Source organism: Parendozoicomonas sp. 2304DJ65-17 (genome assembly GCF_058148445.1).
On the sequence record NZ_JBYVJV010000012.1, the window covers coordinates 1 to 115,343 of the forward strand.

Annotated in this window: 95 protein-coding genes and 2 tRNA genes; 51 read left to right on the forward strand and 46 right to left on the reverse strand. The window is 47.9% G+C overall.

Annotation, left to right across the window (positions count from 1 at the left end; genetic code table 11):
* Nucleotides 1–2: 2 nt before the first annotated feature.
* Nucleotides 3–76: transfer RNA gene (locus ACY2RR_RS21725), tRNA-Arg, on the reverse strand.
* Between the two features lie 128 nt (nucleotides 77–204).
* Nucleotides 205–281 (reverse strand) — tRNA-Arg (locus ACY2RR_RS21730).
* Between the two features lie 148 nt (nucleotides 282–429).
* On the opposite strand from ACY2RR_RS21730, the gene ACY2RR_RS21735 reads away from it, so the two are divergent.
* The 3 genes from ACY2RR_RS21735 to ACY2RR_RS21745 all read left to right on the forward strand — a co-directional run bounded on the left by ACY2RR_RS21735 (nucleotide 430) and on the right by ACY2RR_RS21745 (nucleotide 2,352).
* A complete protein-coding gene (locus ACY2RR_RS21735; RefSeq protein ID WP_490110291.1) occupies nucleotides 430–1,077 on the forward strand; it encodes an HAD family hydrolase in 648 nt (215 codons plus the stop codon).
* An 87-nt stretch (nucleotides 1,078–1,164) separates the two neighbouring features.
* Nucleotides 1,165–1,731 (forward strand): elongation factor P-like protein EfpL, encoded by a 567-nt coding sequence (gene efpL / locus ACY2RR_RS21740; protein ID WP_490110292.1) that lies wholly within the window; start codon nucleotides 1,165–1,167, stop codon nucleotides 1,729–1,731.
* Nucleotides 1,732–1,743: 12 nt separating this feature from the next.
* The gene (locus ACY2RR_RS21745; protein WP_490110293.1) at nucleotides 1,744–2,352 is read left to right on the forward strand and encodes a DUF416 family protein; all 609 of its coding nucleotides are present in this window, start codon (nucleotides 1,744–1,746) and stop codon (nucleotides 2,350–2,352) included.
* Nucleotides 2,353–2,404: 52 nt separating this feature from the next.
* Here ACY2RR_RS21745 and ACY2RR_RS21750 read toward each other — a convergent pair whose 3' ends face one another.
* Complete coding sequence (locus ACY2RR_RS21750; protein WP_490110294.1) at nucleotides 2,405–3,010, reverse strand: hypothetical protein; 606 nt, start codon at nucleotides 3,008–3,010, stop codon at nucleotides 2,405–2,407.
* A gap of 319 nt (nucleotides 3,011–3,329) precedes the next feature.
* Between ACY2RR_RS21750 and ACY2RR_RS21755 the strand changes: the two genes are divergently transcribed.
* Together ACY2RR_RS21755 and ACY2RR_RS21760 are read left to right on the forward strand one after the other, a co-directional pair.
* A complete protein-coding gene (locus ACY2RR_RS21755; RefSeq protein ID WP_490110295.1) occupies nucleotides 3,330–3,533 on the forward strand; it encodes a DUF2788 domain-containing protein in 204 nt (67 codons plus the stop codon).
* Nucleotides 3,534–3,652: 119 nt separating this feature from the next.
* Complete coding sequence (locus ACY2RR_RS21760; protein WP_490110296.1) at nucleotides 3,653–4,432, forward strand: hypothetical protein; 780 nt, start codon at nucleotides 3,653–3,655, stop codon at nucleotides 4,430–4,432.
* Nucleotides 4,433–4,442: 10 nt separating this feature from the next.
* Here the strand turns inward: ACY2RR_RS21760 and ACY2RR_RS21765 are convergent, their stop codons facing one another.
* Nucleotides 4,443–5,471, reverse strand: coding sequence for an MBL fold metallo-hydrolase (locus ACY2RR_RS21765; protein ID WP_490110297.1), 1,029 nt, complete (start codon nucleotides 5,469–5,471; stop codon nucleotides 4,443–4,445).
* A 64-nt stretch (nucleotides 5,472–5,535) separates the two neighbouring features.
* Here ACY2RR_RS21765 and ACY2RR_RS21770 point away from each other — a divergent pair, with 64 nt between their 5' ends.
* Nucleotides 5,536–5,964: a VanZ family protein gene (locus ACY2RR_RS21770; RefSeq protein WP_490110298.1), complete on the forward strand. Its 429-nt coding sequence runs from the start codon at nucleotides 5,536–5,538 to the stop codon at nucleotides 5,962–5,964.
* Here ACY2RR_RS21770 and ACY2RR_RS21775 read toward each other — a convergent pair.
* Nucleotides 5,958–6,395 carry an Mpo1 family 2-hydroxy fatty acid dioxygenase gene (locus tag ACY2RR_RS21775; protein WP_490110299.1) on the reverse strand — a complete coding sequence of 146 codons (438 nt, stop codon included), beginning with the start codon at nucleotides 6,393–6,395 and terminating at the stop codon, nucleotides 5,958–5,960. The two genes, ACY2RR_RS21770 and ACY2RR_RS21775, sit on opposite strands and share 7 nt — an antisense overlap.
* A 79-nt stretch (nucleotides 6,396–6,474) precedes the next feature.
* Here ACY2RR_RS21775 and ACY2RR_RS21780 point away from each other — a divergent pair, with 79 nt between their 5' ends.
* Nucleotides 6,475–7,230, forward strand: coding sequence for a lipopolysaccharide kinase InaA family protein (locus tag ACY2RR_RS21780; protein WP_490110300.1), 756 nt, complete (start codon nucleotides 6,475–6,477; stop codon nucleotides 7,228–7,230).
* Here the strand turns inward: ACY2RR_RS21780 and ACY2RR_RS21785 are convergent.
* From ACY2RR_RS21785 to ACY2RR_RS21795, 3 genes are all read right to left on the reverse strand, one after another.
* Nucleotides 7,214–7,792: a hypothetical protein gene (locus tag ACY2RR_RS21785; protein WP_490110301.1), complete on the reverse strand. Its 579-nt coding sequence runs from the start codon at nucleotides 7,790–7,792 to the stop codon at nucleotides 7,214–7,216. The genes ACY2RR_RS21780 and ACY2RR_RS21785 overlap by 17 nt on opposite strands.
* Nucleotides 7,793–7,844: 52 nt before the next feature.
* A complete protein-coding gene (locus ACY2RR_RS21790) occupies nucleotides 7,845–9,296 on the reverse strand; it encodes an ATP-binding protein (protein ID WP_490110302.1) in 1,452 nt (483 codons plus the stop codon).
* Between the two features lie 90 nt (nucleotides 9,297–9,386).
* Nucleotides 9,387–10,079 (reverse strand): response regulator, encoded by a 693-nt coding sequence (locus ACY2RR_RS21795; RefSeq protein WP_490110303.1) that lies wholly within the window; start codon nucleotides 10,077–10,079, stop codon nucleotides 9,387–9,389.
* A 651-nt stretch (nucleotides 10,080–10,730) separates the two neighbouring features.
* Here ACY2RR_RS21795 and ACY2RR_RS21800 point away from each other — a divergent pair.
* The 5 genes from ACY2RR_RS21800 (at nucleotide 10,731) to ACY2RR_RS21820 (ending at nucleotide 20,390) form a co-directional block, all read left to right on the forward strand.
* Nucleotides 10,731–11,945 carry an efflux RND transporter periplasmic adaptor subunit gene (locus ACY2RR_RS21800; RefSeq protein WP_490110304.1) on the forward strand — a complete coding sequence of 405 codons (1,215 nt, stop codon included), beginning with the start codon at nucleotides 10,731–10,733 and terminating at the stop codon, nucleotides 11,943–11,945.
* Nucleotides 11,945–15,064 carry an efflux RND transporter permease subunit gene (locus tag ACY2RR_RS21805; protein WP_490110305.1) on the forward strand — a complete coding sequence of 1,040 codons (3,120 nt, stop codon included), beginning with the start codon at nucleotides 11,945–11,947 and terminating at the stop codon, nucleotides 15,062–15,064. Before ACY2RR_RS21800 ends, ACY2RR_RS21805 begins: the two co-directional genes overlap by 1 nt.
* 107 nt (nucleotides 15,065–15,171) lie before the next feature.
* Nucleotides 15,172–18,285, forward strand: a complete 3,114-nt coding sequence (locus ACY2RR_RS21810) for an efflux RND transporter permease subunit (RefSeq protein WP_490110306.1) — start codon at nucleotides 15,172–15,174, stop codon at nucleotides 18,283–18,285.
* A gap of 52 nt (nucleotides 18,286–18,337) precedes the next feature.
* Entirely contained in the window at nucleotides 18,338–18,853 is a 516-nt protein-coding gene (locus tag ACY2RR_RS21815; RefSeq protein ID WP_490110307.1) for an aminoacyl-tRNA deacylase, read from the forward strand.
* Between the two features lie 88 nt (nucleotides 18,854–18,941).
* Complete coding sequence (locus ACY2RR_RS21820) at nucleotides 18,942–20,390, forward strand: NAD-dependent succinate-semialdehyde dehydrogenase (RefSeq protein WP_490110308.1); 1,449 nt, start codon at nucleotides 18,942–18,944, stop codon at nucleotides 20,388–20,390.
* On the opposite strand, the gene ACY2RR_RS21825 is transcribed toward ACY2RR_RS21820, so the two are convergent.
* Nucleotides 20,387–21,010, reverse strand: a complete 624-nt coding sequence (locus ACY2RR_RS21825) for a LysE family translocator (RefSeq protein ID WP_490110309.1) — start codon at nucleotides 21,008–21,010, stop codon at nucleotides 20,387–20,389. The two genes, ACY2RR_RS21820 and ACY2RR_RS21825, sit on opposite strands and share 4 nt — an antisense overlap.
* 196 nt (nucleotides 21,011–21,206) lie before the next feature.
* On the opposite strand from ACY2RR_RS21825, the gene ACY2RR_RS21830 reads away from it, so the two are divergent.
* A complete protein-coding gene (locus tag ACY2RR_RS21830; protein WP_490110310.1) occupies nucleotides 21,207–22,886 on the forward strand; it encodes a hypothetical protein in 1,680 nt (559 codons plus the stop codon).
* Nucleotides 22,887–23,005: 119 nt separating this feature from the next.
* Nucleotides 23,006–25,012 carry an alkyl/aryl-sulfatase gene (locus ACY2RR_RS21835; RefSeq protein ID WP_490110311.1) on the forward strand — a complete coding sequence of 669 codons (2,007 nt, stop codon included), beginning with the start codon at nucleotides 23,006–23,008 and terminating at the stop codon, nucleotides 25,010–25,012.
* A gap of 19 nt (nucleotides 25,013–25,031) precedes the next feature.
* Here the strand turns inward: ACY2RR_RS21835 and ACY2RR_RS21840 are convergent, their stop codons facing one another.
* Both ACY2RR_RS21840 and ACY2RR_RS21845 read right to left on the reverse strand, forming a co-directional pair.
* The gene (locus ACY2RR_RS21840) at nucleotides 25,032–26,063 is read right to left on the reverse strand and encodes an AraC family transcriptional regulator (RefSeq protein WP_490110312.1); all 1,032 of its coding nucleotides are present in this window, start codon (nucleotides 26,061–26,063) and stop codon (nucleotides 25,032–25,034) included.
* Between the two features lie 8 nt (nucleotides 26,064–26,071).
* Nucleotides 26,072–27,304, reverse strand: coding sequence for a serine hydrolase domain-containing protein (locus tag ACY2RR_RS21845; protein WP_490110313.1), 1,233 nt, complete (start codon nucleotides 27,302–27,304; stop codon nucleotides 26,072–26,074).
* Between the two features lie 268 nt (nucleotides 27,305–27,572).
* Here ACY2RR_RS21845 and ACY2RR_RS21850 point away from each other — a divergent pair, with 268 nt between their 5' ends.
* Nucleotides 27,573–27,938 (forward strand): hypothetical protein, encoded by a 366-nt coding sequence (locus tag ACY2RR_RS21850; protein ID WP_490110314.1) that lies wholly within the window; start codon nucleotides 27,573–27,575, stop codon nucleotides 27,936–27,938.
* Here the strand turns inward: ACY2RR_RS21850 and ACY2RR_RS21855 are convergent.
* Nucleotides 27,935–28,969 carry an ion channel gene (locus tag ACY2RR_RS21855; RefSeq protein WP_490110315.1) on the reverse strand — a complete coding sequence of 345 codons (1,035 nt, stop codon included), beginning with the start codon at nucleotides 28,967–28,969 and terminating at the stop codon, nucleotides 27,935–27,937. The genes ACY2RR_RS21850 and ACY2RR_RS21855 overlap by 4 nt on opposite strands.
* Nucleotides 28,970–29,105: 136 nt before the next feature.
* On the opposite strand from ACY2RR_RS21855, the gene ACY2RR_RS21860 reads away from it, so the two are divergent.
* A complete protein-coding gene (locus ACY2RR_RS21860; RefSeq protein ID WP_490110316.1) occupies nucleotides 29,106–29,609 on the forward strand; it encodes an aminoacyl-tRNA deacylase in 504 nt (167 codons plus the stop codon).
* A 45-nt stretch (nucleotides 29,610–29,654) separates the two neighbouring features.
* Here the strand turns inward: ACY2RR_RS21860 and ACY2RR_RS21865 are convergent, their stop codons facing one another.
* Nucleotides 29,655–30,413: a sulfite exporter TauE/SafE family protein gene (locus ACY2RR_RS21865; protein ID WP_490110317.1), complete on the reverse strand. Its 759-nt coding sequence runs from the start codon at nucleotides 30,411–30,413 to the stop codon at nucleotides 29,655–29,657.
* Between the two features lie 41 nt (nucleotides 30,414–30,454).
* Nucleotides 30,455–31,231: an SDR family NAD(P)-dependent oxidoreductase gene (locus ACY2RR_RS21870; RefSeq protein ID WP_490110318.1), complete on the reverse strand. Its 777-nt coding sequence runs from the start codon at nucleotides 31,229–31,231 to the stop codon at nucleotides 30,455–30,457.
* A gap of 268 nt (nucleotides 31,232–31,499) precedes the next feature.
* Between ACY2RR_RS21870 and yghU the strand changes: the two genes are divergently transcribed.
* Nucleotides 31,500–32,381, forward strand: a complete 882-nt coding sequence (yghU, locus tag ACY2RR_RS21875; RefSeq protein WP_490110319.1) for a glutathione-dependent disulfide-bond oxidoreductase — start codon at nucleotides 31,500–31,502, stop codon at nucleotides 32,379–32,381.
* Nucleotides 32,382–32,437: 56 nt separating this feature from the next.
* On the opposite strand, the gene ACY2RR_RS21880 is transcribed toward yghU, so the two are convergent.
* The 5 genes from ACY2RR_RS21880 to ACY2RR_RS21900 form a co-directional block, all read right to left on the reverse strand.
* Nucleotides 32,438–33,382: a Bug family tripartite tricarboxylate transporter substrate binding protein gene (locus ACY2RR_RS21880; protein WP_490110320.1), complete on the reverse strand. Its 945-nt coding sequence runs from the start codon at nucleotides 33,380–33,382 to the stop codon at nucleotides 32,438–32,440.
* Between the two features lie 90 nt (nucleotides 33,383–33,472).
* Nucleotides 33,473–34,993: a tripartite tricarboxylate transporter permease gene (locus ACY2RR_RS21885; RefSeq protein WP_490110321.1), complete on the reverse strand. Its 1,521-nt coding sequence runs from the start codon at nucleotides 34,991–34,993 to the stop codon at nucleotides 33,473–33,475.
* Between the two features lie 10 nt (nucleotides 34,994–35,003).
* Nucleotides 35,004–35,471 carry a tripartite tricarboxylate transporter TctB family protein gene (locus ACY2RR_RS21890; protein ID WP_490110322.1) on the reverse strand — a complete coding sequence of 156 codons (468 nt, stop codon included), beginning with the start codon at nucleotides 35,469–35,471 and terminating at the stop codon, nucleotides 35,004–35,006.
* 114 nt (nucleotides 35,472–35,585) lie between these two features.
* Nucleotides 35,586–36,575 (reverse strand): ornithine cyclodeaminase family protein, encoded by a 990-nt coding sequence (locus ACY2RR_RS21895; protein ID WP_490110323.1) that lies wholly within the window; start codon nucleotides 36,573–36,575, stop codon nucleotides 35,586–35,588.
* An 81-nt stretch (nucleotides 36,576–36,656) separates the two neighbouring features.
* Nucleotides 36,657–37,547, reverse strand: a complete 891-nt coding sequence (locus tag ACY2RR_RS21900) for an EamA family transporter (protein ID WP_490110324.1) — start codon at nucleotides 37,545–37,547, stop codon at nucleotides 36,657–36,659.
* Nucleotides 37,548–37,779: 232 nt separating this feature from the next.
* On the opposite strand from ACY2RR_RS21900, the gene ACY2RR_RS21905 reads away from it, so the two are divergent.
* The 4 genes from ACY2RR_RS21905 to ACY2RR_RS21920 all read left to right on the forward strand — a co-directional run bounded on the left by ACY2RR_RS21905 (nucleotide 37,780) and on the right by ACY2RR_RS21920 (nucleotide 42,198).
* Nucleotides 37,780–38,718: a LysR family transcriptional regulator gene (locus tag ACY2RR_RS21905; RefSeq protein ID WP_490110325.1), complete on the forward strand. Its 939-nt coding sequence runs from the start codon at nucleotides 37,780–37,782 to the stop codon at nucleotides 38,716–38,718.
* 59 nt (nucleotides 38,719–38,777) lie between these two features.
* Nucleotides 38,778–39,722 (forward strand): nucleoside hydrolase, encoded by a 945-nt coding sequence (locus ACY2RR_RS21910; protein ID WP_490110326.1) that lies wholly within the window; start codon nucleotides 38,778–38,780, stop codon nucleotides 39,720–39,722.
* Between the two features lie 98 nt (nucleotides 39,723–39,820).
* Entirely contained in the window at nucleotides 39,821–40,321 is a 501-nt protein-coding gene (locus ACY2RR_RS21915) for a type IV pilin protein (protein ID WP_490110327.1), read from the forward strand.
* Nucleotides 40,322–40,485: 164 nt separating this feature from the next.
* Nucleotides 40,486–42,198 (forward strand): multicopper oxidase family protein, encoded by a 1,713-nt coding sequence (locus ACY2RR_RS21920; protein ID WP_490110328.1) that lies wholly within the window; start codon nucleotides 40,486–40,488, stop codon nucleotides 42,196–42,198.
* 9 nt (nucleotides 42,199–42,207) lie between these two features.
* On the opposite strand, the gene pyk is transcribed toward ACY2RR_RS21920, so the two are convergent.
* The gene (gene pyk / locus ACY2RR_RS21925; protein WP_490110329.1) at nucleotides 42,208–43,656 is read right to left on the reverse strand and encodes a pyruvate kinase; all 1,449 of its coding nucleotides are present in this window, start codon (nucleotides 43,654–43,656) and stop codon (nucleotides 42,208–42,210) included.
* A gap of 376 nt (nucleotides 43,657–44,032) precedes the next feature.
* On the opposite strand from pyk, the gene ACY2RR_RS21930 reads away from it, so the two are divergent.
* The 3 genes from ACY2RR_RS21930 to ACY2RR_RS21940 are packed head-to-tail and all read left to right on the forward strand — an operon-like array spanning nucleotide 44,033 to nucleotide 47,023.
* The gene (locus tag ACY2RR_RS21930; RefSeq protein ID WP_490110330.1) at nucleotides 44,033–45,235 is read left to right on the forward strand and encodes a hypothetical protein; all 1,203 of its coding nucleotides are present in this window, start codon (nucleotides 44,033–44,035) and stop codon (nucleotides 45,233–45,235) included.
* A complete protein-coding gene (locus ACY2RR_RS21935; RefSeq protein WP_490110331.1) occupies nucleotides 45,216–46,124 on the forward strand; it encodes a metal ABC transporter solute-binding protein, Zn/Mn family in 909 nt (302 codons plus the stop codon). The genes ACY2RR_RS21930 and ACY2RR_RS21935 overlap by 20 nt, the downstream gene beginning before the upstream one ends.
* An 11-nt stretch (nucleotides 46,125–46,135) precedes the next feature.
* Complete coding sequence (locus tag ACY2RR_RS21940; protein WP_490110332.1) at nucleotides 46,136–47,023, forward strand: metal ABC transporter permease; 888 nt, start codon at nucleotides 46,136–46,138, stop codon at nucleotides 47,021–47,023.
* 16 nt (nucleotides 47,024–47,039) lie between these two features.
* Here ACY2RR_RS21940 and ACY2RR_RS21945 read toward each other — a convergent pair whose 3' ends face one another.
* The 3 genes from ACY2RR_RS21945 to ACY2RR_RS21955 form a co-directional block, all read right to left on the reverse strand.
* Nucleotides 47,040–48,356, reverse strand: a complete 1,317-nt coding sequence (locus ACY2RR_RS21945) for a Na+/H+ antiporter NhaC family protein (protein WP_490110333.1) — start codon at nucleotides 48,354–48,356, stop codon at nucleotides 47,040–47,042.
* A gap of 137 nt (nucleotides 48,357–48,493) precedes the next feature.
* Nucleotides 48,494–49,819 (reverse strand): hypothetical protein, encoded by a 1,326-nt coding sequence (locus ACY2RR_RS21950; RefSeq protein ID WP_490110334.1) that lies wholly within the window; start codon nucleotides 49,817–49,819, stop codon nucleotides 48,494–48,496.
* Between the two features lie 19 nt (nucleotides 49,820–49,838).
* Nucleotides 49,839–51,980 carry a prolyl oligopeptidase family serine peptidase gene (locus ACY2RR_RS21955; RefSeq protein WP_490110335.1) on the reverse strand — a complete coding sequence of 714 codons (2,142 nt, stop codon included), beginning with the start codon at nucleotides 51,978–51,980 and terminating at the stop codon, nucleotides 49,839–49,841.
* 157 nt (nucleotides 51,981–52,137) lie between these two features.
* Between ACY2RR_RS21955 and ACY2RR_RS21960 the strand changes: the two genes are divergently transcribed.
* The 9 genes from ACY2RR_RS21960 (at nucleotide 52,138) to ACY2RR_RS22000 (ending at nucleotide 65,698) form a co-directional block, all read left to right on the forward strand.
* The gene (locus ACY2RR_RS21960) at nucleotides 52,138–52,572 is read left to right on the forward strand and encodes a MarR family winged helix-turn-helix transcriptional regulator (protein ID WP_490110336.1); all 435 of its coding nucleotides are present in this window, start codon (nucleotides 52,138–52,140) and stop codon (nucleotides 52,570–52,572) included.
* A gap of 132 nt (nucleotides 52,573–52,704) precedes the next feature.
* Nucleotides 52,705–54,498 (forward strand): ABC transporter ATP-binding protein, encoded by a 1,794-nt coding sequence (locus ACY2RR_RS21965; protein ID WP_490110337.1) that lies wholly within the window; start codon nucleotides 52,705–52,707, stop codon nucleotides 54,496–54,498.
* On the forward strand, nucleotides 54,498–56,300 hold the full coding sequence (locus ACY2RR_RS21970; protein WP_490110338.1) for an ABC transporter ATP-binding protein: 1,803 nt from the start codon (nucleotides 54,498–54,500) through the stop codon (nucleotides 56,298–56,300). Before ACY2RR_RS21965 ends, ACY2RR_RS21970 begins: the two co-directional genes overlap by 1 nt.
* Before the next feature lie 399 nt (nucleotides 56,301–56,699).
* Nucleotides 56,700–57,971, forward strand: coding sequence for a hypothetical protein (locus tag ACY2RR_RS21975; protein ID WP_490110339.1), 1,272 nt, complete (start codon nucleotides 56,700–56,702; stop codon nucleotides 57,969–57,971).
* Between the two features lie 105 nt (nucleotides 57,972–58,076).
* The gene (locus tag ACY2RR_RS21980) at nucleotides 58,077–59,519 is read left to right on the forward strand and encodes a hypothetical protein (RefSeq protein ID WP_490110340.1); all 1,443 of its coding nucleotides are present in this window, start codon (nucleotides 58,077–58,079) and stop codon (nucleotides 59,517–59,519) included.
* Between the two features lie 91 nt (nucleotides 59,520–59,610).
* The gene (locus ACY2RR_RS21985) at nucleotides 59,611–61,092 is read left to right on the forward strand and encodes a glutathione synthase (protein ID WP_490110341.1); all 1,482 of its coding nucleotides are present in this window, start codon (nucleotides 59,611–59,613) and stop codon (nucleotides 61,090–61,092) included.
* A 31-nt stretch (nucleotides 61,093–61,123) separates the two neighbouring features.
* Nucleotides 61,124–61,672 carry an ATP-dependent zinc protease family protein gene (locus ACY2RR_RS21990; RefSeq protein WP_490110342.1) on the forward strand — a complete coding sequence of 183 codons (549 nt, stop codon included), beginning with the start codon at nucleotides 61,124–61,126 and terminating at the stop codon, nucleotides 61,670–61,672.
* 270 nt (nucleotides 61,673–61,942) lie between these two features.
* Nucleotides 61,943–63,688, forward strand: coding sequence for a diguanylate cyclase (locus ACY2RR_RS21995; RefSeq protein ID WP_490110343.1), 1,746 nt, complete (start codon nucleotides 61,943–61,945; stop codon nucleotides 63,686–63,688).
* Between the two features lie 114 nt (nucleotides 63,689–63,802).
* Nucleotides 63,803–65,698: a hypothetical protein gene (locus ACY2RR_RS22000; protein ID WP_490110344.1), complete on the forward strand. Its 1,896-nt coding sequence runs from the start codon at nucleotides 63,803–63,805 to the stop codon at nucleotides 65,696–65,698.
* A gap of 2 nt (nucleotides 65,699–65,700) precedes the next feature.
* Here ACY2RR_RS22000 and fghA read toward each other — a convergent pair whose 3' ends face one another.
* Nucleotides 65,701–66,537: an S-formylglutathione hydrolase gene (gene fghA / locus ACY2RR_RS22005; RefSeq protein WP_490110345.1), complete on the reverse strand. Its 837-nt coding sequence runs from the start codon at nucleotides 66,535–66,537 to the stop codon at nucleotides 65,701–65,703.
* A 66-nt stretch (nucleotides 66,538–66,603) separates the two neighbouring features.
* Complete coding sequence (locus tag ACY2RR_RS22010; RefSeq protein WP_490110346.1) at nucleotides 66,604–67,737, reverse strand: S-(hydroxymethyl)glutathione dehydrogenase/class III alcohol dehydrogenase; 1,134 nt, start codon at nucleotides 67,735–67,737, stop codon at nucleotides 66,604–66,606.
* A 144-nt stretch (nucleotides 67,738–67,881) separates the two neighbouring features.
* Between ACY2RR_RS22010 and ACY2RR_RS22015 the strand changes: the two genes are divergently transcribed.
* Entirely contained in the window at nucleotides 67,882–68,757 is an 876-nt protein-coding gene (locus ACY2RR_RS22015; RefSeq protein WP_490110347.1) for a LysR substrate-binding domain-containing protein, read from the forward strand.
* On the opposite strand, the gene ACY2RR_RS22020 is transcribed toward ACY2RR_RS22015, so the two are convergent.
* Nucleotides 68,748–69,290 (reverse strand): hypothetical protein, encoded by a 543-nt coding sequence (locus ACY2RR_RS22020; protein WP_490110348.1) that lies wholly within the window; start codon nucleotides 69,288–69,290, stop codon nucleotides 68,748–68,750. The two genes, ACY2RR_RS22015 and ACY2RR_RS22020, sit on opposite strands and share 10 nt — an antisense overlap.
* Nucleotides 69,291–69,632: 342 nt before the next feature.
* On the opposite strand from ACY2RR_RS22020, the gene ACY2RR_RS22025 reads away from it, so the two are divergent.
* The 7 genes from ACY2RR_RS22025 (at nucleotide 69,633) to ACY2RR_RS22055 (ending at nucleotide 76,489) form a co-directional block, all read left to right on the forward strand.
* A complete protein-coding gene (locus ACY2RR_RS22025) occupies nucleotides 69,633–71,213 on the forward strand; it encodes a cytochrome ubiquinol oxidase subunit I (protein ID WP_490110349.1) in 1,581 nt (526 codons plus the stop codon).
* Nucleotides 71,214–71,224: 11 nt separating this feature from the next.
* Nucleotides 71,225–72,358 carry a cytochrome d ubiquinol oxidase subunit II gene (cydB, locus tag ACY2RR_RS22030; protein WP_490110350.1) on the forward strand — a complete coding sequence of 378 codons (1,134 nt, stop codon included), beginning with the start codon at nucleotides 71,225–71,227 and terminating at the stop codon, nucleotides 72,356–72,358.
* 13 nt (nucleotides 72,359–72,371) lie between these two features.
* A complete protein-coding gene (gene cydX / locus ACY2RR_RS22035) occupies nucleotides 72,372–72,482 on the forward strand; it encodes a cytochrome bd-I oxidase subunit CydX (RefSeq protein ID WP_281646564.1) in 111 nt (36 codons plus the stop codon).
* Nucleotides 72,483–72,969: 487 nt separating this feature from the next.
* Complete coding sequence (locus ACY2RR_RS22040; RefSeq protein WP_490110351.1) at nucleotides 72,970–74,295, forward strand: dicarboxylate/amino acid:cation symporter; 1,326 nt, start codon at nucleotides 72,970–72,972, stop codon at nucleotides 74,293–74,295.
* A gap of 71 nt (nucleotides 74,296–74,366) precedes the next feature.
* Nucleotides 74,367–75,053: an L-fuculose-phosphate aldolase gene (locus tag ACY2RR_RS22045; RefSeq protein WP_490110352.1), complete on the forward strand. Its 687-nt coding sequence runs from the start codon at nucleotides 74,367–74,369 to the stop codon at nucleotides 75,051–75,053.
* 54 nt (nucleotides 75,054–75,107) lie between these two features.
* The gene (locus tag ACY2RR_RS22050) at nucleotides 75,108–75,668 is read left to right on the forward strand and encodes an isoprenylcysteine carboxylmethyltransferase family protein (RefSeq protein WP_490110353.1); all 561 of its coding nucleotides are present in this window, start codon (nucleotides 75,108–75,110) and stop codon (nucleotides 75,666–75,668) included.
* Nucleotides 75,665–76,489, forward strand: coding sequence for a metal-dependent hydrolase (locus tag ACY2RR_RS22055; RefSeq protein ID WP_490110354.1), 825 nt, complete (start codon nucleotides 75,665–75,667; stop codon nucleotides 76,487–76,489). The genes ACY2RR_RS22050 and ACY2RR_RS22055 overlap by 4 nt, the downstream gene beginning before the upstream one ends.
* Nucleotides 76,490–76,611: 122 nt before the next feature.
* Here ACY2RR_RS22055 and ACY2RR_RS22060 read toward each other — a convergent pair whose 3' ends face one another.
* Nucleotides 76,612–77,592, reverse strand: a complete 981-nt coding sequence (locus ACY2RR_RS22060; protein WP_490110355.1) for a DUF6263 family protein — start codon at nucleotides 77,590–77,592, stop codon at nucleotides 76,612–76,614.
* Nucleotides 77,593–77,920: 328 nt separating this feature from the next.
* On the opposite strand from ACY2RR_RS22060, the gene ACY2RR_RS22065 reads away from it, so the two are divergent.
* Entirely contained in the window at nucleotides 77,921–79,150 is a 1,230-nt protein-coding gene (locus ACY2RR_RS22065) for an aminotransferase class I/II-fold pyridoxal phosphate-dependent enzyme (protein ID WP_490110356.1), read from the forward strand.
* On the opposite strand, the gene ACY2RR_RS22070 is transcribed toward ACY2RR_RS22065, so the two are convergent.
* The gene (locus ACY2RR_RS22070; protein WP_490110357.1) at nucleotides 79,113–79,862 is read right to left on the reverse strand and encodes a DUF1223 domain-containing protein; all 750 of its coding nucleotides are present in this window, start codon (nucleotides 79,860–79,862) and stop codon (nucleotides 79,113–79,115) included. The genes ACY2RR_RS22065 and ACY2RR_RS22070 overlap by 38 nt on opposite strands.
* A gap of 68 nt (nucleotides 79,863–79,930) precedes the next feature.
* Between ACY2RR_RS22070 and ACY2RR_RS22075 the strand changes: the two genes are divergently transcribed.
* A complete protein-coding gene (locus tag ACY2RR_RS22075) occupies nucleotides 79,931–81,118 on the forward strand; it encodes an SbmA/BacA-like family transporter (protein ID WP_490110358.1) in 1,188 nt (395 codons plus the stop codon).
* A gap of 30 nt (nucleotides 81,119–81,148) precedes the next feature.
* Here the strand turns inward: ACY2RR_RS22075 and cydC are convergent, their stop codons facing one another.
* The gene (gene cydC / locus ACY2RR_RS22080; RefSeq protein ID WP_490110359.1) at nucleotides 81,149–82,852 is read right to left on the reverse strand and encodes a heme ABC transporter ATP-binding protein/permease CydC; all 1,704 of its coding nucleotides are present in this window, start codon (nucleotides 82,850–82,852) and stop codon (nucleotides 81,149–81,151) included.
* A complete protein-coding gene (cydD, locus tag ACY2RR_RS22085; protein ID WP_490110360.1) occupies nucleotides 82,845–84,662 on the reverse strand; it encodes a heme ABC transporter permease/ATP-binding protein CydD in 1,818 nt (605 codons plus the stop codon). The genes cydC and cydD overlap by 8 nt, the downstream gene beginning before the upstream one ends.
* A gap of 194 nt (nucleotides 84,663–84,856) precedes the next feature.
* Here cydD and trmJ point away from each other — a divergent pair, with 194 nt between their 5' ends.
* On the forward strand, nucleotides 84,857–85,597 hold the full coding sequence (gene trmJ, locus ACY2RR_RS22090; RefSeq protein ID WP_490110361.1) for a tRNA (cytosine(32)/uridine(32)-2'-O)-methyltransferase TrmJ: 741 nt from the start codon (nucleotides 84,857–84,859) through the stop codon (nucleotides 85,595–85,597).
* A 44-nt stretch (nucleotides 85,598–85,641) separates the two neighbouring features.
* Here trmJ and ACY2RR_RS22095 read toward each other — a convergent pair whose 3' ends face one another.
* The 4 genes from ACY2RR_RS22095 to rlmD form a co-directional block, all read right to left on the reverse strand.
* Nucleotides 85,642–86,577: a helix-turn-helix transcriptional regulator gene (locus ACY2RR_RS22095; RefSeq protein ID WP_490110362.1), complete on the reverse strand. Its 936-nt coding sequence runs from the start codon at nucleotides 86,575–86,577 to the stop codon at nucleotides 85,642–85,644.
* A gap of 306 nt (nucleotides 86,578–86,883) precedes the next feature.
* Entirely contained in the window at nucleotides 86,884–87,699 is an 816-nt protein-coding gene (mazG, locus tag ACY2RR_RS22100; RefSeq protein WP_490110363.1) for a nucleoside triphosphate pyrophosphohydrolase, read from the reverse strand.
* A 57-nt stretch (nucleotides 87,700–87,756) separates the two neighbouring features.
* Nucleotides 87,757–90,015 (reverse strand): GTP diphosphokinase, encoded by a 2,259-nt coding sequence (relA, locus tag ACY2RR_RS22105; protein WP_490110364.1) that lies wholly within the window; start codon nucleotides 90,013–90,015, stop codon nucleotides 87,757–87,759.
* A gap of 71 nt (nucleotides 90,016–90,086) precedes the next feature.
* Nucleotides 90,087–91,454 (reverse strand): 23S rRNA (uracil(1939)-C(5))-methyltransferase RlmD, encoded by a 1,368-nt coding sequence (rlmD, locus tag ACY2RR_RS22110; protein WP_490110365.1) that lies wholly within the window; start codon nucleotides 91,452–91,454, stop codon nucleotides 90,087–90,089.
* A 232-nt stretch (nucleotides 91,455–91,686) separates the two neighbouring features.
* Between rlmD and ACY2RR_RS22115 the strand changes: the two genes are divergently transcribed.
* Nucleotides 91,687–92,454, forward strand: a complete 768-nt coding sequence (locus tag ACY2RR_RS22115; protein WP_490110366.1) for a substrate-binding periplasmic protein — start codon at nucleotides 91,687–91,689, stop codon at nucleotides 92,452–92,454.
* 52 nt (nucleotides 92,455–92,506) lie between these two features.
* Here ACY2RR_RS22115 and ACY2RR_RS22120 read toward each other — a convergent pair whose 3' ends face one another.
* Entirely contained in the window at nucleotides 92,507–94,090 is a 1,584-nt protein-coding gene (locus ACY2RR_RS22120) for an alkaline phosphatase (RefSeq protein ID WP_490110367.1), read from the reverse strand.
* 283 nt (nucleotides 94,091–94,373) lie between these two features.
* Here ACY2RR_RS22120 and ACY2RR_RS22125 point away from each other — a divergent pair, with 283 nt between their 5' ends.
* Nucleotides 94,374–95,186 (forward strand): transporter substrate-binding domain-containing protein, encoded by an 813-nt coding sequence (locus ACY2RR_RS22125; protein WP_490110368.1) that lies wholly within the window; start codon nucleotides 94,374–94,376, stop codon nucleotides 95,184–95,186.
* Between the two features lie 46 nt (nucleotides 95,187–95,232).
* Here the strand turns inward: ACY2RR_RS22125 and cysM are convergent, their stop codons facing one another.
* Nucleotides 95,233–96,156 (reverse strand): cysteine synthase CysM, encoded by a 924-nt coding sequence (gene cysM, locus ACY2RR_RS22130; RefSeq protein ID WP_490110369.1) that lies wholly within the window; start codon nucleotides 96,154–96,156, stop codon nucleotides 95,233–95,235.
* 130 nt (nucleotides 96,157–96,286) lie between these two features.
* Here cysM and ACY2RR_RS22135 point away from each other — a divergent pair, with 130 nt between their 5' ends.
* On the forward strand, nucleotides 96,287–99,061 hold the full coding sequence (locus ACY2RR_RS22135; RefSeq protein ID WP_490110370.1) for a response regulator: 2,775 nt from the start codon (nucleotides 96,287–96,289) through the stop codon (nucleotides 99,059–99,061).
* Between the two features lie 45 nt (nucleotides 99,062–99,106).
* On the opposite strand, the gene ACY2RR_RS22140 is transcribed toward ACY2RR_RS22135, so the two are convergent.
* From ACY2RR_RS22140 to dapA, 4 genes are all read right to left on the reverse strand, one after another.
* On the reverse strand, nucleotides 99,107–100,012 hold the full coding sequence (locus ACY2RR_RS22140) for a tetratricopeptide repeat protein (protein WP_490110371.1): 906 nt from the start codon (nucleotides 100,010–100,012) through the stop codon (nucleotides 99,107–99,109).
* A 515-nt stretch (nucleotides 100,013–100,527) separates the two neighbouring features.
* Nucleotides 100,528–101,631: a phosphoribosylaminoimidazolesuccinocarboxamide synthase gene (locus ACY2RR_RS22145; RefSeq protein WP_490110372.1), complete on the reverse strand. Its 1,104-nt coding sequence runs from the start codon at nucleotides 101,629–101,631 to the stop codon at nucleotides 100,528–100,530.
* A 145-nt stretch (nucleotides 101,632–101,776) separates the two neighbouring features.
* A complete protein-coding gene (gene bamC, locus ACY2RR_RS22150; RefSeq protein WP_490110373.1) occupies nucleotides 101,777–102,928 on the reverse strand; it encodes an NlpB/DapX family lipoprotein in 1,152 nt (383 codons plus the stop codon).
* A gap of 64 nt (nucleotides 102,929–102,992) precedes the next feature.
* The gene (gene dapA, locus ACY2RR_RS22155; RefSeq protein ID WP_490110374.1) at nucleotides 102,993–103,871 is read right to left on the reverse strand and encodes a 4-hydroxy-tetrahydrodipicolinate synthase; all 879 of its coding nucleotides are present in this window, start codon (nucleotides 103,869–103,871) and stop codon (nucleotides 102,993–102,995) included.
* Between the two features lie 231 nt (nucleotides 103,872–104,102).
* Between dapA and ACY2RR_RS22160 the strand changes: the two genes are divergently transcribed.
* Nucleotides 104,103–105,071: a ribonuclease Z gene (locus tag ACY2RR_RS22160; protein WP_490110375.1), complete on the forward strand. Its 969-nt coding sequence runs from the start codon at nucleotides 104,103–104,105 to the stop codon at nucleotides 105,069–105,071.
* 61 nt (nucleotides 105,072–105,132) lie between these two features.
* Here the strand turns inward: ACY2RR_RS22160 and ACY2RR_RS22165 are convergent, their stop codons facing one another.
* The 3 genes from ACY2RR_RS22165 to ACY2RR_RS22175 form a co-directional block, all read right to left on the reverse strand.
* Entirely contained in the window at nucleotides 105,133–105,522 is a 390-nt protein-coding gene (locus ACY2RR_RS22165; RefSeq protein WP_490110376.1) for a hypothetical protein, read from the reverse strand.
* Between the two features lie 102 nt (nucleotides 105,523–105,624).
* Entirely contained in the window at nucleotides 105,625–106,218 is a 594-nt protein-coding gene (locus tag ACY2RR_RS22170) for an alpha-ketoglutarate-dependent dioxygenase AlkB family protein (protein ID WP_490110377.1), read from the reverse strand.
* On the reverse strand, nucleotides 106,218–106,610 hold the full coding sequence (locus tag ACY2RR_RS22175) for a hypothetical protein (RefSeq protein ID WP_490110378.1): 393 nt from the start codon (nucleotides 106,608–106,610) through the stop codon (nucleotides 106,218–106,220). Before ACY2RR_RS22175 ends, ACY2RR_RS22170 begins: the two co-directional genes overlap by 1 nt.
* Nucleotides 106,611–106,850: 240 nt before the next feature.
* On the opposite strand from ACY2RR_RS22175, the gene ACY2RR_RS22180 reads away from it, so the two are divergent.
* Nucleotides 106,851–107,135, forward strand: a complete 285-nt coding sequence (locus ACY2RR_RS22180; protein WP_490110379.1) for a YebG family protein — start codon at nucleotides 106,851–106,853, stop codon at nucleotides 107,133–107,135.
* A gap of 209 nt (nucleotides 107,136–107,344) precedes the next feature.
* Here ACY2RR_RS22180 and ACY2RR_RS22185 read toward each other — a convergent pair whose 3' ends face one another.
* The 3 genes from ACY2RR_RS22185 to ACY2RR_RS22195 all read right to left on the reverse strand — a co-directional run bounded on the left by ACY2RR_RS22185 (nucleotide 107,345) and on the right by ACY2RR_RS22195 (nucleotide 112,810).
* Entirely contained in the window at nucleotides 107,345–108,073 is a 729-nt protein-coding gene (locus ACY2RR_RS22185; protein WP_490110380.1) for a class I SAM-dependent methyltransferase, read from the reverse strand.
* A complete protein-coding gene (locus ACY2RR_RS22190; RefSeq protein WP_490110381.1) occupies nucleotides 108,066–109,082 on the reverse strand; it encodes an ATP-grasp domain-containing protein in 1,017 nt (338 codons plus the stop codon). The genes ACY2RR_RS22185 and ACY2RR_RS22190 overlap by 8 nt, the downstream gene beginning before the upstream one ends.
* Before the next feature lie 86 nt (nucleotides 109,083–109,168).
* Entirely contained in the window at nucleotides 109,169–112,810 is a 3,642-nt protein-coding gene (locus tag ACY2RR_RS22195) for an autotransporter domain-containing protein (protein WP_490110382.1), read from the reverse strand.
* Nucleotides 112,811–113,097: 287 nt separating this feature from the next.
* Between ACY2RR_RS22195 and ACY2RR_RS22200 the strand changes: the two genes are divergently transcribed.
* Nucleotides 113,098–114,123, forward strand: coding sequence for an AraC family transcriptional regulator (locus ACY2RR_RS22200; protein WP_490110383.1), 1,026 nt, complete (start codon nucleotides 113,098–113,100; stop codon nucleotides 114,121–114,123).
* On the forward strand, nucleotides 114,123–115,268 hold the full coding sequence (locus ACY2RR_RS22205) for a DUF819 family protein (RefSeq protein WP_490110384.1): 1,146 nt from the start codon (nucleotides 114,123–114,125) through the stop codon (nucleotides 115,266–115,268). The genes ACY2RR_RS22200 and ACY2RR_RS22205 overlap by 1 nt, the downstream gene beginning before the upstream one ends.
* The last annotated feature ends 75 nt before the right edge of the window (nucleotides 115,269–115,343 follow it).

Here is a 115,343-nt window from a genome sequence, read left to right on the forward strand (position 1 = left end):
GGCGCGTCCTGGAGGATTCGAACCTCCGACCGCCTGGTTCGTAGCCAGGTACTCTATCCAGCTGAGCTAAGGACGCGTAATTTTGCTTGGTGCCCCAAACAGGCCACCAATATTCTCATCGAAAGCGAATCGCTCTCAATAAGTGTTTTCCCAAATCAGCATTGCGATTAAACAAACAAGCAGTGATTCAACAAAACGAGAAAGTGGCGCGCTCAGGAGGATTCGAACCTCCGACCGCCTGGTTCGTAGCCAGGTACTCTATCCAGCTGAGCTATGAGCGCTGCATCACGGGTTGCGAACTATAGAGATCAGTAGTTTTGTAGTCAACTGCGCATATTCCGTACGACGCAGGTCGATTACTAATTGCCGCTTTTCTTTAAGAAGCAGACACTGCGCACAACAAATTTATTTAAGGGTTCACTGAGCAGCATGCAGACTCTGTTTGAAAAACTGTCCGGCTACCGACACATTGTCTGGGATTGGAACGGTACACTGGTAAACGACGCACCACAGGTTGTAGCTATCGTAAATGAAATGCTCGAAGAGCAAGGGCTCAACACTATCACTCTGAATGAATACCGTGACAGCTTCAGCCATCCGGTTGTCGACTTCTATTCCGGGCTGGGCTTCAACTTCGAAAAGCTGTCTTTCGATGATTTATGCATTCAGTTCAACAATAAATATGACAACCAGCGACCTCACCTGACACTTCATAACGATGTTCGAGAAGTAGCCGGGAAAATTGCCAATGGCGACTGGACTCAATCCATTCTTTCCGCCGCTCCTGAAAGCGCGCTGGTCGATAACGTAAAAAACTTTGGTCTCGATGGTTTCTTTAACCATGTTTATGGTTTGGACAATCTTCATGCAGCATCCAAAATAGAGCGAGGCCATGAGCTTATCAAGACTGCGGGCATCCCGGCTCAGGAAACTGTACTGATTGGCGACACAGACCACGACTTTGAAGTAGCCGAAGCATTAGGCATCGACCTGATTCTTATTGCCAGAGGTCACCAGTCTTTCGAACGACTGCGCAAACTGCACCCTGAAACAATGCCCGGCCTGAAAGCCGCCTGAACAGCAGAAACAAAGACACCCTACCCAGAAAGTCTCACTCCTTTATAATTGCGGCTTTCTTTCTCTTTTTAGATACGAGTACGCCAAATGCCGGCAGCGAATGAACTGAAAAAAGGCCAGATCGTCGAAATTAACGGCCACTACTATCAGGTCAAAACCATTGAAGCCAAGAGCCCTTCATCCAGAGGTGCGCAGACGCTTTACAAAATTCGCTTTAACCAGGTACCTGGCGGCCGAAAGCTGGAAGGCTCTTACACTGGCGGCGACCAGTTCCCCGGTGTCGACATGCAACGCCGCGATGCATCCTTCCTCTATAAGGACGGCGATTTCTACACTTTTATGGACAGCGAAGACTACGCCCAGTACAGCCTGAGTGAAGCCGAGCTGGAAGGTCAGCTGGAATATCTGCTGGACGGCATGGAAGGCCTGTCTGTACTGATCGTTGATGACCAGCCACTGGCTATTGAACTGCCACAATCTGTGGTTATGACCGTGGTCGATACAACACCTGCGATTAAAGGCGCTACAGCCGCAGCCCGCACCAAGCCGGCACGCATGGCTACCGGCCTGGAAGTTCAGGTGCCCGAATATCTGGCTCCCGGAGAAACCATCAAGATCAATACCGAAACAGGCAAATTCATGTCTCGCGCCTGAGGGAAACAAACATTGACTGACTCACAGCATCTGAAAGGCCTGGCCAGAACGATCAAGGTCTTCAAGCCCTGGCAGCTTACCGCTCTCGCTACAGCGACAGCTCAACGTAGCTGGCCAAACTATGCGCTCTTTTCCTCTGTTACCGAATTTGGCGATGCAGCCGAGCTGAATCATTGCCTGAACATGCTCTGGGATAATGCGGCCGGTCAGCAGTCTGCCAAAAACTTTGAGCGACTTCTGGAGCGTTTGGAAGAACAGACACCAGATGTCGATCAGTTTGATATGTATGGTGTTTACCCGGCCCTGGACGCCATTGTTTCCTTAACGACAGCCGTACACTGTTCTATGACTCCATCATTAGATGACGCCTTGAGCAATGTTCGTCTGTCCTTATCGACAATTGGCAAGTTTCTTTCCCAGATTGAGGCACCAGACCTGAAAGGTGTGGAGCTGAATCAATATATTGACCAGCATCCGCTGACACTTCAGCACCTGGATTTTATTGATGAGGTGGTTGCTACTTTGTCTCGAAGTAAGCCAAATCAGGATATGAAAAAAAGCCTGCGAGCTCTTGCCACAAATGATGGCATCAGCGAGCTGGGCATCAGTCTGGAAGGTTAACCCTTCTCCCCTGGCGCCTTAATCAAAGGCGCCAACAACACCTTCTCAATCCTCACCCCATATCAAGAAACAAATTCTGAAGCTTCTGTTGAACCGTTTCTATCAGTCGATGAAGTCGCTCACCGGCATAGTGTTTTAACTCAGCCACATTAATGCGATGAACACTGACAGACGCAAGACGTGATTCATAACCTTCCACATCCTGCAGGTTAAGAACCGGCACAAAGAAATCTTTTTTCTTTGTGTGCAAACGCAACACCCGTTTCAGCCCTGCAGAAAATGGTACAACCCGCGAAGCCCCCAGAGGGTTTGGTGAAGGGATTTTCACATAGATCCCCGTTCCACCAACGCATTCGCCGGGCAGTATTCTAATACCGGTATCTTCTATGGCACGAGCGGCAACGCCAGAGAAAGCCGTGGAAAGCCTGGGAGCAATAGATATAGCACTCTGATCAGGCTGCTCAGGAAACTCAAACTGATAGCGGCTGTACAAACACTCTTTGTCTGGCAAATAAATACAAAGCACAGACTCAAAGCGCTTCAGAAAGGCAAGTTTATCCGCACGGGTCAGAAGTTCGCCTGGATCCCAGGAAGGCTCATCAAAGCTGGCTAGCCTTTCCCACTCCAGTGCATGCTCACTCAGAACATCGTCAGCCATGATTCCCAATTATTAAATATTTTTAATAACGAGAACCAAAGCAAGGCTCAAACCAAAAATCATCATTCTAAAAAAAACAACAATTCAAATATTGTAAAACGAGAATTCAGTCACATAAGAAACCACAGTCGCTGAGAGTTGTTACATAAACGCAACAACTCTCAGGGTCGACAAAGTCATCTCGCCATTCCTGGGAGGTTATCTCCAACCATTCACAGGATGAAATGCGTCACTAACTGTCCCTGCACGACGCCCATGCACACTCCGGCTTTTCCCTATACAATCGACTCTGCCTGAAAGAAGTTCACAGGAGTTGCAGGTGGATATTGCTGAATTCGAACAACTGATGCTGACCCTATTAATCCCGGGATTGATCCTGTTTATGGGTTTTATTGTCTGGGATATCGCCCGCAAGCATAATGCCGGAAAATTTGGTTCATTTGTCCTATTTGGCACTCTCGGCTTTGGCGTTCTGGGTTTCGCCATAAAAAAATTGATCTCCATGAACTTGGGTATCGAGTAGACACCTCAGCAGAAAAGAACAATCCAACTGTGCATAATGCGTCAGTATTACTGAGTGGGCAGTTATGTGAGTTTTCCATTTTCACAGGTCAATACCTCTTTATTATTGAGGTTTAAACTATGGAAAACATTCCACTACTCCATTCCCCTTCGGCACTCTCGGCCAAAAGCCATGATGTTGCTGATGACTCATTGTCCTCCACGCCAAAACGGCCAGGGATGGTTGGCCGGCTTGGTCCAAAAAGGCTAAAGATGTGCAGCGATTGCCAGAGTTTACTGTCCCGCTTTGATCAGACCGCAGACGAAGACAGTCGCCGCAAAATGAATGAACACCTTATCGAAATGGAACGCTGGCAGTTTCATGAAAAAACCTTCAATGAACGAATAACCACCAAACGCCCACCATTGAAAAGTATTCTCGGCGAGCAGAACCTTCAACTCGTTAGACCGAAGAAAAGCCGCCTTTACTGGGAACAATCCATTCCGCTAACGGAGGCTCAGCGGGGAAAAGGGCTGGGAGACTGGCAATTTACCAAACACTTGAGAGACCGATGCAACTTAATGGCGTCAGGGCATATTTTGAGCCGAGGTCAGGAAAACAGAAAAATACCTGGTAATCCAAGCCGGGCTCAAATCATGAAACACAAGGTTCATGCCCCCTTTCGGGATCGCTATATGAGGAGAGCAATCAATCACAGCATTCCCATTATGACCTGCTCTCACACAGTGGCAGATATGGTAAAGATTCTTTGCCAATACACGGAGAGAGATACATCCCCCGAAAGGTATATTGGCCACCGGGACACGACCACAACGTGTTTTGATAACCTGCTAGCAAAGCTCCCAGACCGACGGGAAGACTCCCCGGTTCAGCAGTTATCAGACAGTGAGCCAGAATAAACGCCCGTAATTATTCAGTCACGATAACCAAGCCCGGCTCCGGAATTGTAAAATTTCGGCTTCCGGGTTGCTGAGAGAGAATCCGCTGCAATTCTTCCGTTGCCGTTGTCTGGCCATCATCAGCCAGGTCAAAGGTGCCAAAATGAATCGCCATTGCAGCCTTAGCTTGTAAATGATCATAAGCTTCAGCCGCATCTGCTGGCGACAGATGATTGTCTTTCATAAACCATCGAGGCAGATAAGCACCAATAGGTAACAGGGCAAGATCAACGGAGCCGTAGCGATTATAGATTTGTTTAAAATGCGGCCCTAAACCCGTATCACCAGCGAAAAACACTTGCCTCTCCCCTCGGATTAAAAACCCGAGCCAAAGGTTTTTATTAATATCCAGCCGGTTACGGGTAGACCAATGCTGAGCAGGGGTTCCGGCAATCAAAACCTGGTCGTTTATTTGAACACCCTGCCACCAGTCAATCTCGGAAATATGTGTCAGCCCTTCACCACGCAACAGCCCTGAATTTCCAAGGCCAACAATAAAGTGCGGTTGAAATCGCTGCTCCAGCTCTCGCAGGGTTGGCAAATCCATATGGTCGTAGTGATTGTGAGAAATTACCACTACATCAATATCTGGAAGCTCATCCATTGACAGAGCTGGCGGGTGATAACGTGCGGGGCCTGCAAAGGAAACCGGGCTTGCCCGCTCCGACCAGATGGGATCAGTTAAAATATTCAAACCATCCATCTGTACCAGAACCGTGGCGTGATTGATAAATGTTGTCCGCACGCCCTGATTAACAATTGGAACAACTTCTGGCTTAACAACTTCTTTTACAGTCCAGGAACCAACAATCTCCCGATTAAAGCGCCACTTCATCAGATCGATCAGGCTTTTGTCTTTTGTCGGAATCTGGTTATCAAACCGACTCCCATCAAAATGATCACTGGCCGGACCTTTATAAGCGGCAAAACCTGTTTTCCAGTTCATCAGTACAAGTAAAACCAGACAAACTTTGATAAATTGGCCGTTCTTAAAACCCACAACTGGCACCCTCGCCCTTTACACGACATAAGCCATATATTCTTTTTGTAAAACAAGCTTACCGATGCTGAATAATAACAACCAGCCCAATAAAACGGCATTTCCAAACAACCTGTACCCGACCAAAGATGCATATCAACGTTTCGCTCTGTTTTGCTTACCTGTCACCCTTATCGCAATAACAACTCTTGCCCTGATACCGCCAGAACAAATGCCACTGGTAACTATTGGCGATAAAATCCTTCATGCAGCTGCATTTTTTACACTGGCAGGAATCATTGATGCAGCATGGCCAGGCTCGCCATGGAACTGGAAGAAGACCGCTTGGCTGACCGGTTACGGACTGGTACTGGAAATAGCACAGAGCTTTCATCCACTTCGCACCTTTGCATTGGATGATCTGGTTGCAGATATCGTGGGGCAGGGAATTTATGTAGCTCTGATTCCGGTACTCAAACACCTGCCAATTCTAAAACTGCGCTGGGATCAATAACGAATACCCAAACGGCGGAAAAGGAAGCAGATAACCCAGAGGGGGCCAATCAACAGGAATTGAACATCTTTCAGGAAGGAGGGTTTCTTGCCTTCAATATGATGCCCGATAAATTGAAAGATCCACGAAACCACAAAAATGGTCAGGGTTGTCCAGAGCAGAACGCCTGACCCCATACGCTGCAGCTCAAGCACGCAGCCAAGCATAACCACAACCATAACCATCATAGCCAGAGCCAGCTTCAGGGAAAGGCGAACATAGAAAAACAGGGCGAATCCCATAAAAGCAATGGCAAACAGTGGGCTGAGATACCAAAACAACCCTATGACACAAAATGTAATCAACGGTACGCAAAACCAGTGGATCAACTTATTTGTCGGATTTTGATGGCTTTCACCATACTCTTCTAACCACTGATCAACCGTTTTCATCACACTTACCTACGAGAAAAGTTGTTCCACTCAATCGGACATGCTAATTATAGGTGTTTTCATCTATCAACAATTCTAAATGCCGTCGAAGAACCGTTTTTTTGATCCTTCTTTAGAAGCAGAATTGACCAAAGCCGGGCTTAATGATTTTGATTCATTCTGGAATCTGGAGCGCAATTGGATTGAACCACCCAACCACAGGAGAAAAGGCTGGAGTGGTGTATCCCGCCTGGAATTACCGGGAACCAACATTCCTCCCCTTTTTATAAAGAGGCAGGAAAACCACAACACCCGAACCCTACTGCACCCTCTATCAGGAGTTCCAACTTACCTTCGGGAAGCAGAGAGCATAGTCGCTTTTCGGAAACATAATATCCCAACCCTAACGCCCATCTACTACGGCGAGAGAATTGAAAATGGCAACCATCAAGCCATCCTGATTACTCAGGCGCTCGACGATTATCAGGATATGTGCCAGCTGTATCGAGCTGGTGATGAGCAACAAACACTGCAGGCTTTAAAAACGCTGGCCGAAGCCACATGGCGGATGCACAACAAAGGCCTGGCTCACTATTGCCTCTACCCCAACCATGTTTTTGTTCGCTTCAGCGAAGGCAAGCCGGAAGTGCGCATGATTGATCTTGAAAAAGTGCGCAGAGACCCATTGAAAAGCAGGATGCGGTTAAAAGACCTGGATTGTTTCCTTCGTCATGCTGGTGAGTTTGGGCAAAAAGCCCGACAGTTCTTTGTAGACAGTTATATGGCGGCTGGCCCCGTAGCACAGGAGAAAATGCTCAGAGCCAGACTGGAGAAGAGAGTTATTTATCAGCCTTAGCTGAGAAAATAATACTACCCGGTTCTATACGATAGCCTGCCCCCTTTGCGGAGATAATTTCAGTAAGGGGGGAATCCTGAGGTACTGTAAACAACAGTAGATTATCCAGTCGTTTGGCAACAATATCCGCCAATGCTTCAAGCACCAACATTTGTACCAAATCTGATTTTACAGCGATATCCTTGCTGGAAATTTTGACCTTATCCAGAAAGACAGCCTTTTCCCCGTCCCGGATTTTCAATTCACTGCTTCCCTCAAGAACCAGAGACATAGGGCCTGATGAAAACTTACCGGCAAAATCGACATCAACTTCACCGGGAATAACCCAGTTCAGAGACTTTCGGCTATCACCAAATTTAATCTCAGGTGTTTGAAGGTAAAGGTGAGCACGGGCGGTTGCAGGGAGATCAACAGTTACAATCTGAGGGCCGGGGAAACCCTCATTAATCATTTCCTGAAATTGATCCTGAGTCAGTGCCTGTTCACGGGAACCTGAACAGGCAGCAAGTGCCAGCAGAACAAAAAAAGCAGCAAAAATACGCTGGATATTACGACCCATCATTCAGTAACTCCCCCACCTGTTATTCATTTTCAGTGAGGGAGTATACCGTTAATTAAGCAGCGCTGTTTTCTTCTGGCTTGTTCATAGGCAGGCGAATACTGATACGCAATCCAGGGCTGGCATTTTCAGCCTGAATAACACCCTGATGACCGTCTACAGCAGCTTTGGCAATGGCCATTCCAAGTCCGGTTCCGCTATTGTCCCCACCCCGGGTTTCATCAACCCGATAGAATGGTTCAAAGAGATGGCTGAGAGCATCATCTGGAACGCCTGGACCAAAGTCGCGGATTTCAACAATCACTTCATCAGACATACTGCGCATACGAAGTTCGACCCGACCATCTTTTGGTGAAAAGCGGATAGCATTGCGGACAATGTTTTCAATCGCGCTGATCAGCCACTCCCTGTCACCGTAAAAAACACAGTGATCACAACGCATCAGCACGACAGACTTTTCACACACAGCGGCTTCAAAATCGGCATTATCAACCAGTTCGCGTACCGCGCGGTCCAGGCTGAAAGATTCCCGAGGTTTATCCGCAGCTGCAGTAATCATTCGTGACCATTGCAGAATCTGACCGATCATATCGTTCAGGCGAACAATATCCCGCTCCATTCGCTCATGTTCATTGACTGCCAGATCACCGGCTTTGCTACGGGCAAGAACCAGTGCCAGCTGCATACGGGTCAGCGGCGAGCGTAATTCATGGGACACATCTCTAAGCAAGCGCTGCTTGGTCTGATCCATAACTTCCAGACGTTCAGCCATAGCATTAAAGTCACGACACAGCTCCCCAACTTCATCTCTGCGGTGGGTGAGATATTCCGGAATACGGGCCTGAAGATTACCAACAGCCAGCTGCCGTACCCTGCGCTGTAAAATCCGCAGTGGGCTGATAACTGAGGCCACCAGCAGAAAGCAGAGAAAAGCACTGGCTAGAAGTGCCATCACAATAAGTATGGGGTTGGTGCTGACAATATAATACAGCCGACTCCACAGCAGGGCTTTACTCTGCCATAACATCAGCAACTGCCATTCACTGTCGTTTACAGAAATACGACTGGGGCCGACAACAACCAGGTTGGAAATATTCGCCACATCGGGCTGAGACTGCTTCAGCATATCTCTGGCTACTTTGAGCATGGGGTAGTCAGGATTCTGCCGGTAACTGATCCAGCTACCTTCGGAACTGACTAGAACAAGTGACACCTGTTCTGGAAAACCATCTTGACTTTCAACGGCATCCAATGCCTCTGTCACACTCCCCCCTGCCTGCATGTGCTGCCTGATCAACTCTGCGTTAATGGCAAGGTCAGCATAAAGAGCGTCTCTGGTTGGCATGGAATCTTTAGGAGATACGGTGACTGATGCAGTCACCAGCACGGCCCCTAAAAGAAGAGCAGCGGCCAGCCAGAACCAGAGTAAGATCTTGCGATAAAACCCTTTTAGAAACTGCAGTTTGTTGCGTGAATCGCTCACTGTCCCTGTTTGTGCGGTTGTCATTGTTCACCTAAAAAACACAAAAACGGCGCGTCACTCGTTAAAGTGCACGCGCCACCTTTTATCAGCGAAAACTGTCTTCGAATATACGAATCAGTCCGCTATATAAAAATATCCGGAGCCTCGAACTGTTTTCAGGCGTGGACGCCCGTCGGGCTTGTTACCGATTTTGCGGCGCAGATTACTCACATGCATATCAATGGCACGATCGTGAAGCATCAGACGACGGTTAAGAGCTACATGAGTAAGTTCATCACGGGTCACCAGCTCACCCGCTTTGTCGATGAGGGTTTTCAGAACAATAAATTCTGTGGCGGTAATATCCAGAACCTCTTCACCCAGCATCACCTCATGGTTTGCCAGATTCAGGGTCAGGTTATCAATCTGCAGAACCTTGCGGCGACCACGATCATTATCTTCTGGAGTGCGAACCCGACGCAGGATAGCCTTCATCCGGGCAACCAGTTCCCGGTGATTAAATGGCTTGGAAAGATAATCGTCAGCGCCGATTTCCAGCCCGACAATTCGATCGACATCATCCCCTCGAGCAGTGAGCATCAATACTGGAACCTGGGAATGCTGGCGGATGCTTCGGAGGACTTCAAATCCGTTAAGTTTGGGCAGGGTTACGTCAAGAAGAACCATTGAATAGGTACCACTCAAAGCGGCATCAACCCCTTCAACACCATCGTTTACGGCTGTAACCTGATATCCTTCGGTACGAAGGAATTCAACCAGCAATTCACACAGTTCCAGGTCGTCATCTACAAGAAGGATATCGATCATGATGCAGGACACTTCACGGCAAAAAGAGAAAGCAGAAACCTGTAACAACTGTGCCAAAAGCCAGTCATAAACAAGTATTGGAACGACTATGCCATCATTCTATGCAGCCATTCTTTTCAGTGTCTCTATTTTCCGTAAAGAATTCGTCAAGCGTAAGGAGTGTTGACCGAGGTCACCATTCGGGACTCCACTACAACAAGAAATGCCTCAAAATTCCTGCTCATTCCTCCTCCATTACCGTATTTCCCCCTAGGTAAGACAAACCGATACATATTCAGCACACTTTTGCGCATAAACCCGTTTATTATTTTCATACCTATACAAAGAGGGATGTGAGCTATGCTCCTGTACCAGTTGACCAGAATCAGATGTTAGGCATTTACCCTTTTGTTACCTCGGGCTCCTGCTAGACTTGCCCGATTGATTGTCGTAGCCTCATTTGAAAAGCCTGTTTTGTCATAACCACCTGTTTCCGTTGCATTGGTGGAGTCTTGAAAATTATAAAAATTTTATGATTGCCTCTGAGTCAGGGATATCCCATGACATCAGGGGCTTCGTGCTTTGAGAACCACCACCGGCATTACACGACAATTATATAACGTTTAAAAATGCTCTCCCGGAAAGGGATACCTGTAGACATTGAGAACCGCTATGTGGAAATTGAGAACACTACCCCTGCAAACAGCCTCGGTACTGTTTGGCCTGGTACTGCTGTCCGGCTGTTCGGACAACCAGCAAGCTGGCCAGCAAGGGCAAATGCCTGCACCTTCTGTTTCGGTAATATCCGTAAACGAAGAACCTGTTGGCCAGTACAATGAGTTTGTCGCCCGAACAGAAGCCAGTGAAACAGTATCTCTTCGAGCCAGGGTTGAAGGCTTTATTGAGAAGAGAGGGTTTATTGAAGGGGAAACAGTTAAAAAGGATCAACTGTTATTCCTGATTGACCAGGCACCTTTTAAAGCCGCCCTGAGCCAGGCCAAGGCGAACCTGAGCAGTGCGCAGGCCGAAGAAGTACGGGCCAAGGCCGATCTGGATCGTGGTAAAGAACTGTTCCCACAAGGCCACATCAGCAAATCAGATCTGGATAAGCTGGTCAGCACGGAAGCCCAGGCCAAAGCGAATGTTGAAGCAACCAAAGCCCAACTGGAAACAGCCCGTATTAATCTGTCCTATACAGAAATCCGCGCGCCATTTTCCGGCCGCATAGGTAAGGCAACTTACAGCGTAGGCAATCTGGTTGGGCCTAGCAGCTCTGCACTAGCTGAGCTTATTAAGCTGGATCCAATGTATGTGAACTTCCAGATTAATGAAAAAGAGCTGATCAGTTACCAGCAATCCCACAAGCGTGAAGGTGACACCAACAGCGAGTTTGACCTGTCACTGAAACTTCCTAACGGCAGCACTTACCCTGAGCCCGGCACATTTGATTTTGCCGATATCAAAGTGGATGAAACCACCGGTACGGTAAACCTGAGGGTGACTTTCCCGAACCCAGACAAGCTTCTGCTGCCCGGCCTCTACGTCACACTGATGGTCGACAGTACTAAGAAAGAAAATATGCCCCTGATCCCTCAGGCATCCGTTCAGGAAAACCAGCAGGGTCGTTTTGTTCTGGTTGTAAATCCTGAAAACAAGGTTGAAACCCGCATTATTCAAACAGGTCGCCGTATTGGCCCTATGTGGGTTGTCACATCAGGGTTGAAAGCCGGTGAAAAGATTATCGTTGCAGGCCTTCAAAAGGTCAGACCCGGCGTTGTTGTTAACCCAACCCTGAAAATCATCAATACAACAACCGGCACTCTCAGCGATCCCCAGCAAGCCAAAGCTGGAGAGAAAACCTCTGATGTGAGCAGTGAGGCGCAATAATGCTGTTCAGTCACTTTTTTATAAAGCGACCCAAGTTCGCTTTTGTCATATCGATTGTTATCACGCTGGCCGGTTTACTGTCCCTGTTTACCCTGCCAGTCAATATGTACCCAGAGATTGCACCTCCACAGGTGCAGATTACCGCATCCTATCCTGGAGCCAGTGCCCAGGTTGTTGAAGAGTCGGTTATTCGCCCCATCGAGGAGCAGGTAAACGGCGTAGAGGACATGATTTATATCGAGTCCACGGCCAGTAACAATGGTTCCGCAACAATAACCGTAACGTTTAAATCCGGTATTGATGATGACATTGCTCAGGTCAACGTCCAGAACCGGGTATCTCTTGCCGAACCCAAACTACCGGAAGAAGTTCGCCGTCAGGGTATCAGCGTACTTAAGCAGTCCACCAATATGCTGCTGGGTATCAACCTGTACTCTCCTGATGGAACTTTCGACAACATGTTCCTGAGTAATTACGCCAGTAATTACCTCAGCGAGCCTCTGGCTCGGATACCCGGTGTCAGCAAAATGGAGGTTATGGGGGCGCAAACTTATAGTATGCGCATCTGGCTTGACCCTGATCGCATGCATGCACTGAATATAACTGTTACTGACGTTCAAAGCACCTTGCAGGAACAGAACCTGATTGTTGCCGCCGGTAAACTCGGTGAAGGCCCTACACTCCCAGATCAACAGTTTGAGTACACCATCCAAAGTCAGGGTCGCCTGAAAACGGAGGCCGAGTTTGGTAACACGATTGTTCGTGCGGATGCCGATGGCTCCATTGTTCGCCTGCGGGATATTGCGAAGATTGAACTTGGAACTCAATCCTACTCCGGTGAAGCGCGGCTTGATGGTGCTCCCACCGCCTTCCTGGTGGCTTATCAATTGCCTTCAGCCAACGCCACCGAGGTTGCACAGAATATTCGTGACGAAGTTGAACGCCTTTCCCAGAGTTTCCCTCAGGGACTGGAATACTCCGTCCTGTACGACACCACAGACTTTATCTCCCGTTCCATTGAGGAAGTAAGAACAACCCTGTTCCAAGCCGTGGCTCTGGTTATTCTGGTGGTATTCCTGTTCCTGCAGAACTTCCGGATGACCCTGATTCCAACTCTGGCTATTCCGGTTTCACTTGTAGGCACATTCGCCATTATGAATGTGCTCGGATACTCCATTAACACTATATCCCTGTTCGGCCTGGTACTGGCTATCGGGGTGGTGGTGGATGATGCCATCGTCGTTATCGAAAACGTTGAACGGCATATATCCGATGGTATGCACCCGGTGGAAGCTACCCGGGTCACAATGAAGGAAGTAACCGGGCCAGTTATCGCCACCACTCTGGTTCTGCTGGCGGTATTTGTGCCCGTTGGCTTTATGCCGGGTATCACCGGAACACTGTATAAACAGTTCTCGGTGACGATTTCTGTTGCGGTGGTTATTTCATCTATTAACGCACTAACTCTCAGCCCGGCTCTTTGTGCAACATTGCTGCGCGCAGACAAGATGACACACCTTGGTTTCCTGCAACCACTGGAGCGGTTTATTGGCCGTATGACTGGTGGTTACAAAGCCAGTGTTGGCTGGATGCTGAAACGTGCCGCTCGTATTGGCGTACTGTTCCTGGTGATTCTTGCAGCTGCTGGTTACCTGCTAAAAGAGCTGCCAACGGGGTTTGTGCCAAACGAAGACCAGGGCTTCCTGTTTGTGAATCTGCAGCTTCCTGATGCGGCTTCGATCAACCGTACTGATGATGTTATGGCCAAGATTTCCGATATGGTCAGACAGGATCCAGCGGTTCAGAACTACATTGGGGTAACCGGCTTCAGCCTTCTGGGTGGCGCTGGCTCCAATAACGGTCTGGGTATCGTTGTACTTAAAGACTGGGATGAGCGCACAACACCGGAAATGCAACCGGCAGCCATTGTTGGTCGCTTGCAGGGGATGCTCTGGGCATTGCAGGATGCTGAAGCCTTTGCCTTTGAAATGCCACCAATTCCCGGCCTTGGCTCAACCAGTGGTTTTGATTTCCGCCTGCAGGACACCATGGGGCGAGATTCTAAAGAACTGGCCCAGGTACTTAATGGTCTGATTTATGAAGCCAACCAGCAGCCGGAACTCAGCCGGGTATTCAGTACCTTCCGGGCCAATGTTCCCCAATACTTCCTTGAAGTTGATCGGGACAAAGTGAAGTCTATGGGCGTAAACATCTCAGATGTTTATCTCACCCTGCAGGCTCAGCTTGGCTCTCTGTACATCAACGACTTCACCCGCTTTGGCCGCATCTATCAGGTGATAATGCAGGCTGAAAACTTCTACCGGAGTAAACCGGAAGACCTGCAGAACTACTACGTGCGTAATAGCGCCGGGGAAATGGTTCCGTTGTCTACCATGGTCTCCATGAAGCCGATTCAGGGGCCAACCTCCATTAACCGGTTCAACCTGTATCGTTCAGCCACGGTGAATGGTGAAGCCGCTCCTGGGTACAGTACCGGTGATGCTATCCGGGTGATGACCGAGCTGGCTGACAATCTTCCCGATGGTTACACATTCGAATGGGCGGGTCAGACCCGACAGGAAATTACAGCAGGAAACCTTGCACCTATCCTGTTTGCTCTGGCTATCGTGTTTGTTTACCTGTTCCTGGTGGCACAGTACGAAAGCTGGAATATTCCTTTCTCCGTTATTGCTTCAGTACCGATTGCAATCTTCGGTTCCGCTCTGGGTATGACCATTGCCCATATGGTGAACGATATCTATGCCCAGATAGGTATGGTGCTGCTGATAGGTATAGCGGCGAAAACCTCCATCCTGATCGTGGAATTTGCCATGACTAAACGGGAAGAAGGATTGAGTATTATGGATGCTGCCCAGACAGCCGCAGGCCTGCGTTTCCGTGCGGTACTGATGACAGCTCTGTCCTTTGTTCTGGGTATTCTGCCCTTGGTTGTAGCAACCGGCCCTGGTGCCGCAAGCCGGGTATCTCTGGGTATGACCGTACTCTGCGGTATGCTGGCAGCAACTATTATTGGTACCCTGATGACGCCAATTCTCTATCGGATTATTCAGGGTATGCGTGAGAAAGCCAAAGACGGCCTGGAGCATATTCAGGAATAAACCTTTAAAAGCTCTTTCACAAAACCAAAGAACCCGGCTTCTAGATTCCCCCTAGCGCCGGGTTCTGTCTATCTTTGGGTAAGGAATGAAAAAAGAACAACCTGCCCATGCTGACACGCCTGATACTGGCACGCCCCCGACTGGCTTTTATGATCTCTCTGGTTATTGTGCTGGCCGGATTGCTCTGCCTCCCCAAATTACCCCTGACTGAATATCCGGACATCACCCCTCCTCGCATTGAGGTGAAGGCTTTTTATCCCGGTGCCAGTGCCAGCGTCATTGAAAGCCGGGTGACCACGGAGCTGGAAGAGTCCGTGAATGGGGTTCCGGGAATGTTGTATATGAACTCCACCTCGGCCAGCGATGGCACCATGACCCTGCAGGTTTTCTTTAAGGTTGGAACCGATGCAGACAAAGCTGAGCATCTGGTGGAATCACGTATCGAGAGAGCCCGCCACAAACTCCCCCCGGAAGTTTTGAATAACGGCATAACTGTTCAGAAGAGTCTCAGCAGCCAACTGGCCTATGTAAACTTCCACTCCCCCGGTGGCACATGGGATACCACCTTTCTAGCCAGCTACCTAAAATTCAACATTATTGACGAGCTGCGCCGCCTGCCGACCATTGGCGATGCCTATACCATTGGTCGACAGCAATACAGCATGCGTATCTGGCTGGATCCGATAAAAATGGCCAACTTTGATATCACCATCAATGATATTCAGGATGCCATCAGAGCCCAGAACCGAGTGTTGGCCGCAGGTCATATTGGCCAGTTTCCAGCCCCTTCCACCCAGCAGGTTGAATACGTTATTGAAAGCTCCGGGCGTCTGGAATCACCGGAACAGTTCGAGCAGATAGTGCTGAGAAAGTCTGACAATGGCTACCTCGTTCGCCTAAAAGATGTTGCTCAAATAGAATTAGGCTCCGAAACCTTCACCGCCATTGAAACCATGAACAGCCAGTACAGCTCAAATCTGATGGTCTATCTGGAACCCGGTGCCAACGCTATTGAGGCTTCAAAACAGATGAATGCCGCGCTGGAAAAACTGGCAAAAGATTTTCCTGAAGATATGGATTATGTCATCCCTTATGACATGAGCCGTTTTGTAAAAGAATCGCTGCATGAACTGGCCATCACCCTGTTAATAACTATTTTCCTGGTGATTGTTGTAATTGTTGGTTTTCTGAAAGACTGGCGAGCCAGTCTGATCCCTGCGGTCACTATTCCTGTTTCCCTTATCGGTACCCTTGCCATTCTTTACCTGCTGGATTATTCGCTGAATACCATCACCCTGTTCGGTTTGATTCTGGCCGTGGGAATTGTTGTTGATGACGCAATAGTTGTGACTGAAAACGTTCAGCGTCATATGCAGGAAGGCCTTTCTTCTTACGAAGCAGTAATCACGGCCATGAAAGAGGTAACTGGGCCAGTTATTGCCACAACATTGGTGTTGTTAGCTGTATTTATTCCAGCAGGATTTATTGCTGGCACCACCGGACATTTCTATCAACAGTTTGCAGTCGCCACGTCCGGAGCCATTCTTATCTCCTCAATCTGTGCGTTGACCCTTAGCCCAGTGATGTGCGCCCTTCTTCTTAAACCAGTACAACAAAAGCATATAGCTCAACCAAACTCGTTCTTTACCGCATGCACGAATCATTACATGAATTGTGTTGTCTGGCTGGGGCACCGGAAAAGCCTGGTTATTCTTGCCTTTCTTCTGGTTCTTGCCCTGTGTACCTGGTGGTTCAAAGCTTTACCTAAAGCCTTTGTTCCCAACGAAGACCGGGGCTTTTTCTATCTACTGGTCAGTCTCCCCAATAACTCCTCTCTCGGCCAGACCCGCGCAGTGACCCAGGAACTGACTGATACCTTGAAAGACATTTCTGGTATTGAGCATTCTGTCGCCGTTACAGGGCTGGATGTTGTCACTCTCACCCAATCCAGTCATACAGCCATGGTCGTCTCTATCCTCACTCCATGGGAAGAACGCACAACGAAAGAGCTTTCCCAGAACGCCGTTATGGCACACACCATGGAAAAGATTGGTGTGCGAGATGATGCGACTATTATTCCCGTACCACCTTCTTCCATGCCCACCCTAGGTTACCTTGGTGGTTTTGAATTCCGTTTACTGGATCGCAAACGACACCCTCACTCTGAACTGAATGAGGTTATAGAAAGCATTATTTCCGAAGCCAACAGCCGTGAAGAAATTGGTCTGGCATTCAGCACCTTTAACAGCAGCCACCCCCATACTCATCTGGAAATAAATCGAGACAGAGCCTTAACCATGGGGGTTGATCTGGAAGATATTGCCACCCGCCTGGAAGGTCACTTTGGCTCTCTCTATATCAGTGAATTCGAACGATTTGGCCGGAGTTTCCCCGTCATCCTGCAGGGCAAAGACAGTTTCCGGCAAAGCACAGATACACTGGAACATGTCACTGTTCGCAGCAAAAATGGCAAACAGGTTCCCCTGTCAGTTCTTGTGGATGTGGAACTGCACCAAGCACCACTGGTGATTGAGCATTTCAATATGTTCCGCTCTGCGCGAATCAGCGGCCAGCACTCTCCGGGGTACAGTTCAAAAGACGCTATGAAGGTCATGGCAGAACTGGGCAGTAATCTGCCTGCCGGATTTGATTACGCCTGGTCTGGCCTGTCTCTGGAAGAATCGAAAGCAGGCAATCAGTTATTCACAGTGGTGATGTTTGCATTGTTTCTGGCCTGGCTTTTTCTTGTGGTTCAGTACGAAAGCCTTGCCCTTCCGCTGGCAGTATTAGCGTCCGTACCCCTTGGCCTTATTGGAGCACTGGGAGCTCTTTACCTGATGGGTGAAGACAACACCATCTATGCCCAGCTCAGCATGATTCTGTTAATTGGATTATCTGCCAAAAATGCGATTTTGATTGTTGAATTTGCAGCCCACCTGCGAGCATCAGGTCTTTCCATAGAAGCCGCCGCTCAACAGGCTGCACGTATTCGTTTTCGGGCAGTATTAATGACAGCGCTGGCATTTGTACTGGGGGTTGTACCGTTACTGCTAGCCTCTGGTGCGGGTGCAAATGGCCGCTATTCATTAGGATTAACTGTTTTCGGCGGTATGCTGAGTGTAGCGCTATTAAGCACCCTGCTCACTCCGGGCTTTTTTCAAATCACTCAGGCGATGAGAGAGAAAATCAAATTAAATCACAAAAGCCCCGACGATATCTGACAGCTTGCATATACTTGACCAGCGGTTCGGTATTTCCGTTGAGAGTTTTCACATGACCATCGCCAAACGTCTTTCAGAATTTCTTGAAGGCAGTAATGTAGATTTTGATGTTGTTTCTCACCCTTACGCAGAAGGCGCTCTTGATACAGCCCACAGCGCCTGTATCCCAATACGAACAATGGCAAAAGCTGTTGTGCTTGAAGATGATCGCGGTTTATTAATGGCGGTAATGCCATCCAATAACAAACTAATGCTCAACTGGCTGAACCGCAACCTGAACCGACATCTGAAACTGGTTGAAGAAGATACCCTGCAGGATCTTTTCGCAGACTGTAAACCTGGCGCTATCCCAGCCATGGGGCAACCATGGGGAATGATGACAGCCTGCGATAACAACCTTTCCTCGGTGACGGATATTTATCTGGAAGGCGGGAACCACCGGGAACTGGTTCATATGCACAGGGAGCAGTACCAGAAGCTTATGCAGGATCAGATTCACGATACTATCAGCTGTGCTCCTGAAGACCTGGATGCATACAAATGTTCAGCGACCAATTCCGACATCTAACAAGTCTCTTGCCTATCTCCGGAAATCAGAACAAGCTACCAGCACTAACAGTGGGTGAAAAAACTAACAGACCAGAACTCTAAATATCATGTACGACACATCATCCCTCAGCGGAAAGTGCTTTATTAATGGCCTGTGGTCAGATGCCATTTCCAAAGCCACTCTGCCTGTAAGCAACCCTGCTACAGGTGCAACTATTGATCATGTAGCTCACTGTGGCCAGGAAGAAACAAGTTCAGCAATAGATGCTGCCGCCAAAGCATTGAATGGTTGGAGAAATTTCACCGCGAAAGAACGTTCAAGCCTGCTGTTAAAACTCTATAACCTGATGATGGAAAACCAGGAAGCTCTTGCCCGTTTGATGACTGCAGAACAGGGCAAGCCTCTTACCGAGGCTCGTGGGGAAATCGCTTACGCTGCAAGCTTTTTGCAATGGTTTGCTGAAGAGGCCAAACGAATTTACGGAGATGTAATTCCCGCCCCCAAAAGTGAACAAAGAATTATTGTGACCCGGGAACCTATCGGCGTTGTGGCCTGTATTACTCCCTGGAACTTTCCCTGCGCCATGCTGACTCGCAAGATCGCTCCTGCTCTTGCTGCAGGCTGCACAGTTGTCTGCAAACCTGCCAACGCAACACCTCTGTCTGCCTACGCTATTGCCGAACTGGCACAACAGGCTGGCATTCCTGCCGGTGTTATTAATATTGTCACAGGAAATACTACAGAGATTGGCGCAGAACTGACTTCCAACCCTAAAGTGCGCAAGGTCACCTTTACTGGCTCTACACCTGTTGGCAAACAGTTGATGAAACAATGTGCCGAAACCGTTAAGCGAACCTCAATGGAACTGGGGGGCAACGCCCCCTTTATTGTGTTTGATGATGCAGACCTTGATGCCGCAATCGCTGGAGCTCTTGCTTCCAAATACCGTAATGCCGGGCAAACCTGTGTCTGCGCTAATCGCATAATGGTGCAGGACGCCATTTATGATGAGTTTGTTGAACGGCTGACTAAAGCTGCAAAAGAACTCCAGTTGGGTAATGGTGTTGATGATGGGGTAACTATTGGCCCTCTTATTAATGAATTAGCCTCCCGGAATGTCTGTAACCTTATTGAGGACGCTGTCGAAAAAGGAGCAACCGTTGTAACAGGTGGCCAGCCCTCAACGCTTGGTGGAAGTTTTGTTGAACCTACCGTTTTAACCGGCATAACTTCTGAAATGAGAGTTTATCGGGAAGAAATCTTTGGCCCAGTTGCTCCAATCATTCGCTTTTCTACTGTCGACGAAGCTATCACTATGGCCAACGATACCGAGTTCGGGCTGGCCTGTTACTTTTACACTCGAGATATTGGCAGAGTCTGGAAAGTCAGTGAACAGCTGGAATACGGCATTGTCGGCATCAATGAAGGTATTATTTCTACAGAAGTGGCACCGTTTGGAGGAATGAAAGAGTCCGGCAATGGCCGGGAAGGTTCCAAATACGGCATAGACGACTACGTAGAAATGAAATACCTGTGTATGGGTGGTATTGCTTAGCGCTTTACCGCAGCCAGCAACGCTCCCATTCCAATAAACACAGTTCCCAAAAACCGACTGGCAGCACGACCATTCAGAGCGTGCTGCGACCGGTCTTTTAATGACTGGCTGACAGCGCCATAGCAAAACAGACATAGAAAAGAGAGTGCCATAAACGTTGTCACAATAATCAGAAACTGCAACCCAAGAGGTTCAGATACAGAAATAAACTGAGGGAAAAGTGCCGATGTAAACACTATGGCTTTAGGGTTAGTCAGAGAAACCATCAAACCCTGTAAGTAAAGCTTTGCTGCTTTCTCTTCACCTGCAGCTTTCACAGCATCCACATGAAAGTGAATGCCGTTGCGCCAAAGTTTGATTCCCAGATAAACGAGATAACCCGCTCCAACAAGTTTCACCAGCGTAAACGCCAGTGTGGAATACATGATCAGGGCACTGATACCAAGCACAGAACAGGCAGACATAAACAGCAACCCAGAGATATTTCCGGCCATTGTCCAGACAGTGCGGAGCAGCCCATACCTCAGGGTATTTGTTACCACCAAAAGAATGGCCGGGCCAGGAGTCACTGTTGCTACAAATGCAATCGCGCAGAAAGCCAGCCAGTTTTCAAATTGCACAACGGATGCCTGCTTTATTTTTCTTTCCGCATATTGTGCTCCTCTACAGACCTGACTGTATAGAGTTTTCAGATTGATTCCGGAGTTAAAGGAAACTTAATTGTGAGAATGTCTAACAACTATGTTTCTTCGGGATAAACCCTGGCTTTTAGTAATCTGATATTCGTTGGCTACCGCATAAAACGGGGAAGAAAATATGCAAAGCTGTACAAAAGAGGAGCGTAGTATTTCACCACCTCCAGAACCCCCTTGTGCTGCTCCAGAGGATCAGCCCCTGTCTAAAGGTTCTGATGTAGCACTGGCTCCTGATGTTCCACTCCTTAGTGCTATCAGAACAGCAAGAGAGCATCTGCCAGACCACGACCCTGCCATACTCAGGAGATCGTCTATCAGCGAAGTAGAGCCATCTCCCATATTCTGTAGCAGCGAAGCATCAAGTTTTGCCCCAGACATGGATATACAGAGTGACTGGGAAACCTGGATATCCCAGAGTTACGCCTCACTTGAAGACGGCTTACTTCCTGACTTTGACCTGATTATGGAGTCCCTTGCTCCCCCAACGGTTTCAAGTACAGCCAGTAGTGCATGCCTGGTTCCGAATATATCAGATTTCTTTAGTCTGATAGGCGAAACAGAAACAGTTTCAGAGCCAGAACTTCCACCTGTTCGTACAAAAACCCTGAGTCAATCTTCCCTCTACCCCTGGCAAGAAGGGATCACTTATCAGAAGCGGCTATTCAATAACTTTAAAGGGTTTATCAATCATTGCTTCAAGTTGATGACCCTAGAGCAGCAATCATCACTGGTTCTTTTTTACCAGGATATGGGCAATATGACAGGAGCGGTATATAGCGATGCCGAACTTATTAAATACACACAAAAAAACCCGGTTTCCGGAGAAATTATTCTTTCTTTACTGGTTATTCTCAGAGACAGGAAAATTCTGTTTTCAAGACCTGCCCTTGAACTAAAAAGGCTTCTGGGTAATGCCGGTCTATCAGCAGGTCATGTCAGTGCAGATTACGTAAGAAAGCTGTTAACCAACGATACACCTCAAGCGTTATATTCTCTGGCTCTGATGAATCCTAACGGAGGCCAGCGAGAAGATTTAATTACTCAGGCTAAAGTCAACGATTTGAATAGTCGGAACGCCACCTATTGGCTGATAAAACTATTAACAACCAGGGTTCCGGCCAAACATATTGCAGGAATTTTGAATACCAACCAAATCCCTTGCCCAATGGGAACCAAATGGAAGCTCCATCATGTTGAAAAAATACTGGGTATTGAAACATCAATTCTGGTTAAGACTCTTCGGCGAAGTGTCAAAGGGAAAAACCCCGGAGGCGTATTCCGAAGTCTAATAGAAAGAGCCAACGAAGGTGATGAAGCAGCATTTCAGGCAATAATGGAGTACATGAAAAGACTCCACCATTATCCTGGAACAATTGCAGGCCATTTAAAACGGCGGCAAGTATTTATCCCTGGAACCCAATCATATGACTGGGACTACCTGTTAGTGGAAGAACACGATAAAGCCCCAGTTGCTTCTGAAGAGTCGGAGGCTCCATTACCACCACCGCCAAAGAGGGCAAAACTCCGCGAGTTTCAAATTCCGATCACAAGGCTGGATTTCACCCGTTATCAACAAATAAAGAAAGATTCTCTCTATGTAGAAGTGTTGATAGCCCACGCAAAAAAAGGAGATACAGCTGCGATCTCAGAGCGAATAGAGATGTTGAATGAAATTGGTTTGGGGTACCGGTTTATTATGTCCCAGCTACAGCAAGAAGAAATATTTCCTCCCGAGGGTAACTGGAACAAGACAAAGATAGAGCATTTTTTGAAGACTCCTCTTCGCAGCTCAGGCCGTTAAAGTCATTTCACATAAGTCCGGGTGAGTCATTTGGGACTATTCTGTGGCCGTTAGAAACTATGACGAATTCCCCTGTATTCCCTAGACTCCTAGCCACCACAATAACAAAAAGCAGAACTATGAAGTCTTATCGAAGTTCATCTCCATTCGTTCGTTTTTCAAAACTGTCGGCGGTTCTGGCCGTGACAGGTTTCACCGCTCTTGGTCTTTCAGGTTGCAGTGATGATACAGAGACCAACAGCCAGGGATCAGCTGCCAGTGAATTTACCCGCGAAGCCAATCAGAACGTTGGCAAAAGTCTTAAGTTCACTGATATTGATTATCAGCAGGCAAATAAAGGATTGATCGCTAAGCCTGACAAACTCCAGGTTTATAAAGACGATGGTACGCTGGTCTGGAATCTTCCCGCTTATGACTTTATTACTGGCGATGCACCAGACACCGTAAACCCAAGCCTCTGGCGTCAGGCAGAACTGAATAATATTGCCGGCCTGTTTGAGGTTACTGAAGGTGTATACCAGCTTCGCGGTTTTGACTTGTCTAACATGACCTTGATTCAAGGTAAGAGTGGCTGGATTGTTGTTGACCCACTCACGGCCAAAGAAACGGCCAATGAAGCGTTTGCTTTTGCTATGAAGCATCTTAAGCGCCAGCCGATCTCCGCCATTCTTTATACCCACAGCCATCTCGACCACTTTGGTGGCATTCAGGGGCTGCTGGAGCAGGCAACTCTTGTTCAGGATGATATTCCTATTATTGCCCCAGAAGGTTTTATGGAAGAAGCCACCAGCGAAAATATCGTTGCCGGTACTGCCATGAGTCGACGGGCAATTTATATGTACGGAAGAGACCTGCCCCGCAGCAGCACCGGGCATTTAGGATCAGGGCTTGGCAAAAGTCCGGCTTTCGGAACCTTTGGTCTGGTAGCTCCCAATACACTTATTGGCAAAACACCATCTGAAATGACCATTGATGGTGTGCCGTTTATTTTCCAGTTCACCCCGGAATCAGAAGCGCCAGCCGAATTCACTTTCTACCTGCCAGAGCACAAAGCTTTTAATGGTGGCGAAATTGTCTCCCGGAATATGCATAACCTCTACACCCTGCGAGGGGCCAAGGTTCGGGATGCATTGAAGTGGAGTGGTTATATTGAAGAAGCTCGTGAGCTGTTCCAAGAAGCCGACGTCTATCTCGCCAGCCATCACTGGCCAGTATGGGGGCAGGAAAATGTTCAGGAATTCCTGAAGCAGCAAAGAGATACCTACAAATTCATCCACGATCAGACTGTTCGCTATATGAACAAAGGCATGACACCGGGTGAAATTGCCGAAACACTGCAACTGCCAGATACCCTCGCAGCCAGCTCCTCCAACCGGGGGTACTATGGCACATTGAAGCACAACTCCCGTGCCGTCTATCAGGGATACCTTGGCTGGTATGATGGCAATCCCGCTCATCTCGACCCGCTCCCGGAAAGTGAGTCGGCTGAACGTTTTGTTTCACTTGTTGGTGGTGCCGAAAAGCTTCTCGAGCAGGCACAGGCTTCATTCGATAAGGGTGAATACCGCTGGGTAGCAGAAATTATCAACCGCCTGGTTTTTGCTGATCCTGACAACAAAGCAGCCAAAGAGTTACTGGCGAAAGCCTACGACCAGATGGGTTATCAGGCCGAGTCCGGTCCATGGCGTGATGTGTATCTTTCTGCCGCCAATGAGTTGAGAAATGGCAAAACAACAGATGCTCTCGACACAGCGACCATGAAAGATATTCTGGTACAGACTCCGATTTCTAACTTCTTCGTTTCCATGGCTGCCAGCCTGAAGGCAGAAGATGCAGCAGATAAAAGCCTGAAAATTCTTATCAATTTTTCAGACTTGAATGAGAGTTACTACCTCTGGGTAGAAAACTCAGTTCTCCATCACCGGGCAGCCCGAGAGATTGACACAGCAGATGCTACTCTCACCCTGACCCAAGAAATGTTTATCGACATTATTGTTGGCCGGGCGAAAGCCAAGGAAATTCTGTTTTCCGATGATCTCAGTGTGGATGGCAGTACGCTTGATCTGATTAGCTTCTTTGGTTTGATCGACAAACCAGACCGAACCTTTGCAATCGTTACACCGTAACCCTTATCACGCCCAAAGCTCAGGCACTCTCAGTAGAGAGTGCCTTTTTTTTACGATACTGCTTCGGACTGACAGACACCCAGCGCTGGAAAGCCCGATTAAAATTACTGCTGTCACTGAACCCTACCCTGTCTGCAATCTCAACAATGGAAAACTCTGTGGTTTCCAGCAAATGACAGGCAACATCCTGCCGGACAGTTTGTACACATTGGCGAAAACTGGTGCCTTCTCCTTGCAGAAAGCGGCGTAGAGAACGTTCACTCAAGTGAAACTGGGCTGCAATATCTCCCAAAGTCGGCTCCTGCTCTCCAATAACACTACGCAATGATTGCTTAACTCGTTTCTGCCAACTGAGAACCTGCATATCCTGTAAATAACGTTTCACCACATTTTCATTGGCTGCCAGAAGGGTGGGGTCACCTTGTACCCAGCTCCGCTGCATAGCTTGGCGATCAAACCACAGACAATTGGTCTGCTTTGAAAATTCCACATTGCAGTTAAAGAAATCTTCCCATACTGAGGCATTAACCGGGAATGGGCGTATAAGCTCAACACTGCGAAGAGGATTCTCTTGCTCAGCGAACTGTCGGGCAAACCCCAGCATCGTGGCAAAAAAACCATCTATAGCCAACGGACTGATTGTGACCGTGGTTAAAGGGTCAACCACAAAACCTATACGATCGGGTTCATGAACAACTCGGACACTCACAGTATTCGAAACCAACTGATGATACTGGGCCAGCTTATCAACAGCCTGCAGCATATTGTCACAACTCAGCACTACCAAACCCAGCGCCCGGAGATGTATTGGTAAAACAAATTTTGACACAGTAAGCCCAAAAGCAGGATCACCGGTCGCCTGTTCCGCCAGCCCCCAGAATGTCGTCATTTTTTCTATCGCAACCCGACCGTCCGGGGCTGACATCAGCTGCTCCCGTTTCAGACAGGCTTCTTCAAGAAGTGGAGCAGGATCAACACCGGCATTTTCCAGAGCCCGGCAGATAGCCAAGGCCCAGGCCGCTATTGTGCTGTATCCACTTAATGCATCCATAAGCTGATTTATTGCTCTGCTGAAACAGGTGATTGTGGAAACTGTGCCGCTACAGCCCTGAAGAACTCCAGAGATTGCCCTTTGGTCTCTTCCCGCTCCTGGGTATAACGGAAGTTTGCCGAATTCTTTACGATAACCAGCTGACGAGTCGGGTTCACGTAGATGTACTGGTTATAAATCCCTGCCGCCATAAACTCCCCTTCGCTGCTTTCCGGCAACCACCACTGATAACCATACCCCCAGGGAGAATCAGACATATCATTCTCACCCGGTTCCAGATGGGGGGCATCAATTGTCAGGGAGTCTTTTACCCATTGCTCAGAAACAATCTGTTCGCCATTCCAGTTACCTTTATTCAGGTACAAGCGGCCGAAACGGGCATAATCACGCAGCGTGGCATTCAAACCACCCAGAGCAACTTCTACACCTTTGTCGTCTGTAATCCAGTAAGCGTCATTCTCTGTGCCGATTTTCTGCCAGATATTTTCTTCCAGCAGCTCGGTAATTGTTCTGCCGGTGGCACGTACCAGAATCATAGCCAGAACCTGAGTATCAATACTCACATAACGGTTATAGGTTCCCGGTTCCAGTTCATTTTTCAGGGAGGCTGAGAAGGAATCCAGCGAACCACCAATAGCCAAAAGGCGGCCAAAGCGATTTATATCCGAATAGAAATCACCATAGTCTTCATTGAATTCCACGCCGGACGACATTTGCAGCACATCCTTGATACGCACCTTGTCATAACCGCTTTCCCTTAACTGCGGCACATAGTCGGTAACCGGCTGTTCAATGCTTTTTATTTGCCCACGATCAACGGCGATACCAAACAGAGCCGAGATATAAGATTTGGCCATAGACCAGGAAATATGTCGGGTATTTTCATCATGCCCGCGAAAATACTTCTCATAGAGGATCGAGTCACCCTGCATGACTAACAGGCCGGTGGTCTGGGAATAATCAATAAAGGTTTCGGTATTCCAGTCCTTTCCTCTGAAAGGAAAACTCTCCGGCAGCTGCATATCACCGCGATTGAACTGCCAGGGCTGATCTGCTTTCACCACAGTTCTAGTGGGCAGAATTGCGTCCATATTGAGGAAGTTTTCAACGATGTTCGGCTCTTTGAAAAGGGTTATCACATGCCATAACCGCTGCAGGCGGGGAGCAAAAACAACCGCAAGAACCAGAACAATAATCAGGGTTAACAACAGCATTGGACGCTTACCAGCCAGAGAGAACATAACAACTGCCTTTTTATTTTATTTTTTGGCGTATAGGTAGAGATAGCGACAGAATACCCTTTCCGTATTCCGTCGTCAGGCCGGGCACCTGAGAATTTGAAAAAAACCCATTTCTTCCTGACGAATAACGGATACAACTTTACACTTTGCAGGCATTGAGCGCTTCAGAAACTGATCTCTCGCAAAATCTCACTTTCCTGTGCTGTGGTATATTCAGCCTGGGTCAAAAAGGAGGGCTGGAGTCCAGGTACGCCAGCCAGAAAGAGCCATGCGTTTTCTGTATCGTCTGATAACCCCAATTGTTGCGTTACTGATCGCCCTGCTTTCAGCAATGGAAGGCAATTATATGATTGCCCTGTCGGCTTCAATTATCCTCGGGTTGATCTGTTACAACCTTATGGATGTGACTGATCCCGCCCCCCCACTCCCCGAGCTGATCGCTCAAGGTCCCTGCCACGTTCACTTCAACAATATTGATTACCCGGACTGGGTACAGACGGAAGATGGTTTCTACTACATCTATTACGGCGTTGATGTTTCTAACGAACACCCCAACAGGGTTGACAGCGATGGACTGGTTTATCGTGGAGTAAGATATCTGGCGGCTGGTTCCTGTGAGCCGAATCTGGCCTAGCGAGTCATCTTCTTCACGAAGACCACCACAAACAGCGCGAGACAGAAATTACCGATAAAGGCTTCCAGCGAAGCCAGAGTTCGGGACGGCCCCATGGGCGTTATATCGCCATAACCCAGAGTGGTGAAAGTCACCATGCTGAAATAAAGGGAATCGAACAAAGCATCTACATTTGCAGCCAGACTGCTACCTGGTTCAAACCTAATAATTTCTCCACCAGACGTCATGCCAGAGAGGAAATAAAACAGCGCGCATATTGTCACCAGCACAGTAGAAAACGCAAAAACCCGCAGAGGCTTTTCCCCGTAACCGCAGAGCATATCCACGATTTTCGACATCCACCGCTGCCAGGAACCCAATGGGTATTGATAGCGCCTGAATACCATTTCCTTATAAAAGAAATGCCCGGACTCATCGAACAGACCATGGGCTTCACAGCTTTTCCTGACATTACGGCACACCTCTTCGGCTTCACCAAAAAGAATATGCTTTTGCTCTGGTGTTCTTTTTATCTGCTTTTGCGCCAGCTGCCTTTCCTGATAGAGCGTCCGCCCCCATTCCACATGAGCCATGCGGCAGTAATCCAGGCGAATGCCCAGCATATTGGCTTCTGACAGATCAGCAAAGTTCAAAGTGGCTCCGGATAAGTCGGTTTTCAGCAACCGGGCCCCATGAAGATTGGTACGGAACAGATGAGCACGACGAAGGTTGGCACGATACAAATCAATATTGCTCATATCGGGGCCACCACAGCCTTCTTTGCCCCCAAGATCAATATTCTCCAGATTAGCCCGAGCCAGACGAAATCCCGCCAGAGACTTTCCTTCATGAGCCATTTTTTCCAGACGGGACTTTATATCATCGCCACTTTTGTCGGCGTCCGGGTCATGCCAGAAGCAAACCGTTTTCTCTGGCAGGCAAAGTTCTTTGCAGCCTTGGTAAATGCAGGTGTTCAGAAGCTTTTTCGAAGACTTTTTGTCAGTGCCTTTATCTGGGTGATCACCGCCGTCGGGTTGTTCAGCTGCATCCATGAGCCAAAAATCCTGATTCAAATCCTATAGTTTAAAAAATTATAGGTGTTATTTTCCCTCTGGCACTGAACTGTATCCCCCTCCACTATACTCACGGCTACTCCTGTGATTAATTGCTTTCAGGAGAGCAGCCACTATGACTATGTCACAGAACCTCAGCCGTTACCTGACTCAGAAACAAGCCAGCTACGACACCATTACCCACACCCGCAGCACCAGCGCTTTTCAAAGTGCGATTGCTTCTCATATTCCCAGCAAAACCGTGGCCAAGGCCGTGGTACTGAAAGACCCCGTTGATAATTACCTGATGGCCGTCATCCCGGCTAACCGCCGCCTGCATATGAAGGTGATTGAAGATATTGTGGATACGCCTTTGAAACTGGCCGAAGAAGATGAATTGATCAGCCGTTTCAGAGATTGCAAAACCGGAGCGATCCCGGCGATGGGAGAAGCGTTTAATATGGAGATGATCTGGGATGATCGTTTTCTCAGCTCATCAGATGTGTATCTGGAAGCTGGAGATCACGAAACACTGATTCATGTTTCGGGGGATACCTTCCGCAAACTAGCCAGCAATGCCCGCCACGACCAGATCAGCCGACCAGAAAGAAATGAAGAAATAGACGTTGATGCTTTTTAATACCCAACCAGGGCGCTGACAACGCCCTGCCCCATCTACATTTATCTAGCTAAACCAGGCCGCGCCGCAAACCAGTAGAACCATAACAAACAGAATCCAGCTCAGGGTTTTCTGGGAAGCGGATACCGCAAACTTCACGCTGAAATGCGCGCCCACAGAACTTCCCAAGGCAAGAATTAAACCTGGAACCCAAAGGATCAGATCATTCCAGATAAAGATGCCCAGAGCCACTGCGGTAAAGGCACCTGTACAGAGAATCTTTAGTGCATTGGCTCGCACCAAATCATAACGCAAACTGCCAGCAAGAGCGGCCAGCAACATAAAGCCAACACCAGCCTGTAAAAAACCACCGTATACACCGGCAAGAAACAATCCAATAGAAGCCTGAGGATGGGAGGCAATGGTTCTGACATTGTCGCCAGTTGGACTCATGGTGGAAGGTTTCAGCACCATAATCAGCGCAATAATCACCATAGAGCCAAGAAGAACCGGTTTCAAAACTTCTACCGGTAACCAGGATGCCAGCACTGCCCCCACCGCTGAACCAATAAGAGTTGGCACAACAATGCTGACCATGGCACCGGTATCAAGTTTCTTTTCTTTGTGGAAACCTTTCAATCCGGTGATGGACTGAAACATCACCCCAACACGATTGGTGGCATTGGCAACATCTGCTGGCATGCCCAGCAGCATTAAAGCGGGAAGGGTCAGCATAGAGCCGCCACCAGCAATAGTATTAATAAACCCGGCAGCCACTCCTGCCAGCAAAAGTGCAATACCGTTAACCAGTGTCAGCTCGTACATATCCCGGACATCCTTAGCTCAGGAGTAATTTTTAATAATTATTAACGCGCAGTCATCCGGATAGAACCATCAAGGCGAACCGTCTCACCATTGAAGTAGTCATTCTCTGCCATGCAGACAACCAGATTGGCAAATTCATCCGGACGACCCAAGCGTTTAGGATATTCCACGCTATTACTGAGAGATTCAATAGCTGCCTCAGGTAAGGAGGCAGCCATTGGGGTCATAAACAATCCGGGAGCAATGGTATTGACTCGAATACCATAGCGCGCGAATTCACGGGCGATAGGCAACGTCATACCTGCCACACCGGCCTTGGAAGCGGCATAGGCAGGCTGACCAATCTGGCCATCAAAAGCTGCAACAGAAGCAACATTAATGACTACACCACGGCCACCATCTTCATTGAACGGAGTATTGTGCTGCATCTTGGCAGCAGCCAGTCGCAATACGTTAAAGGTACCGAACAGGTTGATATCAACAATTTTCTTGAAGTTGTCTAAAGGTAAAGGGTTACCTTCACGATCAATCACCTTAGCGGGAGGACCAATGCCGGCGCAGTTGACAACAATATGGAGTTCACCAAAGGCTTTCATGGCCTGATCAAGGCCACTTTCAACAGACGCTTCATCTGTTACGTTAACAATCGCATAACTGGCATTTGCTGCTCCAAGCTCTTCAACCGTGGCCTGAGCCATCTGTTCATTCAGGTCGAAAATAACAACCCTGGCTCCTTTGGCAACCAGTGCCCGGCATGCAGCCTGACCAAGACCTGACGCGCCACCAGTGACGACAGCAACTTTGTTCTGCAAATCCATACTCGACTCCCGCTCGTTGTTATTCTAGGAGTCGTTATTCTAGAGGAAAAACAGGCATTGCCATTAACGCAAACGCTCACTGTAAGCTGCATAATTTACCGTGAAAGCGCCCTCACATTTTATACTTTGGGGCGGCACTCCCGACTCAGTGCTGTTTATGTTTTCGGCACACTGCATACACTTTGATAATCAGTACATCTTAAGCCCTTGTTTTCCCCACTGGTTACCCCTATAGAGGTTTTACATTCACACCAAAAGGCTGGCCGCAATGTCTGAAGATTCTAACTACGAACCACCCAAAGTCTGGAAATGGACATCCGAGAACGGAGGAGCCTGGGCCAATCTTAATCGTCCAACCGCCGGAGCCACACACGACAAGGTTCTGCCAGTTGGCAAACACCCTCTGCAGCTTTACTCCCTGGCAACACCAAACGGTGTGAAAGTCACGGTCATGCTCGAAGAGCTTCTGGCTCTGGGAATTAGTGAAGCAGAATACGATGCCCACCTTATTCGTATAACTGAAGGTGATCAGTTCGGTTCTGGGTTTGTGGAAGCTAACCCCAACTCCAAAATCCCTGCGCTGATTGATCACAGCACCGCAGAACCAACCCGCGTATTTGAGTCCGGCTCCATTCTTCTTTACCTGGCAGAAAAGTTTGGTGCCCTGTTACCAAAAGAACCTGCCAAGAAAGCGGAGTGTTTGTCCTGGCTGTTCTGGCAAATGGGCAGCGCCCCCTATCTCGGTGGTGGCTTTGGCCATTTCTACGCTTATGCGCCGATAAAGATCGAATACTGTATCGATCGTTTCACTATGGAAGTGAAACGCCAGCTGGATGTACTGGACAAACATCTGGCAAACAACCGCTATATGGCGGGCGATGAATATACCATTGCCGATATCGCCATCTGGCCCTGGTATGGCGCGCTGGTTTTAAACGAGGTTTACAGTGCGGCGGAGTTTCTGGAAGCAGACACGTATATCAATGTGCAACGCTGGGCTCAAGAGATTCAGGATCGTCCAGCTGTTAAAAGAGGCAAGATTGTTAACCGAACATGGGGGGAGCCGGAAGAGCAGTTGCATGAGCGGCATGATGCTTCTGATTTTGAAACAAAAACTCAGGATAAAGTTGCGAATTCAACAGACACCTGACCTTGATAGTGGTGCTCTTAAGCTTCCAAGAGCACCACATACTGCAAGGGTGCAGTTTATTTTTTCATCTTCGTGGCAGCTTCGTCCATGATGTTATAAGTCACCTTCATATCTTCCACCCATTGTTCCCCATGACGGTAATCCACTGTGGCTCCCAGGTTTTTATAGGCCTTCAAAACATCAGGGTCCTGCATCACTTTAGTGGTGGCAGCTACCAGTTTGTCTACCACTTCCTGAGGCACGCCCTTGGGTGCAAAAATGCCTGACCAACCTTCAAAGTCACCTTTAATGTCGTAGTCACCAAAGGTTGGAACTCCAGGATAGGCATCCATCTTCTGGTTCATAACCAGTGCTCTGGCACGATCAGATTTTACGTGAGGGCCGAAAATTGGTGGAAATGAAACCGCGGAATCAATATGACCACCAACAACCGATACCATGGAGGTAGCACCATCTTTTGCCTGAACAAACTTGGGCTTGTAGCCTGCCTGGTCAGCAATGATGGAGGCAAGGATTGTTCCGGATGACGCAGCGCCCCAGGAACCTTGGGTTACCGTTTCACTTTTGGCACCGGCAATAAAGTCATCAAAGGTTTTGTAGGGGCTGTCTTTGGCCACAACAACCGCCAGAGGCACAGACGTCATTTTCACAACCGGGGTAAAGCTATCGAACTTGTAAGGAGTTTTGCTGAAGTTGGGTGTCACCAGCATATTACCCAGACCAGCATTAATCAGGGTATAACCATCCTTCTTTGAGTTTGCGACAAATGCCGTACCAACAATACCGCCGCCACCAGGCTTGTTAATAACAACCACTGGCACATCCAGCTCTTTTTCAACAGCATCAGCCCAAATACGGGTAGTTAAGTCTGAGTCACCGCCAGCACCATAAGGCACAACCACCTTAATAGGCTTTTTCGGATATTCAGCAGCCGCTTCAGCAGATACAACAATAGCCAAAGCGCTTGCGAGAGTAGTCAGTGTCGTTTTCAAGTTTTTCATAGTCAGTTTCCTGTATTCATTCTTATTAGCAGGTTAATCATCAAGTTGGAGTAGCTATTGCTTACTCCTGCATATTTCTTGTTCTTGTGGTTATGCAGATTCCTCTTGAAGTGATTGCGGGCGCTGAGCTCTCTTCCTCTTCATTCTCTGGCTGGAGTAAACGAAGAACACAGACAGCGCGATAAACACCCATGAGAAAGGTGAAGCAAAAAACAGGTGGTAGTCCGAACCAACGATGGCTATGGACTGATCAAGGTTCTGTTCGAGATACGGTGCCAGGATAAAGCCGATGATAAAGATCGCTGGATTCAGGCCGACCAGCCGCATGCCATAACCCATAACGGTAAAGGCGATCAGAACCAGAATGTCGTTCATGTTCTGCCCGGCAGTAAATGCTCCTGTAAACGCAAATACCGTGACGCAGGGGAAGATAAAGTAGCGTTTCAGAGAAGCAACTTTCACAAATGCACGGAATCCAGAACGGGCAATAGCCAACAGGAACAGATCGGTGATCAGGAAGCCGGCAAAGATGGCGTAGATGGTTTCTGTATGCTCAAAGAAAATCAGAGGCCCGGGGGTCAAACCATGAATCAGGAAAGCTCCCATCAGCAATGCGGCAACATCATCTCCAGGAATACTCAAAGTGAGCATTGGGATCATACTGGAGCCACACACAGCATTATTGGCTGACTCTGCAGCTGCAATTCCTTCTATAGAACCTTTGCCATATTTTTCTGGCTCTTTGGACGTACGCTTGGCTTCCCCATACGCCATAAATGCTGCTGTGCTGGAACCAAGCCCTGGCAAAGCACCAATAAAGGTACCAATACCACTCGACTTCAGAATTGTGCCAAATACCGAACGATACTCTTTGAAACTGATGCGGTTATCTTCCGGTTTAGGGGAGCGGGTAATGGTCATACTGTGGTGTGAGAATTTGCGATTCCTGACCACATTCAATACTTCCGGCATGACCAGAATACCTATCAGCATGGGAGTAAAGGTAAAGCCAGCCATCAACTCGGTATAACCAAAGGTAAAGCGTGATGCGCCAGTGATAGACGACAGTCCTACCATGGCAAACAACATACCCAACGTGCAGGAGAGCATTCCCCGTGACAGGGACTCACCAGCCAGCGAGCTGATTACAGTAAAAGCAAACAGAAGAAGAAAGACCTTCTCAATAGGCCCTGCCTGTAAAGATATAGCAGAGATAGGTGCAGCGACCAGAATCAACACCAGCGTAGCAATCATCTCGCCGGATACTGATGCAAATAGCGACATATCAAGCGCTTTACCCGCCTTTCCTGCTTTGGTGAGAGCGTTACCATCCTGAGCTGTTAGAAACGATGCCGCGGCCCCTGGAGTGTTAATCAAAATCGCAGAGATAGATCCGCCGTAAATACCAGCCTTATACACGGCCAGCAGCATGGTAATCCCGATAATAGGGTCAACATAAAACGTCAGCGGCAAAATAATGGCGATAGCCATAATGCCGGAGATTCCGGGTATTGCACCGAACACAATGCCTACAACAACGCCAATCACAATGCCGAGTAACGGCCCGACTGCCAGTATTGAGGAAAAACCATTAATAATATTGTCAAACATAGATTCTCCCTCAGGTCAGGCTCCAGGTTGGTAGAAACACCCGCAGGAACTTTTCTGATCCATAGAAAATCAACAAGGGGGTTATAACCGACATAAGCGTGATGGGTATCCAGTTACGTCCACCCAGAAGCACTGCAACGGTGAACATGACAAAGGGAGTCGCCACAAGAAAACCCACGTAAGGCACACTCAGCCAGTAGGCAATAAAAATTCCGACGTAGATAAAAATGCCGGAGAAACCACTGATATCTATTGTCTCTGCAGCTTCAAGACGGGCCTGCTTCAATAGTTTGCCCAGAGACTGTATTCCCATCACACCAGCAAATAAGATAATCAGGCTGGCAATAATTCTTGGCAGAAACAGCGAACCCAGATCAGTTTCCGCTCCTCCCTCTACCAGGTTGTCGTTGGTTAATATGATCACCGAAATCATGATCAGAAAAGCCGATAAACCTACATCAATTTTTCTTCTATCCATTCTCAAACCTCTTGTTGCTCTGGTGATTTTTCATCTCAGAACAGGGTCTGAATGAGTTACCACCGACTACAGCCGCCGTGTATTATGCGGCGACTGTACAGAGTGAGTCTGTCGTTATTTATTAACTCCTGGCACCGGATATACGGTGGGGTCATAGGGGAGTGTGATACCGAGCCCTTTCTCTTTAGCCAGCTCACAAACACGATGTGCGATAGCAATATCGTGGATAGCAAGACCGAGGTTAAAGTTGATAATTCGCTGCTCTTCAGAAGTACGTCCTTCCTTCAGGCCAGCCACAACTTCACCCAACTCAAGAGAAGAGGCAGGGATGTTGTACTTTCCATCCAGAAATGACGCTGCCTGCTCATGGCTGTCGGTGATCAGCAGATCGGCCTTATTCATCGCATCTTTTTCCCAGCCACCACCATGCACCGGCAGAACCAGGGCTCCTGGCTTAACATCATCCCAGAAGAAAATGGGTTCTTTCAGAACTCCAGTGCAGGTCATAACAATGTCGGAATCCTGAACGGCTTCGGCCACAGAGTTCACTGGCTGCACATTAATACCCAGCTCACGATTCATGTCCTCGGCAAAGCTTTCCAGCCCAGGCTTGTGAATATCAAAACCTTTCACCACTTCCAGTTCAGGGAACATGTCCTGCATCATCAGCATGTGGTAACGGGCCTGCATACCCGTGCCGACAATACCAATGCTGCGTACAGTTTTTGGAGACAGGTGTTGAGCAGCTACGGCTGTTACTGCCGCTGTACGCATGTTGGTAATCCAGCCACCATCAATGATGGCTGTAGGGGCACCAGTCTCAGCACTGTTGAGCACAATCAACCCCATAATCGCCGGCAGGTTTTGTTTGGGGTTATCAAAAAAACCGCTGACCCATTTGATGCCGGCTTCCCGGGTTTCTTCCAGGTAGGCAGGCATGGCATGAAGAAAAGTCTGCGGCAGGGGATGGATTCCCGGCTTGGGTGGATTCTCTACTTTCTTACGGCCGTGCTGAGCAAGAGCACCACCAACAAGCTCACGAAACTCCTGATTGGTTATGCCTGAAGAAAGAACATCTTTGGGTGTGAGATATAAAATTTCCATCGATAAATCCACTCTAATAATACTTATTCGATTTGTTCTTAGGGTCAGTGTTTCTATTGATAGCACTCTAAAGGTATGACCTTATGCTTCAGGTGCCTGTTGCCGAATCTGGCCAGATCTCAGCTTGTTAAAGGGAAAGGACACAGCAACGCCAACCCACACCATATACATGGCAATCTGTTTAAGCGGGCTAATTTCTTCATGGAAAACGGTCAGTGCCAGTACATACATCAATACCGGCTCGACATAAGTCATCAATCCTGCAGTTGTCAGCTGGCGAATACGTTTTACGCCCATGCCATACAACATCAGAGGCAGGTAATAGACAGGAACAATACACAGCAGCCAGACATCACTGCTCCAGCTTGCAGAAGCCAGAGAACTGCCAGTGGCAGAGCCTCCCCAGAGAATCAACAGGGACAAAGGGAGCATCAGTCCAACTTCTGCACTGAGTCCGCCCAGTTCGCTGACCTGGCCTTTTCGTTTCACTACGCTAAACAGGGCAAAGGCGACGGCAATAATGATTGTCAGCCAGGGAAGTTCGCCATTGGCAAAACAGTAAAATAGAAATGCAACTGTACAGAGGGCAGAAGATAGCCATTGCCGTGCCGTCAGTTTTTCCTGAAAAAAAATCAACCCTGCCACAATGGTGAGCACAGGGCTGAGAAAGAATGCCAGACTCACCGCCAGCAATTGTCCGTTAAGAGTTCCCCAGAGGTTTCCGTACCAGCTTGTTGAAATCAGCGCCGCTCCCAGCAGAGCCCAGCCAGCCTGAGAAAGAGAAGGAAGCTGGAAGCCCCCTCGCATCACATACAGAAGTGCAATAATCAGGACTGGCGCCGACAGCAGAACCCGCACGGCAAAAATTGTTGATGCGTCGTGTCCTGAAAGCTGCTGAAAATAGAGCGGTATCAATCCCCAGATCACAAAAGATGTGAGGGTTAACCACTCGCCCTGGTACCGAGTGTTCATAGGTTTTGTCTTTATAACTACAAAAGTGTTGTTAGATGCGAGCAGTACAGATGCTGATGTATTGCTGAATGTCTAGTCAGATACTGATGACTAAAACTGCATGAACAGACCGCTCTCTTATTTTTGTTTTCGCTGTGTCTGTTTGAGATTGTGCGGAATATCCAGACATAAAGACATTTGATATCATTTATAACTTCATAAATGACTTTTATATTTAAAGCCTCACAGTCATATGAACTTTAATCTCAGAAAGCTGGAAATTTTCTTTGAAGTGGCCCGCAGTGGCAGCATATCCAGAGCGGCAAAGCGCCTGTCATTAACACAGCCTGCGGTAAGCTACGCGATTTCGACACTCGAAGAAGAGGTCGGCTTCCTGCTGTTTAAACGGACAAAGTACGCCACCGAACTTACACCAGAAGCACGACACATGGCGGAAAGTGTCGACCAGATTCTTGCGTCCTGCCGGAACCTGGAACGTCTATCGAATGAACTGCGTCATGGTAGAGTTGGCAAGTTGCAGATTGGCTGTATGCCGGGGTTGTCCCACAGTTTTCTACCCAAAGTGATTTCCAGCTTTTGCAAAAAAAACCCTGAGGCGAAAGTCTCACTGAAGACTTACGACTCCAGCAAAGTTGTGCACTGGGTCAAAGCCGGACACTTTGATATTGGCATTGTTGAGCAGCCCAAGGCTGCCAACAATCTCAAATCCCACAGCTACCAGTTGAAGATTGTGTGCGCTGTTCATCGTGATTCTCCACTATCCCAGAAAAGCGCCATTACCGTGGAAGATATGCATGAGGAACCGATGATCACGCTGGAAGAAAATCACCCTGTAACCAGTGATATCAGCACCCTGTTTCGCAAAAACCACTGCCACATGAATATTATTGCAGAAACCCACCTTTTCCCTTCAGGCCTGACCATGGTGAACGAAGGCATGGGCTGCATGCTGGTTGACCCTGTTTCAGCTTCAGATTTTATACGTCGTAGCGACTGCAATATTGTCCTGAAGCCGTTTACGCCCGATATCACATTCGACATAGCGATAATACTTCCGGAGTTACATATTTCCTCCCGGCTTTGCCAAGCCTTTTATGACCAGGTGAAATCTGAAATTGATAACTTGGTTTCAGACAATGAACAGCTACATGTCAAAGCGATTTCTGACTGACTCAGCCATAATTCATCGCAATTGTTTCTAACGACTTATTCATCTAGACAAAATAGCCTATGATGCAAAAACTCATTATCGATACCGACCCCGGTATAGACGACGCCCTTGCCATCGCTACAGCCTTTGCTGACCCCAAAGCGGAAGTGCTGGCTCTGACCACTATTTTTGGCAACGCTTCGATAGACACCACCACCGAAAACGCCCTGCGCCTGCTGGAAGTCCTGGAGCAGGATGTTCCTGTTTACAAAGGCACATCAAAGCCTCTCATTCTTCCGCCGAAAGAGTTCCCGTCATTTGTTCATGGGGAAAATGGCTTTGGTGATATCCCTCAACCAAAAGCCAAAAAGAAAGCCGAGGCTACAAGCGCTGCCCAATATATTGTGGATATGGCGAACCGTTACCCCGGTGAAATCACCCTTGTTCCTCTTGGCCCGCTGACCAATATAGCCCTGGCTCTGGCTCTTGATCCCTCAATCGCCAGTAAGATTAACAAGGTTGTACTGATGGGCGGCAATCTCCATGTTCCTGGCAATATTTCTGCCGCGGCCGAAGCCAATATCTACTGCGACCCCCATGCTGCGGATAAAGTGTTTGAGGCTGACTGGCCGGTCACAGTTGTCGGTCTGGATGTCACCCATGAGGTTATCTCTACGCCAGATTACTTCGAGAAACTGGCACAGAAGCAACCAGTAAAGGGACAGTTTCTGAAAGATATCACTCAGCACTATCTGGACTTTTATCAGGATCACTACAACATTGGCGGCTGTCACGTCCATGATTCTTCCGCTATCGCCTGCGCCCTTCATCCGGAGTGGTTTGAAACCGAAACAGGTCAGCTAAGAGTTTTGTGTGATGAGCTGTATCGTGGAAAGCTGGTTATGCATAAGAGAAATGAGCTGGAATATCGCCATAATCCCTGGGCAAATCGCCCAAATATTGATGTAGCTGTAACGGTTGATACCGGTAAGGTTCATCACTGGCTGGAAGCAATTTTCGAATAAAAGATCAGGTTCAACATTCTATCCGGGAATAACCTCCGCCCTTTGCTAATCTGAATGGGATAGGCATTGAGAGCATCTGGCACGGAGGCCCGGATTCCATGAATAAAAGGCAAGGTTTTACCCTTATAGAACTGATGATTGTGGTCGCAATCATTGGCATTCTTGCTGCTGTCGCTATACCTGCATACCAAAGCTATACCCTTCGAGCCAAAATCTCAGAGTCCATCATTTTTCTCAAAGACATGAAGAGCGACCTGTACGAATCGTGGTACTCCAATGGAGCCTATCCTGCAGCCGTTCGTGATGTCCCCAAAGCCGCTTATGTGGATTCCGACTCTGAATATATTGATACCAAGCATTACAACTACAGTGGCTCAGCCTCAGCGGGTGATAAAGTGTGGGTTGCTATCGCTCTTGAAGAAACAGTTATAGATGACCCGGACCGAGGCATGCGTTCCATTCATATAGGTGCCAAGGCAGTTGATGGAGAACTGGTCTTTGTTTGCGGAATCTGGGGCAGCGTATCCTCAATTGATACTGGAGCCCTTCCACCAGGCTGCGACACGATTAACGTGAATTCTGCTCTCGACGCTCTATAGATTCCTTGATCAATTTCTTACTTGAAAGCCCACCTGCCTAGATGGGCTTTTTGATGGATTCTTTAAAACGTGCTGATCAAGAAAACTCATTTCACCGTCGATAAATCGTATTAAGGCTACCAACCTGATCCTCTGGCAGTTTCGGATCATGACAGGAAAATATTATGTTCAGAAACTGCCAACCAGTTGTGATAACTGCTGTTATTCACGTTATTGCCTTCACCTTTCTCTTCCCTGTTTCATCTGTAGCCGAAAACATCAAACCGGGCTGTGAGTTTCAACCACTTTCACCTTTTGCCTGGGGAGGGCAGCCCTTCCAGCCAGCCAGAGAAGAACGTTCATCTGCAGGCGTGTTAGAGACTGAACTGAACATAGCGTACGCCAGACATACAATCGCAGGCTGTGATGTGCATCTTCGGAATTACGATGGTCAGTTGGTTGGTAAAACGCTACGGGCAAAACCGGGCGATACCCTGAGGATTAAACTGAATAATCTGCTGCCAGAAGATCATCGCCCTGCCCCTGAAGATATTAATACTCCCCACAACTTTAATGTCACCAACTTCCACAGCCATGGCCTGCATGTATCACCGGCTGGCAATAGTGACAATGTACTGATTACAGTAAAGCCCGGCGAAAGCTGGGATATTGAGATTAATATCCCTGAAGATCACCCTACAGGCACCTTCTGGTATCACGCCCATGTTCATGGTTCCACAGCACTGCAGGTTTCCAGCGGAATGGCTGGCGCTCTGATTATTGAAGCACCCTACAGTCCAAAGAGTCTGGACAGCATTCCAGAAATCCAGAACGCCAAAGAAGATATTTTCCTGTTCCAGCACATCAGTTATGACCAGCAGGGTGAAATCGAAAACTACGATCACTTCTACCCCGGCTCATGGCAGCGAATCATGCGCCTCACCACAATTAATGGTCAGGTGATGCCTGAGCTGGTACTTCAACCCGGCGAAGTACGCCGCTGGCGAATGATTCATGGAGGCATCCGGGAAACTATTATGGTGGCGGTGGAGGAAGATCATCAGCCGGGGCAACCAACAACCAGAGATTCCCGCTGGCCAATGAATGAACTTGCGACTGATGGTTTATCACTGGGTTATATCAACCGCTGGCAAAAAATCGAGCTGCAACCCGGTTACCGTTCGGATGTGTTGGTAAAAGCCCCAAAACTGGCACAAGGCCAAAGAGAACGGGTATTTCATTTAGTGGATGCCTCTACAACACAACAAGCATCCCTGCGAGGTATTGCTGAACCTCGACGAGTGCTCGCCCGCATAGTTGTAAGGGGAGAAAATGCAGGAATGAGTATGCCCTGTAATGGCCGACTGCGCTGTTCAGAGCTGGCCCAAACTCGCCCTTATAGAAATATCGAAGATTATGAGCTCACCGGAAAGCCGCAGAATGCCGTATTCAGCATTGGCCGCAGATACTGCCCGGAAGAAGGTGGCCCCTGTCTGGAAAAATGTACTGATCTGAGCGAGGACGGCTGTGATGTGCGCTTTATGATTAACGACTGGCCGTTCTCACCAGACAGGGTACGAACCCTTGAACTGAACACTGCTTCCGAGTGGACGCTGGGTTCAACAGTCATAAATCATCCATACCATATTCATGTAAACGCCTTTCAATATGTACGCAAAAACCCCAGAGGTGAAGATGAAATAGTCTGGCGGGATACATTGTTGGTACGGGAAGGTGAAGAAATCAAAATCCGCAGCCGTTATGAAGATTTCACCGGTTTATTTGTTATGCACTGCCATATACTCGACCACGAAGATGGCGGCATGATGGAACTGGTAGAAATTCTGAATGAAAACGGTGAACGCGCACCACAACCCATGAACCATCATGGACATTAAATAATACTGTCAGGGAGAAACCGTCAGCATTTTCAGAGTATTGGTTTCTCCCACCACCGCCAGAGTATCGCCTTTGGTCATCAAAATATGATCCCCAGCCGATAACAATCCTTGGTGCTTTAATAGTTCAGTAGCTGCAGCATTTACCTCAGAGCCATTACTTTTACTGGTAGGATCAAACAGAAATGCTTCAACGCCTCGATAAAGAGCGACCTTTCGGCGTGTGGCTTCTGAACGGGTTAACGCAAAGATAGGCAATGCTGAGTTAATGCGAGACATCCATAACGGTGTATTGCCAGATTCTGTCAGGCAGACAATCGCTTTCACTTCATCCATATGGTTGGCGGTATACATAGTCGCCATTGCAATAGCTTCGTCGGTTCGAGTGAAGTTGCAATCAATACGATGGGTTGAAACTTGTGCTGCGGGTTGTTTCTCCGCTCCCAGGCAGATTCGGGTCATGGCTTCCACAACACTGTCCGGATGATCTCCAGTAGCGGTTTCCGCAGAAAGCATAACCGCATCGGTGCCATCAAGAACGGCATTGGCAACATCAAAGACTTCTGCCCGAGTTGGCAAACTACTAGTAATCATGGATTCCATCATCTGTGTCGCGGTGATAACCGGCCGGTTGTAGAGACGAGCCTGCTGGATAATCTGCTTTTGCACACCCACCAGCTCGGCATCACCAATCTCAACACCCAAATCACCACGTGCAACCATCACCGCATCCGAGGCCAGGATCACTTCATCCAAATGGGCAACAGAACTCACCACTTCCGCTCTTTCAATCTTTGCCACAAGCGCAGATGTACCACCAGCCTCAGATAGAAGCTTGCGAGCCTGATCCATATCCGAGCCAGACCGGGGAAATGAAACAGCCAGATAATCCATACCAATATCCGCAGCTGTTTGAATATCAGCCCGGTCTTTCTCGGTTAATGCTGGCGCAGACAACCCTCCACCCTGGCGGTTAATCCCTTTATTGTTGGAAAGCTGTCCACCATTAATAACGCGGCAAAAGATTCTGTCGCCATCAATACCTTCAACACTCAAGGAAAGACGGCCATCATCCAGCAGCAATATATCTCCCAGGCTGCAATCATCAGGCAAAGCCCGATAATCAAGTCCTACGCTTTGTTGATCGCCAGAACAGGAATCCAGCCCGGCATCCAGTACAAACTCTTCACCGGAAACAAGAGTTACAGGGCCATCCTTAAACCGGCCTATACGAATCTTAGGCCCCTGCAAATCTCCAAGAATGGCAACAGCCTTGTCGTGACGTTCGGCTATTTTACGAACCTGATTTGCTCGACGACGATGATCGTCTGGCTCACCGTGGGAAAAGTTCAGCCGGACAATATTTACACCAGCCTGAATCAGCTTTTCCAAGGCTTTATCGGAATCTGTTGCCGGGCCAAGGGTCGCCACTATTTTTGTGCGTTTTGAAGATTCCATTCCTGTCACTTAATTGCAGATGGCTTTAATTGACTATAACCATGTTTAGCCACATCACAATGGAATCTATAGCATCTTCGTTACAGTTCTGTTCTCTATCTGTACAGATACTTCCGGGCTTATAAAAAACAGTGTTCTATCACTTCACTGCTCTCGCCAGTAAGACGCACAGTTCTCGATAGGTTTTCCATAACAGGAACAACGACCCGCCACACAGGATTTATTAAATGCAGGCACTTGATGAACAATACGTTATAACATAACATTCCTCAGCTTTTTGTTACTTTATAACACTAATATTTTACTGCACCTTTCATTGCTGATGTTCTATCAGTGAATAGACAGGCACTGTGTGCAGTTATCCAGGGGGTCTGTTTTGTCTAGAGTTGCCTTTCGCAAGAAATCGTTGATCGCTTTAATTTGTGCTTCTGGCCCAATGTTGGCTTCAGCCTCTGCTACAGAGATGTTCGATCCAAAACTAAGCCTGATTCTTGATGGTCAATACACGACAGCCAAAAGTGCTTTGAGTGAGAGAGACAATGGACTTGGCATTGGCCATATAGAACTTGGCCTCAGCTCTAAACTGGGTGAGTATTTTTATGGCAAATACACCGGCACTCTGCACGAGCATGGCAGCAAAATTGAGTATGAAACTGAAGAGGCTTTTATTCAGACACTGGCACTGCCCCAGGGTTTCAGCCTGAGAGCGGGTCGTTTTCTTTCTGATGTTGGTTACCTGAACAGTCAGCATGCTCACTCTGATTCATTCTCCAGCCGCCCTGCTGTTTATCGTGGCCTGTTGGGTGACCATTATTATGATGACGGTGCCCGCCTGAGCTATGTCATGCCAACAGACATCTATTGGGTTCTGGGTAGTGAAGCATTCAGAGGCAAAAAAATGCGCGCCGAAAGTATTACCGACCCTGAATCTGTAGGCGTTTATACCGCATTCACCAAGATAGGCGCAGATTTTAATGAAGAAAACAGCTGGCAGCTGGGGTTGAGCTATCTTCGGAACAGAAATGGTGCCGGCATTTCAGAAGAAGAACATGAAGAGCACGACGACCATGATGATGATCACGATGAGCACGAGCATGAAGAAGCCGGTCATCACGAACAGGCCGGCCATAACCACAGTCACTCCCATGGTGCTGCCTACACAGGTAAGGATACTTATCTTGCTGAAGCTGTCTGGAAATGGGCTCCGGGTGGCAACTACAAGTATCAGAGCCTGACTTTATCTGGTGAATATCTGGTATCAAAAAATATCAGTAAAACAATTAAGGATAATAAAAAGCATGATGGCTTTTATCTGAGCAGTGTTTATCAGATATCACCAGAGTGGTTTACCGGGGTGCGTTACGGTGAAATCGAAGCATATGAGGCCCACGAAGGTCACTTTGATAAGCACACCCTAAGGGAGACCGACATAGTTCTTGGATGGACGCGCTCACACTCAACCACTGTAAAACTGCAATATACACATCAATCAGGGAAAGGCCTGCCCAGCATTAAAGGTGACATGCTGACACTGCAATTTACTATGTCATTGGGAGACCATGATGCGCATAGTTTCTAAAATCGGTCTGGTTACTGTATTACTCACTGGTTCCATTCAGGCTCAGGCAGATTTAAATATCTTTGCCTGTGAGCCTGAATGGGCTGCTCTGGCTAAAGAGTTATCACCAGACTCAACAGTATATTCTGCCACCACGGCAAAACAGGACCCACACCAGATCCAGCCTCGCCCCGGACTTATTTCGAAAATGAGGCGTACAGACCTTGTCGTGTGCTCCGGCGCTCAGCTGGAGGCGGGCTGGCTGCCCGTTCTCCAGCAGAAGTCAGGAAACAGCAAAGTACAGAGTCGACACGAAGGTTTGTTTTTTGCCGCTGACCAGGTTGAAACCATTGGAAAAGTAGAAAAATCCGGCCCAATGGCAGGAGATATCCATGAAGAGGGAAATCCCCACCTTCATCTGGATCCTTATCGAATGCTCGACATTTCAAAAGCGTTGGCCGAAAGGATGGCAGAGCTGGCTCCTGAAAATGGTCAACAATATTTGAACAATCAGAAAGCGTTCGCCAACAAGTGGCAGAATCAAATTACAAAGTGGGAGATACAAGCCAGATCTTTAAGAGGGGCCAACCTGATCACTTATCACAGCAACTTTGACTATTTGCTGAGCTGGCTGGGCATTAATAGTGTTGGCGATTTGGAGCCCAAGCCCGGAGTCCTCCCCTCAAGCCGCCATCTGGCAGAGTTATTAAAGAAAAGTCAAAACGTTGATGTAGATGCAGTTATCTATGCATCTTATCAAAATGCCAGAGGAGCAGACTGGTTGAGCAATCAATTGGGAGTACCTAAAGCTGAACTGCCCATGTCTGTTGGTGGTAATGATGAGAGCAAGGATTTAACAGGTCTATACGACAACCTGATTCAAACTCTGCTCAAAACAGTTTCAAGGTAATTATACTGGCAATGATTGATCTCGAAGTTGTTTCCCTTTTTCTGCCGGCTTTTATTGCCGGCATTCTGGTTCTTTCAACGCACTTTCTACTGGGTAGGCAGGTATTAAAACGTGGCATTGTCTTTATGGATCTTGCCATTGCCCAGATTGCAGCCATGGGAGCAATTGTTGCTTTTCAAATAGTTGGGGGCATGGGAGATGGACACAATCATCACCTGCTGACCGGGTACTCATCCCTACTGGGTGTGATCATGCCATTTGCTTTCTCTCTGAGTAGTGCATGCCTGATTGCGTTTTTATCCCGTTTTGTGGAGCAGGAGCTGGAAGCTATTATTGGCTGCCTCTATGTGCTGGCCGCATCTGCAATTACCCTGATATTGGCAAATAACCCTAATGGCGCTGAGCATATCCTAAAGACCCTCGGAGGACATATCCTTTGGTTAAGCTGGAGCGACCTGTTCTGGCCGGGGATACTGAGTGTCATCTTCTTGCTGATAACTACACTCATCCCTTCAGCTTTATCTGGAATCCTCTTCTACCCGCTGTTTGCTGTCATGATTACACTTAGTGTTCAGCTTGTGGGGGTGTATCTGGTATTCAGCATGCTGATTATGCCTGCCATTGCTGTTTCCAGGCTTTCGGACAGGCAAGCCTTAGCTGGCGGATATCTTTTAGGCACACTTGCAGTCATCATTGGTCTGATATCAGCGCATCACTATGACTTACCCGGAGGGGCTTCAGTCGTCGTGACAATGGCGGTGATTGGAATACTGCTTCGCAGCCTAACCTTCTTTCACAGTACTTCTTTTATAAAAGCCGCCCCATATAATGCCCAACAAAGTTCTAACCAACCGTCAGAAGCGACTGTCTATCAAGAGGAGAGTTCCAGTCAGTCATAACCAGCTCAGCAGTTGATCATTTTTTATGTATCTTGGGAAAACCGGTAGCAATCGCCAGTAAAGCCACAATCGCCAGAACCCACACATAATGAACTGCGCCAGCAATATCCAGAGGAGATACACCGGCTATAGACCCTGCCAGGAGAATCTGTGCCCCCCAGGGAATAACGCCCTGCACTACACAGGAAAATATATCCAGTAAACTGGCCGACCGGCGAGGATCAACATCGGCCTCCTCGCTCAAATCCCGGGCAACCTCTCCGGAAGCCAGTATTGCTACAGTATTGTTGGCAGTAAACAGATTGCAGACAGAAACTAATACCGCAATTCCCAGTTCAGCGGAACGTCCGGTCAGTTTGCCGCCATGGGAAAATAATTTACGGGCCACGGCTGTTAACCAGGCTTTACCACCGCCTTCGGTCATCATTCGGCTTAAGCCACCAATAAACATTGAGAGCACCATAATCTCAATCATGCCCTCAAAGCCGCGGTAAGCATCATCACCAGCGGTACTGAAGTTGTAATCCCCAAGAATAATTCCCAGAATCGTGGAGAACACAATTCCGCTCATCAACACGGCCAGCACATTCACACCACTAATCGCCAGCCCAAGAACAACGATATAGGGCAACACCAGCCAGGGACTCTCAACATCTGAATGAACGATCTCCCCGCCTTGCCCGAGAGATAACAGTAAGATAATTGTCACCAGTGCTGCTGGTAGGGCAATGCGGAAATTGAACAGCAGCTTATCCCGCATATTACAGCCCTGAGTACGAGTTGCGGCAATGGTGGTGTCTGAGATCATCGACAGGTTATCGCCGAACATAGCGCCACCCACAACAGCTCCAACACACAGCCCAACTCCAAGATCAGTACTGTCTGCAATACCAACGGCCACCGGGGCAATGGCCGCTACCGTTCCCATGGATGTTCCCATAGCTGTGGCGACAAATGCTGAAACCAGAAACAGGCCCGGCAAAAGGAAAGGTGCGGGCAAAAGCTTAAGCCCCATAGACACAGTGGCATCAACACCACCTATGGCACTGGTAACCTGGCTGAATGCTCCGGCCAGCAAAAACACCATACACATGGTGGCAATATTGATATCTGCCACGCCTTTCAGAAAGGGATGAATGCGATCTTCCAGTGCACCTTTGGCCAATAACACGCCAACAACCATCGCGGGCAGTGCCGCTACAGGGGCTTTTATCTGGTAAAAGGCATACTCCGTTCCCTGAAAATAGTGGTACAAGCCTCCGCCGAAAAAGATCGCGACAAAAACACAGAGGGGGAACATGGCCAGACCATTGGCCGAAGGGGTGGAATTCATGCCTTGAGTGAACCGTTTTTATAAAGAATGCGATAGGAATAGATTAAGAGGAACATTGTAGGCGTCTCTCCCGGAAGCACCTGCTACTGCATTCAAATAAAAGCATTCTTTAAACAATAGCTTAGGAGAGGCGGAGACTAACGCCTGCGGAGAGCAACTGGACGCTGCCGTACCTTTCTCTTTATTAGTTCGGGCACGAGTTTCGTGACAGGGGCTGAAGCTGGTTCGGTGTGCGGCATAATGAGTTCTTCGGTAAACTCCAGCAGAGAGCTTTTCTTAATTCTTATATCGCAGATACGCCCATAACTGCCAATGGTCAGTTGAGCCATATCCTGCCCCAACTCTTTGAAGGCAAATACTGGTACAAAGTGCTTGTCGCCATCTTTGATCAGGTGATAATTCTCCACCAATCCATGTTCGATATTTTCCTCCTTTGGCAGAGTCGCTGCGGCGATGGAGTCATCTGTGGACAAGACAATCGGGCTTTTAAAGGATGCCGCCGATAACAGTTCGGCAGCCCTCTTATAACTCTCTTCCCGCTTGTTACCTCCATGCCATATCAGTTCCCTTCGGGCATTTCTCCAACCTAACTTTTTCATCCAACCCAGAAACTTCATACTGCTGACACCCCGAAATACCTGAAAGGTTTTATAGGTTGGAATAAAGCTGCCAAGCAGGGTGCGCTCAATAGGATGCACCAGCTCCATATATTCAGGAGCCACCTTGAGAATGGTTGGAACCTTGAGGGTAAAACGCTTATGGCGGGCTTTGCCTTTTTCGAACAGGTCCAGAGTAAAACGGGTGAAATCCCGAGGTTCCAGGTGACTGAAAACATTCATCATGGCCGTTGGGCCACAGACACCTGTCCCGGAAAAACCAACATCATCTGCGATAGGCAAACGAGTTTGGGCCATGATCAATCCGGGGTCATAAATACGTAAAGCCAAACCAAAAGCCAGCAGTGATGGGGAAACACCGGGAACACACAGTTCGGGATTCTGATCATTGAAAGCCATAAGGTCATCCATTGCTGCCAGCTTCAGCTCACGCTGTTTAACCGCAGGTAATTGCCGAATGACTGTTTTCATCTGCGCGAGAAAGCGCTTGGTTTGCAAAGTATCCGGGCGAAACCTTTGCAGCCTGCTGCGATTTTTCCCAAATACTGTTTGCACCCACTGTTCGGGTGGTAGTCCCGCGGACTCCAGAAGGAGCAGCTCAAAAGACTGTCTGGGCAATTCATTAGTTACATAGGGTCTGGGCAGCTGAACTTCTTTTACAGAACCACCATCTCCGAAACGAAAAGTGCGTTCCGGTCTGGCAATCTCATCACTCTTGGGCAGATAGCCAAAAGTTTTCCAGAGCACACGTACTAAACGGTGCTTCCATTGCCTGATAACAGAAGAAATCCAGCGGGGATTCAAAACTGTTTTAAGCGAGCGATACACACCGCTGATACTTGCCATCCGTGGCTCCGGCGTAAAATTATTGCCCTGCTGGCGGTATTGCTAAACCCATGTTGTAGAGCGTAAATGCAAACATATCGGCAGTCCCTTCTGCCTGTGCCTTACGGGACATACCGGCACCATGCCCACTGTTTCTGGTTACCCGTAAAATGATAGGAGACGGCCCACTTTGTTTGGCTTGCAAAGTCGCGGCGTATTTAAAAGAGTGCGCAGGTACGACGCGATTATCATGATCACCAGTCATCACCAGAATGGCCGGATAATCCTTGCCTGTAGCTATGTTATGTAATGGCGAGTGGCTGTAGAGATAACGGAACATCTCTTCACTTTCATCAACCCGCCCATACTCAGACACCCAGCCGGCACCAGCGCCCAAAAGGTGATAGCGTAGTAAATCCAATGTCCCCACCTTGGGAATAGCCACCTTCCACAGGGTTGGCTCTTGGTTAACTACCGCGCCAATAAGTCGCCCACCACTGGAGGCTCCATTAATGGCTATGCGTTCGCGGGATGTGTAGCCCTGCCCAATCAAATATTTACCAGCAGCAATAAAGTCTTCATGTCCGGTTTTCTTATCTAACCGTCTACCAGCTTCATGCCACTCTTTCCCGGCAATACCGCCTCCACGAATATGGGCAATAGCGTATACACCGCCCATTTCCATCCAGGCAGCAGAGGTTGTGGTCAACTGCCCGCCAACAACGTGACCATAACTGCCATAGGCATAAAGAAGAACCGGGTTAGAACCATCGAATGGAATCCCTTTCTTATGGGAGATAGTCATCGGAATCATCGTGCCGTCAGAGGACGGATACATAACCTGTTTAAAATCGTAGTTATCACTTGCAAAGGGGGATTCACTCGGTCTGACCATTTGAGCAACCCCATTCTCTAACGACAGGCTATAGATACTGTTTGCAGACACTGGGCTGGTGAATTTAAAGTAAACCTTCCGTTCCGATGAAAGAGCATTATTGAGCACAATGCTCCCCTGCCCTGGCAGAGAAACCTCTCGAATTTTTTCGCCCCCATGAGTGTATTGATAGAGAGTGTCGTAACCATTTATCTGGTAGCGAACCATAAAAACACCACCACCTGAGGTAATGTTCAATGGCTGCCCCGCTTCAGGGATAACTTCTTGCCAATGTTTCTGACCGGGGTTATCCAGTCTCACCCTCACAACGCGCCTGTTAGGTGCCAGGTAGTCCGTTACCAGATAAATATAATTATCACTGATGATTAACGGCGAGGTGCGGGAATCCGCACCGTCAGTAATTAAAACGGGTGTGGAGTTTTCAACTCTAAGATCAACCAGATAAAGATGGTTATGCTGAAGGGCGTCTGCCGCATGAACGAACAAAAAATTATTGTCTTCTGATGTCCAGCCTTTTACGTACCTGTATGCCTGACCATCTTCATTTCCAAATACGACTTTATCACTGGACTGAGGCGTGCCTATACGGTGATAGTACAACTTTTGCTGCGTCAAAGGAGCGTCAAGTGACGCGACCTTTCCGTAAGATGAATAAAAGAAACCTTCCTGGTTTTTCCAGGTAATATCACTAAAGCGAACATTCTCAACTGGCTGATCAACAGGCTCTTTGGAAAGAGTGCTTCGGGTAACAATGCTCTTAATATCTCCACCAGCCGCAGACTCCTGCCATGCGACAAGGCTGCCATCTGGCGAAAATGACATATCAGAAATAGAAGTTGTGCCATCCGGGCTCAGAGTATTCGGGTCAAAGAACAGCTCCTCTTCTCCGTTTGCCGTGCGTCTGATAATAACGGGCTGGTTAAGTTGACGATTGCCTCTCTGGGCATAGCTGAAAGAGCCAGCAGTTATTGGCAGGCTTTCCCATGTGTAGTCCTGCAGCTTTTCAATACGAGCGAGAATTTCGTCACGGCCAGAAATCCTATTGAAATAACTCTGGGTAAAGGCTTCTTGCTTATCGAGCCATTGACGAAGTTCCGGAGATTCGTTGTTTTCCATCCAACGGTAAGGAGATTCGACCTTTACCCCATAGAACGTCTCGGAAACATTGCCGCGGGGGGCTTGAGGATATTGCCACTGACTGTTCTTACCTTCGTCCTTCGCGGCACTACTTTCACAGCCCAGTAATAACCAGCAGAAAAGAGTAACAACCAAGCTTCGGACATTCATTTTTAACTATCCCTGTTACCGTTATGTACTCCATCAATGTAGTGCCTTTTCCCAAAGCCATCCTGTCTGGGTACGCATAAAAACCAGTTGACACAGTCAACCATTTATCTTCAAATGGCATCATCAAAAATTTCAGGAAACAACTCTCTCCGTCACTATGAGCCAACAGTCAGACCGTCTCTATCATCATCTGTTGTCGCTGGCCTGGCGTTTTAACAGCCTGTGCAGCTCAGGAGATTGTGAGGACTTTTCCCTGATCGACCTGATGGCTATGCGGGTGATCCAGTGCCAGAAGCACTGCCCGGTACAGACCGTTGGCAAGTATCTGGGAATTACTAAAAGTGGCGCGACACGTGTCGTTAAGCGTCTGGTTTGCCGGGAACTGGTGACAATCAGTGAGAGTCCGGAAGATCGCAGAATAAAATGCCTGAGCCTGACCGAACAGGGCAAAGCCTGCCTGACCAAGGTCAAGAAGAAACAAGCCGCCCATATCGCTCGTGCAGTGGGCCAACTTGGGAAAGACGAGTCATTAAAACTGGAACAGGGCATTCTCTCCCTGTTAGAAGAACTTCCCGCCCCTGGCTCGGATTAGAAAGCTCAGATGAGGAAGCAAGGCCAAATTTGATACGGCCTTTTTCATCACCAGTTAGTTGACAGTATCAACCATAACCTTTTTACGGAAACCACTGATGCCCCAAGCGTTACCCCTTTTGGAGATCTGCCTATGACGCTGTTATGGAAGATGCGTTTTATCCTCAAGGATTATTGGAAGCAATACCTGCTGGCATTTATCAGCCTTCAAACTGTTGCTGTACTCAACCAGCTACCACCATGGATGATTGGCTGGGTAGTGGATGAAATCACTATGGACAGTCTGGCCGGTGAAGAACTGGCTATGACTGTTGCTGGCATTATTGCCATAGCCGTAGTCATCTATGGATTGAGATATGTGTGGCGTGCCTTGTTGTTCGGCGCGTCTGTTGATCTGGTACGTGGCCAGCGGCATAAACTATTCGCCCACTTCACCAAGATGTCACCAGACTTTTACCAGCGTCACAGCACCGGTGACCTGATGGCTCACGCCACCAACGATCTGAACGCTGTAGAAGAAAGTGCCGGTGGCGGCATTATGACTCTGGTGGATTCCTTTATTGCCGGTTTTACCGTGCTGGCCGCCATGGTCTTTGCCGTGAGTGGCAAACTCACCCTGATGATTCTGGCCCCCTTCCCTCTGCTGATCTGGGCCACCAGCCGTTACGGCACATTGATGCATGAACGCTTTGGCAAAGCCCAGGCGGCATTTTCTGGTCTGAACGAAGAAGCCCGGGAAACAGTCTCCGGTATTCGTGCGGTACGTGCTCACCAGTTAGATAAACGTCAACAGCAGCATTTTCATGAACAGTCCCGTCAAACGGTAAAAGCTAATCGCCGGGTAGCACGGGTTGAGGCGCTGTTTATTCCCAGTGTGCAGGTGTTCTTTGGGCTGGCCTTTGTTATCGCCCTGATGGGTGGTGCCTGGTATATCCAGGAAGGGGAAATGACCATTGGTATGCTCACCACCTTCACTCTTTATCTTGGTCAGCTGCTTGGGCCAATGATGCAGTTTGGCTGGCAGTTCAGTGTATTCCAGCGGGGCAGCGCGTCCTGGAACCGTCTGGAAAAACTGTTTAACCAAGAGCCTGCCATTCAGGATGCTCCCGATGCTGTTCAAGCTCCTGAGAATAAAGACCTGCATCTGCATGTGGAATCTTTCACCTACCCCGATTCTGAACAGCTGGTGCTGAAAGACATCTATATGAAAGTGCCAGCCGGTGCTTTTGTCGGTATTACCGGCCGTACCGGCAGTGGCAAGAGCAGTTTGTTCCGCTTGATGCTGCGGGAGTTTAATCTGCCAGAAGGTTCGTCGATCACTATGGGTGATACCGGCCTGAACCACATTCAATTGAAAGCTTTGCGCAAGCAACTAGCCTGGGTACCGCAGGAACCGATGCTGTTCTCCGGCTCCATTGCCAGTAATATCGCGTTCTCCAAACCTGATGCCGCTCAGGAAGAGATTGAGAAAGCCGCCAAGCTGGCCGCCATTCACGATGAGATTATGGCCTTTAAAGATGGCTACCAAACCGAACTGGGCGAGCACGGCATCAATCTTTCTGGTGGGCAGAAACAGCGTGTCGCCTTTGCCCGCGCCCTGCTGGCGGATTCCAGCATTCTGCTGCTGGATGATTCTTTCAGTGCTCTGGATATGAAAACCGAGGCTACCATCCTCAAAAATCTGGCTGCTTACCGGCACAAGAAAACCGTTCTGCTGATCACCCAGCGCCTGCCAGAACTAATCCACGCAGATCATATTATGGTCATGGACGAAGGCCGGATTACCGAGCAGGGTAATCATCACCACCTGCTGGATAACGAAGGCTGGTACGCCAAGATCTTCCAGCAGCAGGCTCGTACTCTACAGATCAATGATTTGGTGCAGGACGCCGCCAATGAAGATGCAGAAATGGAGGTGCCTGCTTAATGAAGCTTTCTCAATTCTCGGGATTAAGTCGCTTAATCACATACGGTCGCCCTTACGCCAAGGGTTTCATTACCGCTTTCATCCTGTTGATGATCGCCACCGCCTTTGAAATGGCGTCTCCCTGGGTGATGAAAATCATTCTGGATGATTACATCGCCGCCGGTAATACCGATATAACAGCCCTCGCCTGGCTGGGCGCAGCATTAACCATGACTTACGTGGGTTCAGCGCTATTCCAGTATATTCAGAGCGTAATATTTCAGGATAACTCTCTGGAGGTGATACACGACATTCGCCAGAAAGTATTCAGTCATATGCTGAAACTACCTATGAAGTACTTTGATGGTGAACCCACGGGCCGATTGGTATCCCGCCTCACCAATGATTCCGAAGTACTGCACCAGATGTTTGTGGGAGTTATTCCCGCAATTCTACGGGGCGTGATGAAACTGGTGGGCATTTTTATCGCTCTGGCTCTGCTGGACTGGAGTTTAATGCTGCTTATGCTGGTGATTATTCCTATCCTGCTGGGCAGTATGCGTTTGTACCAGAAGCTCAGTCACCCCATCGTTCACGGCATTCGTTCACGGTTGGCAGATATCAATACTTCCTTGAACGAATCCCTGTTGGGTATGCGGATTATTCAAGCCACCAACCATGAGCAGCGCCTGTGTGATGACTTTGGTGAGAAGAACAATGAATGGAGCCAGCTGCGCCGCAAGGAGATCAATACCAACAGTCTGCTGTTGATGCCTTTTGGCCATCTGGTGCAAACCTCTGCACTGGCGGGCATTGTCGCCTGGTTTGGCTGGAAGTCCGGCTACACAACAGTGGAAGTGGGCACCATCTATGCCTTTATCAATTACCTGGCACGGTTCTTTGAGCCCTTCCGCCAGATCGCCATGCAACTGGGCAGTCTGCAGCAATCCCTTGTGGCATCCGAGCGGGTGTTTGAAGTGCTGGAACAGGAACCTGAACAACATAAGCCAGTAAAGGTCGAGGACACTCCTGTACAGATGGGCCAACTGGAATTCCGCAATGTCACTTTGTCTTATGATGGTAAGAACCGTGCACTGGATGATGTGAGCTTCTCAGTTAAACCGGGGCAGTTCACGGCTATTGTTGGCCACAGTGGCAGCGGCAAGAGTTCCATTATTAATTTGTTGATGCGTTTCTATCAGCACCAGCAGGGCCAGATTCTGATTGACGACCGCCCTCTGGAAAATATGGATGAAACTGCTTTGCGCCAAAGCCTTGGCCTGGTATTCCAGGAGCCTTATATCTTTACCGGCTCTGTGGCGGAAAATATCAGTTTGGGTAATGCCAGTGTCGATAGAGATACTCTGAAAGCAGCTTCCCGTAAGGTACATGCTGACCGGTTTATCCAACGCCTGCCGGATAACTACGACCATAAGCCGGGAACGGCCGGGCAGTCTCTGTCTACCGGTGAACGACAGTTGCTTTCTTTCGCCCGCACCATAGCGCAAAACCCTCGCATTCTTTTGCTGGATGAAGCCACAGCCAATATTGATGGTGAAACTGAGCAATACATCAAGGATGCGTTGATTACTCTGCGAGAAGGTCGTACCACTATTGCTGTGGCACACCGCCTTTCCACTATTCAGGATGCTGATCAGATTCTGGTTATGGATAAAGGCCAGATTACTCAGAGAGGAACTCACGCCGAATTGCTGAGAGAGCCAGGCCACTATCGTGATCTTTATCTTTCTCAACAAGCAGAAGAGGAGTTGCAGGGAAATTCGGAGTCAATGATTGGTTCAGCTGAACTGATACCCGTTTAAACAAACAACTTTACTTTCAAACATATCAAAGGGCTGCAGTAGCAGCCCTTTGATATTCAATCTCGTTTGTTATTGCCGCTGACATCAATACCAGAAAACACCTAACATTTTATGTACCTAAGGATAAAAAAGATGATTTTCGAGTCTGTATTGTGAGCTACAAGAATAGCAACGGTACTGCTTTCAATGTCTGTCAGTTATCCAACACAATCACTCTACTCAAAAATCAAACATGAGTTCCCGAGTGCAACCCCTAAAAAGCGCAGGCGCTACCGCAGCCCTTTTAAGTACCAACCTACCTGTGATATCACAAGTTGGCGCCCAGTCTATAAACAACTTCGCTCAAGAACCTGTTACTTGAATACCTATAAGGCTTCGAGCGATGAGCAACCTCAAACATTGTTTCAGGCCATTAACATCTCTCCATTGGGTTACCGCCTGGCTCCGAAACCTCTTAGTCAATTGATACCGCTATCACGTACCACGAGACAGAAGCAATGCTGCCCAAGCATCACAAAATTAAACAGACCAGCTCCGTTTAATGTAGAGACTGCAAATAGGAGGAAGTGTGAGCTCCATGTTATTAATTCATCAGCCTACATTCCTGCCTGCAACAGTATCCGACACGATCCTCACAATATATGCTTATACAATCGCAAATCAAAACAATGGGAAATAGCCAAAGACTCTCACTCTCTGGTCAGTGTCGATAGTCTCGGAGAGGGACATTTATTCTCATTAAACAGCGATGGAGAACTGCATGAATGGTTCTTCACAGACAACGGTCATGCCCCTCAATGCGTTAGTGAAAAAATAGCCGAACTTGGTCTCCCTATTGCCTACACATCAACTCTTGCGGCACTCCCCAACGGGATGCTGACCTCCCACTACATATATTTAAACTACTGGAAACCAACTGAATCTGGCTGGATTCGAGAAGCATTACCTCAACCAAATGACGCTCCGGAAAAAGCTCACTTTAACTTATTCAAATCTCCCAAAGGCCAGGTTTTCTTAGGGCTTGAATACGGTGGGTTAGGGTCTTGGGACTTATGGAAATTTGTTCCAGAAAATTTACAGTGGCAAAGAACATTAAAGAATTACGAAATCGAATCAGTCAGCGATAGAAATCAACATTTTACCGCACTGGTCATGGTTCCCCGTTTCAAGCGTAAACTTTTGCTTTGGGATGATGACAATGACGACTGGGCGGTTGTGGTTGATAAAATATCAAAGTGGGATGACACATATTTATCTTTCACTCCCTTGATTGATGGGCGATTTTTATGCCAAACGCAAATTCGTGACTGCACACTTCCGCGGGGTTCCTGGGACATATCTGTATGCACACCCACCGAAGTGGGCTTTCGTTATGAGAACTTAAGCCGAAATCCAGATCCAGAGTATTTGTGTAGCGAGTGCCGGGGAGCATCTTTAAGTGACGGCCGGTTTGCTACCTGTGACCTGACTCATGACAGCTCCCGGGCTGACATCCGCCTTTGGCAACGTAAATCAGAACTGTGGGAAAAAGTGATTCTGCAATCAATCCCGCTGAGTGACAAAAAGCACAGGCCGTTCCTGACAGAGCGTTCTCCGGGTGTACTGATAGTTCGAACTCACGATACAGATTACCAGATAGATATTTACCAGCTCAGTAGACAGTCAAACTAACAAGGGTGTTAAAAAATACCCAATATTTTGTTTATTCGGGGATAAAAAAACAAACTCAGAGGTCTGAAGAGTATTGGAAGAAATAAGCCAACGGAATTGCCTAAAATGTCTATCACATACTCCCCACTGTCGCCCAACTCAAAAGTACAATATCAGCGCTCAGGCACAACACCTAAAAAGCGTAAGCGCTATCGCAGCCATTTTAAGTGCAAAACTACCAGTAACAGTGTAATTGGTCGGCCAATTTATAAACAGCTAAGAACAAGGACCTGTTATTTAAAAACGCCACAATCCGTTGTTAACCCATCGTCGGCTGGTTGTTTTACTGTCCCCGAAAATTTACCCCAGCTTACGCCTGATGCTACGAGAAAACAGGCATCGCCTCGTATCGTTGAGATGAATAGAGCGCCTTCTTTCTGTTTAGATTACACAAGTATAGGGTGCTATGAGTTTCAAATTCTTAACCCATACGTTTTCGTAGGTTCTCATGCAAGCCATCGCTATGGTCCCTTGGATATAAATGTTTATAACCATGAATTACAACAGTGGCAAAAAGTCCCAGTTCCTAGCAAATTAGTCAGTGTTGATATCTGCTCAAAAGATAAATTTTTCTCTTTAGATGAGGAAGGACAGCTACACGAATGGCGCATCAGTTTTAACAATCATAAGGTGGAGTGTCAGAGCCGGAAAATTGGAGAGTTTGGTCAGCGCATTGAAGACTCCTCCTCAATAGTTGCACTCAATGAAGGTGAATTACTCACTCTTTCAGGTTCCCAGATTTACCATTGGCAGAAAACATCATCGGGCTGGGTAATGAATCCGCAAACCCTACCCATCGCAGCAACTTCACAAGAATGCTTAGGTTTATACAAGTCCGCAGGAAACCAGGTATTTCTGGGATACGGGGGAGCACCTTGTAATGGCATCTGGAGATACATCCCCACGCCTCAAGGTCAGGATAACCATTGGGAAAAAGAATTAACAAATCATTCAGGCCTCTTCATCCAAGACAGGGACAACCAACTCACTGTTTGTTCAACCCCGCCACGCTCATCATCACCTCAACTATTGGTATGGAATGGTCGTGTTAATAACTGGGATACTGTGGTCGACAACGCAGCTTATGGGAATAAAGAGTTCCTGGATTACACACCTTTAAAAGATGGTCGATTTCTGTGTCAGGCAACGAACAGCGAAGATTGTGACGAACCATGGAATGTCACATTCTGCATACCAACCGGAACTGGTTATCACTGCAAAAACCTGACTCCACAACCTGATCCAGAATATTTAGCAGAGGCGTGCCAGGGTGCATCACTGAGTAACGGGGAACTTGTAACGTGTGATATTTCAAAAGATAAATCACACACCGACATTCGCCTTTGGAGCCGCAAAGCTGATGGGTGGGAAAGTACGATTTTGTATTCCGTACCCATGGCCAACGATTTTGACAAAGCCGTATTGGTAGAACTTTCTCCGGGCGTATTGTTAATCCGAACCCGTGATAAAGATTACCAGATAGATATTGCCCAGCCCCCGGTTTCATAATCACCAGAGAAATGTCATAGCCCCTTATTGGCCGCTGCAGAAATAAGAGGCAATATTTACGCTTTTCTGCCCGAATAAGCTGTACTCTGCAATGACAGATATCTCCCAAAACCCCGCTGTTCAGGGAGCCATTGAATGGGCTCTGCTTCATGGTTTTGCTTTAAAAACCGCTCCCGGAACTGCCACACACTGCGCCTTCAGCCTTACACCAACAGTGATTGAAGCTTCGCGGTTCGAAGAGTTGAAGCAGACAGTTCCTCTGGTCGGCAAGCTCATTCACAACGTCTCAGAAAATCATGGTTATCTGCAGGAAGCGATGGCTCCGGTTGCTGGCGGTGATCCTTTCTTTGATCAACTGGTCACCATGCACAAGCAGATTCATTTTGGGCCGGAGCCTGCACGCCGTACTCCCATGCTGTTTATGCGCACCGATTTTATGGACGATGCAGAGCTTGGCCCAAAAGCCATCGAGTTTAATGGTATCGCCGCCGGTATGGGGCCATTTGGACAGAAAGCCCATGAGATGCACAGCTATCTGCAAAAACAGTTTCCAGTCTCTTTTAATGAATGGTCTTCCGAAGAGAATGAAGAGCTGGTTGATAACCCTGCTATTGAACAACTTTCAAAAGGTATTGCCACAGCGGCCCATAGCATTCGGAACTCTTCTGGTGAATCTGGCAAACCAGTGTTTCTTATGATTGTGCAACATGATGAAGACAATGTTTACGACCAACACCTCCTGGAAGAGGGAATACAGGCACAGGGCGTTCGCACCGTGCGCCGAACTTTCCGAGAGCTTCATGACCAACTCTCAACAGGCGACAACCACCGTTTGTTATTAAAAGACATTGGTGCCGTTGACTGCATTTATCTTCGAGCCGGTTACCAACATTGTGACTATATAGCTGACGATCTTGTTGAACCCCATTGTTGTGAAGCCTTAACTAGCACCCGCATTTTTATGGAGCAACACCGGGTTGCCATTAATGCGACTGTCAGCCAACAACTGGCTACCAGCAAGCGGATTCAAATGCTGCTAACCATTATGGATAGTCAGCAGCTGACTCGATTTGGGCTCACAGAAGATGAAGCCAGCCAAATCAAAAAGTTGCTGGGAGAAATGCGCCCGATTTCAAGCACCAGCGCACGCTGGTTTTCAGACCTGAATCCTGCTCACTGGGTTCTGAAGAATCAGGGAGAGGGTGGCGGCCACTGTGTTTTCGATCAAGATATTCTGCCAAGACTGAAATCTCTGAAGGTTATGGAATACAGTGCCTGGTCTTTGATGAGACGTTTGCAGCCAGCTCCACGCTCTCGCCCGGCTTTGCTGGTGCGTAAAGCTCAGCCAACCATCGTCAATGATCTCATCAGCGAAATCGGTATGTTTACAGTTCATGTGGATGGCAAACCAGTTACAGATTACAACGGTTATGCCGGTTACCTGATTCGCAGCAAACCAGCCTCTGTTGCAGAAGGTGGTGTTCACAGTGGCCTGGGAGCCGCGGATTCACTTGTTTACAAGAGCAATAAGGAACGCAGGTACTACAAAAAACAGGAATCACTGCTAGGCTGAACGATCCCTAAAGCAAAGCAGGAGAAGGTGTGTGTTTTTTCTTACAAAACCATTCACTTTTGCATATCTTCTGCTGCTTTTACACACGCCGTTACAGGCAGCTGAAAATCAGTCACCTACCAATTCCGTAAAGAGTGATAACACTACAAAAGTTAAACAAACCCTGCTCGGCGCTGTTGAAACCTTAACCCTGTCAGAAAGTGGTGTATTAATGGATGCCCGGGTTGATACCGGCGCTGAACTCTCATCTCTTGATGCCAGGGAGATTCGGGAGTTTAAAAAAGATGGTGAACAATGGGTCAGTTTTCAGATTGTTGATCGACAGTCCGGATCAACCAGAAACATGTCCCTCCCAATAAAAAACCATGTAAAGATTAAGCGTCACGCCCAGAAGAGCCAGTGTCGCCCCGTCGTGTGTATGGGAATTTCACTGGGGACAGAAAGCAACAAAACCCTGTTCACCCTCACCGATCGCAGAAACTTTGAACATCCTGTTCTATTAGGCAGGAGCTATCTTCACGGAAAAGCTGTTGTTGATGTCAGCCAAAGCTACCTGGTTAAGGGCCCTTCGATTCTGTAACAAAACAAACCTGAAACTGACAATTTTCTCACCAAATTATGTGACACTTTCGTGTCATATCCCTGTAAAAAATGTGACACAGCACGTCACCATATATTTCAACAACCTTCCGTGCTCAATCTCTCAATTCAAAGCTAAACCGTTAATAATCATGAAATTATTGACATAATTCACAGAATGGCTCGATAGTTGCTCTTTCTGTATTATAAGCAGGGGTAAGGAACACCGTTGAAAGTAATAAAACAATAATTGACGGGGGTATCGTCAGGGATGATTGAGACGATAAGGACAGAAGGATTAGAGACAGTTCAGCCAGTACTGGCCGGTTGGTCAATAGGCATTGTGAACCTGCAGATTATGACGACAGGTATGATTCTGGCGTTGGTGATCTACAACTTCTGTATTCTGGTACGGGCACTCAAAAGAAGTTACTTTGAATATTGCCTGTACGGCCTGTTAATGGCTTTGTACCTCTACTCTTGGGATTATGGTTTTAACACCAGCATGACCCTGTCCGTTTTCGGCTGGCCATTACCCAATCACCTGTTTTTATTCTGCGCTCTCACCGCGGCTATCCAGTTTCAGCTGGCGCTTTTGCCTGTTCGCCATACCAGTCACGCCGTTTGGCTAACATTTACTCTTGGACGATGGCTCACAGTAGCCCTGGCGATTGTTTCCGCTCTTAATGTTTCATTTATTACTCCTCTTTTAGAGCAGTGGTCTGCTTCACTGGTGATACTGCTGGCAGCTGCTGGCACTATATGTAGCCTCAATATGCTAAATCGCGGCCTTAGCAGCGCGGCCTTTTTCCTGACCGGCTGGCTGGCACTGGCATTTGGTCTGATAGGATCTGAGATTTATGGCAACAACTCCCTCTCATCCAATAACAATCTCCAGAACTGGCTGGCTCTCAGCATTAATATTGGAATTGTCATTCAAGCCATATCCAACAGCCTGGCACTACCCGCTTTTACTACCCAGCGCTATCGCATGTACCAGGAAGGTTATGAACTGATGGAGCATAATCTCCAGCGCCAGCATAACCAGCGCAGGGTTTACAACGATGCTGTACGACAGTATCTGCACAACATTCCCAACATGAGTGAACAGAGCGTTGGCACTCGGCTACTGGAAGTTCTTAACAACCTCCTACCTATTGAAACATCAGTTGTGGTTCTGTTTCGGGAAAAACAAATGAAAGTGGTGGGTTTGACTTTCAGTGAGCAAATTTACTTTGAGCGAACTCTTGAAAATAGAATTCAGCTTTTGGAAAGTATTGCCCGCCATGGCCAGATCAGCACACTGCCTCCTTTACCTGACAGTGAAGACAGCTGTCATCTTAATGTGGTGCCAGTTTATTGGGACAACGATGGCTGGACACTGGTTATTATGCAGTCCCTTGAAGGCAAAAACCTTGAAGCTGACCACCTGCAGCTGAGCATGGATATTTCAAACCATGCCTGCACCCTGTTTATGGCCAGTAACAGTTACCGCAAGCTGCAACATGAAGCAGACGCTGATGGTTTAACCGGTATTCTCAATCGTCGGGCGTTTCTCAGGGAAGCAAGGGCAACAATTCGCCGCCTGCAGGAAAATAACTATGGGCTGTCATTGCTGTACCTGGATATTGACCTGTTTAAGCCATTGAATGACAACCATGGTCACGCCTTTGGCGATCATGTGTTGAAACAGTTTGCAGAAGTATGCCGGGATAACCTTCGGGAAAGAGACTTACTGGCCCGTATTGGTGGAGAAGAGTTCATTGTTCTTTTGCCACAGGCTGATATCAATGCTGCGATCAATATCGCGGAGCGGATTCGTAAAGGCGTGTCCAGCCTGAATTTTGCAGAACTGGAAGGCCGCCCTGTTACTGTGAGTATTGGTGTTGCCGACAGTGAAACCTGTGGTTTTGAACTTCGTCATCTGATGGCTAAAGCTGACCGGGCACTTTATAAAGCCAAAGCCGAAGGGCGTAATCGCACAGTAACTGTTACCGAACTTGTGATCGGCCCCTAAGTTCTACCGATTTAAAAGATTTTCTTCTGCCATGACTACTCTCGTCATGGCATTTCTCTCTCCCTCTATCATACAATCCGGCTACTACCGGTACTTGTATTCCAGTGTTCTGCTATGTGGCCATTTTCAGCAAGGAAAGGGACCAGCAAAGGTCTGAGTAAAGGCACCAGCAGCCTGGAGCTGGAAACTCGTGGCCAGAAATTTCTGGAGAAAGTTGCCAGCGCCCCTCACCAGGAACCTCTTGGCCTGACCTTGATCATGCTAGCCTGGACAGCAGGTCCGGTTACCCTTCTCGCAGCCTGGAGTGCAACATGGATCGGCTATGGCCGCCCCATGGACCTTGAACGATCTCTTTACTTTGTCGCCTATTCCGTCATTGCTGGCCTGCTGGGTCTGGGCACTAAATTTCTTTATGGGGTGACCCAGAGTCGTAAACAGTCACAAGACAGCCGGCGACTATTAGAAGTCATCGATCGCTTGCCGGAAATTATCTACATGGTGAGGGACCTTCGTCTGGCCAACCTTGGCCCGGACACTCGCCGCATAGAATCTGCAGGCATTCTGCTGCGCAAGTTTGATCTAGGCCCGGAATGGGTAGCCGGGGCCATTGAAGACCTTACCGGCGATAACAATTTGGCACGCAGCGCTGAACGTATAGAACAGTTCCGCCGGGCCGGCCTTTATAACCGGATGCTGGATATTGTCAGTGACATTGCTGAAGCCTCTGCCGAACATGTTGCCACACTGCGGCAAACTCACCCTCGCATCGCAACAGCGATGGAAGCACGACTTGGCGGCCAGGCTCCGGATATTCGCCAGGGGCAACCACGAGAACGACTCTTCCTTGAACGGATTCTGGCTGCCATTGAGCAGGAAAATGAAGAACTGATTACCCTGCCCGATGTTGAACATATGATGGCACTCTGCTTTGAGTTGATGTGTGGCCGGAGAATTACCTACCTGAAAGTAGAATACACCGGGGGTGACTGGAACCTGAGCAAAGCACTGGACCGCCTCGAGCAATGCAGAAATGATTACAGGGTTGCCCGGGCAAAGGTTTACAGTCGCTTGCGGGCTCTGACGGCATACATCGATTATGTTTTCCCGAATCAGGATATTGCTGCAGCGCAGGGCTTGAGCGTACGAATCCTGCTGGAAGCTTCCATTGAGGGTATTCACAAACTGACTCAGGAAGTTAACGACGCTCGTCGCCATATAAACCAGACCGGGCAGGATATTGGCGCATTACAGATAAGACTTTTACAGCTCGAGAAAACCCATGAACTGTACCGGGAGGTGCAAGCGGCCAACCAACAACAAGGGCGTGCCAGTCGTCGCTTTAACCGTGCCTTGAAAGTCTGGCAGCACAGAAGTCGGAAATGGCAGAGTGACAGTGACTCAGCCCTGAAGCGGGGTTTGCGTATTTCTGAGCAGATTATCGCTCTGGACGATGAAGATAAAATGGATGTGGCAAGAGATTTGGGAGAATGGCTGGAAGAAACACGCCTGCGCCATTACAGCAGTTACTCTCCTGATAGCGACAGACATGAAAAGGTTCTAACTATCAGTCGTGCAAGAGAGTTGGCTATTGAGACAGTACTGATACTGACTCCGCACATTCATCTCCATGCACCTGAAGTACAAAGAGCGATAGACAATACGCCACTGTCAACGATGGCTCCTCTTGAACCGGGTATGAGCCCTATGACCAAAGCCGCGTTAGGGCAAGCCATGGCGAACGCAATACATATCAACCTTGGAGATATGGCGGAAAAGCTGGCCCAAAACCTGATTCGTTATTACCGGGTGCCTCTCAGCGCAAACACCATCAGCTTTTTAGTGGATCACTACAAAGCCGATCGTTCACGCCTCGAGTTTATTGCCGAACATGAGACCCCTCAAACGCCCGGCAACACCCAGACCAGCCCAACCATTACTGTACCGGAAATTCCACGACAGTGGGAAAGCACTGTGTACAATGCCCGGAAAACTTTGAGCCTGCACAACTAGGCTCAAAAATGTCGGGAGTGAAAACGTAGGTGATCTTCAATAAAGCTGGAGATAAAGTAATAGCTGTGATCGTAGCCATCCTGCATACGCAGCTCCAGCGGATAGTCCGCAGCTTCAGCCGCCTTCTCTAAAGCCTCAGGCTTTAACTGTTCTTTCAGGAAGTTATCACCGGTTCCCTGATCCACCAACGCAGGTACCCTTGCACTGGTTCGAGCCATCAATTCACAGGTGTCGTACTGTTTCCACTGCTCTTTATCGTTGCCCAGATAATTACTGAATGCTTTCTCACCCCAGGGACAATTCATCGGATTGGTAATTGGACTGAATGCCGATACCGAACGATACATATCCGGGTTTTTCAGAGCAATAGTTAAAGCACCGTGCCCCCCCATTGAGTGACCACTGATACTACGAACATTGGAAACAGGGAAATTCTTTTCAATCAGTTCAGGTAATTCTTTCGTCACGTAGTCGTACATATGGTAATGACGATTCCATGGTGCCTGAGTAGCGTTCAAATAAAACCCGGCCCCCAGACCGAAATCATAAGCTCCTTCTGGATCATCACTGACCCCTTCACCTCTGGGGCTGGTATCTGAAGCAACAATAGCAATACCTAACTCTGCCGCAGCACGAAAAGCTCCTGCCTTCTGCATAAAGTTTTCATCGGTGCAGGTTAACCCCGACAACCAGTAGAGAACCGGAACCTTTGCAGATTCAGCTGCTGGTGGTAGGTACACGGCAAACCGCATATCACAATTCAAAACAGTGGAACGATGACTGTATTGCTTGTGCCAACCACCAAAGCTTTTATTAGCACTTATATTTTCAAGAGACATTGGAGCACCCAGTAAAAATGAAAGCCCCTGCAAACTTATTGAATAGTAACAGAGGCTTGAATGCGATTACTTGTTGTAATGAATAACGCTGCGAATACTTTCGCCTTTGTGCATCAGTTCAAACGCTTCGTTAATGCCTTCCAGCCCCATAGTGTGGGTAATAAAGTCATCCAGTTTGAATTCACCGGCAAGATACTGCTCAACAATACCCGGCAGTTCAGAACGACCTTTTACACCACCGAAAGCACTGCCACGCCAAACCCGACCAGTCACCAACTGGAATGGGCGGGTAGAGATTTCTTGACCAGCACCAGCCACACCGATAATCACAGACTCACCCCAGCCCTTATGGCAGCATTCCAGTGCACTACGCATCACGTTCACATTACCAATACACTCGAAAGAGAAGTCCACACCACCATCGGTCATTTCAACAATAACTTCCTGAATGGGCTTGTCGTAATCGTTCGGATTAATGCAGTCAGTCGCGCCCAGCTTTTTTGACAGCTCAAACTTGGAATCATTAATATCAACACCGATGATACGGCTGGCACCCGCCATAGTGGCACCGATAATGGCAGACAGACCAATGCCACCCAGACCAAAGATGGCAACAGTGTCGCCTTTCTGAACCTTGGCAGTTTTCAGCACTGCGCCCATTCCGGTAGTTACACCACACCCCAGCAGACACACTTCTTCCAGTGGTGCTTTCGGGTTTACCTTGGCCAGTGAAACTTCTGGCAGAACGGTGTATTCGGAAAAAGTTGAGCAACCCATGTAGTGATAAATAGGCTGGCCATCTTTGTAGAAACGGGTGGTGCCATCTGGCATCAAACCTTTACCCTGAGTTTCCCGTACAGAGCTGCACAGGTTGGTCTTGCCGGATTTGCAGAACTTACACTCGCCACACTCAGCGGTGTACAGCGGAATCACATGGTCGCCAACCTGAACACTGGCTACGCCTTCACCCACCTGCTCAACAATACCGCCACCTTCATGGCCGAGGATGGCAGGGAACACACCTTCAGGATCATCACCAGACAAAGTGAACGCGTCGGTATGACAGACACCGGTCGCAACAATTCGTACCAGTACTTCGCCAGCCTTGGGCAGCATCACATCCACTTCTTCAATGGAGAGTGGCTCACCGGCTTTCCAGGCGATGGCGGCTTTGGATTTAATAAACTGTTGTTCAGACATGGTCTGCCTTCCTATATATGAGCGATAAAAACGATCTCTAACAGCACGCTTGATGACTGCTTTGGATGCCCTACATTGTAGTTACTTCATTTTGAGTGATAATCCCCTTCTAAAGTAATTCATTTTTACCTATATGTAATAATTATGCTTCAGTGGACAGGTATTTCCGAGTTTGTCGCAGTTGCTGAGTCTGGAAGCTTTACCCGCGCCAGCCAGACGCTCAATCTTTCAACCGCGCAGGTGAGCCGACAGGTTTCTTTGCTTGAGCAGCGCCTGGGTGTACAACTGTTCTACCGCACTACCCGCAAAGTGTCGCTTACAGAAGAAGGTACGCTTTATTACCGTCACTGCCGATTGGCTCTGAATGGGCTGGAAGACGCTGAAAGAGCAATCTCCCAGGTCACCGATACGCCTCATGGCCTGATTCGTATGACTGCTCCCGTCACTTATGGCGAACAGTTCATCATGCCGCTGGTACTGGATTACATGGAGCGTTATCCCGAGGTTGAGGTGATCTGTGATTTAACCAACCAACAGGTTGACCTGGTAGAAGGTGGTTACGATCTTGCCATTCGTTTAGGACACCTCACCGATTCCAGCCTGAAAGCCAAACGACTGGCCAGTCGTACCCGCCATGTCTGTGCGTCACCTCTTTATATAAGCAAGTATGGTGCGCCTCACTCCCTGTCAGAACTAAACCAGCACAATTGCCTTGTGGGCAGTCAGCGGCATTGGAGATTTCTGGAAAGTGGCAAGCCTCGGTCAATAAAAGTCAGTGGGTCCCTAGAGTGCGCCAGTGGTTACAGCCTGATGAGTGCAGCAGTGAGAGGGTTAGGGTTAGTGCAGCTGCCTAACTATTATGTACAGCAGGCCATTGAAGAAGGAAAGCTGGTGCCATTACTGAAACAGTTTCAGGAACCGGATGAAGGTATCTGGGCGGTTTACCCGCCTAACAGACATCTTTCACCCAAAATTCGTGTATTGGTTGATTTACTTGCAGAACAGCTGCCTCACTTCTGATTTTTGATATTTTCGCAACGCTGAACAATATGGCTGACAGTAATATCGTTCATAGTATCAAGCGCAGCAGGTGCCAGATAAACAGAGCCGGGTTTCAGGTAATTATTGTCCTCACCATCAGCTCCGTCGTGAGGAACTCCATCCCAGATGGCCAACCCGGTTTCTTCCTTATCCACAATTTTTGTAACTGAATATGGGTAAGCGATACTTTTCTTCAAATAGCTGATCAGATATGTCTTTAAAGGTAAGCGGTTGCCAGATTTAGGCAGGGCTTTACCGTCATAATCTTTGTAAGCTTCATGCTTCACCCTCAAGGTGTTGTAATAACTAAACACTACATACCCCGAAGCGACATAGTTTGCCGTGGCTTTAATTACCGAGCCGTTATTATCGTTAGAGAAGTAAATATCGTAGTTACAGTCGACCTTAAATGGGTCCCTGTTCAACGCTCTGAGTCGTAATGAGTCACCAAATGAAATGGTAGCTCCCATCAGAGAAATCACTACAAGCAGGGTCATCATAGGTTTTTTCATAATCAGGCTCTCCAAGGATCATAACGCATCCCCTTTTGAGGCAACTCCAAAACACCAGTTCCATAATTTCCCTAACATCAACACAAGCAATACAAACCGTTACTACCAGAAGCGAACAACTAATAGAAAAAACTAAATATACCGATAGGAAAAGATCATAAGCCGTCGAGAAAACATTGACCTGCATCAACCGGCCATAAAACAACCACCACCTATACTACGCATGGTTACTCACAAGGCTACAGGAATACCCTGAACCAACCACAGCAGCGTTTCGTAGTATGAAGTCTGCCGTTCGGTTTTGGCCTTACTGAACACCCTTTCCTGCTGCATGGTGTCCCTATGATCTCAGACTACGTTGTCGACCTGTCGAGGCTGCAATTTGCCCTGACAGCGCTTTACCATTTCCTGTTTGTTCCCCTCACCCTTGGCATGAGCTTTATGCTGGCCATTATGGAATCGGTCTACGTGATGACTGGCAAGCAGGTTTACAAAGATATGACCCGTTTCTGGGGCAAGTTGTTTGGTATCAACTTCGCTCTGGGTGTGGCAACGGGCCTGACCATGGAATTCCAGTTCGGTACTAACTGGTCTTACTATTCCCATTATGTAGGTGATATTTTCGGTGCCCCGCTGGCCATTGAAGCACTTGTGGCCTTCTTCCTCGAATCCACTTTTGTTGGCATGTTCTTCTTCGGCTGGGACCGTATGAGCCGGGTTCAACACCTGGGCTGCACCTGGCTGGTTGCGATTGGTTCCAACTTCTCCGCCCTGTGGATTCTGATTGCCAATGCCTGGATGCAAAATCCAGTTGGTGCCGAGTTCAACTTCGAAACCATGCGTATGGAAATGGTGAACTTTGCCGAGGTAATCTTTAACCCGGTTGCCCAAGTTAAGTTTGTCCATACCGTCGCTTCCGGTTACACCACAGCCTCTATGTTTGTGCTGTCTATCAGCGCTTACTATCTGCTGAAGAATCGTGATATTGGCTTTGCCCGCCGCTCTTTTGCCGTAGCTGCCGGTTTTGGTATGGCATCGATTCTTTCCGTAATTCTTCTGGGTGATGAGTCCGGCTATGAGCTGGGCGATGTTCAACAGGTGAAACTGGCGGCTATCGAAGCAGAATGGGATACTCACCCTGCTCCAGCGCCGTTCACAGTGATTGGTTTGCCGGATCAGGAAAATATGGAAACCGACTTCGCTGTCCGTATTCCCTGGGTAATGGGCATTATTGCTACCCGTTCTTTTGATAAAGAAGTGATGGGTATCAAAGACCTGATCGATCGTAACGAGCGCCGTATTTACGATGGTATAGAAGCCTATCGCCTGTTGGAAGACTTGAAGTCTGGTAACGATACTCCCGAAAAGCGTGAAGCCTTCCTTTCTGTTCAAGACACTCTCGGTTACGGATTGCTGCTTAAGCGTTATACCGACAATGTGGTAGACGCCACGCCAGAACAAATTCGTATGGCCGCTGAAGATACTATCCCTCAGGTTTGGCCGATGTTCTTTGCCTTCCGCATTATGGTTGGCTGCGGCTTTATTATGTTGTTTGTATTTGCGGCCGCATTCTACAAAACAGCGCGCCGCACCGAGTACAAGAGTCGCAAGTTCCTGACTATTGTCTTGTTCTCTTTGCCACTGCCCTGGATTGCTGCCGAAGCTGGCTGGTTTGTGGCCGAGTATGGTCGTCAGCCCTGGACTGTTGCCGGAATGTTGCCTACCTGGATGTCAGCCTCCAATCTCACAGTTAACGACCTGTATATGAGTATTGCTGGCTTCACTATTTTCTACGGCATCTTTGCAGTGATCGAAATGTACCTGATGGTGAAATATGCCAAGCAGGGGCCGAGCAGCCTGCATACCGGCCGTTATCACTTTGAACAAACCTCTTCTGGCGAAACCGCCATGAGCACTCACTGACGGAGGCCGCCATGTTTGATTATGAAATGTTAAAGCTTATCTGGTGGCTGTTGATCGGCATCTTGCTGATCGGCTTCTCCATTATGGATGGCTACGATTTAGGCTCTGCAGGCCTGCTGACTATTCTTGGGAAAAACGACACCGAGCGCCGAATTGTTGTAAATGCTGTTGCTCCCCACTGGGATGGTAATCAGGTTTGGCTGATTACCGGTGCCGGTGCCATATTTGCTGCCTGGCCAACTGTGTATGCCACAGCCTTTAACGGCTTTTACTGGGCACTTCTCGTAGTTCTGTTTGCACTGATTCTTCGCCCTATTGCCTTTGAATACCGGGCGAAAGTTGAAGAACATCAGAAGAAATGGTGTGACCTTGGTTTGGTAATCAGCGGTGTTGTTCCAGCCCTAATCTTTGGTGTGGCCTTTGGTAATCTGTTTCAGGGCTATGGATTTACTCTGGACAATATCCTGAGGGTGTCTTACACCTCTGGCTTCTTTGACCTGCTCAACCCATTTGCTCTGTTGTGTGGTGTGGTTAGTTTATCCATGCTGCTGATGCAGGGAGCCAGCTGGCTGAATCTGCGAACCTCTGGCGTTGTTCAGGAACGTGCATCTGGCATTGCCCGCATTCTTGCCATTGTTGTACTGGTGACGTTCGCTATTGGTGGTATCTGGGTTGCACAACTCCCAGGCTATGAAATAACCAGTGCAATGGATCTTAACGGGCCTTCCAACCCGTTGAACAAAACCGTTGCTTTTGGTGCTGTGGGAGCGTGGATGAATAATTACTCCCAATACCCACTGATGATGCTGGCACCGGTTCTGGGCTTTGTGGGCAGTATTGGTGTTGTACTGCTGGTACGCAGTTTCCCAACCCTGACCTTTATTGCCAGCTCCCTGAGCGTTGGCGGTATCGTAGCCACTGCAGGCTTATCGCTGTTTCCGTTTATCCTGCCCTCCAGCAGTCATCCGGATGTCAGCCTGACTGTATGGGATGCCACATCCAGTGAACTCACTCTAGGAATTATGACCTTTATTGCCGGAGTTATGGTTCCGATTATTCTGGGTTACACCACCTGGTGTTTCTACAAGATGTGGGGGCGGGTGGATTCTGCCCATATTGAAAACAACAGCCATTCACTTTACTAAGAGGAGGCGCGGTATGTGGTACTTCGCATGGATACTGGGCGTGCTGCTGGCCTGCTCATTCGGGATTATTAATGTGATGTGGTATGAATTCCACGAGCATGATTTTGATAACGAAGATAAATAACTAGTTACTTACAAAGTGTTTGTTAAGGGTGAGTCTGTTATTCAGGCTCATCCTATTGTTAAAAGATCAACACAAACAAAAACTTTCGCCAAAAACACATCAACAAACAGAGAAAAACCACAAGATTAGGCACACAGACTACAAAAACACATAGCTCATGCCATGTTCCATTCCGGTGCAGCCCTGATAGTTTGCCAACCCGTCAGCCTTACTTCATCTGTCCTGTCCGGTTCATTAACTTTTGGACCCGATATTTTAGGTCGCTGTCAGCCTCGTTTTTTTGCTGACTCATCGGGAAGAGAAAAGCACTTACCAAGGTGCGTTTACAAACACTCCTTCCCTCCGGACACAAGACAAGAGACACCACACCAGGATCTGCTGAGCCCTCCGGCGACATTGCACAGACAATGCCCGCTGCTGACTACCTGTGGCTCAACGTTCAGACCTGTCCATGTGGCTTTTACAAATTCTACAAAGGAAAGACTGAATGACTGTAGTTCAACGCTGGAATAAGTTGTCCCTAACTTCCAAAGTTCTTGTGGGCATGCTGCTCGGTGTGCTCACCGGTTTGCTTTCAAGAACCCTGTTCCCTCTTGACCCTTTTGTCACTACCTACTTCACCGACGGCCTGTTCCAGGTTATCGGTAAAATCTTTATTACCTGTTTGAAAATGCTGGTTGTCCCCCTCATTTTCACCTCTTTGGTCTGTGGCACCTGCTCCCTGAAAGATGCAACATCCCTTGGCCGCCTCGGTTTCAAGACCGTGGGCATTTACCTGATGACAACCTGTATAGCCATCACTATCGCTATTCTTGGTGCACTACTGGTTGAGCCTGGCGCAGGAGCCAACCTTGAAGGCACCTCAACCTTTGTTGCCAAAGAAGCGCCTTCTCTGGCTAATGTAATTATCGGTATGTTCCCCAGCAACCCGGTGAACGCTATGGCCAATGGCAATACGCTGCAAATTATTATGTTTGCACTGCTGTTTGGCATCTCTATTGCCGCCTCAGGGGAGAAGGGTAAAAAGGCCGCTGACCTGTTTATGTCACTGAACGAAGTGATGATGAAGCTGGTAGCTCTGTTGATGAACATTGCCCCTTACGGCGTGTTCGCCCTGATGGCTCGCCTGTTCACAGAGATCGAGTTTGGAGCTATCGCAAACCTGGCGAAATACTTTGCGCTTCTGGTTGTAGTTCTGATCACCCACTTGCTGGTGACCTACTGTTCCATGCTAAAAATTCTGGCCGGCTTAAGCCCACGAGTTTTCCTGCGCAAAATGGAAGATGCCATCATGTTTGCTTTCAGCACGGCTTCCAGTAACGCCACCATTCCGGTTTCCATGGAAACTGTCAGCCGTCGTTTAGGTGTGTCCAACAAGGTTTCCTCCTTCACCATTCCACTGGGTGCCACGATTAATATGGATGGCACGGCCATGATGCAGGGCGTCGCAACCGTGTTTATCTCTCAGGCGTTTGGCATTGAGCTGGGTATGGGGGATTACCTAACCGTTATTCTTACCGCCACTCTGGCTTCTGTTGGTACAGCCGGTGTTCCAGGTGTTGGTCTGGTAATGCTCGCCATGGTGCTTCAGCAGGTTGGCCTGCCATTGGAAGGTATTGCACTGATTATGGGTGTTGACCGTCTTCTGGATATGGTGCGCACTGCCGTCAACATTACCGGTGACTGTGCCGTAACCTGTATTGTTGCAAAATCAGAAGGAGAGCTTGATCTCGACACCTTCAACAATCCAGAAGCGGCTGTAAGTGAAGAGAAGATTGATGTTCATCATTTGAATACGGCTGAAGCTGCCTGATGATGCTATACACCTGCCAGCCTGCGGCTGGCAGGTACTCACTCTTCAAGTCGTTATCTGGAAACGTGGGAATGACCGATAGAAAACAGCTCGCCAGCGATATCATCGAAGCCTGCCTGACAATGAACAAGGTTGGCCTCAATCATGGTTCAGCTGGCAATATCAGCTGCCGTTATAAAGATGGCCTGCTGGTAACACCATCTGGTGTGCGTTATGAAAACATGATGCCTGAAGATATTGTTTTTATCGACGGTAATAGCCAAATAGAAGAAAACAAAGTCCCTTCCAGTGAGTGGCGTTTCCATCAGCAGATATACCAAATCCGCCCTAGCCTTAACGCCGTTGTTCATAATCACGCCCACTACAGCTCCACCGTTTCAGTGCTGAACAAAGATATCCCAGCGATTCATTACATGATTGCGGCGGCAGGGGGGAATTCCATTCCCTGCGTACCCTATGCCACATACGGTACACCGGAGCTTTCCAGGCATGTGGCTGAAGGCATTGCTAACAGAGATGCCATTTTGCTGCAGCACCACGGCATGATTGCAGGAGGTGTTTCTCTTGATAAAGCGATGGGTTTAGCAGAAGAAGTAGAAAGCCTTGCTCGTATTTTTGTAGAGCTGTTACAGACAGGCCTGGACATCCCGGTTCTTCCAGATCAGGAGTTCGATGTTGTTCTGGAAAAGTTCAAACGTTATGGGCTGAAAGAAGAACCAGAAAACACGTTACAAAAACATACAACACCTTCCCTGTAATACCTCCAGATTCAGCTAACTTTTCCAGCCTCTAAAAAACATCGAGCACTCGATATGACTGGCTGGCTCTGGCTGACCTTTATAGCCTTTATCTTTTTTGCAATGGACATCCGCCCAAAGAAAGCAGCCACCCCCTTTGTTGCTGTCAGATATATTGTGTTGATGAAACTGTCATGCTTTGCGCTGTTTTTTGTTTATGCCATCAGCCTTTGGAAGCTGACTGAAACCACATCTCTGCCAGTGCTTATCGCAGCAACTCTTACAACCATTGGTACCGCTTTCGTTGCCTGGGCAAAAATCACTTTAGGTTCCAGCTTTACCTGGACAGGATTTCATATTGAGAATGCCCCTATCGTTACTCATGGTCCTTATCGTTGGTTTAAACATCCGTTGTATTACGGCGTTTTTCTGTTCGAGGCTGGTGCAGTCACCATCTGTTTTCACAGCCTTATTGCGCCCTCAGAGAGCCCTTTAACACTTCTGTTTTTGTGCCTGCCTCCATTGTTCTATGCCATTGCCTTTAATCTCACTATGGCCAGAAAAGAGTCTCGGGATATCCGCGAGAGAATAGAGAAAGAAACGCGTGAACAGTTCGGGAGGTTGAGAAAGCTATGATTCGCAGGCAAACATCATTCAACTTCGCACTTGAAACTGACGACTGGCTGAAAGAGCAGCCTTTTGTGCGTTCATGGCTGAACGCTTACACCTTGTTGGTTCCGGGTGGTGAGCGTTTCATTATTCGAACCATGAAGGAAAGAAGCCACTGTTTTTCCGCGAGCATTCAGAACCAATCAAAACTGCTATTTTTTCAGGAAGGGAGCCACGCTCTGGCCCACCAGCAAGCCTGCCAACTATTGCAGGAGCAGGGTTACAGAACCACTCTGTTCCAAAAAGCCACCAGCACTATCAGTTACTCTCTGCTGGAACCACTCTCTCCCTGGAAATCCCGCCTCTCTGCCGCCAGTGCCATTGAACATATCAATATGTCCATCGCGGAATACGTGTTGCGTCATCACAAAACCTTGCTACCCCAAGGTCATATGATGAGCTCTTTGTTTGGCTGGCATTTTGCCGAAGAGATAGAACATAAGACTGTTGTCTTTGATGCACTGAACGAAGTTGCTCCCGGCATATCGCTTCGCCTGTTTGGCTTTTATATTGTTGGCCTTTCTTTTCTATTGTTCCTTTTGTTAGGAGCGTTGCTTCTGTCGTTTCAGGATAAAAGCATTTTCAAAGTTGCGTTCTGGAAAAATATATATCAGTTCCACTTTTCAAACCCTGGCTTTGGCAAACTGATGGGTAGCCGTTTTATCGATTATCATCGAAAGTTGTTTCACCCTAACCAATATCCGAATACAGAACTTATCAAGATAGGCATATCCTGTTATAAAAACTCCCAACACCATTTAACAGTTGTGAAAGATAACCATTCATAAAAACAGGTATAAAAATGTAATTTTGTTCGTTAAACAAAACCACTATTCGCCTTACAGAATTACACTTTTATCCTCTACTTCAGATTACCCTCGCTACGCACAAACTTCCGAGACAGCTTCTACTATTTTTCGCTTCCTGTGCGGCAAAAGTGGTCACACAACAATGAATCTTGAAATTCTTCAGGGAATTCTCCACCAACGTGATCTGGTTGATAATTTGCAGAGTATAAAAGGTTAAACACCACTGCCCCCCCTAGCATTTCCTCTTCCATTTTCCCCTGATGCACAGACAGAAACCTATTAATGCGACCAGTTTCTTTATCAAGATATGCTGCTCCTCGAATGGGGGACTTTCTGTTGTCAATCGATAATTCAAAAGTTCCGACTGGTGAAAACTCCGGAGTAAAAACAATTTCTATATCTGAGTCACTCTCCTCATCTGTAGACGGAGTAAGTGTAAAGTTGCGGGTATAAACAATGTTTTTACCATAGCGACTTGGTAGTTCCTGACGCCAAGCTTCTCCACTGGAAATCGTCTCTTCGGGAAAACCTACTATCCACTTTGATAAAAACCCTCGCAGCCCTTCATAAGTAAACAAATCACCAAAAAAACCTGCAAGTTCATGTGTCAGACTATCATTTAAATTGTTAGATAACTCATCAGAAACTTTAAAATCTTTGACATGTCCATGTTGATCAACAGTAACAAGGCTCGACTCTCCTACATAATTATTAAGAGCCTTTATCACTGCCTGTTCAGATTTATCCTGTACTTCACCATCTGCTTTTTTTGAATCATAAACCATTGGCTTAAATGTAGTCGCCACTCCCATTCCGCCACCTTTAAACTGCACCCTGTCGACCTTCACACTCAGTTCTCTATTTCCATTAGAGAGTATTCTATTTAATTCCCATGTTGTATCCATCGTAAGAAAATAATCCACCCCAAAATACTCTCGACCTGCAAGAGTTTTAGTTATGTTATGTTCTTCAATAACATAATGGAGTTTCTCATCAACTTTCCACTGCTGAATCGGATTACCTTGCGCACTTGAATAAAATGAAATTAAAGAAAAAACAACAACAGATAATTTTCGCAACATATTTTACAACCTTATTAAAAGTACGAAGGAAAATTATAATTTCTTGCCAAAGAAAAATAAGTAAATAATAGTTAAACAATGAAACCATCGTAATAAAACACAACAAAATCTTATCTTATGGAATAAGCAATTCATTCTTCGACCCAATTCGTACTAAAAAAATGCCACACCGACATCCTCTTTTATAAAACCTTTATTTTTACTGATTACAGTCTGCAATTTTAAAGCAGCCATCCAAGTGCTTTTCCGCCTTTTAATATAAAGAACGAACTAAATAGAAATGAAACAGTCTGTTAACAGGACGTCTGAAGTTAGTTGGAAATCACTCATGTCACTTACCAAAAACGTTGAAGCTTTCGATAAGAAATACACCCGCTATAAGCCTCACTTTCCCGCCTACTTATCCTCTGTTATTAGTCAGGCCGGACCATGGATAGAATTTGATGATGGTAAACGCATCAACTTCACAACTTACGATTACCACGGCTTTTCTAACAACAAAGCAACCCATAAAACTATGGTTGAGGCTTTAGAGACATGGGGCGGCGGAGCGCAGGGGGTACGCCTTCTCGGTGGAAACCTGAGCGTGTTTAACACCCTTGAGGAAACTGCTTCCCGGTTTCTAAACAAAGAACAAACGTTGTTAGTGTCATCAGGCTATGTAGCCAATATCACCTTACTGCAGACTCTTCCCAGAGCTTTCGATAAATGTGTGTTATTGAGCGCAAAAAAGAATCATCAGTCCATTCTGGATGGCTGTGCATTAGCCGGTCAGCAATCGGGCTGTGAAGTCTCGGCCTTCGACCATCAACACATTGATGGACTTGAAAAACAGGTACGCAGTTACCCGGAAGAAACTCACAAAATCATTGTCTGCGACAGTGTGTTCAGCATGGATGGGGACTTTGCCGATCTTCCAGCCCTTCTCCGTATTCGTGATACGGTGAGGAATACGCTTCTGGTTATTGATGAATCCCACAGCCTGGGAGTTACCGGTCATTCAGGCCGGGGGATTGAAGAGCATTTTCAGATTGCATCTGGGCAAGGGGCAGACTTTATAACGTCCTCCCTCAGCAAAGCCATCAATACCACTGCGGGAATTATTACTACATCAAACCAGTGGGCCAACTGGCTGCGCTTTCATGCCAATGGTTATATTTTCAGCGCCAACCCTTCACCAGCCGCAGCCGCTGGCGCCATTCAGAACCTGACAACTCTTGAAAAGAATGGAGAAAAACTTTGCCTGAAGTTTCAGAACACTGTTTCCTACCTGCAACAGGCTCTGAATAAAGCCGGGATTCCTAACCAGTCCAGCCCAAACACGCCGATCACTTACATTCCTATTAACAATGAGTTTCAGGCATTTGTACTTGCACAGCGTTGCTTTGAACAAGGGCTGTATGTTTTGCCCGTTGCCTGGCCAGCAGTCAGGCGCGGTGAAGAACGCCTGCGCCTGACCATTTCCAGCCAGCACACCCATGACCAGATTGATCAGGGCGTCGATATATTGCGGGCGGTTCTCAGGGAGAGTTCAACCAACCACCCGTTGCCTGAATAATTTCGAACGGGTCACTCCTTGGGGTAACCCAAAGACTTAAAGCCAGTGGTCCTTCATAAGACTTGATAGGAATATCAGCGAACCAGGACAGGTTCGCGCTATTCACACTTCCCGAGGCCAAAGCCACAAAATCATGGGGCAGAGTTTTGCGGGCATTCTCACCGCTTTGCACTTTGGTTGAACGATCCGAACCCGTTAAAGCCCAATGCAGAATAAAGCCTCCAAGCTTTCCTGCTTCATGAGGCAGAGGCGAAAAAGAGGCTTGTAGCTGATCGCCTTCAATCTCTGCCTTCAAACGGCCCGCTGGTGCGGGCGTGTAATCTGGAAGACTGCGAAACAGGCTGAAGAAACCACGCCACTCCTGACCATTAATAAAAAAACCCGGCGTATAAACTCCTCTGGAGCGATCAGCCCTTCGATAAGCGTACTGGCGCTCCTGGTGCTTTGGCTGAGCAAATACATCCTTCCAGCCAAGGTAATCCCAGTAGCCGACATGGAAAGCCACGGGCACCCAAGGGTTCCATAGCTGCTTGTCTTCTTTTAATTCCGACAGAAACGCATCGGCTGGCGGGCAACTGGAACATCCTTCAGATGTAAAAAGCTCCAGAAGCCGGTTCTGCCGCTCTCCGGAATCAAATGATGTTGTCGCAGCCTGCGTTGTTAGTGGTACTAACAGGGCCAGAGGAACCAGCAACCCCTTCCAAAGTCTCATATCCGAATAGCCTCCATCCATTTTTTCATTGTACGCACGTCAAGGTGGTTTGGAGTCAGCGGCAGAAAATGCCTGCATACCTGCAGGCAATAGCCGATGAACAGATAGATGCCGGAGGGGGGCAAGCCATGCTACGTAGTTTTTTCTTATCTAAAGAGTGGAGAGTCTGGGCCTGGGGCGGCATGGCTCTGCTGATATCTCTGGTTGTTGCCGAAGTTTACCTGCTGGCACAACTCAATGACTGGTACCGGATCACGTGGGACTTGCTCGGTGGCGCGGCTGGTCTGTCTGACGTTAACAAAACCAGTGCCTCCGTATATGAATTCTTAGGTTTACTGCTGCAGTTTGTTTACCTGGTTATGCCACTCATGTTTTTGAGAGTAGGCTCCGACTTTCTGGCCCAGCACTTCACCTTTCGCTGGCGCCAGGCCATATCTTTCTCCTACCGTCCGTACTGGGAAAATACAGAGCGTGAGATTGAAGGCGCATCACAAAGACTTCAGGAAGACACCCGTGATTTCGCCCTGATTCTTGAAGATCTTGGATTAGGTTTTGTCAGAGCAATTCTTACTCTACTGGCCTTTATTCCGATTCTCTGGACTCTCAGTGTACAACTGGTTGAAACCATCACCACCAATATGCCAGAGATCAGGGAGAAACTGGCGGAGTTGCCGTCCGAAACCCAGGATATGGTTTACTCGTCTCTTATTGGTATGGACTTTATTGCCAATGTACCCGGCTCACTGGTATGGATGGCAATTGGAATCGCAGTTGCCGGAACTGGTATTTCTTATATTGTGGGAATCAAGCTGCCGGGCCTGCACTACAACAACCAGCGGGTTGAAGCGTCTTTTCGTAAGCGCATGACCTACGCCGAAGACGACAAGAAGTTTGCTGACCTGCCCTCATTTGTAGAGCTGTTTACCGGCCTGAGAACGAATTACTTCCGCCTGTTTATGCATACCAGCTACTTCCGCCTGTGGGAGTATTTCTTCTATCAGGCCCTGATCATTGCTGACTTTATTCTTATTGCACCGGGCATTTTGGTTGGACTGGTCACTCTGGGGGTTTTAAATCAGGTATCTCATGCTTTCTCCAATGTTTCCGAAAGTTTTGCTTACCTGATCAAAAACTGGGTCACCATTACCAGCCTGATGTCTGTCGTTAAGCGATTGAAAGAGTTCGAGCGGAATATTGGTTACAACAATGATGGCGATAAGCCTGCAGAGATTGAAGCCGTTGAGGTGATTGAATAGGTTCAACCACCTCAACCAGTGGTAAAACGCTCAAGTGAGTTTTACCACTCGTTCAACCAGTTCCAGAGCTGCCGGGCGATGGGTCACCATCAACAACGTTTTCCCCAGTAGCTCTTCATTCAGCACCGCAATCATTCGCCCTTCCGTTTCTGGATCTAAGCCTTCTGTAGGTTCATCCAAAAGAACTAACCGACAATCAGGATCGCGCAATCTCAGTAGGACTCTGGCTAAACCTATACGGCGCAATTCACCACCGGAAAGAGACTGACCGGCAGCACCAAACCAGATATCCAGCAACTCATGTTCTGGCGCAAGGTGATTCAAACCAACCTGTTCCAGTACTTCCAGCAGGGTTTCATCACTGGGCTTATCTATTGCAGGTGTGCAGGCCATTAGCAGGTTATCCCGCAGAGTTGCACTGAACATGTGTATACGCTGAGGCATCACCGCCATCTGGCGGCGCAAATCAGCTTCTGAATAGCTTTCCAGCAATTGTCCATTAAGAGAAATGGAACCTTCACAGGGCCAGTCCCGGGTTAATAACTGCAGAAGGGTCGATTTGCCACATCCAGTCGGCCCAACCAGCGCAACTCGTTCGCCCGGTTCGAGTGTCAGACTAAAATTATTGAGCACTGAATCACTGGTCGGATAGCTGAAGCCGACACCCTGTATGTCCAACCGGCCTTTTGAGAGAAGATCAACTTCTTCGCTCGACGATTGCTCAGGAAAAACAACAACAGGTTTCTGTTCTGCTACTTCCGACAGTCGCACCGCAGAGCGGCGAGTCTGCCCCAACATCTGGAAAGCTCCGGGCAATGGCATAATTGCTTCAAAAGCTGCCATTGTTGCCAGTACCAGCATAACCACCAAAGGTCCTTCCAGAGAAGTAGCTTGCATATCATTGATACCAAGCCATAAAACTCCGGCAACTGTTACGCCTGTAAGCAAGGTAATAAGAAACAGGGATAAGCCCGTAACTCGGGCAATACTGTTTTCATCTGCAAATGTCTGGGCTTCTGCCTGTTCAATACTTTCCCGGTATCGAGCTGTTGCCCCGGACAGATGCAGTTCAGTTTGACCAGAAACAAAATCCAGCAGCCGGGTTCTTAAAACACTGCGTGTTTTTACCAGACTATCGCCAGACTCTCTGCCAAGCCGGTAAAACAAACCCGGAAGAATCAAAACAATACCTGCCAGCACAATGCTTAAAAAAGCACTGGTGCCACTGGCAAAAACAACACTGAGAGTAATCAGTGCCACACTCCCGGTCACAGCCAGCAATAGCGGACTAAGCAGACGCAAATACAAACCATCGAGAGTATCAATATCCGCCACCAGCCGATTCAGAAGATCCCCCTGCCGGAAGTTTCTGAGCCCGGCAGGAGCCAGCGGCTCAACCTTTTCAAAAAACCAGACTCGCAATCCTGCCAACAACCGAAATGTTGCATCATGTGTAACCAGACGTTCGCCATAGCGACCAGCTGTGCGGGCAATGGAAAACCCTCGAACAGCAGCACCGGGAGTAAAGAAGTTAAAAGCCTGAGCAGTGGCAACCGTCAGCCCAGCCAATGCTGTTGCGGTAATAAACCAGCCGGACAGAGCCAATAGTCCAACACTCGCCACCAGAGTCGCTAAAGACAACAGGTAACCAATACCAAAACGGCCACCATAGCGCCCGGTAAGTTTCAGATAAGGCCAGAGATCACGAAAAGCCTGCAGCAAACTGTTAGACATGGGCCACCTCCAGCTCATCGACTTCCAGTTCACCCTTTTCCAGCCTGGACAACTGTTGCCAGTATTCACTCAATTCTCGAAAATCCGGACTGGTTTCAAGCAACTCTGCTTTTGAACCGAAAGCAGCAACACTGCCGCTTTTCAGCATAAGAATCCGGTCAACGTTGGTCAGGCTTTCTGGACGATGACTGACAGTGACAATGGTTCGTCCAGATGCTGCCTGATCAACAGCATTACTGACAATTCCGGCGCTATGGGAATCAAGGCTTGCAGTCGGCTCATCAAGAATCAACAGCTGGAACGATTTCAATAATGCCCGGGCCAATGCCACACGCTGAGCCTGACCGACAGAAAGCCCGGCTGAAGCATCACCAATCGGGCTGTTTAACCCGCTCGGTAAACGCTCAAGAAACTCATGAATATGGGCAGTTTTTACTATCTCTTCGATGCAGGCATCGCTGGCATCAGGATCGGCCAGAGTAATGTTTTCCCGCAAAGAACCATGGAACAGCTGCGGATTCTGCCCCAACCAGGAAACCTGCTGACGCCAGCTATCAATAGTCAGTTCCTTCAGTGAAATGCCATTAATAAGCACTGTGCCTTCGTAAGGCATAAACCCAAGCAGCACATTGAGAAGCGTGGTTTTACCGGCTCCGGATTCGCCAATAATGGCCAGCTGTTCACCAGTCACCACATCAAAAGAAACATTATTGAGAATACGGCGACCGCTCGCCGTAACGACCGAGACATTCTGGAATGAAATACTGGCTGCCGCTTGCTCAGGACAAATAGTTACCCCGGTATGTTCAAGAGATGATTTCTGACTCAGGAACGCTTCAATATCATCTGCCGCACCAATAGCATCGGCCTTGGCATGGTAATGAGTGCCTAACTCCCGCAGGGGAAGGTAATACTCTGGCGCCAGCAACAGCAGAAATAACCCAGTAAACAATGTGAGTTGCTCTCCCCAAATGCCGAAATCCATATAACCGAGATAGTTCATACCGAGGTAAACCGCGGTCATGGCAATAGATATGGCGGTGAAGAATTCCAGTACCGTTGAGGAGAGAAACGCCAGCCTCAGCACCTGCATAGTTTTTTCACGGAAAGACTCTGCCGCTGAAGCAATGGCCTGCTTTTCCTTCTGGCTTTGATCGAACAGTTTCAGGGTGGAAAGTCCCTGCAACCGATCCAGAAAGTGGGCACTTAATCGGGACAATGCCTGCACATTGCGCTGGCTGGCCGCCGCAGCCCGGTTCCCCACAAAGATCATAAATAGGACAATCAACGGGGCAGTCAGCAGAAGAATAACTGCCACAGCCCAACTGAAAGGAAATACCAGCAGAACTGTCATCACCGGCAGCATGCGCACCAGCTTCATCTGCGGAAGATAACGGCCGTAATAATCGTGGAGTTTGTCTACCTGCTCCATAAGCAGGGTCAGCCAGCTTCCTGCCTGTTTATCTGCCAAGATGGCAGGTCCTGTTGCTGAAACCTTATCGAGAATCTCTCCTCGCAATTGCTGCCTGAGCTGGGCACCAGCTTTCTGACCTGCCAGCTCTCGCTCGCGAGCACACCACGCTCGCCCTAAGGCACTGATAATTAATAAAATAAAAGGAGTAAGAAGTTCTGAGATGGCAGCACTGTTCATCACTGCCTGATCAATAATCCAGGCCAGAAGTGCAGCCTGAAAAACAACAAATACATACTGACCAAATCCAAAAGCCACAGTCCGCCCGATTAAAGGCCGGACTGCTGCCTGACGGAGCTGGAGCCAGGACTGCAATACCTGTTCCCGATCCTTGTGCATTCACTACCACACTTAGCTGTTAATATGAAAAAACTGCTACGTATTGTACGCACCAAACACCAATCAACCCAGCTTGATTATGCAAAAACCGAAGCCATAACAACTTATATCCAGAGGGCAGACGCTGCCTGATCACAGGCCAGCGACTTTCACGATATAATCCCGGCATTTCATTGATCCTGTGACTCTCTCCCATGCTTGATTCCATCCGTATCGTCATGCTTCGAACCTGGCACCCTGGCAATATTGGTTCCGCCCTGCGAGCCATGAAAACCATGGGGCTTTCCCGTCTGGTTCTGGTTGAGCCCAATCAGTGGCCCCATGACGATGCAGAAACCATGGCTGCCGGGGCGGCAGATATGCTGGACAAGGTGGAAGTTGTCAGCTCACTGGAAGAAGCTATTGATGGTTGTAATCTGGTGATTGGCACCTCTGCCCGCAGCCGTAGCTTTCCCTGGCCGATGCTGACCAGTCGCCAGTGTGGAGAAAAGCTGGTGAATGAAGCCCGTACTGGAGAAGTAGCTCTAGTGTTTGGGCAGGAGACATCAGGCATGACCAACGAAGAGCTGCAGCAGTGTCACTTCCATGTATCCATTGATGCCAACCCAGATTATCCGGTTCTGAACGTAGCTTCCGCCATCCAGATTCTTTGTTATGAGATTCGTCAGGCATGTATTGAGCAATCAGGTCGAGAAGTTTCAGAAGAAGAACAGATAACTTATCCAGATACCCGCCAGATGGAACAGTTTTATGAACAGCTGGAACTGGCGCTGGGGGATATCAATTTTATTATCCGCCAGCATCCGGGCAAGATTATGACCAAACTGCGCAGGCTCTTTAACCGTGCCCGACCTGAGCAGGAAGAGATGAATATCTTAAGAGGCATGCTGAGCCGTATTCGGCAAAACGCGGCGGTAAAGGAAGAGAACGAATAACAGACAAAAAACCGGTAACAAAAAACTGCTACCGGTTTTCATTATCAGGAAGGAAGCAGCTTGCGCAGGCCTGGATCTTCCAGAATATGAGCCAGCTGTGCGGCGTAGGTCACAAACTTCACTTCCCGACCCTGATAACGCACTGCACCATGGGGGGTGGAAGGACCAACTTCATAAGGTTCAAGGTGGAAAGATCGAGCCAGCCGAGTGCCGTCACTGGTTGCGCAGAGTCCACCGATATAATTCACATGATCGTAGTGACGACCCAGATAGCAGATGATTTCCATAATCAACCGCCCGGCCGCCAAACGACTTGCGCCGTACAAAGAGTAAACATACAAGCAATGTGGTTCGTGAGGTGCAACAACATCATCTAGGGAGATGGAAGCTTCTTCACGCTTCCCCTGAATCAATTGCCAGAACACTTCTTCTTTCAAAGGCAATGCGATCACATGGCCGAAGTAGTGAGAATGTTTGCAGCACACCAGGCTCAATCGATTACAGCGGTTAATCCATCCCGCCATACGATCCCTGTCTATTGGTACCGCACTTTCGTAAATCGCATCATCATATTCGATGATCATATCCAGAAATCGATGATGCTCTGGATCAGCACTCAGTTTTTCTAACCGGTACTGGCATCCCTCCAGTTCAGGAAATGTACCCACCTTGTGTCCAAGTTTTGGAGAGTTAAGGTAATGACGGGTCAGGTACTCCATAGACTGATCCGGTGTCAGGATCTGCGACCGACTGGAGCGGAATGGGAAAATTTTCTCTACATCATCATGAAAATAAGCAATCACCTGACGTTGCCGTTCCCCTGTCGGCTCCGTAGTTGCCCGCTCCCAACGGCTGATTGTTACCGAATCAATCCCGGATAACACCGAGGAGTAACATGACAAAGCCATGGCCAGCCGATCCTGGGTCAGGCCGGCTTCCTTGCGCCGTTTTTTCAGGTAAGATCCGAAATTTTCCAGCATAGGTACTGCCCTTTTTATTCCATCACTGCGATTGACCTGAGGTCATATTCTTGGCTGCTTGCTCCATGTTGCCTATCTGTGACATTTAGACTTATTAGGGTGTGTACAACTCACTCAGATAAAGCACCAAAGTTCTGTAGCGTGTTCCATACTGAACTAGGCACAAACAAAAACATTGTCTTAAGCCAAGAAATGCCTTGTTTTTGGGGAATAAAAAAGAGGCTTTACGTAAAAACTGCAGAAATTGGACAGACCACATATTAAAACTGTCATACCGCCCGACATAAATACTGATAAAAATGGTGGTTAAAGACCATTCTTCTTAGCTTCATCCCAAAAGTGATCCAATTGTTCAAGAGAACACTCTTCCACTTTCAACCCTTTGGCTTTTACCTGCGCTTCGATAAAAGCAAAACGAGCTCGAAACTTTTGATTGCAACCACGCACTGACTGCTCAGCATCAACTTTCAAATGACGGGCAAGATTAGTGGTAGCGAACAGGAAGTCTCCCACTTCTGAAGCAACCGCTTTCTGGTCGTTCTGATCAATAGCTTCTTCAATCTCAGCAATTTCTTCTTTCAGCTTGGCAATAACCGGTCGAACATCCGGCCAATCGAAATTGACTCTGGCGGCCTTATCCTGAAGCTTTTGGGCAATCACAAGCGCGGGAAGGTTTGTCGGCACGCTATCGAGTAACGACACATCTTTTCTTTCTGACTTCTCACGGGATTTTATCTGCTGCCAGCTTTCCCTGACGTCTTCCGAAGAGAGACCACTGATTTGCTTTAATTCCGCTAGTGAACCATCAGGAAAAATATGCGGGTGGCGTCGTACAAGCTTTTCCACTAACACCTGCACTATCCGAGAAAAATCAAAAGCGCCCTGTTCTTCAGCCATACGCGCGTGATAAACCACCTGAAACAGCAGGTCGCCCAGCTCTTCTTCCAGATGAGCAATATTGTCTCGCTCTATGGCATCAACAACTTCATAAGCTTCTTCAAGGGTGTAAGGAGCAATAGAGCGAAAGGTCTGCTCTTTGTCCCAGGGGCAACCGGTTTTGGGATCACGCAAGCGCGCCATAACCTGCAACAGGTCATCCAGTGTGTAGTCAGTGTTTTTCATCAGAAGATTGTAGCGATACCCGCCGGTTATGAATATAACCGACGGACAACAGGAAGATTACGCAGGAGTTTTCAAAGATTTATGATCCCGATGGGCATCGAGAACATTGGGCAGCTGGTTGATTTTCGCCAGTACCTTGCCGAGGGTTTCCAGACTGGATATCTCCACCACAAACGACATTTTTGCCATATTGTCTGCCGGATTGGTGTGGGTGGTCATATCTGTCACATTCACCTTCTCGTTGGCAATCACGATGGTGATATCACGGAGCAGCCCGGGGCGATCATAAGCATCAATAATAATCCGCACAGGATAGGTTGATTCATGCTCCCGGCCCCAGCTGACTTCAATCACCCGGTCAGGTTCCTGCTCCCTCAGCTGTAAAGCGTTCGTGCAGTCGGTTCTGTGTACAGATACGCCACGACCGATAGTGATATAACCAATAATCGGATCGCCGGGGACCGGCTGACAGCACTTGGCCATCTGGGTCATCAGATTGCCCACACCTTCTACAACAACATCACTGTCGCTGTGGGAATGCGTTGTCGCCGGGCGCGGCTTAAAGGTAAAGGTTTCGGTTTCTTTTTCCGGCTCTACCAAACGCTGGGCGGCGTGAACGACCTGCAGGGTGCGAAGATCACCGGCACCCACCTTGGCAAACAGTTCATCTTCGTCCTGAAGTTTTATGGACTCCGCCAGCTTCTCGAAATTCACCCCGACAATGCCCATCCGCTTCAGCTCGGCTTCCAGCATGCCGCGACCGGCGGAAATATTAGAATCCCGGTCCTGACGACGGAACCAGCTGACGATCTTTGCCCGTGCACGGCTAGTACCCACATAACCAAGATTTGAGTTCAGCCAGTCACGACTGGGCACGGCATTGGAGGCAGTAAGAATCTCAACCTGATCACCGGTCTTCAAAGTGCTGTTCAGGGGAACAATGCGCCCGGCCACCTTGGCCCCACGACATTTGTTGCCCACTTCTGTATGCACCCGGTAAGCGAAATCAACCGGCGTCGCACCAACTGGCAAATCAACAACATGGCCATCACGGGTGAATACATAAACCCGGTCCGGCTCCACATCCAATCGCCACTGATCTGCCAAGCCTTCCATGCCCTGACCAATTTCTTCCTGCCAGTCCAGCACCTGACGTAGCCAGTTCAGTTTTTCTTCGTAACTGTCGTTTTCGTTCTTGGTATCTGTGCCTTTGTACTTCCAATGGGCACACACTCCCAGCTCCGCTTCTTCATGCATGGCATGGGTGCGGATCTGAACCTCCAGAGTTTTACCTTCCGGCCCTACCACGGCAGTATGCAGAGACTGATAACCGTTCTCTTTAGGCGTAGCGATATAGTCATCGAACTCTTTAGGAATATGATTCCAGAGAGAATGCACAATACCCAGAGCGGCATAACATTCCTGCACCTGATCCACATACACCCGCATAGCACGGATATCATACAGCTCACGGAATTCCACGCCCTTGCGCTTCATCTTCCGCCAGATACTGTAGATGTGTTTTACCCTGCCACTGACTTCTGCATGGATGCCTTCCGCCGCAAGTGCATTGCGGATGCTGTCCATGGTGTCCTGAATATATTGTTCACGATCGATACGCCGCTCATCCAGCAAACGGGCAATCTTTTTATAGTCCTGAGGTTTCAGGTAGCGGAACGCCAGATCTTCCAGCTCCCACTTGATATAACCAATACCAAGTCGGTGAGCGAGTGGCGCATAAATCTCGAAAACTTCCCGCCCAACCCGCTGGCGACGTTCACGGTCGGCATGTTTTACCGCCCGAATAGCACAGGTTCTTTCCGCCAGCTTGATCAGGGCAACCCGCACATCGTCAACAATGGAAACCAGCATCTTGCGGACTTTTTCCAGCTGATCCTGCTGCTGGCCAAGCACCTGTGTACGAGCCGGGTTCTGGATGGAACTGATAACAGCCATACCCAGAACACCTTTGATCAATTCGGCCACTTCACGACCGAATCGCTTTTCCACCACATCAAGATTTAACCGGTGCTCACGCACGGCACGATAGAGCACGGCAGCAATGAGGGATGACTGATCCAGTTTCAGTTCAGCCAGAATGTCTGCCATCTGCAGACCAATAGCCAGCAAACTCTGCTGCTGAGACCAGGCACTGTTCTTGCCTGGTGCGGTTGCTGCGCTGCGAACCATTTCACAGGCATCGAGCACGGCCTGCTCGTCCTTGATGGTGACGAGTTTTTTCAGCTTCGCCAGCCAGGAATTAATATCAATCGCACCATCCGGAGTGACCGGGTGATCATCACGAACCTTAACCATAAGGATTCAGCTTTAACCTCTGGTAAACAGCCATGCTCTCTAAGAGCCCTCCCCCGATAAAAAGGGGGCACTTATCTTGTAAACAGACCCATACTCTCAACATGGGTGGTCTGGGGGAACATATCCATAACGCCAAAACGCTCCAGACGAAACCCTTGCTCTTTTAAATATCCCGCGTCACGCGCCAGCGTTGCCGGATTGCAGGACACATAGAGTACCCTGTCCGGCAGGCTGTCAGCCATCAGCTGAAGGATTTCCAGCGCCCCTGTTCGGGGCGGGTCCAGCAAAAGTGCACTGTATTTATTCTTCAGCCAGGCTCTCTGGCCCGGTTCTGCCGCCAGGTCTGCCCTGGCAAAACTTATATTATCAAGACTGTTGAGAAGGGCATTCTGTTCCCCTCTGTCAACCAGTTCCTGAACACCTTCAACTCCCACAACCGTGCCACAGTGGCGAGCAAGTGGCAGGGTGAAATTACCCATTCCACAGAACAGATCCAGCACCTGATCCTGCGCCTCAAGAGCCAGCCACTCCAAAGCCTGGGAGACCATCTGACGATTGATATGCGGGTTCACCTGAGTGAAATCAACCGGCAGGTATTCCAGTGTTATGTTTTGCTCTGGGAGGCTGTAGCGTAACCGATCTGAACCATCGGGTGCATGGATACAGGTCAGTGACTGGGCCGATGCTTCTGACTGAAGGTAAAGATGCACATTCTGTTCCTGCGCCAGAGCAATCCACCGTTCCCGATCTTCATCCGGCATGGAAGCCACTGTTCTGAGCAATACACCATGGCCATTATCTGCCGCAGCCAGTTCAATATGCGAAACAACCCGTTTGTTTTTACTCTGTTCAAGGCATTGCCTTAGAACGGGTAAAAGCTCAGAAAGCTCCGATACCAGTACTCCACAACTCTCAATGGCAACAATATCTTTACTACCCGCGGCACGGAAACCAAAGTGCAGTTTACCGTTCCACCAGCGCACTGCCAGCCGGGCACGGGTTCGATAGCCCCAGGCAGGACTTTCCAGAGGTTTCTCCAGAGTTTCGGGCTCACAGGAGGCAAAACGCTTCAGCTGCCCAAGAGCAATCTCCTGTTTAATCTCCAACAATCGGGTACCGGAAACATGTTGCTGATTGCAGCCACCACACCGGCTGTACCAAGGGCAGGGAGGCTTGACCCGATCTGCGGAAGGAGAAATAACCCTGGCAATAACACCTTCAGTCAGTTTTGTTGTCTGCTTAGTTATTCGAACTGACACCTCATCACCGGGCACAGCCTGCTCTACAAACACTACCCGGCCTTTATCTCTAGCAACCCCACGTCCATCATGGGTCAGAGACTCTATCGTCACTTCTAGCGGGCCTGAGCTTTGGCGAGCACTGTTTCGCGTTCGGCGGGAGGAGACGAAACGATTGGATGGATTACGCTTGGTTTGCATGTAAATAAAGCAGACAGACAGAAAAGACCCGCATTGTATAGTCTTCTGCCGCTTCTGTAATGAAAAAGGTAACTACCCAATACCTTCACAGTGACTGTTTTTCATTAATTATTTATCATTTTTGCCACTGACCTCACACTTTAACAAGGGTTAACCTCCCTTTTACCCAGCACAACTGTATGATCCAGCCACAAATGGACTTAGCGCAAAGAAACTGCTGCGGAGTACCCGAATGTACTCACCCCTAACAGCTCTTGCCCGCAAATCCCCCCCACTCGTGCTCCTGTTAACTGGCACGTTGGTGTGGCCTGCGGCTGCAGAGCAGGCTCAGCCAAAGCTGATCACACTGTGTTCAGACTCATCCGACTGGCCACCTTACACCATGTCTGACAATGGCAAGGCCAAAGGCCTGTTCGTAGATATTGTGAAACAGGCAGCCGATCTTTCTGGCTTTTCTGTTCGAGTTATTCCCACCAGCTGGCCACGATGCCTAAGACAGACCCTGCAGGGAAAAGTTGATGGAATTCTCCCCATAGCAGTGACAGAAGAAAGGCTAAAGCTTTTTCACTTTCCTGAGGATGCCAGCAAAACCGAGCAATCTCCAAATATGCTTGGCCGTGCCAACTATATGCTGATCATCCCTTCCTCCATTAATCTATCAAAATATTCGCCCGCTTCTCCCCCTCAGCCTGTACGCATTCCCTATGCCTATTCATTTTCTAACGAAGTGGCGCAATACGATCTGGATATCGATACCGGTTTCCAGAATGACAGAGTGGCATTAATTGATCTGGTACGCACAGGGAAAGGGGCCGTGGTTATTTCGAAAACATCAGCTGAACACTACAGCCAGCAGGATTTTTTCAAAAACAAATACATCATCTACCCGGAAGTGATTTATCAGCAACAGTATTATCTGGCCTTTTCCCGTAACAGCAAGATGACAAATCCTGAGAAGGATAGATTCTGGAAAGCTATTGCCAAAGTAACAGTCAAATAAAAAGCCCCACCATATTGTTGCAACTGATGGGGCTTTCCATTAGTAGAACGACTTACAGAGCGTTCTTCAATTTCTGACCAATATCGGTGTGATGATTCATACCATCAAAGGCTTCAATCACGTCTTCAGGGCCGTAACTCATAACAGCAACAGGGGTACTTGTATGAGTTCCTGTACCCCAAACAACATTCTGCTGCTCAGCCAGCTCACGAGCCAGCAGGTTCAGGTGAATATCATCCCCATACACGAAGAAAGCACGGAAATCAGATACCTTAGGCAGAGTTTTGCTGGCCAGGTACTTGTGCCCTTCGGTCATGTAAGGGTTAGGTGCACGCTGGAGAATACGTTCAGCCTGCTTCTCACTAATTGAGAAAGGTCCGGTGTCGGCCACAACCTGTGCAAAAGCAGCTGGAGTCTGCTGATCTTTTGGCAACTTACGGAACTTGCCCATAATGCCGTAGAAGCTTTCGGTCTGCTTGTACATGTTGTCCAGAATTTCTGGAGCACCGAAGTTGAAGTTAGGCTTGTAATCACGCTTGGCAAAACCTTCACCTGGCAGCTTCTGAGCCTTTGGCAGGTTAGCCGCAGAGTAACTGAAACCAAACGAACCGGTTTCATGGTCCGCAGTTACAACAACCAGAGTATCATTGCGCTTGCTGGCCCACTCATACACAGCCTCAACGGCTTCATCAAACTTCAGCATTTCATGCAGCATGGTTGCTGCATCGTTGCTGTGAGCCGCCCAATCGATCTGGCCACCTTCAACCATCAGGAAGAAACCGTCCTTATCTTCAGAGAGAATATCCAAAGCTTTCACAGTCATTTCTTTCAGAGTTGGCTGAGTGCGCTCTTTGCTGTCTTTGGTTTTGGTGTAAGCAATACCGTCCATCATGCCAGAGTAAGCAAACAGACCAAGCACCTTGTCATCATCGGCTTTTGCCAGCTGATCGCGATTAAAAGCCAGGGTGTAACCGGCTTTCTGTGCATCCAGAAGCAGGTTCTTCTCATCCTTACGCTTGGACTTGATCTTGACGCTGCCACCAGTCAGATCAACCACCTGCTTATAGGTGTCACCTTTTTCGTTAACAGATTTAGGAATCCAGTAGCGAATGCCACCAGACAGCATGACATCCACACCAGTTGCCAGCATATCTTCGGCAATCTGGTTTTCCATGGATCGGTGTGGCTGGTGAGCGGCAAAGGAAGCCGGTGTCGCATGGGTCAAACGGGTATCAGAAACCAGACCGGTCGCCTTACCCATTTTCTTAGCTTTTTCCAGAATAGTTTCCGCAGGGTTTCCGTCTTTATCCAGACCAATAGCTTCCGATGGAGAAAGCTTTCCAGTAGCCAGCTGACTGGCTGAACTGGCTGAGTCAACCACCACAGAACCGTCCGGGTAAGTCATGGACAAACCCATCGTGCCGGCATTCACCAGGCGGGTCATAGCCGTTTCACCATTGTCATAAATGGAACTTGGTGCCAGGCGGGCGTAACTCTCCAGCATGCTCAGCTGCTGTGGCCCCATACCGTCGCCAATCATCAGAATGACATTTTTCGCTTTACCGGTTTCTGCGAACGCACCGGAGGTTGCTGCCATTGCCAGTGCAACAGCGCAAAGATTTTTTTTAAACCCCATTTTATTTGTTCTCATAGAGGTGGTGATTGTTAGTTGTGCCATTGACTTTCGGGAATTTACATACCGTTTATCTAACGACAAGTGACAGATAATAGAGTTTTTTGAGAAGATTCCTACCACAAATATCAATAGAAAGGGGTTTATTCACAACTCTTTATGAGCTCCTTCAGCTTTGGTCTGCTGAGTTCAACGTGAAATAACAACCCTTCAGAAACCCAACAAACATAACTCTGACCAGTATCAGATTTATGACACAAAGAAAAACAAGCCAACGGAGTTCAGGATGTATTGGCGCAGTCGCAGTTTGGTCATCGCAACAGCTATTTTCTCATTGGTCAGCCTACAGACACAGGCAGCATCCCCGAGGGAGACCGTGCAGCTATGCATAGACAACTCCTATTGGTTTCCTTTCACTCTGATGAAAGACTACCGGGCAGAGGGCGTCTTTATTGACATGATAAAAGAGGTTGGCGAACGAACTGAAAAACGCATTGTTGTTCGCCCTACCAGCTGGTCCCGCTGCCTGCGCATGGCCAAAAAGGGGAAAGTTGATGGCATCCTTGGAGCTTCCTACAAGGATGAGCGAAACGAGTGGATGGAATATCCAGCCGATGCTCAGAAGGGCAAGTCTGAGGAACACAGTATGAGCCTGGTTGATTATGTTATTGTCACTCCAATCAACAGTTCCTACACATACGATGGAAATCCGGCCACTCTTCCTGGCCCTGTACGAGTACCTCGCTCTTATTCCATTGCAGAGGATCTAAAAAAGAAAAATGCGCCTATAAAAAACCGCTTCGCCACAGACCGAAGCGCCTTGGTTGACCTGGTACGATTAAACACCGGCTCAGCCGCCCTTATGGGTAACATTGCCGAACAATTCCAAAACAACAAGTTTTTTAAAGGCAAATACACCATTCAAAAGGTCAAGTTGAAGTCGAAGAATTATTACCTAACTTTCTCCAGGAAAAGCTCTCTAAGCGAAGAGACTCGCACCGTACTGTGGGATGCACTGCAAAGTGTACGCGAAGATAAAGACCTGATGAGTGTTTTCTACAGCAAATACCTTGATGAAGCAGAAGAAAACGCCAGTTAATTGAACCAATGAAAACGCCGGGAGTTCATCCTGGCGTTATTTCTACTCAGCTAAATACCCCTGTGGAGAGGTAGCGATCTCCCCTATCACAGACAATCGCCACTATCGTTGCATCCCTCACAACCCTATCGATTGCAAGAGCTGCTGATACAGAACCTCCTGACGATACACCACAAAAAACACCCTCTTCTTTAGCCAGCGCCCGCATGGTTTGCTCTGCTGCCTGCTGCTCAACATCCATAATTCGATCAACTTTCGATGCATCAAAAATGGCCGGCAGGTATTCTTCCGGCCAACGTCGTATACCAGGAATACTGGCACCATCAGCTGGCTGTAAACCGATAATTTCAATATCAGAATTCTTCTTTTTCAAAAATGAAGAAGTCCCCATAATCGTGCCTGTCGTCCCCATCGAACTGACAAAGTGTGTCACCTGCCCCTGGGTCTGCTCCCAGATTTCAGGTCCCGTTCCCTGAATATGGGCCAAGGGGTTATGCTGGTTACCAAACTGATCCAGAACTACACCCTCCCCTCTTTTCTCCATTGCCAGAGCAAGATCACGAGCCCCTTCCATTCCTTCTTCTTTGGAGACCAGAATCAACTCAGCCCCATAAGCGGTCATGGCCGATTTGCGTTCTTCGCTCATATTGTCCGGCATAATCAATTTGATGGAGTAACCGCGAATGGCTGCGACCATTGCCAAAGCAATACCAGTATTACCACTGGTCGCTTCAATCAAACTATCCCCAGGGCTGATGCGTCCAAGATTCTCAGCCTCTCTAATCATGGAAAGCGCCGGGCGATCTTTTACAGAACCTGCAGGGTTTTGCCCCTCCAGCTTCAGCAAGACAACATTATTTCTGTCAGTGGTCGCCAGTCGCTGTAAGCGCACAAGGGGAGTATGGCCGATCAGAGTCTCAACAGTCGGGTAAGAGAGTGAACTGCGATCATTTTCTTCTTTTGGAATCATTCCAGTGTCTTGTTTACTGTTCTGTATTTGTTGAAGACATAGTAACGGTCTTGGGCTAAAGACTTGTATACTGCTTTTTCATATAAATAGAAAAATAACGAATAACAATACCAGACCCTGGAACCCGACCATGACCCAAATGTACAGGGGGTTAAAACACCACATACTGAAAGCCGGGCTTATTCCGGTACTGATTCTGTCTTTGTCTCTGGGCATTTTATCTACCGTACTGGCCCTTTATCAGACCAATTCAAACTTTGAAGATCAGGTTCGAACCTCTGCCAGCCAGATTTCTTTACTGGCTACTACTGCTATAGAGCTGGATGACCAACATACAATACAAAAGGTTGCCAGAGCTTCTTTGCAACAGAATGGTCTGCGCGGCCTGCGCATCAGTAACAGCAACGGTGACGTGTTTTACCAGGCTGGCCCTCCATTTACGGTTCACGATTGGCCAAAGTCACCAGCCCTGAGAGAGTCCTACATAAAAAAAGATGGTGCCATTCTTATTACCAGCCGGATGATAACTCCCGGTGAACAGGATCGTGGCCTCTGGCTGGAACTTGAATACAACACCTCTGCCACTCTTCTCAACAGATATCAATGGATTTTGCTTGGTTCACTTATCTGCACTCTGTGCCTGCTTCTGGCTACAGTTTTCAACCTACGGCTGGGCAACAGTATTGCTGTTCCACTTGAGCGTATTACCACCACTGTTGCACAGATCAGCTTTTCTGATCTGTCTGCTCGTATTCCATCAGGACATCCGGCCAGCCTGGATGTACTGGTCAGGCACATTAACACCCTTCTGGCAAAAATGCAGATCAGCTACCGGGAAATGAAAGATGAAGTGGATATGGTGGCTGACGAACTCCAGAAAAACATGGAAACATTGGAGCTGAATAACGCTGAGCTGGATCTGTCTCGCAAACGTGCCATTCAAGCTAACGAAGCCAAGTCTGTATTTCTGGCCAATATGAGCCATGAAATGCGCACTCCACTGAACAGTATTTCTGGCTATGCCGAACTACTGAAACGTTCACACCTTGAAGACTCTCAGAAAGAACATCTTCGCACCCTTACAACTGCTGCTGACTCGTTGCTGGCGATCATTGATGACATTCTGGACTTTGCCAAGCTGGAAGCAGGGAAACTCATTCTTGAGAACGCCCCCCTCAACCTTCGTACAGTCGTAGACGAAGTGTTGGCTATGAGTAGTCCCAGCGCACAAAAGAAGGGTCTGGAACTGGCAGCAATTATGCGCCCGGACTTACCCGTGCAACTAACAGGCGACGCCAACCGTTTAAAACAAATTCTCTGCAATTTAGTCAGCAATGCCATTAAGTTCACAAACTCCGGCTCTGTAGTAATACAGGTGACCTGTGACAAACAGAACCAGAGCCATGCATCACTGCGTATTAGCGTAGAGGATTCTGGCATAGGTATACGCCAGGAAGATGCCCGTAAACTTTTTAAAGCTTTTTCCCAGATCAATGCCACACGTAATCGTAACAATCATGGTACTGGGTTGGGTCTGGTTATCTGCAAAAGCCTTGTAGAGCAAATGCAGGGCACGATCGATTTTGACAGCCAGCCCGGCCGTGGAACCCGATTCTGGTTTACTGTGCGCTTGCCCATTAATCATCAGGCCGAAAGGGCTACCCCTGAATCACGGGGTCAGGCTGCACTTATTGAGTCCCGCCCCTGGTCACAAAAAAGTATTAGCCAGCTTTTGCAAGGCGAAGGATTCAACGTACAAACAATAGATCATTCCACCCAGATGATGGCCTTAGAGGGCAACTCACCTTCTTTAGTCATTCTGGGCTACCAACCTAACATCATGCCCCCACTCAATGAATATTTGCGCCACATTCCGGAGAGCAGTCAAACCCTGATCCTTACAGAAGCTGAACACCTGGAAGCGCTTTGCGGTCAGGTTGAAAGCAATAACGTAATGCTTATGTCCGGCCCTTTGTCTCAAATACGTTTGCGAGAGTCACTATCCCGCCTGTTTTCAGGTGAAAGTGAATATAACCACGATCACCCAATGGAATATGAAACCAGCCAGCCTTTAAAACAGCTTCGTATTTTGGCTGTTGATGATAATGAACCAAACCTCAAGTTACTCAATACTATTTTGTCCGATGCTGGTATAACGACTGATACCGCAGCCTCAGGGCAAGAAGCCTTGGATCATATTGCCCAGAACAGTTATGACATGGTGTTTATGGATGTTCAAATGCCTGGCATGGATGGACTGGAGGCAACCCACCTGTTGCGTCAGCAGGAGAAGGTCGGTGAACACCTTCCTGTTATAGCCCTGACCGCCCACGCTCTCGCCGAGGAACAAAAGGAGCTTATGAAGGCAGGAATGGATGATTACCTGACCAAACCTGTCAGTGAACAGCAACTGATCCATGTGATTTCTTACTGGGCGGACAAGTCACGGCATTCACAACCACTAAGACAGCCGCCTCAAAACAACAAAGACACCCCGACCAAGACTGAGAGTAGGCCTGATAGCCTTCAAAACAGTCATGCACCGGTTAACCGAGATGAAGGCATTCAGCTGGCTGGCGGCCGTGAAGACCTTGCCGATGAGCTTCTGGGAATGCTGCTGGGAACTCTGGAAACAACCCGTGAAGATCTGGTTAACCACCATCATCAGAACAATACAAAGGCACTATTAGCAGAGGTGCACAAACTTCATGGTGCAGCACGCTATTGTGGCACTCCTCCTTTACGCACGGCCTGCCACGAACTGGAATGCCAGCTGAAACAAATAGCACCAGAACCCTGCCAAGTTGTGGATATCGATGAGCTGTTTGATAACTTGCTTGAGGAAATAGATCGGTTACTGATCTGGCGGGAACGTTACGCCCCAGAAGAAGCCGCTGCTATTTAAGCAGTGGCTCCCTAAGGATTAAAAACAGAACAATACGACAGGGTATCAGTGCATCAGGCTGAACAAGCGATTGCGGTAACGACGAACAGTTGGATCAGCCGCACCTTTTTGTTCAAACATTTTCAGCATCAGCAGGCGAGCGCCATCATCACGGAAGCTGCGATCCTTACGCACAATCAACAAAAGATTTTCGTAAGCCGCTTCATCTTCATCAGCAAGAACCTGATGCACGGCTAATTGGTACCGGGTTTCAAGATCGCTGTCGTCTGCCGCCAGCTTTTTCTCAACATTCGGGCGAGGCTCAATTCCCTCCGCCATATCCAGAAATGCCAGCTTTGCCTTGGGCTGCTCTGCACCAGGAGCATCATCAGGCAATGCATTGATTACTTGACGGGCGTCGTCGATACGCCCCAACTGTAATAACAGTTTAGCCTGCAAAACCTGCAGTGCTGCGTTCCCGGGTTCCTGAGCGAGAATCTGCTGTAGAAGGGCTAAAGCCTGTTCTGGCTGACCGGATTCAATCAGTTGATCGATCTGTAGTTGAACGCGATCCGCAGGGCTCATAGTCAGTTCGTCCAGCAACTCCCTAAGGTCGCCTTCCTTCTGCAAGCCCGTTAAGATTTTAACCGGTTGGCCCTGATGAATCAGAACAAGAGTAGGAATACTTCGCACCTGCAACTGTGCCATTAATTGCTGTGCAAGTTGCTGAGTTCTTGGATCGCCATCTTCTGCGTTAAGCTTTGCCAGACGAAACTTGCCCTGGTAGGCCTCAACAAGCTTCATCAGAATCGGCAACTGAACCTTGCACGGTTCACACCATTCTGCCCAGATATCCAGCAGCACTGGAACTTGCTGGGATGCCTCGAGCACCTCTGCCTGAAGGTTATCAGCAGTGACTTCAATAACAGGGGCCAGTGGTTGCCCATGGTCGTATACAGGCTGATCATTCATAGAGTTATTATCTCTTCAAATATTTCATCAACAAGCGAAATTGTACTGAAAAAGACTTGACAGCGGCAGTTATCCAAAGCGAAAAATCACTAACTAATAACTATCATCTGTTATCCACCATATCTGTGGATAAGTCTGTGGAATTCTACAAGTCATTCTGCGAAACCCCTTGCAATACCTTGCCTCGCAGCAAATTGTACATTTTTTATACAGGTCAAAATAACCTTTAAAATCAATAACTTAAGCAAACCAAAAGAAATCTATAAGTTTTCACAAAGAACTATTGACATAAGACTATTTACCTTTCGAATTTGTGCATAAAAACCGTAGTGATGCGTAGTGACAACCAACGAACCCGCATAAATCAAGGTTTCCAGACGAGTAAAAAACAACCTTGTCGTATGTTCACAGTGCAAAGATGAAACTTGCCCGCTGGATAACTTTGCACTCACCAAAAAGGGGCATCAACCAATGCCCCCGATAACATGCACATTTTATGAAACAGAAAACAGCCTTTAATCTACCAAGCCATACTCATCACGAAGTATGGAAATAATATCCGCTTTGGGAGTATCTGAAAGCACCAGCTTTTCACCGGTAATTTTTTCAGCCAACTCCACGTAAGTTCTAGACACCTCCATCAACACACTTCCCGGCAAGGCATTACCCTTTGCCAAAGCCGCACGCTCTTCCATACGATCTTTGTTCAACAAAATATCCGGATCAGGGAAGTAATTTAGCAGCAGCTGACGGAAACTCTCCTTGGAGTTCTCTACAACTTTACCTTTGCGCAGTGAAGGCCCATCCCAGATACGAGAGGAATCCGGTGTTCCCACTTCATCCATATAAATCAGCTTTTCCTGACCACTGGCATCGGTGACATAACCAAACTCAAACTTGGTATCAACAAACACCTGATCCAATTCTGCCAACGCTTTACTGATCACTTCAAACCCTTCTTTCAGAAGCTTCTCATAAAGGGAAATATCCTCAGCGGAAGAGAACTGGAAAGCGCTGTAATTTTCTTCAATATTCTTGCGAGTGATATTAACGTCATCCACGGCAGGCACACCGGGAACACCTTCGATAACGCCTTTGGTTGAAGGAGTAATCAATAACTCGGGAAGCTTCTGATCCTTCTCAAGATGATCAGGAAGTTCAATACCACAGAATGTGCGCTCACCTTTCTCATAAGAGCGCCACATGGAGCCAGTGATATATTGACGACAAATCGCCTCTATCATCACCGGGCGGGCTTTCTGAACTATCCAAACCAACGGATGGGGAATATCCAGTATATGACTATCAGCCAGCCCTTGCTCACGGAACAGCTTGAACCAATGGTTGGAGATAGCATTCAGCGCCGCACCTTTCCCCGGCACGCCGTGCATGCCACCTTCACCATGCCAGATGCAGTCAAAAGCCGAGATGCGATCACTGATCACCATAATCGCCAGATGAGCATCTTCGGCAACATCGTAGCCTTTCTCCTTAATTAAACGACGGCTATCCGATTCTGTCAGCCAGTAAACTGACCGCACCTTCCCGCTATGCACCGGACTATCTGTACGAATCGGCAGATCGTTATTTACTGCCAGAACCTTATCTGCAAGAGACATACGCGAACGACCCCTGAAATGGCCTTTGAAGGCTGTTGCAATGTTGTTTCATGTTTTTGGTTCGCATTCTGGGTGATGAATACAAACATCCCGCCTAAAAAAAGAAACCAGGCTAACAGGCCTGGTTTCTTGTATTGCATTGGAGTTATCCGAGATTTTCTCTCAAACGCTCCAGGAACTTCTCACTCAACTCTTCTGGAGGCAGAACATCAAGGCTCTTCTCCAAGGTTACGTGAGTGGCATTGCCCACACTTTGTACACGGATACGATATTCATCCTGGCCTGGCACATCTGATTTCTCTTTTTCATCATCAGAGCCGCCAAACATACCGCCGAACCAGCCACTGTCTTCTTCCGCTTCCGCACTGGCATCCACCTTACCGCCCGGCAAGTTGACGAAGATCAGCCCTGCACTACGGTTTTTATCCAGCACTTTGACGCCAGCACTCCTGAGGGCAACTTCCACACCCTGCCAGCTGCGAGCAAAGCCCTGATCAATTTTCAGAACAGGGTTACCGTTGCCATCTCTTACCAGACTGGTCTGATCACCAATATCCAGATCCTTGGCTAGCAGGGATACACTCTGCTCATCACGATTCTGAACCAGGAAGACCAGCATTTCATTAAGCATGCCGTTTTCCAGGCTGTCACTGGTAGTTTCAGCGTTGTTACTCCAGTCTACTGGTACAGAAAGGTCTGAACCGGTCAACCTGCGCGCATGCTGCAGTTTGATTTCACTGGTACCTGCGCGAACGCCCTGACGCACCTGAACCAGAAACTTTTCCTGGTTGTCCTGAGAGTTATCAAGATCAATAACCCGGCCAACCATACGTTTCATTAATCCAGGGTTGGAGGTACCACTGATCTGAACCCAGTCGGTCTCCATAATGCCCTGACGGGGATCCTGTTCAGCCAAAGAGATATCATTGGCTTCCCAGAACCGAATCAACTGAGTCCATACTTCGTCCGGAGCACGGTCAGCGAAAAGCTGTCGACCACTTTGCCCCATGCTGATCTGGTAGGCATCACCATCATCCCGAACAATCCGGCGATCTGCCCGTGGAATAATATCCCCTTCCGTTGGTTTAACCCCATTGCGAATCTCGGGGATCACCATATATTCCACAGGTGGTATGGCGTCAAGAGAGGAAGGCACCACCAGTGCCGGTGCGACTTCTTCCTTAACGTAGTCGCCGCCCTTGTCACGAATGTAGCCATCTTTACCAAAGAAACTGCTACAGCCGCCAAGCACCAGTGAGGCACAGGCCAGTGTCGTAAGCTTATATATGTGCTTCATGCACTCTCCTTTAGCAGCGCAATTCCCGTGAATTGCGCACCTTATCTATGATCCCCAACGGTGGTCAGCTGATGATCCCGCAGGAAGATAACGCACCCTTAACATCGTCATGGTAAGAAGACGCCAGAGGCGTTAGCGGTAACCGGATACCACAGTCAATCAAACCCATCTCCTGAAGGGCATACTTCACAGGAATTGGGTTTGATTCAACAAACAGTTTTTTATGCAACGGCATCAGTTTTTCATTCAGGGCTTTGGTTTCTTCAACCTTGCCAGCCTGAGCCAAAGCACAGAGTTCATGCATTTCGGCCGGTGCCACATTGGCTGTTACCGAAATATCGCCCTTGGCTCCCAGCAGAATCAAATCAGCCGCCGTTGCATCATCACCAGAAAGAATACTGATGCGATCGCCACAAAGGTCAATTAACTCCTTGCCTCGTACCAGATCACCCGTAGCATCTTTAATAGCAACAATACTTTCGTAATCAGCCAGTCGATTCACTGTTTCGTTGAGCATATCAACAGATGTCCGACCGGGCACATTATAGAGAATCTGAGGAATCGCCACAGCCTCGGCAATGGTGGCAAAATGGCGATACAAACCTTCCTGAGTTGGTTTGTTGTAATAGGGTGTAACCAGCAGGCAGGCATCGGCACCAATAGCCTTGGCTTCAGCGGTGAGATGAACCGCTTCCTGGGTGGCATTGCCACCACTGCCGGCAATAACCGGAATCCGGCCATCCACCTGCTCAACCACCCGTTTAAGAATCTGGCAGTGCTCTTCTACGGTTACAGTTGCAGACTCACCAGTTGTCCCTACGGCCACAATGCCATCGGTTCCCTTTTCGATATGGAACTCAATGAGATTGTGTAAACGCTGCCAATCCAGCTCACCGTTGGGCAGCATTGGGGTCACAAGAGCCACTAAACTGCCAGATATCATTTGTTCACTCCGAATCCGATTTTTTGATAATACGGGTTTGATACATGCCGGATTTCTTGCACATATACCTGAACCAGAAATGTTACCGTTTAGAACACCTCTTAACAATGTGTTGATAAAGGGTGTTGACAAATAATCATAGCTTCAGGATTCCGGATTGTTGTATTGAACCACTGCGGTGGAAGAGAGATCATAGCCACAATGGAGAAATAACCTGCCGGACATCTTTTTATGCGTCTGACTTTTCTCGGCACGGCCGCTGGCCTACCCTCGAGAGATAGAAATGTAACCGCCCTGATCCTTGCCAAAGATGACAGCAAGGAGTGGTGCCTTATTGACTGTGGAGAAGGCACACAGCATCGCCTTCTTGGCAGCCGTTATACCCTGAAACGTCTTCAGGCGATTTTTATCACCCATGTTCACGGCGACCACATGTTCGGCCTGCCCGGGCTTATTACCAGTGCCAGTATGCAGGGGCGTACAGAACCTCTGGTGATCTGTGCACCAGACGGCGTAGAAAGTTTTGTTCGCCACTCTCTGGCCTGTGCTGCCGTTTCACAACTGCCTTTTGAACTGATTTTCAAAGCTTCAGATAAAGATGGCTTTGAATACTCCACCAGCGATTACAAGATAACCTCTCACCCTCTTTCCCACCGGGTGCCTTGTTTCGCCTACGGTTTTGATGAGCATCCCGAAATTGGCCACCTGTGTCCGGAAAGGCTGGCACAGCTGGATATCCCCCGCGGCCCACTTTGGGGACTTTTACAACAAGGGAAATCAGTCACTCTTCCTGATGGTCGAATTGTTGATCCAGAAATGGTACGGGAACCTTCACCGAAAGGACGCTTTGCGGTGATAGGTGGAGACAATGATCAGCCAGAGATTCTCCACAATGTTTTGACCAAAGCTGACATCCTGGTGCACGAAGCCACTTTCTCAACACCTGTACGAGAAAAGGTGGGCGGCCAATGGATGCACAGCACACCAGCTCAAGTCGGTGCCGCTGCAGAAAAGGCTGGCGTGAAACATGTGATCCTTACCCATTTCAGTAATCGCTACCAGAAGCGTCCGCGCCCAGGACAGTTTGGTGTGGAAGAATTACGAGAAGAAGCAAAGGCAGTGTATTCCGGTACCGTAACCCTGGCATCGGACCATGACTGCTGGGAACTGGACAGAGATAGAAACCTGAACGAAGTGTAAGTCTCAATAGATGTTGGAGCCCGCCGTGGTGGCAGGCTCCAGTACCACATATCAAAGGATCCTAAAAACTCTCAATAATCTCCCCATCGCCACCCAGTGTTTCCGGGTCAGCCAGCAACAATGGCTGAGTGGAAAGATCAAAGCACATTAGTTCCGTGTCAATCGTGAACCAGTTTTCCAACAGTTCAGAGCTTAGTTCTGGCCAAAGGCTACTATCCACGCACCAGGCCATCAGTTCGTTGGTCAGGATGTCCTGAGCATTCTCAACAACAGCATCCATAAAGTCCTGCTCAGACTCGACTTCAGGTACCAGATACACTGTTCCGGTCTGTTCAAGTTGAGCCTTTAGAGCCGCCAATTCATCAGCATCATCGGGAGCAACGCTGGCACACCACTCCAAAAACGCTGGTTTGGCACGCAGGCGCAGGGCAGACCGGTTGAGTATCTTCATAGCCATTCTCTCTTAATGCTTAAAACAAATTGCTCGCAATAATAGAAGTTCTCTTTCATGAAGCCTATAGCCGGTCTGGCACATGCTTTTACTTTCACATTGCTACGAGCGAATAACCTTTCGAAAAGTCAGATTAATTCGAGGCTCTACAGGCTTCGCAGTTTTGGCCAGCGTATGCTGCCAGTGCTCCTGAATCCCAGCTCCCATAATCAACAACGAACCATGGGGAAGATCAATAGAATAAGTTTGTTGTTTATCTTTATTATTTCTCAGCCGAAAGCGACGAATCGCTCCAAGACTTATGGAAGCGATAACCGGCTGTTCCCCCAGCTCTGGCTCATTATCCGCATGCCAGCCATTACTGTCTTTGCCATCCCGGTATTGGTTCACCAGTACCGAGTTAAAGCAGTAACCCAAAGCCTGCAACCGCTCCTGCATAATTTTGAGCAATGGATGCCAAGGCAAAGGATCAAGATTAATGCCGCTGTAGGAATAACCGGTGCCAGTATCTCCATACCAGCACTGCAGACGAGGTAGTGTATGGATCTTCCCATACAGTTGAATAGAATCCTGCCTCCAAGGCACCTCGTCCAATAGCTGCAGGTATAACCTGTCAGCCTCAGTACGAGACAACCATGCGGGCCAGTAGTACAACTGGCCCTCGGAAAGATCAATAATTTCTGGTGAGTTTTCCATTACGTAGTATGAGTGGGCTTCGCCTCTTCAACCTGAGCAGCAATACCCGCTGAGGTTAACTCATTTAACTCTTCCAGGTCTTCTTCATCAGCCTCCAGAGCCACAGAATATTCGTGCTCTTTTCCCTTATCTTTTCGGGAAATGATATAGCCACAAAATTCAGTCAGGCGATTCTTTCCAGCATGAAATTTAAGCCTCAGGCGCTGCCCGAGTTCCAATTGCTGCAGACTGGAAAAATCCAGATTGAACCCGAAGAAACGCAATAAACGAACCTTACCCAGAGAGCGCCTTAGCCCCAAAAGACCACTTTGCACAACTTCCAGCTTTACCGGCAGCTTTGCGGAAGAAGTACTTTTGCTGCTCTCTGCACAGTCATTATCCGATTCGGACATGATTGCTTTAAAACCTCAGTATTTACCGATCCCAACCGGCGCCATCATACCCAGACATAACACCGATACCCTGCCCTTCATCAATAAAGTAAGCGGGAATACACTTCCGTACACTTTCTAACGACTTGACATATTGCCTGCCGACAACTGTATTTTTATACAGTATTTGTGAGATGATAGTTCACGACATATGCCGCCTGCAAGGCAGGGGCGCTTTTATAATCAATCTGAGGATCACCAATGGCCGTCATTCCCATGTGGCAATGTGACCGGGACGGAAGCATGTTTGCAGATCGTAAAGCCGCCGAAGAACATGACCGTATGCTTGAGCTTGCTGATTACCTGTCTGGTTTTTTGCAAAACCAGATGAGTGAAACAGAAGGTCTGACTGAAGAGCTGGCAGAAGAGATCGGTCTGGTTCTCGCCCGTCACAAGGAACCACTGAGCCGGGCATTTAAAGGCAAGCCATCCATGCTTCTTGAATTAATGGAAGAAGAAGAGAAAGAAGAGGCAGTTGAAATCTGATTCAGATCAACTTGCCTTGAAAAAACAAGCACATAGGCACGGTTTTCGTTTTTTGCGATCGTTTTTGCTCTGTTGTGAACAAAACCACACACCTAGACTGAAATCGCTATCTGAAGATGCCTCCCACTCCAACATCTTTGGATGTTTTCAGGTAAATCCCTGCTTAGCCGGATAACTTTGTTATCCGGCATTTTATTTTGAGTTCGATATTATTTGGTGGCATTCGCATAGAGCAGCTGCCATTCAAGGACAACGGCACTTCCTTCCTCTCGAACACCTATATATTCATTCAATGCGTTATAAAGCTGAGTGTCTGTCACCTTCGACAAACCAAACAACAGCCGGGTAAAAGACAGCAATTTCTCACGGGATTTAAAATACCAGGGGCATGGCCTGACGGAGGCATCACACACAAACATCCCGCATTTATTTAACAGTTCCCTGACTGCAGCCGGGGTAAGATAACTGCCTTTATGGCCAGTTGAGTTGTAGCGACCAGCGAAACCATCTAAAAAACTCGCAACGCCGCTATCTGCCGGTACATCTCCAAAACAGAAGGCACCACCTTTCCTCAAGGCATTAGCGATGTACTGGAAGAAATTTGATTTATCTTCAATATGATGAGCAGCAGCCAGACAAACTGCGAGGTCATAAGTGGCTTCAGAGTGAGGCAGCCTTGTAAGATCATAAGCTGAAGACAAATGGCCGCCGCCAAACTCTTCACTTGGCTCTATTTCTGTCAGCTGGCATGTTTTGGGAAGATACCTTGCCAGATAACCTCCACCAGCAGGAACATCAAGCACCCTAGCTTCAGGATCAATAAATTCTTTCATCCGGAGCTGTTCAAACTCACGGTCTCGAGCGTCGGGGAACAATTTCATTGCCCGGTCATAAGAGCGCCCCCGAACATCAAACATTTGCTTGTATGTGCTAGTCATGCACAACTGCCCTTTTCGAGATCAGTTTACAAACTTCCTGCTTAATGGTGGCAATGGATGCATCCCAGTAAGGCATATCCGGCTGGGTGTTCACAAGAAGATTCATACTGGCATTCGCTTCAAAAACGACAATGTTATTATTGGCATTGATATGGCAGTCGATACCAAAGTAATCCAGCTTGAGCGCATCGGTGATTTTACCTACGGTTTCAACGACGCCCGGTAGTATAGTGCCTTCAAAACTTTTCAGCGCAGCTAACTCCTCTTCAACCAGTTCTGGGTGGCTGGACATATAGTTACGTGACGAGGCATGAATCATCCAGTGGTCGTTGATAATCAGATGCCGCAATACTGGTTTGCCATCAATCACTGCCAAACGATATTTTCTGTAGAGCCCATCATCGGATCGATAGTCGACAAATTCCGTGAGGTAGTAAAAGCTGCCATCCAGTGCAAAGCGGTAAGCGACGGTTTCAATGTCCTTAGGCTCCTGAAGAAGAAAAGTACTCACACCACCGTGGTCACCCGCTTTCCTCATGATGACAGGAAAGCGGATCTCTTCAGCCTCTAGTGACTTTTGAATATCTATTGGAGAGAGCGGCCTGATCCTTACAGTTTTAGGAATCACAACCCCTTCAATGGCCTTAAGCTTTTGATAAACCTGCTGCCTCTGTGTTCCTGCAACGGCTTTGGGGGGATTGATCACGGGCTTATTCTGCTGGGTGCAAAAGTGTTCAGCCTTGGCCAAGGCTCCCGAATGAGTATCTGCATCACTGATCTCATTAAAAATCACGTCTGGCCAGAAATTCAGTGAATACTGTTGTGATGACCGATCGCCTGTCAGGCAAAAACGATGAACTTTTCCAGCCAGCACTTTTTCCATAAAGGGAGCAAGGTTGGCTGTTCCAGACAAAATAAAGCCCAGATTACCCCGTTCCTGAACCAGCGCGGTCACTTTATGGTTATTTGGCAAACCGCAGAGAAACAATGTTTTCATTTTATTATTCATGGAATGCATTCCGGCATCAGCCAAAATAAAAATGCCCCACAAACGTGGGGCATGTTCTCAGTTAGCTATAACAGCACAGCTGACTATCAGAAGTCATAACGAACTTTGGCTTGCAGGTTGTCAGACTTAAAGCCTGACGCCCACTTGTGCTCATAGTTCAGTGACAGACTCACGTTATTATCCATCCAGTATGCCACACCCAAACCAGCCTGGTAGGATGTACGCTCAGGATCAACGCCTTTAGTCTTGAAGCTCAACGATTGATTGAATACTTCAGCGGTCACTTCAGAATCAACTGCATCAGCTTCAAAATCGTGGTAAACCATAAAGCTGGCTTCTGGTAACAGAATGCCACGATCCAGTTCTACCAAATGGCTGACACGAACACCGGCACCCACTTCAAACACTGTAAAGTCATCGGACTTAACACGACTCGGGGTATCGCCATTGCTGAACTTCTGCTTGTAAGCCTCTGTATCCAGCAGGCTGTATTCCACGCTTACACGTGGTTCAACCAGAGTATCTTTATTATTAAACCAGAACTCCTTACCACCACTCACAAGCAAACCATACTGCTTGCTGTCGTAATCAGAAGTAACTTTTACTGCACCGCTGTAGCTCTTGCTACTGGTGTCGTTAAAGCCAAGGTTCACAACAGAGTCCAGGAACCAGTCATTCTTCTGCCAGTTGCTATATAAGCTGAACTGATAGCTTTCAATATCACTGCTGGCCGTTGACTTCTTAATGTTGACATCAGCATTGGCGTAGCTGAATGAAGCTCCTAACGTGTAATAGTTATTCAGGTCAGCATCAACACCGATGGTGAAACCACGAAGGTCACTGTCGTAGCCGTTATAAGTGACACCATTATCACGCTGCTTTTTCTGATCAGCTTCGGCCGCAATGGCTTTAAACCATACGCCACCGCTTTCAATCAGATCACCTGACGCTATACCGGTACGGCCACCATCACGCAGATTGGAAAGATGGGACAGAATATTGCTGAATACTTCGCCCTGAATCTGTCCAGCCGCCGCTAAAATAGCACCCAGACTTTCACTACCAAGATCTGGTACTTCACTGTTCAAGGTTTCCACCAGCGCTTCCGCATCGTCAACAGCAACAAGCTGATCGATAAGCTGCGCAGCATCTTCCTGATTTAAACCGGACAACACGCTCTGCAGAGATCCTGCAACTGCTGCTGCATTGGCGTCACCAGTATCAGCCAGCACTTCAGCAGCCAAGTCAGTGGTTGCAATAGTGACATCCAGATTATTGGTGCTGTATTGGGAGCCGGTAACATCGAACAGTACTGATGGTGAAGAAACTGAGGCCTCACCAGTAATTCCGCCTTCGGCAGTCAGAACGCGATACTGCTCGGTATCACCATACTCAAAATCACCACGATAGTCCGGAGTGACCAGTACGGACGCACCATCGTTAAAGGTTGCTGTCGATCCAGAGCCAGTAACCTCTTCGGGCTCACCATCACCAACCACAACATTAAAACGTTGCTTCTCGAGTGTTAACCGAGCTTCTACAGATTCAGATGAAAGGTTGTTTGAAGAAGCCAACTGGATATCCAAGACACCTTGCTGGGTTAAGTTTGCTTCATAAACAACATTCTCATCGCCAGCAGGGATCTGCAGCTGGCCGGACTCCGAAATATTCAACGTAGTCAGCTCAGTACTAGCAAGAAATTCATTCAGAGCCTCCTCGGAAGGGAAAAACATCGGAGGCTCTTCATCACCAAAATCTGCTGCCACCGCGACAGGAGCGTAGTACATGTTATTGAAGCTTTTAGCGACAATATCTCCACTGAATAAAGCAGCACCAGTTACGTCAATTTGATTGGCGCCTTCAATATCACCATCAATTCGACCGCCGGCCATTTCAATACGACTGCTTCCTGAAGAGGGACCTTCCTCGTCGAACATTCTGGGGCCAAAAAAGCTCTCACTGGAGAAGTTTATATCTCCCGTAATAGTGCCGGTGTTAACAATAGTGTTCCCATTACCAAATACCTCAACAGCCACGAGCCGAGTTTCACGGCTTCCATCCTCCTGATATTCACCATACTGCATACCACCCTCTAGGGTGCCACTGTTGATAACAGTGTTACCGTCACCATTGATATGAACAGCAACATTACCGGCAGATCGAATTATCCCTGTATTTATCAGGGTATTATCTTCGGCATAATGTCCATTATAGGAGTGCCCAAGAGCAACAGCTGGAGCCATTGTCATTTGACTACTATGAGCTGTCCCATTAATAAACAGTTGGTCTTCAGCACTACGAAGAATGACGTTACCGTCATCGCCAAATTCCTGCTCAACAAAAACGAACGCAGCCAAATCACCAATAAAGATGGATGCACTCTCTTCAGAACCTTCTGCACTGATTACCTCACTAAGTGCAGATACAAATTCTTCCTGACTTTGTTCGGTTCTAATAAAAACAAAGTTAGTTTGTTGCTCTCCAAGCTCCGGAACAATTACATAGTCCCCAGTTCCAAGCTTATTCAATACAATCCCAAACTCACTACCATCACCCTCTATATCGACCTGAGTGTAACCGGATAAATCATAGTCAATATCCAAGGCTTGAAGTCTGTCTGAAGGTGCATCTGCTGTAATAGTACCGGCGTTGGTAACACTTACCCCAAATGTGGAGAGGAAAACCGTAGGTTTATAACTGGCATTAGAGTTTATCGTTCCAGTTGAAGTGTTTTCGAAACTCCCCCCTAGCTCACCGACTAATCGTACCGCTGCGGTTGTATCTGAGCGTAATGTACCACTGTTTACAATAGAACCTATTGTTCCACCTTCGGCTTGCGCCCGAATTGCAACGTGTTCAGAGTGAATAGTTCCACTGTTAACAATACCAGCAATAGAGCTATCATCACCCGCCTCTACACGAATACCAAAGCTATCAGCAGATATAATTCCGCTATTCTCGATAGTGCCGACAGTACCACCAGATTCAGCACCTATGTAAATACCTACACTTCCATCGCTATCCCCTTCATTATCATCGTCGACGAAAGGGGCTTCAGTTCGGGCATTTATCGTGCCGCTGTTAACTATATTTCCAACTAAGCCTTCATTATCAACTTCCACATAAATATCTGAGCCGACAATTTCACTTTCATTGATGACGTCGCCAGCTTGTCCGCCATCAACATCTACATATAAACCATCATCTTTAGTTGAAATAAGTCCCCGATTAATGACATCGCCAATTTTAGAGCCACTATTAACATAAACGTCAATGGCATACTCAGCAGCCTCATTAAGGTTTTCTGAACCCAAGGTGCCTTCATTTATAACATCACCAGCCGAGCTTCCATTCTCCAATTCCACAATTATTGGGGAATACATACTGTTAATCGTTCCCCTATTAATTACATTCCCTAGATTTGCTATACCTTCTTCTATCTCTCCATCAGCATAAATAGACAACCCGATTTCATCAGGCGTGACAATATTTCCTTCAACAGAAATATCTCCAACAGGACCAATTCCACCACCATCACTTGCTAGCGAGGCATCAAGATTGATAGCGCTGGTACAATTTTCACCACTTGGAGAAGTAATGGTGATACTCCCTCCCGCATCAGGTGTAGCATCACAGTCAGCAGCTGAAACGTTACCAGTATACGAAGCGAGTGCGGTGACAACGGCCACACTGAGCAACGAGCGTTTGAATACATCCGTACTATTCATAACTGTCTCTTATAATAATTTTGGCTTACCTTAATTACCTGCCGAAACAGGCTCCCCCCCCAGGTAATGCGATGAACATCACAATCAAGGCATTTCAGGCTTGACCAGTATATTGACCTGATGCACAGGATTCGCCTGACTAAATGAGACAATTCATGTCCTTTCTGGACGCGGGATTTTTGATATATTCTCCATAGAAGACAGACGTCTTGTAACTGACAAAACCTTACAATTACTAAAAGTTAACTTCTTCTGGTGATATGCTTGTAAACTTGAGGCATATATCCATGAAAGAAAAAGAAGAAAAGAATGATCTTTACTTAAGCCGAATATGCCTGTCGGGACTTTTTGTTGCTTTAAAGAAACAAAACATCATCAACGAAAAACTAAATATTTTTCTCGACTCAATAGATTCAACTGACATCTATAGAACTCAAGATATTTCCCACCTCTTTGAAAGCTTGAGTGATTTACAGCTTCCACCTCACTTCTTTCTTCTGGCTGGGCAAAACTCTCCAATTTCAAATTTAGGATTACCAGTAAAAATTGCCCAATTGGCAGACACGCCAGATCATGCCTACACATTGTTCACCTCATACTTTCCACTACTCACCAATGCTCTATCGCTACGACTGAAGGTCAAAGATTCACTTGTATGTATCACTATTGAAAACCACGACCTACCGGAAAATATTTTTCGCAGCCTGACTGAAATATTTATTGCCGCTCATAGTCGGCTCATAAAAAACTTCAAACTTAAGGAATATAATCAAGTCATCATCAATGCTCCTTGGCCGAAGCCGGTCGACTCATTACATTTATATAAAGAGCTTCTGAATTGTGAGCTGAATTTTAATTCTCCTCAGGTAAGCATCTCTATTGACACTCAACAGTTGGAAATGCCCTACACTCTCCACCGAATTCCGATGAGAAATGCTTTAATGCAAGAAGCGAATATTCTTTTAGAAAAACAGCAATACAATCACAATATTTATAGCCAAACCCGTCTGGCCATTTTCAAATCTCTTGGGCAGAGACCTACCGTTGCATCATCTGTAGCCAGCGAACTCAATATGTCTGAAAAGTCATTACAACGAAAACTTGCAGCGCAGGGTTACACCTTCCAACAGATTCTCAATGAGGCTAGAAAAGACACATTGCAAAAACTCCTCGCTGAAGAGAGCCTGCCGGTTAAAATTATCGCTGCACACTTAGGGTTTCAGGAATCACGCTCCTTTAACCGCTGGACTCATAAAAACTATGGTTTATCCCCCGCAGAACTGCGGGCTCACAAAAAAGGTTCTGGGGAATAATGGCTGAATACCTGTTTTCAGTATTTCTATTAGTTGTCCCAGCAATTGTTATTTATCTCTGCCACCACTTTACCCTACTCGACAAACTGGGCAGCGCTGCTCTGTGCTTTCTTACAGGTGTCGCCTTTGGTCAGCATGTCCTGCACACAACAGCCTTTCGCCCAATTGCCGAAGAAACTCTGGGAATTTTTATCGCCTTTTCTCTTCCATTGCTGTTGTTTTCTTCGGATGTCAAAGCCTGGTTTACTCTGGCCAGCCGCACAATGCTTTCCATGATCATTGCCATGATGACAGTTGTCTTTCTGGCAACACTGCTGACACTGTTTTTCCAAAGCCACATCAATGAATTGCCTTACATAGCCAGCATGGCAGTGGGGAATTTTACTGGTTCACTGGTTAATGGCGCAGCATTGAAAACAGGGTTGCAGGCCAGCAACGAAAGCTTTCTTCTGGTTTATGGATATGACGTACTGATTTCCAGTCTGTATCTTCTTTTCCTGATTACCTTTGCCCATAAACTAGCCAGAAAAGTCTTAACGCCATTTCAATCTGCAGACACAAAACCTGCTGCTAACGAACGAAATGAGTTTGACGAATACCGCCTGTTACTTAAGAAGAAATCCTGGCAGCAACTGTTACTCCCTCTTGGCGTAAACCTGCTGATCATAGGTGTTGCCTTGTCTGTCTCTACACTAGTGAGTGAAAACGCTCAAACAGTCACAGCGATTGTTATCCTGACAGTTTTAAGTCTGACCGCCTCTTTCAACTCCAGAATACGCACAACAAAAAGCACCTACCCTCTGGGAATGTATCTGATTCTTTTGTTCTGCCTGTTTTCAGGCACCCTGTTCAGTGAAGAAATTCTGGAACAAGCCTCACTGACTCTGTTGGTATTTTTCCTGGCATTGGCATTTGGTGCAGTGATTCTGCATATGCTTTTCTGCAAACTGCTGAAAATTGATGCCGATACTTTTCTGGTGACATCTGTCGCAGCCATCCTCTCTCCACCCTTTGTTCCTCTCGCCGCCAACGTTATGCATAACCGGGCTATCCTGTTAAGCGGCATGAGCGCGGGGGTTCTAGGGTATGCAAGCGGTAACATTCTGGGGCTTTTCACCTACTGGCTGATACAACAACTTACGTAGATTCCCGAATGAAATCATATTTAATTGCAAATTCCTCACTTTTTGCGGTCTCACCTATATTGTCCTTTCAGGATT

What these genes read in the sequence shown, in the direction of transcription:
- ACY2RR_RS21735 (WP_490110291.1), top strand. Translation starts at nt 430, where the DNA reads ATGCAGACTCTGTTTGAAAAACTGTCCGGCTACCGACACATTGTCTGG.
- efpL (WP_490110292.1), top strand. Translation starts at nt 1,165, where the DNA reads ATGCCGGCAGCGAATGAACTGAAAAAAGGCCAGATCGTCGAAATTAAC.
- ACY2RR_RS21750 (WP_490110294.1), bottom strand. Translation starts at nt 3,010, where the DNA reads ATGGCTGACGATGTTCTGAGTGAGCATGCACTGGAGTGGGAAAGGCTA.
- ACY2RR_RS21760 (WP_490110296.1), top strand. Translation starts at nt 3,653, where the DNA reads ATGGAAAACATTCCACTACTCCATTCCCCTTCGGCACTCTCGGCCAAA.
- ACY2RR_RS21770 (WP_490110298.1), top strand. Translation starts at nt 5,536, where the DNA reads ATGCTGAATAATAACAACCAGCCCAATAAAACGGCATTTCCAAACAAC.
- ACY2RR_RS21775 (WP_490110299.1), bottom strand. Translation starts at nt 6,395, where the DNA reads ATGAAAACGGTTGATCAGTGGTTAGAAGAGTATGGTGAAAGCCATCAA.
- ACY2RR_RS21780 (WP_490110300.1), top strand. Translation starts at nt 6,475, where the DNA reads ATGCCGTCGAAGAACCGTTTTTTTGATCCTTCTTTAGAAGCAGAATTG.
- ACY2RR_RS21785 (WP_490110301.1), bottom strand. Translation starts at nt 7,792, where the DNA reads ATGATGGGTCGTAATATCCAGCGTATTTTTGCTGCTTTTTTTGTTCTG.
- ACY2RR_RS21790 (WP_490110302.1), bottom strand. Translation starts at nt 9,296, where the DNA reads ATGACAACCGCACAAACAGGGACAGTGAGCGATTCACGCAACAAACTG.
- ACY2RR_RS21795 (WP_490110303.1), bottom strand. Translation starts at nt 10,079, where the DNA reads ATGATCGATATCCTTCTTGTAGATGACGACCTGGAACTGTGTGAATTG.
- ACY2RR_RS21800 (WP_490110304.1), top strand. Translation starts at nt 10,731, where the DNA reads ATGTGGAAATTGAGAACACTACCCCTGCAAACAGCCTCGGTACTGTTT.
- ACY2RR_RS21805 (WP_490110305.1), top strand. Translation starts at nt 11,945, where the DNA reads ATGCTGTTCAGTCACTTTTTTATAAAGCGACCCAAGTTCGCTTTTGTC.
- ACY2RR_RS21810 (WP_490110306.1), top strand. Translation starts at nt 15,172, where the DNA reads ATGCTGACACGCCTGATACTGGCACGCCCCCGACTGGCTTTTATGATC.
- ACY2RR_RS21815 (WP_490110307.1), top strand. Translation starts at nt 18,338, where the DNA reads ATGACCATCGCCAAACGTCTTTCAGAATTTCTTGAAGGCAGTAATGTA.
- ACY2RR_RS21820 (WP_490110308.1), top strand. Translation starts at nt 18,942, where the DNA reads ATGTACGACACATCATCCCTCAGCGGAAAGTGCTTTATTAATGGCCTG.
- ACY2RR_RS21830 (WP_490110310.1), top strand. Translation starts at nt 21,207, where the DNA reads ATGCAAAGCTGTACAAAAGAGGAGCGTAGTATTTCACCACCTCCAGAA.
- ACY2RR_RS21835 (WP_490110311.1), top strand. Translation starts at nt 23,006, where the DNA reads ATGAAGTCTTATCGAAGTTCATCTCCATTCGTTCGTTTTTCAAAACTG.
- ACY2RR_RS21840 (WP_490110312.1), bottom strand. Translation starts at nt 26,063, where the DNA reads ATGGATGCATTAAGTGGATACAGCACAATAGCGGCCTGGGCCTTGGCT.
- ACY2RR_RS21845 (WP_490110313.1), bottom strand. Translation starts at nt 27,304, where the DNA reads ATGTTCTCTCTGGCTGGTAAGCGTCCAATGCTGTTGTTAACCCTGATT.
- ACY2RR_RS21850 (WP_490110314.1), top strand. Translation starts at nt 27,573, where the DNA reads ATGCGTTTTCTGTATCGTCTGATAACCCCAATTGTTGCGTTACTGATC.
- ACY2RR_RS21855 (WP_490110315.1), bottom strand. Translation starts at nt 28,969, where the DNA reads ATGGATGCAGCTGAACAACCCGACGGCGGTGATCACCCAGATAAAGGC.
- ACY2RR_RS21860 (WP_490110316.1), top strand. Translation starts at nt 29,106, where the DNA reads ATGACTATGTCACAGAACCTCAGCCGTTACCTGACTCAGAAACAAGCC.
- ACY2RR_RS21865 (WP_490110317.1), bottom strand. Translation starts at nt 30,413, where the DNA reads ATGTACGAGCTGACACTGGTTAACGGTATTGCACTTTTGCTGGCAGGA.
- ACY2RR_RS21870 (WP_490110318.1), bottom strand. Translation starts at nt 31,231, where the DNA reads ATGGATTTGCAGAACAAAGTTGCTGTCGTCACTGGTGGCGCGTCAGGT.
- yghU (WP_490110319.1), top strand. Translation starts at nt 31,500, where the DNA reads ATGTCTGAAGATTCTAACTACGAACCACCCAAAGTCTGGAAATGGACA.
- ACY2RR_RS21880 (WP_490110320.1), bottom strand. Translation starts at nt 33,382, where the DNA reads ATGAAAAACTTGAAAACGACACTGACTACTCTCGCAAGCGCTTTGGCT.
- ACY2RR_RS21885 (WP_490110321.1), bottom strand. Translation starts at nt 34,993, where the DNA reads ATGTTTGACAATATTATTAATGGTTTTTCCTCAATACTGGCAGTCGGG.
- ACY2RR_RS21890 (WP_490110322.1), bottom strand. Translation starts at nt 35,471, where the DNA reads ATGGATAGAAGAAAAATTGATGTAGGTTTATCGGCTTTTCTGATCATG.
- ACY2RR_RS21895 (WP_490110323.1), bottom strand. Translation starts at nt 36,575, where the DNA reads ATGGAAATTTTATATCTCACACCCAAAGATGTTCTTTCTTCAGGCATA.
- ACY2RR_RS21900 (WP_490110324.1), bottom strand. Translation starts at nt 37,547, where the DNA reads ATGAACACTCGGTACCAGGGCGAGTGGTTAACCCTCACATCTTTTGTG.
- ACY2RR_RS21905 (WP_490110325.1), top strand. Translation starts at nt 37,780, where the DNA reads ATGAACTTTAATCTCAGAAAGCTGGAAATTTTCTTTGAAGTGGCCCGC.
- ACY2RR_RS21910 (WP_490110326.1), top strand. Translation starts at nt 38,778, where the DNA reads ATGATGCAAAAACTCATTATCGATACCGACCCCGGTATAGACGACGCC.
- ACY2RR_RS21915 (WP_490110327.1), top strand. Translation starts at nt 39,821, where the DNA reads ATGAATAAAAGGCAAGGTTTTACCCTTATAGAACTGATGATTGTGGTC.
- ACY2RR_RS21920 (WP_490110328.1), top strand. Translation starts at nt 40,486, where the DNA reads ATGTTCAGAAACTGCCAACCAGTTGTGATAACTGCTGTTATTCACGTT.
- pyk (WP_490110329.1), bottom strand. Translation starts at nt 43,656, where the DNA reads ATGGAATCTTCAAAACGCACAAAAATAGTGGCGACCCTTGGCCCGGCA.
- ACY2RR_RS21935 (WP_490110331.1), top strand. Translation starts at nt 45,216, where the DNA reads ATGATGCGCATAGTTTCTAAAATCGGTCTGGTTACTGTATTACTCACT.
- ACY2RR_RS21940 (WP_490110332.1), top strand. Translation starts at nt 46,136, where the DNA reads ATGATTGATCTCGAAGTTGTTTCCCTTTTTCTGCCGGCTTTTATTGCC.
- ACY2RR_RS21945 (WP_490110333.1), bottom strand. Translation starts at nt 48,356, where the DNA reads ATGAATTCCACCCCTTCGGCCAATGGTCTGGCCATGTTCCCCCTCTGT.
- ACY2RR_RS21950 (WP_490110334.1), bottom strand. Translation starts at nt 49,819, where the DNA reads ATGGCAAGTATCAGCGGTGTGTATCGCTCGCTTAAAACAGTTTTGAAT.
- ACY2RR_RS21955 (WP_490110335.1), bottom strand. Translation starts at nt 51,980, where the DNA reads ATGAATGTCCGAAGCTTGGTTGTTACTCTTTTCTGCTGGTTATTACTG.
- ACY2RR_RS21960 (WP_490110336.1), top strand. Translation starts at nt 52,138, where the DNA reads ATGAGCCAACAGTCAGACCGTCTCTATCATCATCTGTTGTCGCTGGCC.
- ACY2RR_RS21965 (WP_490110337.1), top strand. Translation starts at nt 52,705, where the DNA reads ATGACGCTGTTATGGAAGATGCGTTTTATCCTCAAGGATTATTGGAAG.
- ACY2RR_RS21970 (WP_490110338.1), top strand. Translation starts at nt 54,498, where the DNA reads ATGAAGCTTTCTCAATTCTCGGGATTAAGTCGCTTAATCACATACGGT.
- ACY2RR_RS21980 (WP_490110340.1), top strand. Translation starts at nt 58,077, where the DNA reads ATGTCTATCACATACTCCCCACTGTCGCCCAACTCAAAAGTACAATAT.
- ACY2RR_RS21985 (WP_490110341.1), top strand. Translation starts at nt 59,611, where the DNA reads ATGACAGATATCTCCCAAAACCCCGCTGTTCAGGGAGCCATTGAATGG.
- ACY2RR_RS21995 (WP_490110343.1), top strand. Translation starts at nt 61,943, where the DNA reads ATGATTGAGACGATAAGGACAGAAGGATTAGAGACAGTTCAGCCAGTA.
- ACY2RR_RS22000 (WP_490110344.1), top strand. Translation starts at nt 63,803, where the DNA reads ATGTGGCCATTTTCAGCAAGGAAAGGGACCAGCAAAGGTCTGAGTAAA.
- fghA (WP_490110345.1), bottom strand. Translation starts at nt 66,537, where the DNA reads ATGTCTCTTGAAAATATAAGTGCTAATAAAAGCTTTGGTGGTTGGCAC.
- ACY2RR_RS22010 (WP_490110346.1), bottom strand. Translation starts at nt 67,737, where the DNA reads ATGTCTGAACAACAGTTTATTAAATCCAAAGCCGCCATCGCCTGGAAA.
- ACY2RR_RS22015 (WP_490110347.1), top strand. Translation starts at nt 67,882, where the DNA reads ATGCTTCAGTGGACAGGTATTTCCGAGTTTGTCGCAGTTGCTGAGTCT.
- ACY2RR_RS22020 (WP_490110348.1), bottom strand. Translation starts at nt 69,290, where the DNA reads ATGAAAAAACCTATGATGACCCTGCTTGTAGTGATTTCTCTGATGGGA.
- ACY2RR_RS22025 (WP_490110349.1), top strand. Translation starts at nt 69,633, where the DNA reads ATGATCTCAGACTACGTTGTCGACCTGTCGAGGCTGCAATTTGCCCTG.
- cydB (WP_490110350.1), top strand. Translation starts at nt 71,225, where the DNA reads ATGTTTGATTATGAAATGTTAAAGCTTATCTGGTGGCTGTTGATCGGC.
- cydX (WP_281646564.1), top strand. Translation starts at nt 72,372, where the DNA reads ATGTGGTACTTCGCATGGATACTGGGCGTGCTGCTGGCCTGCTCATTC.
- ACY2RR_RS22040 (WP_490110351.1), top strand. Translation starts at nt 72,970, where the DNA reads ATGACTGTAGTTCAACGCTGGAATAAGTTGTCCCTAACTTCCAAAGTT.
- ACY2RR_RS22045 (WP_490110352.1), top strand. Translation starts at nt 74,367, where the DNA reads ATGACCGATAGAAAACAGCTCGCCAGCGATATCATCGAAGCCTGCCTG.
- ACY2RR_RS22050 (WP_490110353.1), top strand. Translation starts at nt 75,108, where the DNA reads ATGACTGGCTGGCTCTGGCTGACCTTTATAGCCTTTATCTTTTTTGCA.
- ACY2RR_RS22055 (WP_490110354.1), top strand. Translation starts at nt 75,665, where the DNA reads ATGATTCGCAGGCAAACATCATTCAACTTCGCACTTGAAACTGACGAC.
- ACY2RR_RS22060 (WP_490110355.1), bottom strand. Translation starts at nt 77,592, where the DNA reads ATGTTGCGAAAATTATCTGTTGTTGTTTTTTCTTTAATTTCATTTTAT.
- ACY2RR_RS22065 (WP_490110356.1), top strand. Translation starts at nt 77,921, where the DNA reads ATGTCACTTACCAAAAACGTTGAAGCTTTCGATAAGAAATACACCCGC.
- ACY2RR_RS22070 (WP_490110357.1), bottom strand. Translation starts at nt 79,862, where the DNA reads ATGAGACTTTGGAAGGGGTTGCTGGTTCCTCTGGCCCTGTTAGTACCA.
- ACY2RR_RS22075 (WP_490110358.1), top strand. Translation starts at nt 79,931, where the DNA reads ATGCCTGCATACCTGCAGGCAATAGCCGATGAACAGATAGATGCCGGA.
- cydC (WP_490110359.1), bottom strand. Translation starts at nt 82,852, where the DNA reads ATGTCTAACAGTTTGCTGCAGGCTTTTCGTGATCTCTGGCCTTATCTG.
- cydD (WP_490110360.1), bottom strand. Translation starts at nt 84,662, where the DNA reads ATGCACAAGGATCGGGAACAGGTATTGCAGTCCTGGCTCCAGCTCCGT.
- trmJ (WP_490110361.1), top strand. Translation starts at nt 84,857, where the DNA reads ATGCTTGATTCCATCCGTATCGTCATGCTTCGAACCTGGCACCCTGGC.
- ACY2RR_RS22095 (WP_490110362.1), bottom strand. Translation starts at nt 86,577, where the DNA reads ATGCTGGAAAATTTCGGATCTTACCTGAAAAAACGGCGCAAGGAAGCC.
- mazG (WP_490110363.1), bottom strand. Translation starts at nt 87,699, where the DNA reads ATGAAAAACACTGACTACACACTGGATGACCTGTTGCAGGTTATGGCG.
- relA (WP_490110364.1), bottom strand. Translation starts at nt 90,015, where the DNA reads ATGGTTAAGGTTCGTGATGATCACCCGGTCACTCCGGATGGTGCGATT.
- rlmD (WP_490110365.1), bottom strand. Translation starts at nt 91,454, where the DNA reads ATGCAAACCAAGCGTAATCCATCCAATCGTTTCGTCTCCTCCCGCCGA.
- ACY2RR_RS22115 (WP_490110366.1), top strand. Translation starts at nt 91,687, where the DNA reads ATGTACTCACCCCTAACAGCTCTTGCCCGCAAATCCCCCCCACTCGTG.
- ACY2RR_RS22120 (WP_490110367.1), bottom strand. Translation starts at nt 94,090, where the DNA reads ATGGGGTTTAAAAAAAATCTTTGCGCTGTTGCACTGGCAATGGCAGCA.
- ACY2RR_RS22125 (WP_490110368.1), top strand. Translation starts at nt 94,374, where the DNA reads ATGTATTGGCGCAGTCGCAGTTTGGTCATCGCAACAGCTATTTTCTCA.
- cysM (WP_490110369.1), bottom strand. Translation starts at nt 96,156, where the DNA reads ATGATTCCAAAAGAAGAAAATGATCGCAGTTCACTCTCTTACCCGACT.
- ACY2RR_RS22135 (WP_490110370.1), top strand. Translation starts at nt 96,287, where the DNA reads ATGACCCAAATGTACAGGGGGTTAAAACACCACATACTGAAAGCCGGG.
- ACY2RR_RS22140 (WP_490110371.1), bottom strand. Translation starts at nt 100,012, where the DNA reads ATGAATGATCAGCCTGTATACGACCATGGGCAACCACTGGCCCCTGTT.
- ACY2RR_RS22145 (WP_490110372.1), bottom strand. Translation starts at nt 101,631, where the DNA reads ATGTCTCTTGCAGATAAGGTTCTGGCAGTAAATAACGATCTGCCGATT.
- bamC (WP_490110373.1), bottom strand. Translation starts at nt 102,928, where the DNA reads ATGAAGCACATATATAAGCTTACGACACTGGCCTGTGCCTCACTGGTG.
- dapA (WP_490110374.1), bottom strand. Translation starts at nt 103,871, where the DNA reads ATGATATCTGGCAGTTTAGTGGCTCTTGTGACCCCAATGCTGCCCAAC.
- ACY2RR_RS22160 (WP_490110375.1), top strand. Translation starts at nt 104,103, where the DNA reads ATGCGTCTGACTTTTCTCGGCACGGCCGCTGGCCTACCCTCGAGAGAT.
- ACY2RR_RS22165 (WP_490110376.1), bottom strand. Translation starts at nt 105,522, where the DNA reads ATGAAGATACTCAACCGGTCTGCCCTGCGCCTGCGTGCCAAACCAGCG.
- ACY2RR_RS22170 (WP_490110377.1), bottom strand. Translation starts at nt 106,218, where the DNA reads ATGGAAAACTCACCAGAAATTATTGATCTTTCCGAGGGCCAGTTGTAC.
- ACY2RR_RS22175 (WP_490110378.1), bottom strand. Translation starts at nt 106,610, where the DNA reads ATGTCCGAATCGGATAATGACTGTGCAGAGAGCAGCAAAAGTACTTCT.
- ACY2RR_RS22180 (WP_490110379.1), top strand. Translation starts at nt 106,851, where the DNA reads ATGGCCGTCATTCCCATGTGGCAATGTGACCGGGACGGAAGCATGTTT.
- ACY2RR_RS22185 (WP_490110380.1), bottom strand. Translation starts at nt 108,073, where the DNA reads ATGACTAGCACATACAAGCAAATGTTTGATGTTCGGGGGCGCTCTTAT.
- ACY2RR_RS22190 (WP_490110381.1), bottom strand. Translation starts at nt 109,082, where the DNA reads ATGAATAATAAAATGAAAACATTGTTTCTCTGCGGTTTGCCAAATAAC.
- ACY2RR_RS22195 (WP_490110382.1), bottom strand. Translation starts at nt 112,810, where the DNA reads ATGAATAGTACGGATGTATTCAAACGCTCGTTGCTCAGTGTGGCCGTT.
- ACY2RR_RS22200 (WP_490110383.1), top strand. Translation starts at nt 113,098, where the DNA reads ATGAAAGAAAAAGAAGAAAAGAATGATCTTTACTTAAGCCGAATATGC.
- ACY2RR_RS22205 (WP_490110384.1), top strand. Translation starts at nt 114,123, where the DNA reads ATGGCTGAATACCTGTTTTCAGTATTTCTATTAGTTGTCCCAGCAATT.